Annotated in this window: 73 protein-coding genes, 1 rRNA gene, 2 pseudogenes and 1 riboswitch; of the genes and pseudogenes, 20 read left to right on the top strand and 56 right to left on the bottom strand. The window is 49.5% G+C overall.

Going from position 1 to position 97,744, the window contains the following annotated elements; all coding sequences use genetic code 11:
* Positions 1-66, bottom strand: a 16S ribosomal RNA gene (locus AC58QD_RS28955); the annotation flags it as partial.
* 374 nt (positions 67-440) lie between these two features.
* On the opposite strand from AC58QD_RS28955, the gene AC58QD_RS28950 reads away from it, so the two are divergent.
* The 3 genes from AC58QD_RS28950 (at position 441) to AC58QD_RS28940 (ending at position 3,033) form a co-directional block, all read left to right on the top strand.
* Positions 441-1,025 (top strand): glycerol-3-phosphate responsive antiterminator, encoded by a 585-nt coding sequence (locus AC58QD_RS28950; protein ID WP_497338528.1) that lies wholly within the window; start codon positions 441-443, stop codon positions 1,023-1,025.
* Positions 1,026-1,232: 207 nt separating this feature from the next.
* Complete coding sequence (locus AC58QD_RS28945; RefSeq protein ID WP_497338527.1) at positions 1,233-2,174, top strand: metallophosphoesterase; 942 nt, start codon at positions 1,233-1,235, stop codon at positions 2,172-2,174.
* A 46-nt stretch (positions 2,175-2,220) separates the two neighbouring features.
* Positions 2,221-3,033, top strand: coding sequence for an HAD-IIA family hydrolase (locus AC58QD_RS28940; protein ID WP_497338526.1), 813 nt, complete (start codon positions 2,221-2,223; stop codon positions 3,031-3,033).
* A 379-nt stretch (positions 3,034-3,412) separates the two neighbouring features.
* Here AC58QD_RS28940 and AC58QD_RS28935 read toward each other — a convergent pair whose 3' ends face one another.
* From AC58QD_RS28935 to AC58QD_RS28895, 9 genes are all read right to left on the bottom strand, one after another.
* Positions 3,413-4,789, bottom strand: coding sequence for an NCS2 family permease (locus AC58QD_RS28935; RefSeq protein WP_497338525.1), 1,377 nt, complete (start codon positions 4,787-4,789; stop codon positions 3,413-3,415).
* Between the two features lie 221 nt (positions 4,790-5,010).
* Positions 5,011-5,110: riboswitch (purine riboswitch) on the bottom strand.
* 133 nt (positions 5,111-5,243) lie between these two features.
* Positions 5,244-5,885 (bottom strand): NUDIX hydrolase, encoded by a 642-nt coding sequence (locus AC58QD_RS28930; RefSeq protein ID WP_497338524.1) that lies wholly within the window; start codon positions 5,883-5,885, stop codon positions 5,244-5,246.
* A gap of 87 nt (positions 5,886-5,972) precedes the next feature.
* Complete coding sequence (guaA, locus tag AC58QD_RS28925) at positions 5,973-7,511, bottom strand: glutamine-hydrolyzing GMP synthase (protein ID WP_497338523.1); 1,539 nt, start codon at positions 7,509-7,511, stop codon at positions 5,973-5,975.
* A gap of 161 nt (positions 7,512-7,672) precedes the next feature.
* Positions 7,673-8,110 (bottom strand): thiol-disulfide oxidoreductase DCC family protein, encoded by a 438-nt coding sequence (locus AC58QD_RS28920; protein WP_497338522.1) that lies wholly within the window; start codon positions 8,108-8,110, stop codon positions 7,673-7,675.
* Between the two features lie 35 nt (positions 8,111-8,145).
* Positions 8,146-10,593 carry a DUF4129 domain-containing transglutaminase family protein gene (locus tag AC58QD_RS28915; RefSeq protein WP_497338521.1) on the bottom strand — a complete coding sequence of 816 codons (2,448 nt, stop codon included), beginning with the start codon at positions 10,591-10,593 and terminating at the stop codon, positions 8,146-8,148.
* Positions 10,580-11,800 carry a DUF58 domain-containing protein gene (locus tag AC58QD_RS28910; protein ID WP_497338520.1) on the bottom strand — a complete coding sequence of 407 codons (1,221 nt, stop codon included), beginning with the start codon at positions 11,798-11,800 and terminating at the stop codon, positions 10,580-10,582. The genes AC58QD_RS28915 and AC58QD_RS28910 overlap by 14 nt, the downstream gene beginning before the upstream one ends.
* Positions 11,797-12,789, bottom strand: coding sequence for an AAA family ATPase (locus AC58QD_RS28905; protein WP_497338519.1), 993 nt, complete (start codon positions 12,787-12,789; stop codon positions 11,797-11,799). Before AC58QD_RS28905 ends, AC58QD_RS28910 begins: the two co-directional genes overlap by 4 nt.
* A gap of 155 nt (positions 12,790-12,944) precedes the next feature.
* A complete protein-coding gene (locus AC58QD_RS28900; RefSeq protein ID WP_497338518.1) occupies positions 12,945-14,399 on the bottom strand; it encodes a polysaccharide deacetylase in 1,455 nt (484 codons plus the stop codon).
* Positions 14,400-14,502: 103 nt separating this feature from the next.
* The gene (locus AC58QD_RS28895) at positions 14,503-15,399 is read right to left on the bottom strand and encodes a helix-turn-helix domain-containing protein (protein ID WP_497338517.1); all 897 of its coding nucleotides are present in this window, start codon (positions 15,397-15,399) and stop codon (positions 14,503-14,505) included.
* Positions 15,400-15,490: 91 nt separating this feature from the next.
* On the opposite strand from AC58QD_RS28895, the gene AC58QD_RS28890 reads away from it, so the two are divergent.
* Positions 15,491-16,306, top strand: coding sequence for a phytanoyl-CoA dioxygenase family protein (locus AC58QD_RS28890; protein ID WP_497338516.1), 816 nt, complete (start codon positions 15,491-15,493; stop codon positions 16,304-16,306).
* Positions 16,307-16,620: 314 nt separating this feature from the next.
* Here AC58QD_RS28890 and AC58QD_RS28885 read toward each other — a convergent pair whose 3' ends face one another.
* From AC58QD_RS28885 to AC58QD_RS28870, 4 genes are all read right to left on the bottom strand, one after another.
* Complete coding sequence (locus tag AC58QD_RS28885; RefSeq protein ID WP_497338515.1) at positions 16,621-17,091, bottom strand: peroxiredoxin; 471 nt, start codon at positions 17,089-17,091, stop codon at positions 16,621-16,623.
* Between the two features lie 142 nt (positions 17,092-17,233).
* A complete protein-coding gene (locus AC58QD_RS28880) occupies positions 17,234-18,022 on the bottom strand; it encodes an ABC transporter permease (RefSeq protein ID WP_497338514.1) in 789 nt (262 codons plus the stop codon).
* A 2-nt stretch (positions 18,023-18,024) separates the two neighbouring features.
* Positions 18,025-18,819: an ABC transporter permease gene (locus AC58QD_RS28875; protein ID WP_497338513.1), complete on the bottom strand. Its 795-nt coding sequence runs from the start codon at positions 18,817-18,819 to the stop codon at positions 18,025-18,027.
* On the bottom strand, positions 18,812-19,903 hold the full coding sequence (locus AC58QD_RS28870) for an ABC transporter ATP-binding protein (protein ID WP_497338533.1): 1,092 nt from the start codon (positions 19,901-19,903) through the stop codon (positions 18,812-18,814). Before AC58QD_RS28870 ends, AC58QD_RS28875 begins: the two co-directional genes overlap by 8 nt.
* A gap of 209 nt (positions 19,904-20,112) precedes the next feature.
* On the opposite strand from AC58QD_RS28870, the pseudogene AC58QD_RS28865 reads away from it, so the two are divergent.
* The 6 genes and pseudogenes from AC58QD_RS28865 to AC58QD_RS28840 all read left to right on the top strand — a co-directional run.
* Positions 20,113-21,222: pseudogene (locus tag AC58QD_RS28865) on the top strand (LCP family protein); the annotation flags it as partial.
* Between the two features lie 385 nt (positions 21,223-21,607).
* Complete coding sequence (locus AC58QD_RS28860; protein ID WP_497338532.1) at positions 21,608-22,936, top strand: glutamate-1-semialdehyde 2,1-aminomutase; 1,329 nt, start codon at positions 21,608-21,610, stop codon at positions 22,934-22,936.
* Positions 22,937-23,803: 867 nt separating this feature from the next.
* On the top strand, positions 23,804-28,354 hold the full coding sequence (locus AC58QD_RS28855; RefSeq protein WP_497338512.1) for a glutamate synthase-related protein: 4,551 nt from the start codon (positions 23,804-23,806) through the stop codon (positions 28,352-28,354).
* Between the two features lie 131 nt (positions 28,355-28,485).
* Entirely contained in the window at positions 28,486-29,541 is a 1,056-nt protein-coding gene (locus AC58QD_RS28850) for a YlbL family protein (RefSeq protein WP_497338511.1), read from the top strand.
* Between the two features lie 1,001 nt (positions 29,542-30,542).
* A complete protein-coding gene (locus AC58QD_RS28845; protein ID WP_497338510.1) occupies positions 30,543-30,851 on the top strand; it encodes a DUF4870 domain-containing protein in 309 nt (102 codons plus the stop codon).
* 186 nt (positions 30,852-31,037) lie between these two features.
* Entirely contained in the window at positions 31,038-31,778 is a 741-nt protein-coding gene (locus tag AC58QD_RS28840; RefSeq protein ID WP_497338509.1) for an HAD family hydrolase, read from the top strand.
* A 64-nt stretch (positions 31,779-31,842) separates the two neighbouring features.
* Here the strand turns inward: AC58QD_RS28840 and AC58QD_RS28835 are convergent, their stop codons facing one another.
* From AC58QD_RS28835 to AC58QD_RS28710, 26 genes are all read right to left on the bottom strand, one after another.
* Complete coding sequence (locus tag AC58QD_RS28835; protein WP_497338508.1) at positions 31,843-32,166, bottom strand: hypothetical protein; 324 nt, start codon at positions 32,164-32,166, stop codon at positions 31,843-31,845.
* Between the two features lie 299 nt (positions 32,167-32,465).
* Positions 32,466-33,416, bottom strand: coding sequence for a GNAT family N-acetyltransferase (locus AC58QD_RS28830; protein WP_497338507.1), 951 nt, complete (start codon positions 33,414-33,416; stop codon positions 32,466-32,468).
* A gap of 179 nt (positions 33,417-33,595) precedes the next feature.
* The gene (locus tag AC58QD_RS28825) at positions 33,596-34,261 is read right to left on the bottom strand and encodes a bifunctional 2-keto-4-hydroxyglutarate aldolase/2-keto-3-deoxy-6-phosphogluconate aldolase (protein ID WP_497338506.1); all 666 of its coding nucleotides are present in this window, start codon (positions 34,259-34,261) and stop codon (positions 33,596-33,598) included.
* A 55-nt stretch (positions 34,262-34,316) separates the two neighbouring features.
* The gene (locus AC58QD_RS28820; protein ID WP_497338505.1) at positions 34,317-35,291 is read right to left on the bottom strand and encodes a sugar kinase; all 975 of its coding nucleotides are present in this window, start codon (positions 35,289-35,291) and stop codon (positions 34,317-34,319) included.
* A 246-nt stretch (positions 35,292-35,537) separates the two neighbouring features.
* Positions 35,538-37,847, bottom strand: a complete 2,310-nt coding sequence (locus AC58QD_RS28815; protein WP_497338504.1) for a DUF4962 domain-containing protein — start codon at positions 37,845-37,847, stop codon at positions 35,538-35,540.
* A 38-nt stretch (positions 37,848-37,885) separates the two neighbouring features.
* Positions 37,886-39,910 (bottom strand): heparinase II/III domain-containing protein, encoded by a 2,025-nt coding sequence (locus tag AC58QD_RS28810; protein ID WP_497338503.1) that lies wholly within the window; start codon positions 39,908-39,910, stop codon positions 37,886-37,888.
* Complete coding sequence (locus AC58QD_RS28805) at positions 39,907-40,674, bottom strand: SDR family NAD(P)-dependent oxidoreductase (RefSeq protein ID WP_497338502.1); 768 nt, start codon at positions 40,672-40,674, stop codon at positions 39,907-39,909. Before AC58QD_RS28805 ends, AC58QD_RS28810 begins: the two co-directional genes overlap by 4 nt.
* A 72-nt stretch (positions 40,675-40,746) precedes the next feature.
* Positions 40,747-42,309 (bottom strand): extracellular solute-binding protein, encoded by a 1,563-nt coding sequence (locus tag AC58QD_RS28800; protein WP_497338501.1) that lies wholly within the window; start codon positions 42,307-42,309, stop codon positions 40,747-40,749.
* A gap of 132 nt (positions 42,310-42,441) precedes the next feature.
* Entirely contained in the window at positions 42,442-43,323 is an 882-nt protein-coding gene (locus tag AC58QD_RS28795; RefSeq protein ID WP_497338500.1) for a carbohydrate ABC transporter permease, read from the bottom strand.
* A 55-nt stretch (positions 43,324-43,378) separates the two neighbouring features.
* Entirely contained in the window at positions 43,379-44,335 is a 957-nt protein-coding gene (locus tag AC58QD_RS28790) for an ABC transporter permease (RefSeq protein WP_497338498.1), read from the bottom strand.
* A gap of 118 nt (positions 44,336-44,453) precedes the next feature.
* Positions 44,454-46,304 carry a sensor histidine kinase gene (locus AC58QD_RS28785; protein WP_497338497.1) on the bottom strand — a complete coding sequence of 617 codons (1,851 nt, stop codon included), beginning with the start codon at positions 46,302-46,304 and terminating at the stop codon, positions 44,454-44,456.
* Positions 46,301-47,344, bottom strand: coding sequence for a response regulator (locus AC58QD_RS28780; protein WP_497338496.1), 1,044 nt, complete (start codon positions 47,342-47,344; stop codon positions 46,301-46,303). Before AC58QD_RS28780 ends, AC58QD_RS28785 begins: the two co-directional genes overlap by 4 nt.
* Before the next feature lie 304 nt (positions 47,345-47,648).
* Complete coding sequence (locus AC58QD_RS28775; RefSeq protein ID WP_497338495.1) at positions 47,649-52,727, bottom strand: OmpL47-type beta-barrel domain-containing protein; 5,079 nt, start codon at positions 52,725-52,727, stop codon at positions 47,649-47,651.
* Positions 52,728-52,940: 213 nt separating this feature from the next.
* Positions 52,941-53,765, bottom strand: a complete 825-nt coding sequence (locus tag AC58QD_RS28770; RefSeq protein WP_497338494.1) for a sugar phosphate isomerase/epimerase family protein — start codon at positions 53,763-53,765, stop codon at positions 52,941-52,943.
* A 93-nt stretch (positions 53,766-53,858) separates the two neighbouring features.
* On the bottom strand, positions 53,859-55,166 hold the full coding sequence (locus AC58QD_RS28765; RefSeq protein ID WP_497338493.1) for a DUF4129 domain-containing protein: 1,308 nt from the start codon (positions 55,164-55,166) through the stop codon (positions 53,859-53,861).
* A complete protein-coding gene (locus AC58QD_RS28760) occupies positions 55,159-56,262 on the bottom strand; it encodes a DUF58 domain-containing protein (RefSeq protein ID WP_497338492.1) in 1,104 nt (367 codons plus the stop codon). The genes AC58QD_RS28765 and AC58QD_RS28760 overlap by 8 nt, the downstream gene beginning before the upstream one ends.
* A gap of 3 nt (positions 56,263-56,265) precedes the next feature.
* The gene (locus AC58QD_RS28755) at positions 56,266-57,234 is read right to left on the bottom strand and encodes an AAA family ATPase (RefSeq protein ID WP_497338491.1); all 969 of its coding nucleotides are present in this window, start codon (positions 57,232-57,234) and stop codon (positions 56,266-56,268) included.
* 485 nt (positions 57,235-57,719) lie between these two features.
* Complete coding sequence (locus AC58QD_RS28750) at positions 57,720-58,517, bottom strand: carbohydrate ABC transporter permease (RefSeq protein ID WP_497338490.1); 798 nt, start codon at positions 58,515-58,517, stop codon at positions 57,720-57,722.
* Between the two features lie 68 nt (positions 58,518-58,585).
* A complete protein-coding gene (locus AC58QD_RS28745) occupies positions 58,586-59,428 on the bottom strand; it encodes a carbohydrate ABC transporter permease (RefSeq protein WP_497338531.1) in 843 nt (280 codons plus the stop codon).
* A gap of 151 nt (positions 59,429-59,579) precedes the next feature.
* Positions 59,580-60,908, bottom strand: a complete 1,329-nt coding sequence (locus AC58QD_RS28740) for an ABC transporter substrate-binding protein (RefSeq protein ID WP_497338489.1) — start codon at positions 60,906-60,908, stop codon at positions 59,580-59,582.
* 68 nt (positions 60,909-60,976) lie between these two features.
* Positions 60,977-61,762, bottom strand: coding sequence for an HAD-IIA family hydrolase (locus AC58QD_RS28735; protein WP_497338530.1), 786 nt, complete (start codon positions 61,760-61,762; stop codon positions 60,977-60,979).
* A gap of 348 nt (positions 61,763-62,110) precedes the next feature.
* The gene (locus AC58QD_RS28730; protein WP_497338488.1) at positions 62,111-66,415 is read right to left on the bottom strand and encodes a glycerophosphodiester phosphodiesterase family protein; all 4,305 of its coding nucleotides are present in this window, start codon (positions 66,413-66,415) and stop codon (positions 62,111-62,113) included.
* A gap of 279 nt (positions 66,416-66,694) precedes the next feature.
* Positions 66,695-67,258, bottom strand: coding sequence for a glycerol-3-phosphate responsive antiterminator (locus tag AC58QD_RS28725; protein ID WP_497338487.1), 564 nt, complete (start codon positions 67,256-67,258; stop codon positions 66,695-66,697).
* Positions 67,259-67,383: 125 nt separating this feature from the next.
* Positions 67,384-69,765, bottom strand: coding sequence for a hypothetical protein (locus tag AC58QD_RS28720; RefSeq protein WP_497338486.1), 2,382 nt, complete (start codon positions 69,763-69,765; stop codon positions 67,384-67,386).
* 322 nt (positions 69,766-70,087) lie between these two features.
* Entirely contained in the window at positions 70,088-70,291 is a 204-nt protein-coding gene (locus tag AC58QD_RS28715) for an alpha/beta-type small acid-soluble spore protein (protein WP_497338485.1), read from the bottom strand.
* A gap of 99 nt (positions 70,292-70,390) precedes the next feature.
* Complete coding sequence (locus tag AC58QD_RS28710; RefSeq protein ID WP_497338484.1) at positions 70,391-70,531, bottom strand: N-acetylmuramoyl-L-alanine amidase; 141 nt, start codon at positions 70,529-70,531, stop codon at positions 70,391-70,393.
* A gap of 276 nt (positions 70,532-70,807) precedes the next feature.
* On the opposite strand from AC58QD_RS28710, the gene AC58QD_RS28705 reads away from it, so the two are divergent.
* The 5 genes from AC58QD_RS28705 to AC58QD_RS28685 all read left to right on the top strand — a co-directional run bounded on the left by AC58QD_RS28705 (position 70,808) and on the right by AC58QD_RS28685 (position 75,748).
* Positions 70,808-71,539: a FadR/GntR family transcriptional regulator gene (locus AC58QD_RS28705; protein WP_497338483.1), complete on the top strand. Its 732-nt coding sequence runs from the start codon at positions 70,808-70,810 to the stop codon at positions 71,537-71,539.
* Between the two features lie 147 nt (positions 71,540-71,686).
* The gene (locus AC58QD_RS28700; protein WP_497338482.1) at positions 71,687-72,418 is read left to right on the top strand and encodes a (Fe-S)-binding protein; all 732 of its coding nucleotides are present in this window, start codon (positions 71,687-71,689) and stop codon (positions 72,416-72,418) included.
* The gene (locus AC58QD_RS28695; protein ID WP_497338481.1) at positions 72,415-73,941 is read left to right on the top strand and encodes a LutB/LldF family L-lactate oxidation iron-sulfur protein; all 1,527 of its coding nucleotides are present in this window, start codon (positions 72,415-72,417) and stop codon (positions 73,939-73,941) included. The genes AC58QD_RS28700 and AC58QD_RS28695 overlap by 4 nt, the downstream gene beginning before the upstream one ends.
* Positions 73,938-74,786: a LutC/YkgG family protein gene (locus AC58QD_RS28690; RefSeq protein WP_497338480.1), complete on the top strand. Its 849-nt coding sequence runs from the start codon at positions 73,938-73,940 to the stop codon at positions 74,784-74,786. Before AC58QD_RS28695 ends, AC58QD_RS28690 begins: the two co-directional genes overlap by 4 nt.
* A gap of 62 nt (positions 74,787-74,848) precedes the next feature.
* On the top strand, positions 74,849-75,748 hold the full coding sequence (locus AC58QD_RS28685; RefSeq protein WP_497338478.1) for a fumarylacetoacetate hydrolase family protein: 900 nt from the start codon (positions 74,849-74,851) through the stop codon (positions 75,746-75,748).
* Between the two features lie 542 nt (positions 75,749-76,290).
* Here AC58QD_RS28685 and AC58QD_RS28680 read toward each other — a convergent pair.
* The 10 genes and pseudogenes from AC58QD_RS28680 to nagZ form a co-directional block, all read right to left on the bottom strand.
* Positions 76,291-76,824, bottom strand: a complete 534-nt coding sequence (locus AC58QD_RS28680) for a GNAT family N-acetyltransferase (RefSeq protein WP_497338477.1) — start codon at positions 76,822-76,824, stop codon at positions 76,291-76,293.
* Positions 76,825-76,880: 56 nt separating this feature from the next.
* Positions 76,881-78,533, bottom strand: a complete 1,653-nt coding sequence (locus AC58QD_RS28675; protein WP_497338476.1) for a glutamine--tRNA ligase/YqeY domain fusion protein — start codon at positions 78,531-78,533, stop codon at positions 76,881-76,883.
* 100 nt (positions 78,534-78,633) lie between these two features.
* On the bottom strand, positions 78,634-78,864 hold the full coding sequence (locus AC58QD_RS28670) for a DUF7667 family protein (RefSeq protein WP_497338475.1): 231 nt from the start codon (positions 78,862-78,864) through the stop codon (positions 78,634-78,636).
* A gap of 136 nt (positions 78,865-79,000) precedes the next feature.
* Positions 79,001-79,735 carry a YheC/YheD family protein gene (locus tag AC58QD_RS28665; protein ID WP_497338474.1) on the bottom strand — a complete coding sequence of 245 codons (735 nt, stop codon included), beginning with the start codon at positions 79,733-79,735 and terminating at the stop codon, positions 79,001-79,003.
* Between the two features lie 268 nt (positions 79,736-80,003).
* Positions 80,004-80,387: a VOC family protein gene (locus AC58QD_RS28660; protein ID WP_497338473.1), complete on the bottom strand. Its 384-nt coding sequence runs from the start codon at positions 80,385-80,387 to the stop codon at positions 80,004-80,006.
* Between the two features lie 103 nt (positions 80,388-80,490).
* Entirely contained in the window at positions 80,491-80,769 is a 279-nt protein-coding gene (locus AC58QD_RS28655) for an ArsR/SmtB family transcription factor (protein ID WP_213583765.1), read from the bottom strand.
* A gap of 144 nt (positions 80,770-80,913) precedes the next feature.
* A pseudogene (locus AC58QD_RS28650) lies at positions 80,914-81,193 on the bottom strand (transposase); the annotation flags it as partial.
* Positions 81,194-81,742: 549 nt separating this feature from the next.
* Positions 81,743-81,943, bottom strand: a complete 201-nt coding sequence (locus AC58QD_RS28645) for a cold-shock protein (protein WP_284642949.1) — start codon at positions 81,941-81,943, stop codon at positions 81,743-81,745.
* A 193-nt stretch (positions 81,944-82,136) separates the two neighbouring features.
* A complete protein-coding gene (locus tag AC58QD_RS28640) occupies positions 82,137-82,829 on the bottom strand; it encodes a DNA alkylation repair protein (RefSeq protein ID WP_497338472.1) in 693 nt (230 codons plus the stop codon).
* 109 nt (positions 82,830-82,938) lie between these two features.
* The gene (gene nagZ, locus AC58QD_RS28635) at positions 82,939-84,210 is read right to left on the bottom strand and encodes a beta-N-acetylhexosaminidase (RefSeq protein WP_497338471.1); all 1,272 of its coding nucleotides are present in this window, start codon (positions 84,208-84,210) and stop codon (positions 82,939-82,941) included.
* Positions 84,211-84,448: 238 nt separating this feature from the next.
* Here nagZ and AC58QD_RS28630 point away from each other — a divergent pair, with 238 nt between their 5' ends.
* A complete protein-coding gene (locus tag AC58QD_RS28630) occupies positions 84,449-85,696 on the top strand; it encodes an MFS transporter (RefSeq protein ID WP_497338470.1) in 1,248 nt (415 codons plus the stop codon).
* Positions 85,697-85,856: 160 nt separating this feature from the next.
* Entirely contained in the window at positions 85,857-86,057 is a 201-nt protein-coding gene (locus AC58QD_RS28625; protein WP_497338468.1) for a cold-shock protein, read from the top strand.
* Between the two features lie 38 nt (positions 86,058-86,095).
* Here AC58QD_RS28625 and AC58QD_RS28620 read toward each other — a convergent pair whose 3' ends face one another.
* The gene (locus tag AC58QD_RS28620) at positions 86,096-87,046 is read right to left on the bottom strand and encodes a TRM11 family SAM-dependent methyltransferase (RefSeq protein WP_497338467.1); all 951 of its coding nucleotides are present in this window, start codon (positions 87,044-87,046) and stop codon (positions 86,096-86,098) included.
* A gap of 110 nt (positions 87,047-87,156) precedes the next feature.
* Here AC58QD_RS28620 and AC58QD_RS28615 point away from each other — a divergent pair, with 110 nt between their 5' ends.
* Positions 87,157-88,308: a metallophosphoesterase gene (locus tag AC58QD_RS28615; RefSeq protein ID WP_497338466.1), complete on the top strand. Its 1,152-nt coding sequence runs from the start codon at positions 87,157-87,159 to the stop codon at positions 88,306-88,308.
* A 16-nt stretch (positions 88,309-88,324) separates the two neighbouring features.
* Here AC58QD_RS28615 and AC58QD_RS28610 read toward each other — a convergent pair whose 3' ends face one another.
* From AC58QD_RS28610 to AC58QD_RS28590, 5 genes are all read right to left on the bottom strand, one after another.
* Complete coding sequence (locus AC58QD_RS28610; protein WP_497338465.1) at positions 88,325-89,536, bottom strand: MFS transporter; 1,212 nt, start codon at positions 89,534-89,536, stop codon at positions 88,325-88,327.
* A gap of 234 nt (positions 89,537-89,770) precedes the next feature.
* Complete coding sequence (locus tag AC58QD_RS28605) at positions 89,771-90,133, bottom strand: response regulator (protein WP_497338464.1); 363 nt, start codon at positions 90,131-90,133, stop codon at positions 89,771-89,773.
* Between the two features lie 19 nt (positions 90,134-90,152).
* Positions 90,153-90,668: a chemotaxis protein CheX gene (locus tag AC58QD_RS28600; protein ID WP_497338529.1), complete on the bottom strand. Its 516-nt coding sequence runs from the start codon at positions 90,666-90,668 to the stop codon at positions 90,153-90,155.
* Position 90,669: 1 nt separating this feature from the next.
* A complete protein-coding gene (locus AC58QD_RS28595; RefSeq protein WP_497338463.1) occupies positions 90,670-93,255 on the bottom strand; it encodes an ATP-binding protein in 2,586 nt (861 codons plus the stop codon).
* Positions 93,256-93,605: 350 nt separating this feature from the next.
* Complete coding sequence (locus tag AC58QD_RS28590; protein ID WP_497338462.1) at positions 93,606-95,045, bottom strand: PDZ domain-containing protein; 1,440 nt, start codon at positions 95,043-95,045, stop codon at positions 93,606-93,608.
* Between the two features lie 153 nt (positions 95,046-95,198).
* On the opposite strand from AC58QD_RS28590, the gene rpoN reads away from it, so the two are divergent.
* Together rpoN and AC58QD_RS28580 are read left to right on the top strand one after the other, a co-directional pair.
* The gene (gene rpoN / locus AC58QD_RS28585) at positions 95,199-96,530 is read left to right on the top strand and encodes an RNA polymerase factor sigma-54 (protein WP_497338461.1); all 1,332 of its coding nucleotides are present in this window, start codon (positions 95,199-95,201) and stop codon (positions 96,528-96,530) included.
* A 118-nt stretch (positions 96,531-96,648) separates the two neighbouring features.
* On the top strand, positions 96,649-97,476 hold the full coding sequence (locus AC58QD_RS28580) for a M15 family metallopeptidase (protein WP_497338460.1): 828 nt from the start codon (positions 96,649-96,651) through the stop codon (positions 97,474-97,476).
* Positions 97,477-97,744: the final 268 nt, after the last annotated feature.

Here is a 97,744-nt window from a genome sequence, read left to right as displayed (position 1 = left end):
CTCGACTTGCATGTATTAGGCACGCCGCCAGCGTTCGTCCTGAGCCAGGATCAAACTCTCCATAAAGGTAGAAATTTGACTTGCTCTTAAAACGAGTCTAGCTTGTTTTTGACCATATGGCCGTTAAAACTTGCACGTTCGTTGTTCAGTTTTCAAGGAACAATCTTGCTGTCTTCCGGCGAGAACCTTCCGAACAGCGACCATATTAATATATCACATTTGCCTACTCGATTGCAAGAAGTTTTTTCGTTCCCTTCCTCCGTTGCGTCCAACTCAATGGACAGCCTTTCGAAGCGGCGAGAATTAATATACCAAATATCCAAACTCGATGCAACTGGTATTTTTTTCTTCTTATAAAGCAACAATAAATAAAAGACATAGACGGCTAAATTACGGTTTGTTATGATGGGATGGAAGCGAATTGAAAGGACTTTGCCCTAATGACTCTACTACATCAGATTGGACAAAAACCGATCATCGCCGCATTAAGGAAACCATCCGAAGTCCAGCTAGCTATACAGAGCCAAGCGGATAACATCTTCTTTATGGGCGGCGACATTCAAGGTATCTTAACAGCCGTCAACCTTGCCAAACAAGCCGGCAAAGGCACTTTTGTTCATCTCGACCTGATTCGCGGGCTGTCCAACACCGACAAAGAGACATTATCGTTTATATCCGAGTATATCGGGGCTGATGGAATAGTAACTCCAAAGGCCCATCTAATAAAAGAAGCGAAAAAGACCGGACTATACGGCATTCTCCATTTATTCATTCTTGATTCCTTGTCGCTCGAGAACGGACTGAAGCTTGTCGAGTCCACTGCTCCCGATGGAGTAGAATTGATGCCTGGTGTTGTCACTAAGGTAATCACGCAATTCGCGGCTGAGCTCGATACGATTCCCATTATTGCCAGCGGACTTATCAACACTCACGAAGAAGCGGCAGAGTGCTTGCGAGCAGGAGCGACCTCCTTGTCTGTCAGCAACCCTGCGTTATGGAATCTGACTTTTCAAGAACTGAATTAGAGTAATTGCGAGAAAACAATTGAATCCGTATTACAACGGTTTGGGGCAATGGATGAGAGAAAGCTCTAAACAATGGACAGGATGACCTGTTTATTGTTTATGGGCTTTTTTTGTTGTATTCGTCCTAAAAGGAGGTGATTTCAATGTGAACAGCGCCGTATATTTAAAGCAAGACAACTCTAAAATCAGGATAAAGAGGTGCTCAAAATGCCATTTTCCATTGTTATCATTCCCGATACGCAAATCCTTTCCTGCAAACACCCTGAGATTTTCAGAACGTTAGCCGAATGGATCGTCCGCAATAAGGAAGAACATCAGATCAAGATGGTCTTGCATCTAGGGGATGTCGTTCATAACGGAGCGGCGGCGGAAGGAGAATTCCGACACGCTAAGGCGGCTCTCGATCAGATTGATAAAGCGAATATTCCAATGTTAATTACACCTGGGAATCACGATTATGATAACATGCTCAAGGAAAATCGAAGTTTGGATATGTTCAATGCATATTTTGGAGCAGATCGATACAAGGATAAAGACTGGTACGGCGGAGCTTTTGAACCGAACAAGAGTGAGAATGTATATGCCCGTATGGAGATTAACGGTGAAAAGCTGCTATTCCTCTCCTTGGAGTTCGGGATCCGAGATGAGGTGCTAGAGTGGGCCAACGAGCTGTTAACCCAATACGCGGACCACAAAGCGATCATAATCACACATTGCTATATGTTCTTAGACGGAAGCCGTAACAAACCCGGGGATGCTCACAATCCCAAAGTTTATGTCGGGGCGACCGGCGCTAACGACGGTGAGGACATGTGGCTCAAATGTTTTCGTAAACACAGCAATATAATTGCGATCTATTCCGGTCATCAAATACCGAATAATATCAGCTACAAAGTCGATTTGAGCGAGCATCAGAGTCCTGTCTTCCAATCGTTTCAGAATTGGCAGACCACATCTAACGGCGGCGAAGGACGCATCCGGCTGGTACAGATTGATCCTGAAGCATGCAGCATGACCCATCGTGTGTTCAACACATACAAATCCACTTTTGAAGCCGAAGCTGGTTACGAAGTACATTATTGCTATAGTAAAGCTAGCCCATCTGAAACCGGGAATTGGTCTGATTTTACATTCCCCTTAAGCGTATAGCTCACGGGTTTAACAGGGTTAGGCATGGAAAGGACAACATAATTTTATGGATACATTAAAAAAGTTATTTCGAGAATCGAGCACGTTTTTCTTCGATCTGGATGGATGCATTTATCGCGGAGATGCGTTATGCCGAGGGTCTGCTGAGCTTATCCAACAATTGCGCAGGGAAGGAAAGCAAGTGTTATTCCTTACGAACAACTCCAGACAAACACCGCGGCAAATCGCTGAAAAGCTAAGCGGAATGGGATTAGATGCATCACCAGAGGCATGTCTGCCGGCTACCGAATTCGTAGGACATTATGTGCTTAGTAATTGGGGCAACGTTACTGTCAAAGTGGTCGGAAGTGAGGCGCTCTGTGAAATGATGAGGAGTGTTGGTCATCACGTAATTCCGTTAGATGCTCCTGAGCATGCAGATATAATTGTCCTTGGAAGGGATACAGAGTTCTCTTACGGGAAGCTTCAGCAGATAGCAATCGAGGCTAGCAAAGGAGCGAATATCGTAGCTGCGAATCCAGACTTGTCTCATCCAGGCAAAAACGGCGAGCTTGTTCCAGAAACCGGAGCTCTTGCAGCAGCAGTTGAAGCAGTAATCGGCAGGAAGGTTCATTACTCCGGCAAGCCCTTCACTTCCTTTTTTCATTTCGCTGCACAAAAGGTTGGCGTCGATCCAGCGCAATGTGTGATGATTGGCGACAATTACTCCACCGATATCATCGGAGGCATCGGTGCGGGAATGTACACAGTATGGCTAGCTCACAATTCCCCTGATTCAACCGGATCGAACACGTGCATTCAACCAACAGTGAAGGTGCGCGATCTCGAGCAGGTGTACGATTTGTTGTATAACAAGTGACCCGACGTTCTAAATAAGTGATAAGAAGAACTCGGCCGTTTAGGTCCTTCATGGTTGAGTTCAGTTCGGCGCGTAGAGAGCAGGAAGGTGGGCTACGATCGCTGTTGCACTTGAATTCTGTTGAACTATTTTTAGTGGTGAGAATCCAAGTGCAAAGGCGACCCCTGACGCTTCTCCGCTCCACCTTCCTGCCCTTTTCTGTTCCACTTTTCTTTAGGGAGTTAGGCTCACGTGCATCATGCGCTTTATTTTTCTGCAATCGTTCCACTTTTGGATCAAAATAATTAAAAAGAGGGAACCTTCGGTTCCGCCACAATACTTATATAAGCGCAAAAAACGCCGGTCCAGGGACCGGCGTTTTTTCATACTCACGATTTACTTAACCTGCGCCTAACCATACATACCTGGCAATGATCAACACCGACAACACCCACATCAACCAATGCAGCGGCACTCTCTTAGCACTTGTTAGATTGTTAATAGCGCCTAGTAAAGTATAGGAAACGACCCCGAAGGAAATCCCGTTGGCGATACTGTTCGTAAACGGCATTAACACGATCGTCAAGAATGCCGGGAAAGCTTGAAGGAAATCATTCCACTCAATTTCCTTGATGCTCGACATCATCAGTACCCCTACAATAATAAGCGCAGGCGCTGTAGCCGCGGAAGGAACGACCAAAGCAAGCGGAGCAATAAACAGAGCCAACAGGAACAATACGCCGGTAGTTACCGCAGTCAAGCCTGTTCGGCCGCCTTCAGCAACACCACTTGTGCTCTCTATGTAAGCCGTAATAGTGCTTGTTCCAAGCACTGCGCCGGTACTTACGCCTGCAGCATCGACCAACATCGCCTTACCGACTTTTTTCTCGCCTTCGGCTTTGTTCTTCATTAATCCCGCACGGTTAGCCGTACCTACAAGTGTCCCGAACGTATCGAATAATTCAACGAATGTGAACACGAGAATAATTTCTATTAAACCTACGCCCAGAGCTCCCATAATATCTAATTGACCTACTGCCAGCCCTTCGAAGGAAGGCAACCAGCTTGCATCACCAAGCCCCTTCACATCCGTCACACCCATTGGGATCCCGATCAGGGTTGCAGCAACGATCCCGATAAGAAGCGCTCCTCTCACTTTCAGCACCATCAGGATGGCAATAATGAAGAGCGAGATGATCGTAAGTAATGTATCCTTGTTGTGAATGAAATCTCCCATAATAATGTTGAACTGATTGGAATTCAGTATGGGATTCTTGGCGGTATCCGCGCCTGGATTAACACTGATCATCATCAAATTACTCAGCTTTGCTCCGATAATCGTGATGAATAGCCCGATCCCTACCGTAATGGCAATTTTCAGGTTATGCGGAATGGCCGTTATCATCATTTGCCGGACCTTGGTTACGGTTAAGATGATAAAGATAATCCCCGATAGAAATACTGCGCCCAGAGCGATTTGCCACGTAATATCCCCATTCGAGCTTAGAACAACAGTCATGAAATACGCATTCAAACCCATACCTGGCGCCAGAGCAATCGGAATATTCACGAAAAAGCCCATGGCAAGCGTTACAAGCCCAGCACCTACTGCGGTAGCAAAAAATACGGCGTGATTCGGGATTCCAGCTCCGCCCTCGCCCAGGAACAATGTGTTGACGAACAAGATGTAAGCCATCGTCATAAAGGTGGTCATCCCTGCAATAATCTCAGTTCTGACCGTAGTTCCATGCTCCCTCAGTTTAAACAACCGATCCATTTGACTATTCCTCCTACAACTAATTGATTGGGAATAACAAAAATCGTCTTGCGACTGCCTATGACGCTTGATGGTAACGCTGCAGGATGACAACAGAGTAGCCGAACAACGCAAAAAAAGCCGACGGTTATCCATCTCACTGCATACCGATCAGGCTCCACGCGGAGAAAGCGTCAAGATATGCACATGCAAGAGAAAGTGTGATTCCCCTTCCCGGACTGTGCATAACGCTCTCTTTTCGTAGCCAGATCATTGAGGTGACCTTGTAGAAACTCTCAAGCCGATTCTCGAGAATATACGAAACGGTTATGTTGTTATTCAACCATATTCTACGCCCAAGTGTCGAAACTTGTCAATGCAAATACCGAACGTTACAAGCAAGTACTTACATATCGTTCGGATGTATCCGTATTCAATAGGAAACATTCCCTGTCATTTACATTTTGCCATGTGACTAGCGACTCTCTACCGTGGTTTCGAGAGCCTTACTTATAGCTGCAATAATGCTTTCATAGTAGGATTTCTCATGAGGTACAAAATTATGCTTATTGATGTTCTTGCGCACCCTAGCCTTCTCACCGTTCGGATTGGTTAAGAATCCTTCAACCTCGATCTCTTCCCGATCCTCCTGCCACAATTCACAGAAAGCCGCATACTCTGTTCGAACAATACCCGAAACTTCTTCTGGCTGGAGCCTGTATGCATCAAAGGAATGATCGGCCTGGTATAAAAAGACGTTGGCGATTTCTTTGTCGATCATATTCGGTTGGGTCATGATATAATCGACTTTTCCGAGCGGGATTAGCTCATCCATAGAAACCTTCACACCGAGCTCCTCCTCAATCTCTCTAACTCCATCCGAGACTTTCTCTTCAGCAAGCAAGTGGCCGGCGGCTGTAATGTCCAGCAAATTGGGGTAGTCTTTTTTCAAGCTGCTGCGAAGCTGCACATAAATATAATCGATGCCATCCTTCCTGCTGACAAACCAGCAATGAAACGTTTCATGCCACAATCCCTGCTTATGTACCTCTGCTCTAGTCGCAACACCAATCGGCTTATGCTGATCGTCGAATATTCGCATGACTTCCTGCTCCAAGTAAGACCATCTCCTCTGAATCAAAATGAAAAAGAAGAAACCCGCTCCAACAATCAGCAGGTCTCTTTCTCCAGTCCTATACGTTGCTTATTCCCACTCGATCGTAGCAGGAGGCTTCGAAGTGATGTCATACACGATCCGGTTCACATTCTCAACTTCATTGACAATACGGGTCGAGATCCGCTCTAACACATCATAAGGAATGCGTGCCCAATCCGCTGTCATCCCGTCGATGGATGTCACCGCACGAAGGCCAACTGTATAGGAATAGGTCCGCCCATCTCCCATGACTCCAACACTCTTCATGTTAGGCAGAGCCGTGAAGTATTGCCAAATTTCCCTTTGCAGACCCGCAGCAGCAATCTCCTGATGAAGAATAGCATCGGATTCCCTGACAATATGCAGCTTCTCTTCCGTCACTTCGCCCAATACACGTATCGCCAGTCCCGGTCCCGGGAACGGTTGACGCCATACGATAGCTGCTGGAAGACCGCATTCTTCGCCGACTTTACGCACTTCATCCTTGAAGAGAGCCTTAAGGGGCTCGACGAGCTTGAACTTCATATCTTCAGGCAAGCCGCCAACATTGTGGTGAGACTTGATTGTCTGCGCTGTAGCTGTCCCGCTTTCTACGATATCCGTGTAAAGGGTCCCTTGTGCCAAGTATTCGAAATCATCGAATTGAGTCGATTCTTCCTCGAATACCCGGATAAATTCGGTTCCAATGATTTTGCGCTTACGCTCTGGATCTTCGACACCAGCGAGATTCCCTAAGAAACGATCGCGCGCATCAATTTTGACTACTTTCATATCGAATTTGCCCACGAACGTATCCATGACACTGTCCGCTTCCCCTTTACGAAGGAGGCCATGGTCGATGAACATACAAGTTAATTGGTCTCCAATCGCCTTGTGCAGCAAGATCGCCACAACAGAAGAATCTACGCCTCCGCTTAGAGCACATAATACTTTGCTGCTGCCCACTTGCTCTCGAATATCCCGAATCGTATCTTCAATGAAAGTGGTCATGCTCCAAGAGCCTTCACAGTCGCACACCCCGAACAGGAAGTTATGGATCAATTCATTGCCGTACACGGAATGGCGTACTTCCGGATGGAATTGAACACCGAAGAATTGCTTCTCCGGATGACTCATAGCTGCTACAGGCGCGTGCTCTGTGCTTGCATCCACGATGAACCCGCTTGGCAGGTTGGATACATAGTCTCCGTGACTCATCCATACGGTTTGCTTGCTTAGCAAACCTTTGACCAGGGCGCTGTCCGGATTGAAATCCACATCCGCTTTGCCGTATTCACGTTTGCTCGCTTTTTCAACTTTTCCATCCAATTGGTGAGCCATAAGCTGCATCCCGTAACAAATCCCAAGAATCGGCACGCCAAGCTCATAGATAGCCGGGTCTACTTGGGGAGAATTAAGCTCGTACACGCTGGAAGGTCCGCCAGAGAATACAATCCCCTTCGGCGATAATTCGCGAATCCGCTCAGCCGTCGTGTTGTAGGGAAGCAATTCGCTGTACACGCCCAGATCACGAATCCTGCGCGCAATCAGTTGGTTATATTGACCGCCGAAGTCTAGGACGACGATCATTTCATTCGGTTTATTCATTTGTTCCTCCTTAAGCATTTGCGTAGCTAATGCACTTCATAGCGAAGCTCCATAGTCTAGTGTATCTGCTTGAGCAAATGCAATTCATGCGAAGCTCGAGCATGTCCGCTGAACATTTAAAGCTAATTATATAAAAAGCGTGGAAACATCGTCAAGGAAACTTATACATCCAGGAAACGTTGACGCACATCAGGGGACGGCAGCATGCAAGCGTCCTGCTTGCCGAACCACTTATAGCGGTTCCTCGCGAGAAAACGATAAACAGGATCCCTGAGCGCGCGTGGCACAATAAGGAACACGGAAGCCAACTTAGGCCAGCCCTTCAATCGTCTGGCTATTCGAAGTGCTGCTGTAGAAGAGGAGTATAATTGCCCATCCTCCAGCAGGAGAATGGAATCGGATTGCAAAGGGTCTAATTCTCGATTCGCTAACAAGCCGCGAGCGGTCTCAGATTGCAGGGCCGTGAAATGAAAATAGCCATGGGGATCACGACGAATAATGAATTGTACAGAGCTGTTGCAGAAATTGCAAACCCCATCGAACATAATGATCGGATGTTGTGAACTGCGATTCGTGCTTGGATCTGTTGGCTTCATCATCAAGTGATCCCCTCCTAGCTACATTATGACATAGTTTATGTAGACTTGGAACGGGCAATGCGACTCCATAGCTGGGCCAGATGTTTCTTGCGAGTCGTACCGCTTGGAACAAGGATCGTCCCCTCTGAATAACGGGCGGCTTCATACAAACCTGCGAACTGATGCAAAGCTTGGCGCTGATCTTCATCAGGCAGCCGACTGGCAGCTGTATGGACATACTCTCGAATGGTTTGCTCCGGAAGACGCTTGCCTAACTTACGGCTTAGTTTATCCCAAATGGTGTCAAATGATTTCAAAGAGCGAGCTCTGGGAGTGGTGCGGTTACCCGATCGGAGAGATTTCCTATATTGCTCATTGATCTTCCATATGGCAGGCGGCGCAAGCAGAAGAAGCGCAATCCCCCAGAACCATACCGGCTGGCTCCGCATATTCGTCCATGCTGCAGCCGCTGAAGCCTTCGTCCAATGAACGAATTGCTGGGCGCCAGCCGTAATATGCTCGTATGTATCCTTCAGCTTCGTAATCATTTGTGAGGACCACGAATTGGAGTTTACATCTGCGCTGCTCCCGTCTCCGCCTTCAGGTAACTGCGCGGCTGCAGCCGACACCGTAATTGCATCATGCGTATCTGAACTGAAAATTTGATCTTGGTTAAGCTCTGTTAATCGCGAGAACCCAGGCGTAGGTTCGAAGGCTACCCAGCCTTGATTCGGGAAATAGACTTCCACCCAAGAATGAGCATCTCGGTTGAGAACCGTATAGGCTATCAGCGTATCCGTGGGTGATGGGTCATCGGTGCTAAGCTGGCCTGGCGAGAAGCCTTTTACCCAACGGGCTGGAATGCCTAAAGTTCGCAGCATAACTACCATGGAAGTAGAAAAGTGATTGCAATACCCCACCTTCTGCTCGAATAAGAAGTGATCTACGAAATCTTGATCGCCGCTTGGAAAAGTAGGCTTGTCCAAACTGTATGTATATTTGCTGCGCAAAAAGGCCTCTATTGCTAGCGCCTTGCTATAATCATTGTTAGCATTAGCTGTAACCGCTCTAGACAATTCACGCACCCGCTCCGGCAAGGCTGCGGGTAACTGGAGATCTCCGGACATGCCCGCTCGCTCCAACTCTGTCAAAGGACGGCTGCTCGCAGCCTGCGCCAAGCTAGGCCGTCCATTAGCAGGCACCTCAACTGCTAACCGATAATAGCCGATTGGCTCTGAAGTACTTACACCCGTACGGCCCGTTAAGGGGTCGATCGCAATCAGATCCGTATCCAATTGCTTTCCCTTACGTGTTACCAACGCCTCAACCCTTACTATGGGACCGCCAACGAACAACTGCTTGCTTAGGCTCTCGTTCTCAAGCAAAACCTCCTGCTGGATCGTTAGATGCTGCGGCTGTTGGGATTTAGTCACGGAGCTCGTCACACCTGCTGCTTCTTCACCTGAATGGTCGCCTGCTTTTCCAACAAGAACCTCTAAAGTGTGATCTGCAGAAGCGTACGCCCCTGAGTCGACACTCATCCAACCGCGCCCTGTGTATGTGCTGCGCGACTCCCCGCGCCAATAAGTCGGTTGCTCTGTACGCGCCGTGAAGGCGATACCGTCGTCAGGCCTGATCGGGCCGCCGAGGCGTGAGTCATCACTGCTATAACCGGTCCAACTCGCGAGCTCTGAAGAGGGAAGGACCGCCTCTGTGCCGCTCGAATCAGGAAACAGCCGCGTCCAGGTCTCGGACAGCGGATTCCACGCCAGCGGCTTCGTGAGTCGCGCCTCATCACGCGACAGCCACAGCCCCGCTCCGATCGCGACGGCCATTATAACAGCAGCAGCCGCTGACCATCGGCCAATCGGCCATACTCCGAAGCGCTGCCGCAGCCTGAACTCTCCTTCAATTCGCGATAACTGATTGACCGCCATCAACAGCATGCCGGCCACCGATGTGCGCAGAACTCCCCAAGAAGTGTCTATATCCGCCCATAGCTGCAGCCCTACCAAATAGACTATCGTTGCAGCAATAAGCCACAGCGCTTGCTGCCTCTCGACCACTGTCGCATACATGACGGAGATTAATAACGCCCAGCCTAACAAGAACATCAGCGTACGATTGTGCGGACTCATTTCTTCCGGACTGAATTGCATCAGTGCGGCTAAATCTTGCGCTGTTTCCATCAGATAACTGTCCAACCAACTAAAGCCCAGCCATTCATTCCGATAAAACAGCATCCCGATTAAACCCATGCATACTAGGAGCTTCAGAAGCGAACCTAGTACAAAAGGGGCTTTGGAGTAATCTATCAGCATGAATAATCCGAATGTCAGCACGAACGGTCTCAGCATATGCAAATCGGTATACTCGGACATCGCAGCTAGGGGTAGAAGCCATTCCATTAGTAGAATGAAGAGCATGACCGATGCTAACGCTTCTCGAATGTAGGGTCGCGTTTGGCGCGAATCAGCATGCTTCAACGAATCATGCGATGCCATCGACTGCACCCCCTTCCACGCTAGCCGCAGGCACAGCTTGGGCGGGCACTTCTATGAAGCTTGCGCCCATCTCCTGCAGCTCGCGCTTCCATTGCCGGTGCGTCCACGACAGCGCCGGTTCGGTGTGCACGAGCATGACCGTGCACCTGTGGCCCGCGCTGCGCAGCCGACGCAGCGCAGGAACTAGCGCCGCGCCGGACAGCGGCGTGACACAAATCAGCGTCTGACGCATCGGCAGACGCAGTGCTTCGCGGAGCAGATAGTCCGCGAAGCGCTCGCTTCCATCTGGCCGCAGACGCGCCAGCCACTCATAAGCGGAGCGAATCTCCTCCGCCGAAGCAACGACAACACCCCGATCTGACTTCGAGCTCGACGTCAGATGCACCCAGCCGCCGCTCGCGTCTTGGGACTGTCGCGCAATTCCGGCAGCGGCACGTATAGCCGCCTCGAACAAACGCGGACCTTCGATTCCCCTGTAGGAATCGGAGGAAACATCCAGGCAGACATTCACCCGCTGCGAACCGGCAGGCTCGAATGTTTTCGTCTTCAACGCTCCCGTGCGAGCCGTAAGCTTCCAATGAATACGATGCTGCGGATCCCCAGCTTCATAAGGCCGGACACTGCGGATCACACTGCTTTCCCGCCAAAACTCCTTATGCCGTCCTGCTCTGCCGTCGTCATCCGCTCCTGAACGCAGAGATTCGTCCACTGTCATCGGCTTAGGATACACGACAAAAGAAGCTTGTCCCTTCCGACTCCGCCGGACTTGAACAAGCCCGAATAAGTCGCCGCTGAATAGCTCCACTCCGCCTGATCGATATTCCCCTCTATGTAAATGGCTTAAGGAGTATGTCACCCTTACCTCCGACCGAAACCAAGGGACGATTAATTGTCGGAATTCGATCCGCGTTCCCGAATGATGCTGCCAGGTTTCTTTTACAACTAACCACATCACAGGCCAGTAAGAACGGTGACGGATTCTCAAGGACACTTGAACCTTGTCCCCGGCATACAATCGCGAAACCTCCACCCGACTTTCTGCAGCCACCTCTCTAAGACTCAGCAGCACAGTACCAAATGCGGATGCAAGCCAGACAGCCGAAACGATAAGGAGAAAGAAAGCGGATTGCCCCCCGTGCCACATCCACAAAGCGAGCATCCCGCTGCAAAAAACGACAAGCGCAGCCAGGTTCCCCCACTGTCTCATACCGTCCCTCCCGCTGTCGGGCGCATAGCCGGAACGGTTCCTGCAGAGGCAATCATCCTCATTACAGAATCTGCTGTTTTCCCTGCAATTCTTGCATCCAGCGTAACGACCAGACGGTGACTCCATACAGGCATCAATATGGCTTTGATATCATCCGGAATCACATAACTGCGGCCTGCCATGTAAGCTTTAGCTTGAGCTGCCCGCATCAAAGCAACGACCGCACGAGGGCTGACGCCCCACTGCAAATCTGGATGGTTGCGTGTAGCAACCGCAAGCTTAACCATATATACCTTTAACGAATCATCCACATAAATAGCTCGAACCTCTTGCTGCATCCGCATCAGTTCCTCCGGCAGCACAACAGGCATTGCAAGCTCTAGCGGATGTCTAAGCTGAAGTCGACCGAGTAATTCTACCTCTTGCTGCTCGTTCGGGTACCCCATGCCGATCTTCAACAGGAACCGATCCAGCTGTGCCTCCGGCAGCACGAATGTTCCTTCCTGCTCGATCGGGTTCTGCGTTGCTAGCAGCAGGAACGGCTCAGGCAGCTTGCATTCTACCCCATCAACAGTGACACTGCGTTCCTCCATCGCTTCTAACAAAGCAGATTGCGTACGCGGCGAAGCCCGATTAATCTCATCAACAAGCACAATATTAGCCAGTAACGGCCCTGGTCTGTACTCGAACTCATTCGTCTTCGGATTGAACACGGACACACCCGTCACATCGGATGGCAGCAGATCCGGCGTGCACTGAATTCGTTTGAAATCCGCACCAACGATCCGAGCCAAAGTACGGACAAGCATAGTCTTCCCGACGCCGGGCACATCTTCTAAAAGCACATGGCCGCCGCATAGAAATGCTAGAATCGCAAGCTCAATGCTTTCACGTTTACCTAGAATCACTTTTTCCGCCTGGTATATAATGCGCTCTATGAATTCATTAGGCCGGTCAAAGGGAAATCGATCTTCTTTTCCTTGCGCCATGGATGGATAACCTCCTGAATATAGTGAAGCTAAATGCACTTCGAAGGCATCCGCTTCTCAGAAACTTAGAATCTATGTTTCTAGTTTCTCCATCCTGGCTATTTTTTAGACACCACGTGTTCTATATATAAATCATGTTATTGCGACGCAGGCTATCACACTTTGAACATAGTCTTAGGGGCACATAATAAACCATAACCGCCTGAACTCAGGTCGACCTTCACTTGTCTTAAAGCATCTCCAACAGAATAACTCGCTACGTGGTTGCCCAACATCTCTACGGAGCTTCTCAACGGAACCATGATCGAACCATCGTTCAACTTCACATCAGCCAAATAATACACTTGTTTGTTGCGGCCCGGGGCTTGAACCGAGATTGAATTACGCTGCAGGTCTACCTCCATCTGATACAACCCGTAACTGACGGTAGCCGTTCTCGTGTCTTCTTCCCATGTCACAAGCGCGCCCATCCGTTCAGCAAGAGCCCGCAAAGGCACATAGAACTTATCCTGCCGGAATTCATAGCGCGGGGAAGCCATCTCCAATATGTTGTTATGTCCAAGCTCCAGCTGTAAGGGCGGGACATGCAGCTTGCGTAACGCTGCAGCCGATTCTTCCACTGCCCATTCATTCTGACGCTTTAACAACGCGACCGACTTCTCGTCCTCCCGTGCTAGAGCCTCAACTGCTAGTGATTCTGCAGAAGGTACTTGCGCGATGATCACGGGCGGTTGCTTGATAGCTGGAGGACGCTCGGCCGTGTTATGCGGTGGGCTCATCCTTGCGTTAGCTACCCAATACTCATGCTCTTCCTTAGTAAGTTGGGCTGTCTGAATTCGTCTGTCGATGATCGATTGAACAGGCTTCACCTTTGGGCTTAAACGCGCAAACTGATACCCTTTTTCTTTGTAAAAGCTTATAATGGCCGGCAGCGCCCGAACGGTCTCTTCATGCCCTGAACTATCATGCATCAGCACATTCATCTCATGTTTCAAAGGAGTCGAGGTTACATTATGGATAATGTCCTTAGAGGGAACATTGGCACGGCGCGCATCACCGCTGTCTACATTCCAATCGAACACACTGTATCCGGCTTGGTCCAAATAATAGAAATAGAAAGCATCAAAATGCGAGAATGTCCCTCCTGGCGCACGAATCAAGCTAGTGGTCACATCGGCTTTTTCCAGCAGAGCTTGCTCGGTCTTCTCGATCTGAGCTTTGAATAGCGCGTACGAGGGATAGAGGTTCTGGTATTGATGGTTATAGGTATGATTGCCGATCGCATGCCCTTCCGCGACCATTCTCTTCACATGCTCCGGATATTGGTTCACATACTCTCCAAGCACAAAAAAAGTTGCAGGCACCTGTTCTTCCTTCAAAATATCTAGCACTGCGGGAGTAAGCTTGCCTGGACCATCATCAAAAGTCAAATAAACCGTCGGCTGATCGGGTTGTTCGTACACGCGTTCTTGCGTGATCTTGGTTCCGGCCTTCAGACGGTCGTAATCATCGTTTGGGAGCGGGTTCGCCGCAGCAGCAGTCGCTACACCTGATACGGGCAGCAATGTCAGGATTAACCATAAAGCAACCATCGTACGTATCATTCGCATAGGAAGCTCCTCCGTAAGTCTATCGATTTGGACTAGTGATAGAGTATATGAAGGAGTGAACAAAATATGCCAGACGGGTTATATGGATTTTGTTGAGAGGTTGTCAGATTCGGAGCTTATCGGAGTCAGCATGCTTCCCCTGAGCTTCCTTACGGTATGCGCTAGGACTCATGCCGTAAGCGGCTGTGAACTGTTTGGTGAAATAGAACGGACTCTGGAAGCCCACATCCTCAGCCACTTCAGCGATCGGTCTTGACGTATATTCCAGCTGACGGGCTCCGTGGCGCAACCGAATCTGTACCAGCATCTCCATGATGGAGTGTCCCGTCTGTTCTTTGAAAAGATGGGCGAGCCGCGATGGCGACAATCGAACACGCTCCGCAAGTAATGGAATCGTATGTTGATCCTGCATATTCAACAGCAGCAGACGTCTAACCTCTTCGACACGCGGGTCAAGCGCAGCATGCCCCTGCTCCCTGCCGGATTGATGCGCTAACAGCACCATAATTTCCTCCAAGGCCAAATAAGCAAGCCGTTCATGCAGCATGTCTCCGTGGAGTTGGTCATTGATAAGTCGGCGGAAGGCCTGGAGCAGACGTTCGAAATTGACTTCATTCTGAATCTGAACATGAAGCAGTCCGGGCAATGCCTCAGGCAGCTTCAAGTAAGATTGCCAATCCGTCGGGGGCAGAAAGTGGCACCAGACGAATTCCCATGGCTCCTCGGATTCCTCGAGGGTCCCGTAGTAATGCGGAGTCCCCGGCGGGAGGATCATTACATCTCCGCGCTTGCATAGTCGGAGTTGGTCCTGAATTCTATATACGCCGCAACCGCCCAGCGTGAATGTAATTAAATAATCGCGGGTGCCTGCAGGACGGTTCGTGCGGTACCCAGAGGAGCTGTAGAAGTGATCGGCAATGAGGACACCGGGAGTGGGAGCGATTGTGATCTGGGTGTCTTCTTGAGATGATATAGCAGAATCGTTAAGGAAATCAGTCATATTCTTCATTCCCTCCATTCACCGCTCATTCTATACTAACCTTAAGAAAGAAACAATCCTGCAACGGGTAAATGAGAGGAGCGGTTCATCTGTGACGAACCTTAAATCAAGCTTGACTGCAGAACAACTGCAGCAGTTTCATACAGATGGTTATGTTATCGTAAGGGGACTATTCGATCAGCAGAAAGTAGAGCAGATCAAACAGGAATTCACCGATCTTCATCGCAACGGACCGGTGGAGAACCTGTTCTTCCCACTGCCGGAGGAGCAGGCTGGCGGAGATATTCTGAAGCAGTATCCCCGATTCATGCATCCGCATCGTATGAATAAGCTGTCTTTTCAAACTATGATTGATCCTAGCGTGATGGGGGTACTGCACGATTTATTCGGGGAGGAGCCTTTGGCTGCCCAGAGTATGTTTTATTATAAGCCTCCAGGTGCACGTGGACAGGCGCTGCATCAAGACAATTTCTACTTGCTAGTGGAGCCTGGCACTTGTATCGCCGCATGGACTTCCATTGATCCTTCTGATGAAGAGAACGGCGGGCTGTTCATTGTGCCGAAGTCCCACACAGGCGAGATCCAATGTCCGCAAAAGGCCGATCCGGCTGTGTCCTTTACTGTAGACGAGGTTATAGTACCCGATGGTTATGAACCGGTTCCTGTTAAGCTGGATGCGGGGGATGTGCTGTTCTTCAATGGGAACGTCATCCATGGCTCGTATCCGAACACTTCGAAGGATCGCTTCCGCCGTTCGTTTATTTGCCACTATACCGGAATCTCGACGACAAAGATCGGCCGATTTTACAAGCCTTTGTTCAACATGGACGGCGATGAGGTGGATATTACTTCAAGCGAAAGCGCGGGACCATGCGGGGTCGAGCATGCTGTTAGCAGCCCTCATTAAGGCGTCGCGCCAGTTGTTAAACAGTAACCGGGAGCTCTAAAGCGGATTTTTCGCTTTAGAGCTGTTCGCGGGGTCCGCTTCGCGACTCTTGAGCGGATTTTCCGCTTTAGAGCTGTCCGCGGGGCGCCGATTTGCGACTCTAGAGCGGATTTTCCGCTTTAGAGCTGTCCGCGGGGTGCCGATTCGCGACTCTAGAGCGGATTTTCCGCTTTAGAGCCGATCGCGGGGCCTGCTTCGCGACTCTAGAGCGGATTTTCCGCTTTAGAGCTGATCGCGAGGCCGCTTCGCGACTCCAAGCGAATTTTCCGCTATCATCATTTCAATTTACGCGCCGCTTCTAACACCTTATCAATATGTCCTTTTACGCGTATGTTACGCCACTCCGCAGCAAGCTTCCCTTTGCTATCAATCAGAAACGTAGAGCGCACAACACCCATATACTCTCTTCCGTACAGCTTTTTCTGCTTCCATACATCGTAGGTTTTGCATGCCTTCAGCTTCTCATCGGCTAATAACAAATAGGGAAGCTCCTGATTATGAATAAATTTCTCATGAGAAGCCACTGAGTCAGGGCTAATCCCAATCACAACCGTATCGATTTCCTCAAAGGCAGAGAATGAATCGCGAAATTCACATGCTTCCACCGTACAGGTCGGCGTCTCATCTTGCGGGTAAAAAAACACAACAATCTTTTTCCCTCTGTAGTCTTTCAGCGACACCTCTTGTCCATTCGAGCCCGGAAGCTTTATGGAAGGCGCCATCTTGCCTATCACTGGTGCCCGCATTTATTCATCCTCCTAGAACCAATATAACTTTACGATATGAACCTCAGAACAGCTGTTTAAAAAACAGTGGGTGGATTTTGAATTGCAGCGGAATCCGAGCAAGTCCTGCTCCAAACGGAGAATGAATTTTATCCTCCCCCTGCTATGACCCCGCACCCCGATACCTGCGCACACCGTAGTTCCAGAACATCAACCCCATCGACAGAAACAATATGCCCATAACAGGTGTCAGGAACGCCATACCGCCCCAATTCTCTCGATCGAGGAAATAAGCTGCCGGATAAAACCCGACAAACGCAAACGGCAGGATAAAGGTAAGCAAAATTTTGATCAGCTTATTATAAATATTAACCGGGTAGCGGCCATAATTCTGAATGTTCCACATAAGCGGCAAAATTCCCGTTGGAGCATCAGATAGGAATGACACGGCAGTAATCCCGACATACACGCCTCCGTAGATCATAATAGCCCCAACTGTAAACAGCAGGAATACAAACGGGTCGGTCCATGTCCAAGCCATATCCATCTGCACACCCGCATAACCCATAATGAACAGTCCGACCAAGCTGCCGAACAAGGAAGCAGGATCGAGATTTTCCAGCATGAGCTGTACCAGATTATGCGCAGGACGGGTTAGGACGCGATCCATTTCTCCTTTGCCGATATACCTTTGAGAGAAATCCCACAGGTTGAAGAAACAGCTGAACACTCCATATGGAACCATGAAATAGCCATAAATAAACACCACCTGCTCTTGTGTCCAGCCTCCAAGCAAGGGGGTATGTAAGAATACAACCAGAATAAACAACAGATTCATGCCTTGAAAAAGCAGATCCGACAAAATCTCAATCCAGAAATCGGACCGATACGTGAGCCGCCGCTTGATATAGTTAGAGAAATATTCAGCGAATAAGGAAGCATAGAACATCATTCTCATCCTCCCTGTACGAACAACCGGCTGCGCGCACCGCGCCACATGTACCAGATGGGCGCGATCAAGACGACGAACCAGAGTAATTGTAATCCAAGCACCTCATATACCGCGTTACCCGTTACTTTCCCCGTAAATACGGAGCCTGGCAAGTAGGTAATCGCTTGGAAAGGCAACACTTTAACGACACCCTCTAGCCACCCAGGGAAAAAGGAGATCGGAATAATTAATCCTGAGAATAAATCGACGGCTACTCGTTTCATGCGCATTAGCCCTTCATTATTTTCCACGAAAAAAGCGAACAGCCCAGTCAGAATGTTAATCTGCGAGTTAATTAAAAAGCTGAAGAACAGCATAATCAAGAATACAAGCCAAACAGAAGCATCCGTTGGCAATCGGACCGGAAACAAGATTGAAGCAATAATCATCCCTGGCACCATGAACATAATCAGACGGAATATCCCTTCACCGAAGCCTTGCATCATTTTGACGAACAGGTAGTTGTAGGGACGAATGAATTGCACCGCTACACTGCCGTCACGAATTTCGGATGCGATCTCACGATCCAGGTTGTTGAAATAGAAAGCTCTAGCCATCCACGATACCGCAACGTAAGTAGTCATCTGTGTAACGGTCATGCCGCCGAGCGACTCACTGCTGCCGTAAATGGCTTTCCATAAGAAGTAGTAGGCCCCAATATTAAGCGCATAAATCAGAATCCCGCTATAATAATTGACTCGGTAAGCGAGCATCATTAGAAAACGAATGCGAATTAGATCGATATAGGCGCTAAACATTCACCTTTTCTCCTTCTGGTGCAAGGTTTGGGGAATCCTTCTCCGTTTCGGTCGTATGATGAATAGTAGGAGTCGGAGCATCCGCATTGCCTGTCTTGTAAATTTCTCTAACAATATCATCTGTATTAGGCTCATGAATCTGAATATCCCGAATATCCACAGTACTAACCACACGCGCCAACACTTCAGACACATTCGCTTTATCTAGCGGCATCCAGGCTTTGACTGTGTATTCATTCTCTTGACTCCATCTGGCTGCCAACCCGTGTGTAAGCTCGGAGAACCGTTCGATCGGTACTTGCTCATTCAGATGAAGGACAATTTCCTTCCCTTTTCCCCAAGTCGATTTCAACTGATCCAGATTTCCATCATAAATGACCCGCCCATCGTCCAGCATAATAACCCGTGAGCACAACGCCTCAATATCTTGAAGGTCATGAGTTGTCAACAGAATGGTCGTGCCGTAACGTTGATTCATCGATTTGAGGAAGTCACGAATTTCTGTCTTCACCACAATATCCAGACCAATGGTAGGCTCGTCCAGAAAAATAATGGCCGGGTTATGAATCAATGAAGCCGCCAGCTCACAGCGCATCCGTTGACCCAAGCTTAGCTTGCGCACTGGGCGATTCAACAGCTCCTGCAGCTGTAAACGTTCCACCAACTCGTCCAATCGAATTTTATAATCCGCCTCAGACACTCTATACACCTTACGAAGGAGTTGAAACGATTCAATAACGCCAATGTCCCACCACAGTTGGCTGCGTTGCCCGAAAACGACGCCGATCCCTTGTACGAACTTCTCCCGTTCCTTGTACGGAACATATCCGCCTACTTCAACAATGCCTGAGGTTGGGACGAGAATTCCTGTAAGCATCTTTATTGTTGTCGACTTTCCGGCGCCATTCTCTCCGATATAACCGCAAATCTCACCTTGAGGAATGGTAAAATTGATCCCCTTGACAGCAGCAACCTCATTATATTCTCTATTAAATAAATCTCTCAGTGCCCCCTTAAGTCCCCCCCGGCTCTGAGGAACTTGAAAGCGTTTGGTCAGTTGTTCAACATGTATCGCAGGCTTCATTGTCATTGCTCCTCTTTTTCCAGTATCTGTGTGCCATGAATCGACATAAGTTGCAGGACTGAATTCGAACACTATATAATGAATAAATAAGGATCGGCGCAACAAATAAATAATGGTAGCCGTCTTAACTATCAACAAACATCGACATCCTAATGTTACACGAACGTGCTGCTAAGGAAAAGACACAATACAAAAGGAGAAACGTTCCAATGTGGCGAAAACTCAGGTGGTATGTTTTGGGCTTTACAATCGTTATTGTGGGCATATTCAGCTATTATGGTTATCATTTGTATCAATTCAGCAACAATATTCAGAAAAAAGGCGATGATTCGTTCTTCGGCCAATTTACACCGCACAACACTTCAGCTGAAATACCCGCTCCTCCCAAATGGGAAGGTAAGGATCGTGTCAACATATTGCTGTTAGGCGGAGATTCCAGAGGACTTAGTAAGAATGATGTCCCTAGATCGGACTCCAACCTGGTGATTTCCATAGATCCTGTAACTAAAAAAGCTCACCTGTTCTCCATTCTTCGCGATACCTATGTGAAGATTCCAGGACATGGAATGGATCGGTTTAATACAGCTCTCGTATACGGCGGTCCTCAGTTAGCTATGCAGACAGCGGGCGACTTGCTAGGATTATCTGTCCAGTACTATGTATTTACGGATTTCCAAGGCTTCATGGAGCTTGTAGACGCTCTTGGAGGAATTGAGCTGGATGTCGAGAAAGATATGAAATATCATGATTCTTCTGAGCCGGAATTCGATATCGATCTCAAAAAAGGAATCCAGCAAATGGACGGCAAAACCGCGCTTCAGTATGTGCGGTTTCGACATGATGCCCTGTCCGACTTTACGCGTACCGAGCGGCAGCGCAAGTTTCTTACTGCTGTAGCGGATAAGATGCAAGCTACTACATCCTTGTTCAAGCTGCCAAGTATTCTAAGCAGCATCGATCCCTACATCGAAACCAATATGAATATTACGGATATGTTGAAGCTGGGAAGTCTTGGATTTGATGTGAGAGCTTCCGGAGTCAAGGGCATTCAAGTCCCTCCCTTCGATCTGCTTGAAGAAAGCTCTGTATCAGGAGCTTCTGTGTTAGGTGTGAATCCGAAAAAGCTGCAGGCCTTCATTCAGGATGAATTCAATGGGGAGCATGACCCTGACGCAGTGGACAATGAGGACAACACCGATTCAGGATCGGGATCAAGCACAGCTAGCGGGGCAAACGCCGGCAGCGGGTCTGGCAACAGCTCGGGATCAGGCAGCGGCACTGGCAGTAAAGCTACAACGACGCCAAGACCAACACCCAAACCAACAGCCAAACCGACAGCAACGCCTAAGCCGACACCGTCACCTACACCAAAACCAACGCCGTCATCAGTGCCATCATCAACGCCTGAACCAACGGAAACACCTGCAAGGACGCCGATAACCAAACCGACACCTACACCAACTTCGACTGGGACGGTTGCACCTGCACCAACAACAAAACCAACTGGAATACCGATACCTACACCAACGCCAAAATCTTTATAGCCGTTATAAGCTGATGATCGTATCAGCAGATTTTAATTAAGGGAACTGACTTCCTACATTCATGCCAAAGATGCTAGTTTGGTGAGAATAAGGGAGCTCAGTTCCCTTATCTAAAGAGACCAAATTTTCATGCAAACATTGGGAGGTACATACTGTGTCCATGAGTCGCACACGAACTCGATCCGAATCCTTGTACAAGGAAGCATTAGAACATATCGTAGGGGGCGTGAATAGCCCCTCCCGCTCCTTCAAGGCCGTCGGCGGCGGCGCTCCGGTATTCATGGAGCGCGGGCAAGGCGCCTATTTCTGGGATGCTGACGGCAATCGGTACATCGATTATTTGGCCGCCTACGGCCCTATCATTCTCGGACATGCTCATCCCCATGTGACAGAAGCTATAGTTGAAGCCGCTCGCAGCGGCACGTTGTATGGCACCCCTACCGAACTAGAGGTCCGATTCGCTAAGATGCTGAAGGAAGCGATTCCTTCCCTGGACAAGGTGCGATTCGTCAACTCCGGTACGGAAGCGGTCATGACGACGATTCGTGTGGCGCGAGCTTATACAGGACGCAGCAAGATCGTGAAATTCGCCGGCTGTTACCACGGTCATTCTGACCTTGTTCTTGTCGCTGCCGGCTCTGGACCTTCCACACTGGGGATACCTGACAGTGCGGGTGTGCCGCCGAGCATCGCTCACGAGGTGATTACTGTGCCTTACAACGATCTTGCAGCGTTGGAAGAGGCACTTGCGCATTGGGGCGCCGACATCGCTGCTGTGATGATCGAGCCGATCGTCGGCAACTTCGGCATGGTGATGCCGAAGCCCGGCTACCTCGAAGCGCTGTGCCGCATGACACGCGCGAACGGCTCCCTCGTCATCTATGACGAGGTCATCACGGCCTTCCGCTTCCATTACGGCGCGGCGCAGACCTATGCAGGCGGAGGCTTCGCAGACTACAGCGCGGTCGAGCCCGATCTGACCGCGCTAGGCAAGATCATCGGCGGCGGGCTGCCGATCGGCGCCTACGGCGGACGGCGCGACATCATGGCGCAGGTTGCGCCGCTCGGCCCGGCCTATCAGGCCGGTACCATGGCTGGCAACCCGGCCTCGATCCGCGCCGGCATAGCCTGCCTCGAGGCGCTGGCCGAGCCTGGCGTTTACGCGCGGATGGAGTCGCTTGCGTCGACGCTGGCCGCCGGACTGGCCGCCGCCGCTTCGCGGCACGGGATCGCGCTCACGATCAACCGGATCGGCGGCGCCTTCTCGACGCACTTCTGCGACAACCCCGTCACGAATTATGACGAGGCACAGGATACGGACGGCGAGCAGTTCGCCACGTTCTTCAGGCTGATGCTGGATCAAGGCATCTGCCTGGCTCCGTCGAAGTACGAGGCGTGGTTCCTCACGACAGCACATACAGAAGCCGACATCGCTGATACGATCGAAGCGGCTGAAATAGCTTTTTCTAAGATGTCTGAATCTGTCTGATCCTACAAAAACACGAACGATTATGATGAACAATCATCTATCGTTCGTGTTTATATTTTGTCCTATATTAGCTGCAAGCCTGAGATCCCTTTATAATAAAAGGAAATCGTTTACTTGTCGATTATTGGAACCTTGTATTGTGCGGAATGAAATTTCGTGTTATTCTTAATATACTTTAAAAGACACATTCCTCAATGGCCTATGGCCAAGCCTAGATTTATTCGAGAATCTTTTCCCTGTAAGAGACCTCTCCACGATATTCTGCCTGATCAGCAGGGTATCTCGCGGTGACGATCTGCAAGGGTCTCAGATGAACTGGAAGGCCTAGCATTGCCGGTTCCACACTGCGCATGCTATGCGGGGGCTCCGCCGCTTGGCGCCCGACACCATATAACCTATAACCTTATAACCTATAACCCTATAACTTATAACCTTTAACCTTATACCCTATAACTTATAACCTTTTATTACACCTAACCTTTATCCTTTTCGTAAGCCAAACCTATAACCTTTCCCTTTGTCGCGGCCCTTATTTACCATAACTTCATGCTTAATCTTGATTTGGAAAATTTTCAAGCTTTGTACAAAGCTTATTTATTCACATACATGCAGCAGATTTTTATCGCGCGCCTGTCACTTAAATCCCTCTTCAGGCATTCTAATGCCTATACGGGTTGTGGACTTAGGTCGTGTTTATTCAATCTCACTCATTGAAGCTTTCAGCTCAGGATCGTCATTTTTTTGACGAATCCCTCCGGCTTTTTTACGATTTCACATTTTTGTAAATTCGATTGTCTCAATGAATGTTTCACAGCTTTTCTACAGAACAGGGAGGTGGAGGCCGGAACTCGTTTCTGGCTGAATCATATGAATGAAATCATGATAAATGAAGGTCGTTTCCAAGACCTATTGAAGGATGAACACGACGCTTGCGGAATTATTTGCATTATCGAAAAAGACGGTAATCCGTCCCGTGACAATCTCAACAAAACGATCGATGCCCTCGTGCTGATGGAGCACCGCTCCGGATTTATCGATGGAGAAGGCGACGGCTGCGGGATCTTGACTGACATTCCTCGCTCCCTATGGAGCAAGCGTCTTGAAGGCGCAGGCCTTTCAGCTGAGCTTGCTCAGGACCCTCGCTTCTCGATCGCGCATATTTTTATCCCGCGCAATTTGAAGCAATCTGTATCTGCTATTCAAGCTGAGATCCGCGAGATGTTCGCTGAGCGTAATATCCGCATTATATTTGAACAAGAGAATCAAGTAACTTCCTCCGCTTTGGGTCGCAACGGCCGTCTTGACGAGCCTTGCTTCTGGCAGGTAGCAGCACTCAATGAGCAACTTGAAGTCGTAACGGCTGACCATTTGTACGAACTGCATGTGGCTATCGAAGCTCGCTACTATGTGCACGTGGCTTCCCTAAGCAACGTAACTGCAGCTTACAAAGTAATGGGTGCTGCAAGCATTTTGCCTAAATACTTCAAGGATCTGCAAGATCCATTGTTCGCCGCTCAAGTAACGATTGGGCACAACCGCTACTCGACGAATACGTTGTCCAGCTTTTTCCGGGTACAGCCTTTCTCCCTGCTTGGACATAACGGAGAGATTAACACGGTTAAGAAAATGCGTTATGAGGCCGATATGGTCGGCGTTCCTCTTGTAGAGGGCGGCAGTGACTCGCAGGATATGAACCGTGTTATCGAAACGTTCATCCACCGCTTTGGGCTAAGCTTATTCGAAGCTATGGAGCTTGTATTCCCGCCGATTCATAATGAAATGAAGCTGTTCCGTCCCGAGCTTCAAGACTTATACGTGTACTATCGTCAGATTTGGGGACATTATGCACAAGGGCCTGCCGGAATCGTATCCCGCTACGGCAATGAATGTGTATTCAGCGTAGATGCGCTAGGCTTGCGTCCGGTATGGATGGTCGAGAGCGAAGCTTCTCTCTACTTCTCTTCCGAGCAAGGGATTATTACGGTTGATCAAATGGTAGCCGAGCCGAAGCCAATCGCTCCAGGTGAGAAAATTGGGGTTGAGCTTACCAGCGGACAGCCGATTCGCGTAATAGCTTACACTGAACTGCAATCCAAAGTATTAGAACGCGCATCTTCGCGCATTAATATGGACGGTATGCGCAAGCATCTTTCCTTTGCTGGTACAGATGCTGCCTCCACTCCAAATGCCAAAATCGGAACCACCGATAACATCTACAGCGCATTCGGCTGGGACCGCGATGGTGTGCAGATGATCGAATCCATGGCGCAGACTGGCGCTGAACCAATTCGTTCACTCGGCTTTGACGGCCCGCATGCTGCACTCAACTGGGAGCGCCAGAACATCCCGGATTTCATCAAGGAAAGCGTGGCTGTTGTAACGAATCCAGCGATTGACCGCGACCGGGAGATGGAACATTTCTCCACTCGTGTAGTTATCGGCTCACGTCCAACGGTATATGGACCAATCGACTCTGGCGTCCGTTTTGAGCTAATGGCTCCTATGGTGCTGGAAGGCGAGAACGGCATTGGCTCACAAGAAGAAATCAACCATATGTCACTTGAGCAAATTATTGCAGAATGCCGCAAACAAGGCGAGAATGCTGTTGCTTTCCTCTCCACTACGTTCAAACGCGGTTCTTCTCTTAAGGATGCGCTTGATCAGTTAGCGTTGGATGCCGTTCAAGCTGTACAGAACGGTGCGATCCTGGTCGTCCTGGACGACGCAGAAGCACATAAAGACGACAACCTGTGGATGGATCCGCATTTGGCGGTATCCAAGGTCGATATCGCGCTTCGCGGAGTGAAGCTCGGCAGTGGAGACAATCTGCGCCGTCACGCTGCCATTGCCCTGCGTTCCGCTGCTATTCGCAGCTTGCACGATATCGCACTCAGCTGCGGTCTTGGCGCTGAGATCGTGTCCCCTTATCTGCTGTTCGAAACTGCAGCAGACAAAGACGGTGCAGCAGCCGCTCGCAAAGTATTGCTGACTCTAGCCAAAGGCTTAGAGAAAGTCATCTCCACGATCGGGACACATGAGCTGCGCGGATACACTCGCTTCTTCTCTTCCATCGGGCTTAAGCCAGAGCTTGCAGAAGTGCTTGATATTGTGAATTATCTCGGGAGCGAGCAAGCTGGAACTGGCTTCGCCGAGCTAGATCAGGATGCGAATGCGCGATATGCGGATTATGCTAATCCCAAGGCTAAGGCAGCCAAGAACTTCCGCTTCTTCCAACGGATGTGGAAAGCACTCGGAGATGCTGCTTCAGGAGTAGCTCCATACAGTGAATACATGGAAAAACTACGCGAGGAAGAGAAACGTAATCCGATCTCCATTCGCCACATAGCCGACTTTAACTACACTAAGGCGCTCCAAGGCCGTAAGCCGCTTGATGCCTCTGAAGTAGATATTTCAATCGGCGGTCACAGCTTGCCTATGCTGATCTCCTCTATGTCATTCGGGTCACAGAATGAAACGGCATTCCGCGCTTATGCCGAAGCTGGCGAGCGGATGAACATGGTTACCATGAATGGCGAGGGCGGCGAGATCAAAGATATGCTCGGCCGTTACAAGAAAACTCGCGGCGCCCAAGTTGCTTCCGGTCGTTTCGGCGTCAATGTTGAGCTGGCGAATGCCGTAGCGTTCCTGGAAATCAAAATTGGTCAAGGCGCGAAGCCAGGTGAAGGCGGTCACTTGCCAGGCTCCAAGGTTACGGCTAAGATTGCTGCTGCGCGTAACGCAACGATTGGATCTGACTTGATCTCTCCTTCTAACAATCACGATATTTATTCGATTGAGGACTTGTCCCAGTTGATTAGTGAGCTTAAGGAAGCAAGCGGCCGCAAAGCCAAGATTATCGTAAAAATCCCGATTGTTCCTGGGATTGGCACCATTGCAGTGGGTGTTGCAAAAGCTGGTGCAAATGTAATTACGCTGTCCGGATTCGACGGTGGAACAGGTGCGGCCCGTATTCATTCGATCACTCACGTCGGCTTGCCGACCGAGATCGGTACGAAGCTGGCTCACGTCGCTTTGATCGAAGCTGGCTTACGTCACCAGGTCGAACTATGGTCAGACGGTGGACTCAAGTCCGGTGCTGACGTTGTGAAGATGGTCATGCTGGGCGCTAACCGCGCCGGCTTCGGCAGTATCGCCATGCAATCGATCGGTTGTACAACATGCCGCGGCTGTCACCTCGATACGTGTCACGTAGGGATTGCTACTCAGATCGATTCTATGGAGGAAGCCGATGAGAAAGGCCTTCGCCGATTCGTACCGCGCGTATATGATACAGCTGTCGATAGCTTGGTCCGCTTATTCAGCGGAATCGGCGAAGAAGTTCGTCAGATCGTAGCCGATCTGGGCTTCAGCAACCTGCAAGAGCTGGTAGGCCGTTCCGACCTGCTCGAGCAATCCGCTAAGCTGGACCGTATCGACTTGTCCGACTTGCTCCGTCCAGCACCATTGTCGTTCTTGCAAGCTGCATCGGAAGCACAAGCTCAAGCGGCCGCTACCTCATCGGATATCCGTGTTGCAGCTGGCGCAGAAGGTCAAGAGTTCTACCCGGATGCTGTTGTATTCAATAACGGCCCTGTAGTCCGCAAGTGGTCCAAGGTTGTTGCCGAATCCCGTATTCTAGGCACTCGCTACTCCAGCCATCGTGTACGTGATCGTTTCGACGGCAGTTATGATAAGCTGCCTGAAGTGTCCTTGCAATTAACGGATGGTTCCGTACCGGGTAACGGACTTGCAGCCTTCAACGCACGCGGGGTGAACATTACAGTTCAAGGCGGAGCTGAAGACGGCGTAGGTAAAATGTCTCTCGGCGGTAAAGTAGCCATCATGAAAACTGCCGGCAAGAACGGCCGATTCATCAACGGTTCGGTTGGGAAATCGTTCTGCTACGGCTCTCAAAGTGGATTGTTCATCGTCCAAGGCGGCGCTGACTCCCGCGCCTGCATCCGGTTGTCCGGCGCAGACGTGATCTTCGGCGGAGAAATCTCCTCGCCGATTCAAGATCAGCTCGGCAACATTGCGAGCCGCGCCAACCTCAAGGGCTTCGCTTTTGAGTACATGACCAACGGTCGTGCAGTTGTGATGGGCGATCCAGGTCCATGGATCTGCGCAGGTATGACGGGCGGTGTCGTGTACCAACGTCTCGTTCCAGAGATGGGTCTCGATCGGCAAGCGATTGAACGTCGTGTTGCCAAAGGCGCCAAGGTAAGCCTGCAGCCGCTCGGTCCACAAAGCAAGACGGATCTGACACAATTGCTTGGCTCTTACAAGCAAGAGCTGCTAGCTTCGGGTCAACCGGAAGAAGCCGCAAAGATTGACTCCTTGCTTGGCAATCTGGATGCTCACTTCATTCGCATTTCACCAGTTGGTATGCAAGCAGACCAATCGGTTGCAACAGAATAATTGGATCTCGATAGCTCGGTTAAGCCTCACTCCTCTATATTCGGAGAGTGATCGCTTAGCTGGGCTTTTTCTTTTGCCCAATGTGCAGTAAGATAGAAGAATTAGAAGTTTCGGGAGGTCCGAATGCCCGCATGGCGAACCCTATAATCCGGCAAATCCAGCGCCGATGGAAGCTCCTGCTCCTTGTGTTGCTCGTTGCCCTGTCACTGAACTATGTCCCTCTCCCTTATTACATAGAGATTCCGGGGTCCGTAGAGCCTTTGGATGATCGGGTTACCGTACAGGGGCAGCAACATCCCGATCAAGGTGAGATTATGTTTACAACCGTGTTCTCCATAAGGGCCAATCCTTACGTTTGGGTGTATGGGAAATTTGCTCCGAATGCCAAAATTATTCCCAAAAAGAAAAAGCTCGGCCAAGTGCGAAATACGGAATCCTACAATCGTCTGCTGAGATGGATGCGGGATGATTCGGAAGCTAGTGCTGTTGTTGCGGCCCTACATGTGCTGAATAAACCAGTACAGTTGGATTATGAAGGGGTTATCATTAACTACTTTCTAGAGGGTGCACCTGCTGCCAATGTGTTGTTCGAAGGGGATATCGTATCTGCTGTCGAAGGCAAAGTCATCAAGAGTGCCGATGATTTGAAGACGGCGTTAGCCAACAAGAAACCAGGCGAACAGATCTCGGTCACGGTCAAACGGGGCGGCCAAACAGAATCGCTCTCGGTTCCGTTGATGGAGCTGAATGATGCTGCGGGTAAACGAACCGGATTCGGCTTCGGTTACGCCACCGTGCAAACTCCGATTCATAACGAGAAAATTGATTTTAACCTGAATGATATCGGGGGGCCATCTGCTGGATTCATGTTGGCACTAGAGATCGTGTCTCAATATAGTCAAGGAGCGCTACCCCGCGGTTACCATATAGCTGGAACTGGCACGATCGATGCGAATGGGGTTATCGGGCAAATCGGCGGAATGGATCACAAGATTATTGCAGCTGCTAACGCCGGTGTCGATTACTTCATCATCCCTAAGAGCGTCAATCCCACCGATCATAATGAAGCCACTGCGTTAGAAGCTTACAAGAAGTTGACCAATCCTTCGATGAAGCTTGTTCCAGTCACCACCCTCGCAGAAGCCGTTGAGTATATAGAGAAGTTACCTGTGAAACAGGCGAATTAAGCTTACGCCGCTGCCGAACGGCCGTCCTCTGGACGGCTTTTTTATTCCGTGCTAGTACGTTCCCGAGAGTCTCTGTGAATTCCGGCTTCCATTACAAAATAATCGAGTTCTTTGCTCCTTCACTCATGGGTTTTAGTGGTTTTCGTGGCATCTTGGATTTTAGTGGTTCCTCGCCTACAGATAAGCCATGTTACTACTGTCTATTCGGGCCATTCCATAACCCAGGCACGAATTAGCCAACCTCACTATCCCTTATTTCCCCATTGTTACCCGATTTTCCCCAAAACCAGGCCAATAACCAGTGGTAAAACTTGCTATTCTAGAAAAAGCCGTCTCTTCCGCCCATATAACCTATACAAGCACTGGCTAACTGATCTCCATGGTCTTAAGTAGTAACTGATCTTTGAACTAATCAACTCCGCCATTTGGTTAAGGATAATCTAGATAGTCTTCCAGTTACTAATTAGATATTGCTCTATAAAAACGCTCGTGTACTGAGCTTGCTTTAGAAAGTGTGTGTTCGCAACTCTCCTTTAACTGCATTAGCTACAGTTCATTTTCTGGGATTGGGGCCTTTTACCAAATTAACTGCATTTCGTACCGTTAATTTTATGATATCCGGTTCATCTCGATAAAAGTCTAATCATTAGCTGCAGGTTTTGCAGTTATTATCCAAATATGCTGCGTTTGAAAGAAATTAACTGCAGGTTTTGCAGCTATGGGGGTTGGCGTGGAGTTAGCGCGGGGTTGGCGTGGAGTTAGCGCGGGGTTGGCGTGGAGTTAGCGCGGGGTTGGCGCGGAGAAGCGAAACATTTAACCCTCCCAGGACCTGCAGGTAATCCTCATAATAGAGTGTACTTTCTTAACCTTCCAAACAAGCCTTGGGACACATGGCAGTAGGCACAACCTATCATTTCACGGGAAGCAGCTGATTTTTTTGAATGAGTAAGCAGGAGCAGGAATATACATAGAGCATCAGTAAACTGTAGAAGAGGTGTTCCATGGAAGTAGATCAAGATGTGAACAATAACAAAGTGTATGCAGTCTTGGCTTACATAATCTTCTTTATCCCTCTGCTTGCGGCCAAGGATTCCAAGTTCGCGATGTATCATGCCAATCAAGGATTTCTACTTTTCTTACTGTATGTATCCCTCCAAATTGTGCTTCGGGTAATTCCATTCATCAGTTGGTTTTTGCTGCCTTTTGCAGGCTTATTCTGTCTAGTTCTAGCGATACTCGGCATTATTAATGCAGCTAATGGTCAAACCAAACCTCTCCCGATCATTGGGCATATCTCACTCCTTAAGTAATAGCTAGACACCTGCCAATCACAATCGATTCAATAGTCCGGTTAAGTGTCCTCCCTGCGAGGAACTTGCTGGACTTTTTCTTTTGTCCAATGTGCAGTAAGATAGAGAGTACAACACTCCTTGAAGCGGTACACTATATTCAATCGGAAGTTGCCTATCCAACATGTGAGGAGCTACGCATTTAGCATGAAACCAACTAAACAGACCCTTCTATTTGACTTAGACGATACGTTGATTCACTGCAATAAATATTTCGATTTCGTGCTGGCCCAGTTTTTCGATCTTATGACGACCTGGTTTGCCGGTTACCGCATTACGACGGAGGATGTGACCAAAAAACAGTACGAAATTGATGAGATCGGCGTCCAGAAGCACGGCTTTGTCTCGGATCACTTTCCCCAATCTCTGGTGGATACCTACGCTTATTTCAGCGCGATGACAGGACGTCAGACTTCTGAAGAGGAGCAGCGCCGGTTGTATGACATTGGCATGAGTGTGTATGCACAGACGATTGAGCCCTATCCTAATATGACGGAAACTCTGGAGCGTTTGACCGCGCGTGGGCATCATCTGTTCTTATACACGGGAGGGGAAACCGTTATCCAAGAGCGTAAGGTGAAGCAGATGGGGTTGGACACTTTTTTCGAGGACCGGATCTTTATCTCGCCTCATAAAACAACACCGGTGATGGAGTCCATTCTGGAGAAGCAGAAGTTCGACAGAAGTCGTACTTGGATGATCGGCAATTCCATTCGGACCGACATTATCCCCGCACTTGAGACGGGCATAAATGCCATCCATATCCCTGCCATTACGGAATGGAAGTATAACATTGTTGAGATTACAGCGGAGCCTAAGCGATTATTTTTGCAGCTGAAATCGTTGTTGGATGTTCCTCCCGCCATTATGCTGCACGATCAATTATAAAAAAACCTGCCTCCTGTTAGTGTAGCAACTAACGGGTGGGCAGGTTTTTGATTATGCACGCTTCTTAGTAACGACGTCGGTAGCCTCGGCCGCCGGAAGAGTTTCCTTCAAATACAGCGTTCATCAGGAGTACGATTGCGGTTAAAATGTGCAACAGCATCCCCAGAATCGGAATCCAGGCTAGACATGAAGTGATAATACCAAGTATACTGCCTAGCTTGACTGTGTTCTCCTTAGCTGCAAGAAGCAAAGTCACGATATGCAGAATGAGCATCACCCACAAAGGCGTATAGCCTGTTCCCATAATGAACAAGCCCCCTAAGATCGGGATACCTAGAAAAGCTTCCATACCACCCGTTACAAATTTCATCAGACGCGACGTGTTCAATGTGTGTTCCTCCTTCAACATTTGCGAAGTAAAAGTACTTCGACTCATCTCTATAGACACATTATACCATTCGCGTGTTCAACACACATTAGTCTAACGTTTGGCTCCGCACCTAGACCTAAGACTAGCAAATAGGGCGGGCAACATAAGCAAGAAAGGCCGGTTAGGAAGTACTTACACCATTTTTGGAGTCTCGAAACTTTCAAGTACCGGGAAAAGTGGACAGTTGCATATTGTGGGCCTTGATTATGTACTGATTCCATCCTTCGCCTTCTACTCCAAGCTTTTTCGCCTCCCGCTTACTGCCCTGTCTTGTCCATCATCATCAAGTACTGCTCGTAGTTGGTCGTGAACTCCGCCGCCTGAAGCAACCGAACAACTTCCGGATTAGACATGGACAGATCCACTGTTCTGCGAGTACATGGAATATCATAGGGGCCAAACACTTCTGACAGCAAGATTCGGAAAATCGTTTCTCGGTCTTGCAGCTCCGGACTCACTTCGCATTGACGCAATAGGATGGATTGCAGTTCTCCATCCTCGGAGCGGTTTCGTACGAACAAGGCATAACCTATTGCCCGTCCCTCAGCATCAATGGCGATAAGCGACTCACTCGTCTTCATATTATGCCACATGCATCCCCAAGCCGCCTTTTCCCTATAAAAAGCAAGTGTCGAAACATCAACCGGACTGCCATATTGAAGGCGAAAAGACTCAGGCAGATCCCCTTCATAAAAAGGCTTAGCGAGCGGTTCGGTCCGGGTCATGCCGATTAGACGGTCAACATTGCGAAATCCACCCTTCTCATACGCGATAACGGCATGCTCATTCTTGGCGACAACCTCCAGGAAAGCATGGTCGACTTCTTGTTCCTTGATCACTCGGTGCGCTTCCTGCATCATCGCCTTCGCGAGACCTCTCCCGCGATACTCTGGAAATACGCCCGTTCCGCCGTTCCAAGCCAGCTTTTTTCCGTTCACTGTTTTCATAGCAATAAATACGAACCCGACTGGCTTATTGTCCGCATAACCGACAACAGACAACTCAGGACGAATTCCTTCGGACCCGAATCCATCGAGCATTCGGTCCAACGCTCCTGGAGACACAGCCGTAGCTGCAGGTTGAATAAATCCCGGATAATGGCGAGCCATGTCCGCACTGTACCCTTCGAACCCCCGCTGCTTCAGCTCCAATGCTTGCTCGAAAGTGCATTGATGCAAGCGACCCAACCGTATTTCCGAATCGTTCATTCTAATACAACCGCCTTTCATATGGATAGTCGCAAACCCTGATACTCACATAATAGCTGTTCGTGGTGTTGATTGACAGGGATCATTTGGGTGAACTGGAAAGATGCAGTTGTGAAAAACCGCTAGAGAAAATCACTCTAGCGGTTCTTGGTAGTTGTATAGTGAACCACACAAATGGCTTACTTCTTCTTCGCCGCGCGATATGCCTCGATATAGCTCGCCGCCTTTTGCGCGACAAGCTCGTAGTTGCCGGTCTTGACCGCATCGGCGGTCAGATCGGATCCGATGCCGACGGCAACCGCACCGGCTGCTATCCACTCGCCAAGATTAGACAGCGAGACGCCGCCTGTAGGCATGATGTTCGCTTGCGGCAGCGGACCTTTAATGGCTTTAATCATTGCCGGGGAATATAGATTGCCCGGGAATAGCTTGACGATATCCACACCGAGCTCAAGCGCACTCTGGATATCCTGGATCGTCATGCAGCCCGGCATAATCGGCACCCGGTAACGGTTGCACAATTCGACGGTGCGCGGGTTCAGTGAAGGGCCGACGACGAACTCGGCCCCGCTCAAGATGGCAGCGCGAGCCGTCTCCGGGTCAAGCGCCGTGCCGACGCCGATAATCGCATAGCGATTCTCGTCCTGCGCCGTGCTGGAATAGCGCTTGGCCAGATCCTCGATGGCGCGCAGCGCGAAGGGCACCGTCATCGTCACCTCGATGACCTTGATGCCGCCGGCGATCGCATGCTCCGCCATGCGGACGACTTCCTCCGGCGTGTCGGCTCGCAGGACCGCAACTACGCCCGCTTCTGTTATTTGCTGAAGCAGTTTGATTTTTTTCATTAGCTCATATCGCTCCTTGAATTGAAATCTAGGTCTTTACGGTACAGCAGCTGGATTAACGCTCAACGTGCGAAGTTTTGTTCATATAGGCTTGTACTTGCTCCCAAGTCGGCAGTCCTTCCCAGTCGCCTTCCATCTGCACAACCATACATCCAATCAGATTGCCTAGTCGAACAGCCTCTGCATGCGTATAACCTTTGAGTACTCCGACAATGAAGCCTGCGCAGAACCCATCTCCTGCTCCGACCGTATCGACAACCTGCTCTGCCTTATAATAAGGCACTGCGGTTACGGCACCCTTCTCGACTACATAAGTCTCGTCGTCCCCGCCTTTGACGATTGATACCGCTGACAATTCACCCAAACGGGCAACAATTTCATCGAAGCTGTCGCTCTCATACAACAGCTTCAGCTCGTCCAAGCCAGGCAAAAAGTAATCGGCTTCCGCAGCAAGCTCCATAATGACTGGTCGGGCTTGCTCAATGGTCCATAGCTTCAACCGCAGGTTCGGGTCGAAGCAGACGGTAACGCCATGTTTCTTCGCTATGCGAATCGCCTCGCGAAGTGTCTCACGGCAAGACTCGCTTAGAGCAGCCGTTATGCCGGTAATGTGGAGAATACGCGCCTGCGCGATGTAACTCTCGTCCAAATGCTCCGGACGCATTAGACTGGCAACCGAATTGCGGCGGTAATAGTAGACCGAGGACTTGCCGGATACCACCTCACGGATGATTAACCCGGTTGGCGCTTCGGAGGACAATGCGGCACGAGATACGTCCACGCCTTCTCCGCGAATCTGCTTCAATATATAGCGTCCCAAGGGATCACTGCCGAGACGGCCGCACCATCCGGCTTGATGACCTAGGCGGGCGATCCCGATGGACAGGTTGCTCTCCGCACCCGCGAACGATTTCTCGAATTGTGCCGAGTATTCGATTCCCTTGGGTCCTGTCGGCATCATAAGCCCCATCGATTCTCCAAAAGTGACCACTTCCGGGGCCGTGCGTGTCTTATCGCTTAACGTTCCCAATACCTTTCCCCCTCGTACTCTTTATGTGTAATTCACGGACTTCAATGAGCTCAAATGTGAATATTAATGCGAATGTACGAACGCTGCTTGTCCCACCTAATCATAGGATAATCCACCGCGAGAATCAATGGAACCTATCCAATTGTTTTGGAGTGCGCTCCTCCCTCCCAGGACAACGCGCATCAGTTGGCATCCGAACTAAAACGCAAAGCTGTATTCCCACTCTCGGAATACAGCTTCTTTGTCTTAATAGGCTTTGGGCACTTCGACCTTGGACGTAACGCCATTGTCCGTAAAATAAAGATGAACACCATGGTCCTGATCGTCCATGAAATAAGAAACATACCGGCTCTCTGTTGAACGCATCGGCACAAGCAATGCAGCAATCCGGTGCCGCGATGCCGCTGCCGTATGGGCTCGCATATGCCAGTGCACATCGAGACCTTCAATCTCCTCCGGATTCACCCCAATGAACTCGTTGTGGGAGGTGAGTGTTAGCGCTCCTGAGGAGTTGTAGACAAACCGAACGTCCAGCTTAGCTTTCTTCCCTTCATAGAGAGCATGATGGCCGTCCAAATGCATCGGCTTCATTGTGTGCAGCAGCCAATCCAGCGTGCTTGCCTGTTGCAAATCTACATGATCGACTATAACGATATAAGAGGAATGGAAGTAATAGATCTCCCGCACGTAGCGCGTAAGATAGGGGACCTCTTCCTTGTAGGCGGCTGTCGCATTCATTCGAACATAACGATAACCCGTGCGTTGTTCAGCAATCTCAACAGTCCCTTTGGCTTCCATGTTCAGAGATTTGTCCAATCCTGCATATTGCCCTTTGCCATCGATGAGAATGCTATTCTTGGAACGAGTCTGTCTTCGCCAATCCAGATGCATGGACGTCCCGTGCGCCAAGTAGTGTCCGCTATGGATAGCGAGCGGCTCTCCATAAGCGTGCAACAGGAATGAAGCCTGATCGCCATGGCTATGGCTGATGGAGCCGTATTTGCTTGCTTTGGTCAGCAGCATCACATGCTCTTCCGGACGTTCCATCCGGTCATGCATAGCGACCCAGCCCACGTCGCGGAACCATTTCAATGGTTCAATATTCGTCGGCGCCACCGCCTCTACTTGCGGATTATCATAGAGATATACCATCTCATCGAATCGGAAATCCCACCAGCCGTAGTTGTAAAACTTGCTTTCAGGGTCAATGTCATCACGCTTAACCTGCTCGTAGTACCATTGGTACCAACCGTTCCCCGTCAAGCCTGCAAACTGCCGTACGTTGAACCCCGTCTTCAATATCGGTAGCTCGCCTAGATTAGATTGGTCTCCGAAGCTTGTGTGAACCGTGCCCGGACTGAAGCAATAGAGCGGAAAGTCCCCGGTTTTAGTGAAAAACGGACGTTTTAATAGATCAATCCCTGTGTACGGCTTGATCAGGTTCAGCGCTTCCGTCACGAAAGCCATACCTGTCGTCCAATAAATGGGACCCTCTGCCCACCCTCCGTCAATCCCGCCCCATGGGGTGTACAGACAGGAGTAGTACTCCAGCGTATAGTCGAGCCACTCACGAGCTTTGGGCTCTTCGCCCATGAGCGCAATACAGCAGGGCGCAAGCACCGAAGACAGTGATCGGACGGCATGGCTGTCATAAGGCACATGATGAATCTTGGAGCTCTCAATCACATGGAACGCGACTTGCTCGGTGCGGCGGAACAGCTTGCTCCTTACTAACTCGCGCTCCTCGCTGTTCAGCTCGTCGAACAACCAGTCGTAGCCCCAAGCGAGCGTTCCCGCAACCCGAAAGGCTGCTTCGTCGTTATAGTCACGGGCTGTCGTCCCTTCCGTATCCCAAGAAGTCACGTGCAGCAGCCACCTCTTTGCCTGCTCCAGCAAATGCTCATCCTGCAGCACTACACCTGCGACGCTAAGATGTTTCACAGCGTAGTAAGCTTCCTGACAATCCATATACATTTGACGCCACAGCTTCGGCACCCGTTTGTGATTGGGATACGGCGCAGGCTCCGAGATTAGCGGCCGCTCCGTCCAAGGGACAACGGACTTCCTATAAAACTCCGCCCAACCGCTGAACGACTCATCCTTCTCTACCTCTCGACGAAAAGCCTTCAGCCGATCGGCTTGTAACCACAACCGCGGATGCGTCTGACTGACATGCTCGTATCTCCCTTCACGGCTCGGCAACGGAGTTTCGGGCAAATCGGACGGTACAGTGAAAGAGCGAATCTTGCTCCATGTCGTTCGTTCTGCCGTTCCTGAGCCCGATCCTTCCGATGTAAGCAATGCATATCGCCAGAAATACTCGCCTGGAATAAATGAATGATCGGGGGTATAAAAGTTATATGGAATTTCATTTACTTTAATCGTACTGGCCTCATCGAAATCCGCATGAGAAGATATTTGCAGCATATAACGATCATGATCCAATTGCGCCGGCATCCATGTGAACCGCGGTGGATTTTCCAATAACCTCGTATGCTGATCAGGCTCATATTGAACCGTCATCGGACCGCTTCCAGGCTCGAATAAATTGTACATGAAAGCTTCTCTCCCATCCGTTATCTATAGAAGACCCCTTATACTATGATCAAGCCAATATTTATCTGCGAGGACATGGTGCAGGTCCAGCTTGGCCCGGACTCTTGTTCAATGATTATGGACTCTTCGCTGAGCCAGCGAAGCGAAACAGGCTCGCTCCCATCGCTATACACATTCACAAACCGTGCCTTTTTCCCAACTTGACGGTGCAACACCCCATACAGACGCTTACTCGGATCATCCGCTGTGCCGGGATAGCTGTATTGATAGATCGATGAGTCTTGCTGCTGCGAGACAAGACCCGCACAGCTAACTTGTCCCATTCCCTTATCTCCGCCTACAGGCAGCCATACGTTGTACGGTTGCCCTTGCCCATTCAACACTGAGATATCCTGAAGCAGTTGATAGCCATCCGCATCCCCAAGTACTCCCTTGAATGACTCCCATCTCCCGTATGCATAATCACCTGTAACTCCCAGATGATGAAGCCACCAATCGATCTGCTGCTCTTCTTCACACTCTACCTCTAACCAGTCCAACAGCCAGTCCTTGGTTAAATACAGATGCCGGTTCATCATACATTGCTCATAAGCGGCATCTGATCTTACCCACACGTAAGAGTAGGCTTCGCTCTCTTCAAACTTTACACAGGAACCCGTATGTTCCGCCTGGGTCCTGCCCCCAATCGACACCGTATTATGGCTCGCAGTCGCTGCATACCAGCTTTTGCGCAGCGATGATCCGTACGGAACCATGCCAAGCTCCGGCGTTACTGCCCCTGTCTGATGAGTGATGGTGACATGAAGCTTGTCATAATGACCATGGGAGCCCCCGTGCGGACCAAAGTCAACTAATACAGACAACGGATTATCCGCATGTCTGAGAATCGCGAAGCCGGATGGAGCAAGCAGCTGTGATGTACGTCTAGCTAATTGCCCATCCATGTCCCAATCGCCGCTGCCATACACAACGGCTTCCAGTCCGCTCCTCACCTTCTCGCCGTTCAACTGCCGGTATGCCTCTGCGAGTATTGCAATATATGCTTCCTTCCTATACTTGGACAAGCCCGCCTCCATAATCTCTGCGATCTCCCGAGCATAAGGAATTCGCTTATAAGGTCCGTCGTGCAGCGCAGGAAGCTCGCCTTGATCGTTCGCAAGCTCAGCGAGAACATCGAACATTCCTTCCAGGGACTGCCCCTGCTCCCCGCGAGCTTGATGAAGGTCTACCCCGAATCGTTCAGCCATCTCCGCTGTAATCATATAGGCTCTTAACACGAAAACATGATAATAAGTGCTGCCTTCGAACTCCATTTGATCCGCCATGACACCGATGGATAAGTGATGGATGAATCCGCCTTCCCCGTCAATCAAGCCTTGCAGCTTCACAGGGTCATTCCAGGCTGCGTATACACACGCTAACGCCGCATTCAACCACGCCGTATAATTACTCTCCGGATTATTCCGCTCATGGATCAGGATGTGCCGGTACTGGGTCATACTGTCTTCGAGCATGCTCAAGAAAGTATCGATTGTCGCGGCCCACTCGCTGAAATCAACCTGTTCATCCTTCAACAGCAAGTAAGCACGGATCAGCGTCGAAGCCCAGATCGCCTCGCTTAATGCTTGATGGAACGCTCTGCCCTTCAGCATCCAAGGCTGGGCATCCGGGTGAACAGGGTATTGAGGGAACTGCTTCGCGTACTGTCCGATAATTTGCTTCCCTAGCTCAGCGAACTGTGCCTTTTGCGTTCCCGCGTAGACAGCTGCTGCTTGCAGAGCGTAGCGGGCCAACTGCTGGTGCTTATACACCAGCCAGCCGCCGCGATACGGTTCCCCCTCCAAGGAGCACCCATAAGGGCAATGGAACGTATGTGCATCCTGCTCGAATGGATCAAACGTAAGCTCGATATGGTGTTCCGGGCATACGTATTGATGCCACCAGCCCCCGGGTTCGCTTGGAATTGCGTAGCCTTCCTGCAGCAGCCGCTCCAGCTCTTGTTCCAGTTGTACAATACTATTTGCTCTCCAGTTGTAACGGTCTGTCTGCTCTATATTCATCATCTCATGAACATGCCTCCGTTCACTTCAATGGTCTCTCCTGTCAAGTAATCGGACATAGCCGAGGCCAAGAACAACACGGCGCCTGCGACATCCTGCGGTGTACCCTCCCGACCTAGCGGTACCGAAGCAACAGAAGCTTTTCTCCCTTCATCCGAGGTGAATGTTGCATGGAATGCCGTCTGTCCTATGAACCCCGGAGAAACTGCGTTGACTCGGATTCCAGAGGAAGCTTGCTCCTTGGCTAGCCCTTTCGTATACGTATTGATCGCTCCCTTGCTCGCTGCATAGATTGTAGCTCCAGGTCCTCCACCGTTATGCGCCGCTACCGATGAGAGGTTGACGATCTTCCCGTAGCCCTTCTCCTTCATGCCCGCCAGAGCTGCTTTGCTTACGAACACACAGCTTTTGAAATTAACGTCCATTACCTTGTTGTAATGCTCTTCACTCATCTCTCCGTTAGGCACACGCTTGACGAGATTGCCTGCGTTATTGATAAGGATATCCACCGTTCCGCCGAACGCGTTCTCTATCGCAGCGAACATCGATTCGATCTGCTGAACATCAGTCATATCCCCCTGGAATGCGACTGCTTCTCCCCCAGCCTGTTGAATCATGCCAACAGTCTCCTCAGCGGCCTCCTTGCTAGTCATATAGTTGACGGCCACCTTCGCCCCGCACTCCGCCAGCGATACAGCAATTGCACGTCCGATCCCAGCGCTTCCGCCCGTAACCAACGCAAGCTTTCCCGACAATTCGATCTTCATAGTAAAGTCCTCCTTGTAAATGTTATAAGAAACGTCTCTCCCCGCGATTGCTCGCAGGGAGAGGTTGGAACGTTATTTCAAGTTTTGTGTTTCCTCGCCTCTCAGCTTGATGCCATCTTTCTTCTTGAAGCGATCGTTCGCTTCCTTCAGAATTTCGTTCCCGCCTTTGGTTTTCCACTCGTCAATTGCTTTTGGCCAATCCGAAATCGGTGATTTGCCGTAGACCATCTTGACCATGTGCTGCAGCAGAACCGGCGGAGGTGTATCCGACAATGGGGATGCATCCGGATTCTTTTGCATCGCTTCCAACCGCGGATCGAATTCGATGCCGCCGCGGCCTTCCTTCGGCATAATCGTTTCGAATACTTTCAGCAAATCTTTACCTGGTGCGGTTGCATTCAGAATCTCTTTGCGGTAAGCATCGTCCTTCACCAAGTGCAGGAATCCGCTCAAGTACCGTTGTTCCGATACTTCCTCTGGTGTCTTCGGCTCTACTGGCAATGTAGTATCGAACCATTTGTCTGCATCCACTGTAACCATCCAGTCGAAGAACTTGATGATGCCTTCCGCTTTGTCCTTAGCGCTCTTGTTGATGAAGTAGGATCTTGCCGCAGAAGCGTACAGGTAGCCGCCGCCTTTACCATCTGGTCCTATTGGCGAAGGAATGATCTTGATCTTGGCATCCGGAACATTCGCCTTCAGCTGAGTTTCCCATTGCAGCAGCTCTTGGGTGTTCATTTCCCACATACCCGCTTTACCAGCCAGGATAATATTCTTGAAGTTCGTTGGGTTAATGGTTGCGAATTCTTTGTTGATCAGCCCTTCATCGTACATGTTCTTGTATACTTGGAGCGCCTTCATCATGTTCTCGGAATCCATGAACTTCGGTTGAACATTGTCACCAACCTTCTCGAATTGGCTCAAGTAGGGGTACACGTCATAGGCACCGAAGAAAATATCCGCATACTTGAATTGCTCACGTCCCATGAACGGATTCTCGACACCAATCTTCTTGAACGCTCTCAACATTTCCATGTACTCGTCAACCGTCTTCGGATCCTTCGTAATGCCCACCTTTTCCATCAGATCGGCGCGAACCCAAGTTGCACGGCGGGAAGAGTTGGAGAGAAATTCGGGAATCGCATAAATTTTACCGTTCAATGTTACTTCGTCCCAGGCTGATTGCGGAATTACTTTCATCAGATTGGGTCCATGTTTCTTCAACAAGTCATTGAGTTCCAGGAATACGCCTGCTTGTACGGAACCGGCAAGCTCTTTCCCATTCGTACCTGCTCCGCCTTGCACTACATCAGGAATGTCATTGATTGCGAACATCTGAATCATCTTCTGCTCGTAATCATTATGCGGGATCAGACGAATATCGAGATCGGCGTTCGTCTTTTTCTCCAGCTCTTTGACCCATTTGTCTTCGTTGATATTGGCATGTTTCTCTACGTAGTCGAAGTTCAGTGTGCGCAGTGAGATCGAGAATTTCGTCGGACCTGCTGCAGCGGTGTTGCCTTGACCGGTTGGTGCTGTCGATTCTGCAGGTTTGTCGCTTCCGCTGGATGAACAACCGATGATGGACCCGAAAGCTAGAACAGATGTGAGCGCTAGAATCAATTGTTTCTTCATAGCTACCCTCTTCCCTTTTTATAGTTTAGGTTTGTGCTGCAGCGCTATTAAAGCGCTTGCATACCGATTGTATTGCGAATCCCAGTTATCAACAATGGAGTGAATTTATATGCCTTTGTTCTTTTTTTAGGATTACGATTTGATGGAGCCGATCAGCATCCCTTTAATAAAATGCTTTTGCAGGAAAGGGTAAATGAGCAGAATCGGGACAGTTGCCACTATAACGGTAGCCATCTTGATCCCCTCGGGAGAGGTGTTCAGCATTTCGGAATACAACGAGCCGGTTGGATCCAGATTAATGTCGTCGGATACAATGAGTTCACGCAGCTTGAGCTGCAAAGGATATAATTCCCGTTTGTTCAAATAATATAAGGCATTCGTATACGAGTTCCAGTGATATACCGCATAATAAATCCCCATTGTAGCCATCGCAGGCTTGGAAAGCGGGAGAATGATTCGCCACAGCAGTCTCAGCTCCGTACAGCCGTCAATCCGACCGGAATCGATCAGCTCATTCGGAATATTTTGAAAGAAGGACCGCATCACGAAGAAGTTAAAAGCACTGATCGCATTCGGAATCATGAGCGCCCACAGGGAGTTCATCAAACCCAAATTCTTGACAAGAATAAACATCGGGATCAGCGGCGCTTGAAATATAATTGTGACCAGGATCATGATCAACACATATTTGCGTCCCACATACTCTTGTCGGGATAACGGATAGGCCAGTGTGGAAGTCATCGCCAAGTTAATCAATGTTCCGCACACCGTAATAAATACGCTTATCCCAAAAGCTCTCCAGATGGTAGGATCCTGGAACACATAACGGTAATTCAGAGTAGTGAAATCAACAGGCCATAGACCGACCAGACCGTTCGTGATCGCTTTGGAGCTGCTGAACGACTGCGCAAAAATATTCAGAAAGGGCAGAAACATGAGCAACGCTATGCCTGTCAGAAACAGCAGGTTGAACACATTGAATACTTTTTGACCCTTGGTTGTACGAAGATTCATCGTTGTCTCCTCCTAAAACTTTTCGAAGAAAAGTTCTTCATAAGCATACGCTAAGCTAGTACAAGCTTTCGCCAGTTGCTTTTCTGCTCAGTTTGTTAGCGCCCACCAGCATGATTAACCCGATCAACGATTTGAACATCCCGACCGCCGTAGTAAAGCTGTACTCTTGCTGCAGCAGCCCTGCCCGATAAATATAAGTATCCAGAATTTCACCATTCTCGAACGTCAACGGATTCAGGAACACCCATACTCGCTCGAAGCCGAAGTCCAGGAAATCGCCAATTTTGAGCAATAGCAAGATTACGATAGTAGGCATGATCGAAGGAATCGTAATCGACAAGGTCTGCTTCCAGCGGTTCGCCCCATCGATGTCGGCTGCCTCATACAAGTCCGGGTTCACACCTGCTAAGGCTGCCAAGTAGATGATCGTACCCCAACCGACTTCCTTCCAGATCCCGGATGTAACGAGAATGGATCGAATCATCGAATTCTCTGCCAGGAAGTAGATCGGCTCGAAGCCCAGCCATACTAGGAAATGATTAATGAACCCTGTCGATGGAGATAAAATCCCGACCGCAATCCCGCTTATAATAACCCAGGACAGAAAATGCGGCATATAAATAATCGTTTGCACGATCCGTTTGTATATAACCAGACGAACCTCGTTCAGCAGAAGCGCCAGGATGATCGGTGCCGGAAAAGCGAAGAGCAGATCGAGCCCGCCTATAATGATCGTGTTCTTGAATATTCGCAAGAAGTCTGCGTGGCGAAACATTCGCTCGAAGTGTTCTAAGCCGACCCAGGGGCTGCCCCATACACCTTTGAAAATGTTATAGTCCTTGAATGCGATAAATGAAGCACCGAGCGGAATGTACCGGAAAAGAATGTAGTACAGAATGCCAGGTATCGTCAGAATATACAGCGCTTTGTACTTCCACATGTACTTCCATAAGGAATTTGAACGGGTTCTGTAAGAGGGTTGGTTGACATCCTGCAGTTTAGCTCTAGCCATGAGTTTCACCCTTTTTTTCTCTGGAATAGTTCTTGCTTCTGTGAGAGTTAACATGAAAGCATTTACATAACGGGTTGTAGCTCTATACTAGACCGTTCGGGTGCAACCGACAATGGAGTCATTTTGATTGTTCTTGTGTTTTTTTTGGGTCCTTCGGCATCGACATTATGATTCGAGCGCCTTCAGCAGGCGTGCTTTCCACCCTCAACCCGTACTGCTCTCCGAAGACGAGCTGAATGCGGCGATGGACATTCATCAGACCAATCCCCCCGCGTTTCTGCGCAGACTCAGGATCTGATGGATCTGATGCAAGACGGTTCTGCTCCAGCTTCGCTCTCAGCTCCTCCAGCTTGTCCAGCGGGACTCCTACACCGTTATCCTCTACGATAATCAAGAAACGATCCTGCTCGAATCGGGCATCTATACGAATGAAATGATGCGGCTGTACCCCGTCTGGAAAGGCATGCTGGAACACATTTTCAACTAGAGGCTGAAGGGTGAGCCGCACCATTTTTTCCAGCAGCAGTCCTGGCGGTACTCTAACGTCGATTTCAAAATCAACCCCCGTGCGGTGTTTCAGAATCGTCATATAGTTCAAGACATGCTTCAGTTCATTGACTACCGTGATTTCCTCCAAATTCGTCTGCACGGAATAACGAAGCATGGCGGCCATAGCATCGACCATCTCGGATATTTCATCGGAATCCTGCACAACCGCATAACAATTGATCGTCTCTAGCGTGTTGTAGAGAAAATGCGGATTAATCTGCATTTGCAGGGCTTGAAACTCCGCCCTCTGGCGCTCGAGTCTGGTCGCCTGCAGGTCGAGCGTCGTCTTCTGATTGCGCAGCTCCGCCTCGTAGACACGGTCGATCATCTCAGATAACCGGCTGACCATCAGATTGTAGCTGCGAATTAACCCACCCAGCTCGTCCTTGCGCTCGGGGGCTACTATGGGGTCCCAATTCCCTTTCTCTGTCTCACGCATTCCATTCTTCAGAATATGAATGGGCTTGAGCAACGATTGTCCGAAGCGGTAAGCGAGCCACAAAGCAAAAACAAGCGTGACCAGACCCACGATCAGGGTTGTTGTTCGTATAGTAGAGATTGGCTGGCGGAGCTCCTTGACGGGAATCGATGCGGCCAGATGCCAATGGGAATAATCGGACTGCAAAGACACGATCATCCGTTTCTCACCGTCTGCCGTCTGTTGATACGATACTCGATTACGCTCCATGTTCGCGATGACATCCGGTGTGATGTTCGCAACGGATTCCGAGTCGCCGGGGTGATAAATTATTTGACCTTGATCATCGACCAGGAAGAAAAAGCCGGATTCACCGACATCGAGGCGTCCCCATATTTTCTCAAGCTCCTTGGCCTTAAACTCCACTGCAAGCACACCCAATGGCTCATGGGATGCAGCGCCTCTTATTTTTCTAGCCAGAGTAATCACATCATTGCCTTGGCCGGCCACGATGCTGGTGTTCAGAATAGCAATAGCCCCATTGAAGGGCGTTCTTTCATTCAGCAGGTCAAGCTGACGACTTGGGTTGAAATAGGGAGAGTACGACTGGTTCGCATTATCGTCGCTGATCGCTTTGCCGTGATTGCCGATCACATAGATCAGGCTAATCTGAGGATGAAGGATAAAGGAAGGCTGGAACACATATTTGCGGATCTGATCGTTGTAGTAAAAATGCGCATAGTTATCCTCAGGATCGATGTTCATAAATCGTCTTACATCGTTGTTGGACAGGATCGATTCACTAATACGCTCGTAAGTTTGCAGATAGAGGTCTGTCTGGTACAGGGCATTCGAGATGACTTGAGAGATGTTCTTCTCCGACTGACGATCGAGCGCCTTGGAGGACTGGATATAAGAAAAGACACCGACTACGCTAAGCGATAAGACGATGACGATTAGAAAGTATGCGTATATTTGGGTGGACAGTTTCTGCCTTATCAATGGATCCCAAGCCTCCCGCGATACTCGGATGGGGAGCAGCCTTCGTATTTCTTGAACGTTTTGGTAAAATGCGCATGATCCGCATACCCTATTTCGTAAGAAATATCGATAATCCGGTAGTGCGGCTGATCAAGCAGCTTCTTGGCCCGCTCCATGCGGCGTTTAATGCGGTATTGCACGAAGGTTTCATTCGTCATTTGCTTGAAAAGCTGGCTGAAATATGACGGATTGAAGCCAAGCGTCTCGGCAACTTCCTCCAAGGAGACTTCTTTAGCAATATGCTTCTCGATGTAATCCTTCGCTTCTTCGATCGGATCCCGGTGTTTGCCTTTGCGGCGCAAGCGAAGCTCCTTCACGATGGCGCGGATTACGCCAATGAAATCCTCAAGCGGACTTGCACTTACGGATGCAGCCGGCTGCGGTTCTTCCTTCTGGATCGCAAATACAGGCATTGTGATGTCCCGTGCCTGCAGCTTCTTGGATAGTTGAGCATTCAGCTTCTGCAGCAGGTCCAGCATCCGTTTCTGGGAGTTGAACGCAGCTGTCTCGGATCGGAGCGAGGCAAACAAGCTCTCCAAAGCTTCCTCCTGCACATTCCAGATAGCCTCGTCCATTTGCTCGATCCATGGATCAAAGTTGAAGTTGGACAGACGCTCTACTGCACGCTGCTTCTGCAATTTGATGATCAGCTTTTGGAGCACCTCATGCATGTTCTTTTTGTTAACAGGTTTAAGGATATATTCTTTAACGCCATATGATAAGCATTTCTGCGCATATTCAAAATCATGATAGCCGGATACGACCACTACCACCATGTCTGTATCCATCTGAGCTACTTGCCGGCATAACTCGAGACCATCCAGCTTAGGCATGCGGATATCCGTCAGTACAATGTCTGGACGTCTCGCCTGGATCTGGACTAGCGCCTCCTCGCCGTTCTCGGCAAGGCGGATATTAGTGATTTGGGGACCGAGCTGGGCGACCATCGTTTGCAAGCCTTTGCGAATCATCGGTTCATCATCGACAATCAGGATGTCCATCTGTTCGGCGCACCCCTTTCATGGTCGTAGTTGTAACATTTATTGTATCACAATGGCGGGAATTTCTTTCTTGGATTCTCCTTTATCTTAATTGGCTGCTCGGAATCCAACAATGGATTCGTTTAGTTTGGCCTTGTGTTTTTTTTAGGTTATGTGTTGCGGTTGGCCAACAAGTCGATAAAATGACCATCCCTCAAACGAGAGATGGTCATTTCAAAGCAATAGTTTCTAACGGTCATCGGCTTATTCGTTCAGTTAGTCGTGCTAGAGTGCAGGAAGGTGGCTCCAATCTCTTGAGTTATATTTACTTTTTGGACCTATCGTGCGGCACTGTGACTGTTGCATAAGCAGAGGTCTTATTGCCTGCCGTATCGGTTACGGTGTAATTGATCGTATAGACTCTGTCTCCGCCTCTTCCGGACCTCTCCGCCCTCAATTCAAACGTAGTATCGTTTGTTCCGTATTCTGCACCGGCAATATCAACAGAAGTGTTACCGTCTCCTTTTTCATTCGCAGGTTCACTGCTTGTAATGGAATCCAACACAATGGATGCGATTTGTGAGGTAGCGTCTTCTGCGTTTAATGTTACCGTGATTGGAACCATTTGGTGGTTGGCCGGCCATAACTCAGAGGAATACACGGAAACCGTAACACTCGGAGCAACCTGATCTACTTTTATCGTTTTGGACTGAACTTGTTCCTTATTGCTTGCCAGATCTACGCTTCGGTACTCAATCTCATGAACTCCATCCGTTAGAGTGAACGGAGCGGAGTAAACGGTCCATTCTCCACTGTTCAATCGGTTCTCCGTTATGGAGTAAGTCTGCGAAGTCATGGTGTTCACACGGTACTCTGTCCTCTGAACTCCGGTCCCTTGATCCACAGCGATGAAGGACACCGTCGGATTGGATGAATACCAGCCACTATTGCTTTCCTGAGCGTTCGGAGTTAATTGTAATACGGTTAAAGGTGCATCCACATCAGAGACCGCATAAGTAGCACTTAGCTCATCCACCCACATCGTCCCTGCAGCTGAAGGGTTGTCGTGGGTCAGTATCACTTTCAGTGTATCATTGTAGGCGGACGGGGCTGAGAAGGTTGTAGCAGATGTTTCCCAAGAAGTCGCCGTTACGGCTTGATCGACCAATACTGCATTCGTTGTTGCATTGATGATCTTAACTCGGCCGCCTGCACTTCCGTTCACTTTACCTGCGAAGCTGACGGTATACGTTGCATTAGGTTTGAAGCCATTCCAAGTATAGGACAACTCCTCATTGATGCCGCTGCCAGTCGAGACCAGCTTAAGAGAATTTACTCCCGCTGATCTGTCTGTATTGTCAATGACTGCATTCGAAGGAGTCGTCGACGTACCGCGTACCCAATAGCGGGGCAGTGTAGAATCCCATTTATCAGCTGTCTCAAAACCAGCATTCGCAACCTCTCCGACCGCCAGAGACGGGTAAGCATGCACGTCATCGAATCCAACCGATGAGCCGGCAGGAGTCAATGCGGAAGTATACAGACGAACCCTCACATCATGGCCAGCTTCAGGTGTCGTTACATTGAACTGATAGCGCGTCCAGGCAGTATCTGTGAAGATCAGGTGCCCTAATGCGGTACTGGTTGTATAATCGAACAGTTGTACTTGACCGCCTGCCGTCCCATATTTTTTACCCAAGAAAGAGATGGTATAAGGCGTATTCGGCTCATATGCCTCCAGCTTCTGCTCCACAACCTGCCATGACGTTCCATTTGTCGTTATCAGCAAGGAGGAATGATTCATGCCGGGATCCGTATTGGTTAAGGCAGCCGTAGCCGAAGTGGATTGAAACCTCGTCCAGCGCTGCGGCAATGTGGCGTCTGTCGGATCGGCTTGCTCGAAATCCGAATTCACTACTTTATTTGCATTCCATTTAGCAATAGCGGGAGCAATTACCGTCACGCATCCATCCGCTTCGCATACGGCATTCGCAATGTCCCTGACTAGCGGATCAATCTCTGCAAAATGAGTCCAGTAGTTAAATGAACCCGTGTTAGTCTTATCGACTGTAACGGAAGGTTGTCTGTTATTGTAGTAGGAAAGAACAGGATCCGTAAAGCTCTGATTCCACATGACATCTGTGAAGGTTCTCGTAAATTTCGCCATATCGTCGGCCGTAAACACTTGCCCATGATGATAGGCTTCCATTGCCCCCGACATGGTTATGCCGGCATGGGATAAGTCTTCATTGGTATAATTTGCATAATGTCCGTTGTCCCAAGGACCCAAGGCGTCCCAATAGCCCCACAAGTAAGCATCTGTTCCCAACGTCGCATTTAGCGGATGAGCGGTTACGCCGCTTTTGAACGTACGCGCCATGTCATTTGCCCGGCTCCAATAAAAGGGGCGTTCCGTAGCGTAGGCAGGTACTCCCTCCGTAGCGTCATAAAGCAAGTAGAGCATGCGGGCAAAAGCTAAATATTGATTGTGCGGCAGACTGCGTCCCGGGAACCATTCCGTGCTGAAGCCCTCTGGGAATATGTAAACGCCCGTCCCGTTGTTGGAACCGTCTGTTCCGGTAATTTGCTTCCAATAAGGATCCCATTTGTGAACAAAATTAGTGGCTGCAAAATCACGATAAGTCTGTGCCTTGGCCAAGTAATCGGCATGCAGGGAAGGATCCGCATTGACCATATTCACGAACTGAAGGACTGGAGACAAGATTACACCCTCATGTACCATGTGCTCCCATTGCTCTCCAACGTCAATCTCATCGACCCAGACCGTATCCCCCACGGTTGCGGATGAGACCGATACCTCGACAACCAGTTCATGATTAGCTGCCGGTGTTTGGAATTCTCCTATTAGGAGGGTTAGCTTATCCGAATTCGTGAAGCTCCAGCTTCCAAGAACGGCTGCTGCTGTCTTGTCGTATATGCGAATTTGTCCGGCTGCGCCGGCTGATACTTTGCCGCTAAAGGAGATTCCGTACTCCACATTCGGTCTGTAATTGTATAGCTCCTGATAGATTACTGGTGCAGTGCTGTCCTTGTATATGAGCTCAAGACCTGCTTCATCGCTGAAAATTGTAGTATCGGTTGTTCGGTGAGCCTCTTCAAGCGTCGTTGTGCTGCTCCTTGTCCATCCAGCCGCTTCGGTGTGATCCAGCGACTTCAGGGCGACAACGTCAACATAACCGATTGAACCGCTGGACGAAATAGGCTGAGAGAGGCGAATTTTGAGCGTCTTTCCCTCTACTGTCGGCGCTGTAAAAGCTACAGATTGCTTCGACCATTTGTTGCTCGAATAGCTGCTCGAGGCTAATACCACATTGTCTGTCTCATTAAATACCTCCACAGCTCCCGGATAGCTCGGGTGTGTAGTGCGTCCCTGATAGGTCAGCACATAGGAGGTGCCCGGATCATATGACACGGTCTGCTCCAAGCCTTTAACCGCAGAAGCGGATGATTGAATCGCAACCCCTCTGGTCCCGGCAAAATTGTTGTTGAGGCCGGTCACCAAATACGCGTCGGCGGATGTTGTACCGGTCATTCTGGTCCAGCCAGCCGGGAGAGTCGCATCCGAACTGGCGGCGGACTCAAAGCTGAAATTCACAATAGCAGCTGTGACTGGCGGAGAAGCGAACAATTCCAGATCATCGAAGTAGCTGGTAAACCCGACCAGATTCCAATTGTTCTGTAACAATCGGACCTTAAGCGTCTTGCCGGTTACTGCCGGAGCTGTGAAGGTCAGTACTCCTGGGACCCATGACGTGGAATTGAAGGAAGTCGAGAAAACAGTCGCACCGTCTGTCGCATTATAAATTTGCACAACACCAGAGGCGACTGTACTGGACACCTTCCCTTTCAACGTCAGGGTGTACATCTGCGAAGGCACGTAATCAATGACCTGCTCCGCCACCTCCCAGGAGGTGTTATCCGTAGTTACTGCCAAGGAATTAGAGCCTGAGGCCGAATCCGTGCTGATATAAATATTGGATGCATTCGAGGCCCCCCATCTGGTCCAGTTGGCAGGCAGTGTAGAATCAACAGAATTCAGCGCTTCCATGCTGCCGTTCTTGAGCGGAGAGTCCTCCAGCAATAACAACTCGTCAAAATAAGCGGTGAACCCAGGCGTGTTCCAAGTGGTCGTGTACAATCGGACCTTAAGGATCTTGCCAGCCGTCGCAGGCGCCATGAAGGACAAGCTTCGCGAAGACCACGATGTGGTGTTAAAGGTAGCATTTTTAATGACTGTACCGTCAGTTACGTTGTAAATTTCTGCTCTTCCATAAGAAACTGAGCTTGAAACCTTCCCCTTGAATGTCATTGTGTAGGATCGTGAAGGCACATAATCAAATACTTGCTCCCCAATTTCCCAAGAGGTGTTATCGGTCGTTACAGCCAATGAATAGGATCCGCTGGCTGCATCTGTACTACGATATACATTGGTTGAGTTTGAAGCAGCCCATCTGTTCCAATCGGCGGGCAGCGTCGAATCGGCAGGGTTCACTTCCTCCATGCCGCCGTTTGCAAGCGCATTCAATGGGCCGTTCGTTACTTCGTCCAACGGCTTCATGGATACTGCATCAAACCGAGCCTTATATCCGGATTGATCGTAGCTCTCCAGTCCAAGTCGCAGCTGAATAGTACCGCTGGCGGGTGCTTTAAACGAAATGGTGTAGCGTTCAAACCCGACATGGTGTGCCCGCAGTATTGCAAGCACTCTGTTCGTGGAGGCGTTATACACCTGGACGGTTCCTTGGGTCAGCTCTGATTCCACGCCCATGAAGGCTTCAAGCAAATAGGTTGTGTTAGGAGTGTATATAATATTTTGGACGAGCCTATTCTCATTGCTCCCGTCGCTTTCAATAACTACGCCGGCGGGGCCCAGGAAAGCATCCCCTGCTGCTGTAGATCGGTAGGATGAGCCCGTTGCCCCTAGCTGTGTCCATCCATCCGGGATATTATCGGTATCTGCGTCCGTTTCGAAAGAGCCGTTCACGACTGTATCAACAGCTGAACTCTCCGCGCCTTCATACAAAAAGCTGTCATTGTCCAATTGGGTGTGGGCATAACGATGATCCGCCCAGCCCAGAGCCCCATCCCCATCGTGATCAGTAGCATTGCCTATCATTCTGTCCGTGTGTTCAACTACCTTGTCAAGCCAGCGCTTGTCTCCGGTCGCCTCGTACATAGTGTTGTAGCTGTCCAGGTAATAGCTCTCCCCCCAGCCAAGCGAGCCGCCTGTCGGGTTGTCAGAAAATGCTCTTCCGCTATTAATGTTCTGATCTGCATTCAAAAAACGGTCTGTGCTTGTGTCTTGTGCTCCTGCAGCTTGCGGAATTAGACTGGCGGCCAACACAACTCCCAAGGCTGTCATTTTAAAGCGCTTCCATTTCATTAAGAAATCCCCCTTCATTAATAGAATGAGTTATACAAACTCTAGATTAGCAACAGTCCCAATTTTGGGGAAGTCACGATTTTTGCAGCATACCTTATTTTTGATTCATTTGATGAAAAAAGCAAAAAGAGAGAAACAAGTTCTCTCTTTTTGAATTAATAATTGTTCACAGAGCTCCCACTGTTTGCAGCCAAGCTTGTACTTCCGCGAGCTCTATCGCAGCTTAGCCAACAGCTCACGCATAACCTTCACATAGTGCGGGAACGCTATGGATGGTTCTTCCAGATCCGGGTACCACATTTTCTCCCACTCCAGAGATAGATAACCGTCATACCCGATCGCATGAAGCGCTTCAACATTCTCGCGGATCGGCATGTTGCCTTCGCCGGTCAACACATACTGATGCGGCTTCCCGCCTGGCTTTCCAGGAACAGCATCCTTCAGATGCACGTGGCGAATGAGTGAGCCTATCCGCTCGCATACATCTCGTGGCTTCTCTCCTATGTGATGAGTATGAACGGTGTCCCAAAGCACAGCAAGCCCTTCAGGATTGCCTGCTTTGCCGATAATAGCTTCAATGGCTTCGGCCGCCGAGAAATGGTCGTGAGTCTCTATAATCACTTCGACCCCAAGCGGAGCAATCGAATCGACAGCGACGGCCAGGCTCTCTCCCGCCCGGGCAATCGCCTCAGCATTGTCAACACCGCTTGAAGGCTCCCCAATAAATGTGCGCACATACGAGGCTCCCAGATCATGGGCAAGCTCAGCATTCAAGCGAAGCTGTTGAATATTCAGCTCTAGCTCCGCCTTCTCGCTCGAAGCGAATTTTGTATACCCGGATAAGCTGCGAATCTCCAGATTACGGGAGCGGAACAACTCACTCACTTGCTTCCGCTCTGCTGCGCTCATAGCTGTATCGATATGAATCCCGCCGCGAATCAGCAGCTCGACCCCATCGTATCCATACTCCGCCGCTTTCTCAGCGACTGTGGTCAAATTCCATTCCGGACATCCTAATGTAGTAAAAGACAGCTTCACCCCAGCACCTCCATAAGATTTGATTGTCGAATGAGCTTGTAAAGGAATAAAAAGACCCTATATCCCTATTAGGGTACTATAGGATCTCTATGCTTACAACCCAGAATTGCGTTTCAATCGGCTGGATAGCTCGTCATCCACCTGCTTGTTTCCATACCTGACCGTGTTATAGGCATCCGCCAACTGTTCCCGCTCTTCCTTGCTCATGAGCCCTTCTTTGCTATGACCCGCCAATACTTCCCGAGGGGTTAAGTGTGGATCAAAAGGCTGACCGGCGTTAACGTTCCTTCGAACAAACAATCGATACAGCAACCGAACACGGCCGCTGCCGTCCAACGACTCCCAGCTAGGGTCACGCTCACGTCTGGAGAAAAGCGAGGTGAGGCGATCCCCATACTGCTGGCGGAGTTCCTTCCAATCGAGCAAGCTTGTCTTCTCTTCTTCATACTCTTGGATACCCTTCGCCGATTCACGGCTTCTGGCCAATAATCGCATCACAATGGCCTTCACTACCCGATAGATTAAGCGTGACAGAAAGTACAACGCAACTATCGCAATAGCTATCGTAAGTGCGATTGCGAAATAATAGAGCACCTTCTCCATAAAGGCCATAAAAGCGGAAGGTCCGCCGCCAGCTGGGAGCTGCATTTGCTCCTGAGCTCCTGGTGTCGGCAAAGGCTCTTTGGGAGGTTCGCTATCTTCCCGATCCATTAACGCAAACAATGCGCTTATAGAGCTTAACAACAACTCTTTTAACCAGATAAACGCGCGCATAATCGGACCGATGAAACCAATACCGATAATGATAGCCAGAACGATCAGAATGAGCACTCTGTTCTTCGTTATGACCCCACGGGCCAGCCGGACTTCCCGTTCACCGGAATGGGTCTCTTCTTCCAGATTGCTTTTATTAGATATAAAGAATGTGACGGCAACAGCTAGAACACCTAACCAACCCAACAGGGAGGAATAAGATGCATATAGTTCCATCCGGGGCAAAATCAATCCAGCGAGTAAAAATAGAAACAAAGCAATCCACATGAGCCCGACCGGAAATCTTACATGCCAACCAGCGCGTACGGTTCCGAAGCCGTGGTAATAGAGCACCCCGCCTGCCAGGATTGCACCCCAGCCGGCATATTGATAGCCGAAAGCAAGGATAGAAATGGCACCCACTACAATCGCCCCAATTACGAGATGGATGAGACGCAGCTCACTGCGCACAAGCAGCCTGGCCAGCGCCCCAAGCGGCATAAACAATGTTAAAGCTAACAGCCAATAAGGGAAAATGTCGGCCATTCCAGCTAAAGGAGTCAGCAGTAAAAGGACAGGGAAGAACAAAAGCAGTTCTACTACCCCGCGACCCCAGCTAATCAAAAGAAGACGTAAGGTATTATCCATACCGCACCTCCCTTTCCTCCTCGTGCTTCAACGGTACGATGCTTACTGCATTATCTGATTGCTCCAGCAGCTTGATTCGTTCCTGCATCACGTCACTGACATAGGCTGTGAACAGCACGATATCTAACCTGCGGGCTCCGTTCTCAAGATCTTGATCCAGAAAGGTCTGAATCGCCATGGTCCGGTCAACGACGACCTTAGCCATAGTGTCCAGCAGTAGCTCCAGATGACTGGCTCCGGTTCCCGGCTCCACACGCACTGATTCCTTGGGTGCATCAATCGTGCCGCTGTTACAGCCGAAGCCTGTCGGAATGCCTCGGTGGATTGATTCCGATGCCAAAGTAGCCGCATAACGAAGTCCTTGCTCTACAAGCTCTGGATCAGACACCTGACTCCACATTAGCTCCGTTACTTCAAAATTCACATAGATCATGAGCCTGTGATCCGAGGTGAAGTCACGTTGGTGCACTTGGATCTGTCCGCTGCGAGCCGTCGCTTTCCAGTTGATCGCATTCAAGGGGTCGCCGAAGCGATATTGCCGCGCTCCTTGAATAATGAACGGATCCTCCAGAATCCAGCGCCGCACGGTTATATCCCCCTGCCAGCTGTGCGAGGGAAGCGGAATGTCCTCTAACGGGACAAGCCGCGGATAGACCAGCAGCTGAACGTCCAGCTTCAACGTCTTGGTGCTCTTGCCCATCCCGAATACATCGCCGCAGGTGAGCGAGACACTATTCAGGTTGTAAGCCCCCCGCTTCGTGCATAGAATCCGATGCTTGCGCGTAATGCTGGTGTACGGCATCAGGGAGAAAAAGCTCTTCTGATTCTGCATTAAGCTTCCCGTCTGAATATCGAAGTTATCCTGACTCGGAAAACGAAGCGACACATCCATCAGCGACTCCAATCGCAACCATGGCAATGGCAACGGCTTGACGTTGGAAATTCGCTCCACTAGCTGCACCTCTTCGCCTTCGTAACAGGCGCGTTCACTGAAGTTGCGTGTGTAAGATACTTTGCGGAGGCCAAATCTCTCGAATACTCTTCCTTGTATGAAGATGACGACAAAGGCAATAAACACAATCCACGCAGCTAACATCCCTTAACTCCGCGCTAGCAGACGATCTTCAGCAGGAACCGTCAGCTCGCTAAGCAGGTGATCAAGGATCGCTTCGGACGGATTGTTCGCTTTGTTGCGAGTAGAAGCACGAAGGATTAACCGATGCGCGAGTACCGGCTTCGCCATAGCCTTCACATCGTCGGGCACGACATAGTCCCGGCCTTGAAGAATGGCATACACTTGCGTGGCACGCAGCAAAGCTTGACTTCCGCGCGGACTAACTCCCATCACGATATCGGGATGGTTCCGCGTGCGTTCGATCAGGGCGAGCATATAATCATACAAGTCCTCATGCACGCTGACTTGCGAGTAGCTGTCTTGGGCTTGGGCCACTTGATCTGCTGTTGCTACTGATTGTAACGCTTCGAGCGGATTGCCTGATTTGAACCGCTTCATGATCGCCTTGCCTTCCTCCACACTCGGATACCCCATGCTGACTTTGATGAGGAAGCGATCCAACTGGGCTTCCGGCAGCGGAAACGTCCCTGAGTTCTCGATTGGATTCTGCGTAGCGATAACCATGAATGGACGCGTCAGCCTGCGCGTCTCTCCGTCGATACTCACTTGGGCCTCTTCCATACATTCCAGCAGGCTCGATTGGGTACGCGGTGTCGCCCGGTTGATCTCATCGGCCAGCAGGATGTTGGAGAACACAGGCCCTGGACGGAATTCGAATTGCGAAGCCTGCTGATTATAAAAGTTAATGCCGCTAAGATCCGACGGCAGCAAGTCAGGTGTGAACTGGATCCGTTTGAAAACGCCTCCAACTGAGGCCGCCATAGCTTTTGCTAACAAGGTCTTTCCCGTTCCCGGAACGTCTTCAAGCAGAACATGCCCCGAAGATATTAACGCTACTAATAGATGATCAATAATGGCTGATTTTCCTACAACGACCTTCTGTACATTCGCTTTAATTTGATCTGCTAGTTGCTTGATTTCACTTGTATGCATACATGGGCCATCCTCTCTTTATAGAAAGCGCTTTTCTTACTATGATAGATGAGCTGGGTGCGTATGGCAAATATGGATTTGCAACCTTCTCTGCTCCTTCTCGTCTATTATAAAGACACGAAGTATAGCTGCAAAGGCCATAGATAGTGAATTTAAGACTTATGCGGCGGCAGGTAAGCTAAAAGGATTGATTACGGTCTGGGTGCCAAAAGAAGCGAAGTTGTAGCTGGATGGGGAGACCCTCACGAGCAAGGCACCTTCCAGAGCGTATACGAATCATGGTTCAATTATCAGTACTATTTCTGGAATTCCGGGCAGGTTGCTACAACGTCACAACGTCACAAAGTTGCAGCCCCTTTTGTTATAAGTTTGATTGAGTTGAGGTAGTCGTGACTTCCGTACCTCCTTAAACAGCCATAATCCAGCAGCAGCAGGAAAGCCGCAACTGGATTATGGCAAGGATGTCAGGAAGATTGTGCATTTCCTTATTTAATTCCCGAATGAATAAAGCTATTGATAAATTGCCGTTGAAACAGCAGAAATCCAACCAATAATGGAGCGATAACGAGTATCGTCGCTGCACTGACCTCCGTCCACTGGGCCCCAATCTCGAATGATTGGGCGAAGATGGCGAGTCCTACCGTAAGCGGGCGATTCTCCACGGAATTGGTGACGATTAGCGGCCACAAAAAATTATTCCAATGATAGCTAACCGACACAAGGCCGAAAGCGATATAAGACGGGCGGGAGAGCGGGAAATATATTTTCCATAAAATCTGCCATTTGGAGTATCCCTCCATGACAGCCGCTTCGTCGAGCTCCGGCGGAATCGTTTTGAACATCTGCCGCAAGAGGAAGATACCGAAGGCTGATGCGAAATACGGGAGCATCACGCCGAGCTTGGTGTCGAGCAGCGACAATTCCTTGAGCACGTTATAGTTAGGGAAGATCAAGACGTCAGCAGGCACCATGATTTGCACGAGAAACAGCATGAACAGCAAATTTTTCGCACGAAACTCCACTCTTGCAAAGGCATAAGCTGCCATAGTGGCCGTCAACATCTGAACCGCGAAGACGCAGACGACGATCATCACCGTATTGACGTAATACTGAGCAAATGGGGCCGCAGCCCAGACCCGTTGGAAATTATCCAAGGTGAAATCGAGGGAAAACGACGATGATAACGCAATCTGTCTTGGGCGGAAAGCGGTAACCGTCACCCACAGAAGCGGCACTAGCCACATCGCCGCAAATATATATAGAAGCCATCGGCTTATTTTCATCGTTTTACTCCGCATATAATCGCCTTTCTTCCCGCTCAGGGGCCAATTTCAACTTGTTAGAGCGCGCATCAATGATAATGAATTCGTTTATCCAACCCGAAGAAATTCAATACCGCGAACAGCAGAAGCACCGCGATCATAACCGTTGTTAAGGTGGAGGCTATTCCTTGATCCCAGAAGCTGAATGCCGTCTCGTAAATGTAATAAAGAAGCAGATTGCTTGCATTGTTCGGCCCGCCCTTAGTCATAATGACCAGATGATCGACGAGCTTGAAAGAATTGGTCAACGCTACAATGGTAACGAACAGCGTTGTCGGCATCAACAGCGGAAATGTGATTTTGCGAAATACCGTCCAACGCCCCACGCCATCTACTTGCGCCGCTTCATAAAAGTCTGGAGAAATATTTTGCAAACCTGCCAAGTAAAAAATCATGAAATATCCAGCTTCCTTCCAAACAATCATGAATATCATCGCCCACATGACATACTGCGGAGAACCGAGCCAATTGACATCGGAAAGACTGACCGATTGCATCACTCTGCTGAGCAGTCCATATTGAGGTGTATAAATGAACAGCCACACATTGGCAACCGCAATCATCGGAATCAACGTCGGATAGAAAAATGCGGTTCGCAGAAAATGGGTCCCCCGCAGCGCTTTATTAGCGAAAGTAGCCATCAGCAGAGCTAGCGCCATAGAAGTAGGAACCGTGCCAAGTGCAAACCATAGATTGTTGGTCATCACCTTCCAGAAGATTGCATCATCCAGCAAGTTGATGTAATTATCCAGTCCTATGAATACTGGCACAGGTGTTGCCAAATCCGCTTGGTACAGACTGAGACGGATCGTTTGGGCTATCGGGTAAAAGGTAAACAGGAACAAGAATATAAGCGACGGGAGAAGCAGCATCCAGGCAAAAGCGTTTGTTTTCCAGCGATGAATTGATGTTCGAAACCCCAAAACATGAACCTCCCAGCATTGTTGATGATTGAGAGAGGAAGCTCCGGCTGCGGCCGGCCTTACCTCGATCGCCGCAGCCTTGCTCCCTCGTGTGTCCCCATTACTTGTTAAATGGCGCCAATGCTTTGTCCGCTTCTTCTTGTGCTTTCTGCAGAGCCTCCGCTGGCGGCAAGCTGCCGGTCAGGACGGCTTGCACTTGATCGCTCAACGCTTTCACAACTTTGCCGTTATTATGCGTAGATAGCTCGGCTGCAGCATACTGGAGCTGGTCACGCGCGACAAGGGCGGCCGGGAATTCAGCTGCGTACTTTTTCATCGTATCCGTTTCATAGGCGGATTTCTTAACCGCCACATAGCCCGTGTCGATGCTCCATTGGGCGGCACGTTCGGTTTCCGTCATGAACTTGACGAATTTCCAGGCAGCATCCTGCTTCTTTTTGTCGATGTCCTTGAAGATGTAGAAGTTGCCGCCGCCGGTCGGGCTTCCGAAGCTTTTGTTCTTCGGAAGGAAGCTGACGCCGAAGTTGAATTTGGCATTCTTCTTGATGTTAGTCAGGTTGCCCGTCGTATGGTACATCATTGCGGTTTTGCCTTCCAAAAAGTCCGAAGGCACGGTTCCCCATTCGGTGACGCCTTGCGGGATCACTTTTTCCTTCTTGGCCAAATCGCTCCAGTATTGAAGTCCCTCGATATTCTCCGGGGTATTGTACATGACTTTCTTGCCGTCCTCGGTCATCAGGTTTTTCCCGTTTTGCAGGGCGAAGGTTTGCATCATCCAGTAGGCAAAGCCCGAAGCCGGGATTTCCAAGCCCCAAGTGCCGTCTTTGGTCAGCTTTTTCGCGTATTCCCTCATTTCATCCCACGTTTGCGGAGCTTTGTTCGGGTCAAGTCCAGCTGCTTTGAACAAATCCTTGTTATAGTAGAGCACGATGGTGCTGCGTTGGAATGGAATGCTGTACGTTTTGCCCCCGGTCTGAGAGTTCGCCATGAACGCCGGGTAAAAATCGGACAAATACTTGTCCCCGCCTTCTTTGGCAATGAATTCGTCGAGTGGAATGATGGCATTCATGTCGAGCAAACTGAACAATTCCGTCGCTTGGAGGACCGCAACATCAGGAGGATTCTTGCCCTGCACGCCCGCTTGCGTCTTGACCGCGGTATCCGCGTAGCTGCCTGTGTAAACTGGCTTGACGGTAATGTTCGGATTCTGCTTCGTGAATTCTTGCGCCATCCCTTCGATCGTAGCGGTCAGAGGGCCGCCTACTGCGATCGGATAATAGAAGGATAGCTCTACTTTTTCTTCCTTGGCCGCAGTTGGAGCAGCTGTCTGAGGTGCTGCTGCTTGTTGCTCGGGTTGGGTTTTGGCGCAGCCCAGCATGATGGAGAAGCATAGAGCGAGACAAGTCATTTTCGTGGCAATGGAACGCATGGGATTCTCTCCTTTGGGATATGGGGTATGATTGCGGCAGTGTCAGGCTTAGGTAAAATCGTACTGTATTACTTGGCGGTCAGAGCTAGAAGCTCGTCTAGCGACGACCATATATAATTCGGCCGCACTGGAAATCGCTCGGCATCACGCTTCGTTGCGACTCCCGTAAGGACCAAAGCCGTGTGCAGGCCGTTGTTGTAACCGAACAAAATGTCCGTCTCCAACCGGTCCCCTACCATCAAGCACTGATGACTGGATAGGCCGGTCCATTCCAGCACCTTAGCGGCGTAATACTCCGACGGCTTACCGATGACCGCTTGCGTCACCGTGCCGCTTGCCGTTTCAATCGCCTTCACCATCGACCAGGTGTCCGGAAGGATGTCATCTTCCACTGGGCAATACGGGTCAGGATTGGCCGCGATCAAGGCTGCCCCGTTGCGTACGGCCTTCAAAGCTTGATGCAGCTTGTGATAATCAAAATGCAGATCCATCCCGACCAGTACATGCGTCGCTGCGTATGGGTCTGATGTTCGCTTCACTCCTTTCTTTTCCAATTCTTCCATCATGGCCGGTTCCCCGACGACTAACACTACCGGATTTGTTGCCCGTTCCTTGAAATAGACCGCCGCGGTATAAGACGCCGTCACGATTTCATCCAGTCCGGCTTCGAGTCCCAGCTTCTGCAGGCGATTCCTGCATTCCACGCGTGTACGTGTGGTTGTGTTGCTAAGGAACTGTATTTTTTTCCCTTTCTCACGCAAATAATCAAGTGTCTCTGAGACACCGGGAAGCAGCTTTTCTCCTAGCAAAATCGTTCCATCCAAATCAAAAAAATAGCCATCAAAATCCATCACATCCGGCAATCTTCGAGCAGCTCCCTTCTTGAGAAAACAACAAAAAAACCCTTTTACCCATCAAACAGAAGCGGCGTGCCTGAATTAGGCTCTTCCATCTGGTGCATAAAAGGGTTTTCTCCTGGTCTCGTACCCTTTATATATTCGGTTTGTTTATCTCATTTCTTACTTTATCAGCTTTATGTTAACGGGGTATCAAGCCGATGTGAAGAATTTGTAAGGACAATGCATTTGGTGCGAAAACTAGAAGTTTCAATATAAAAGTCTGCCCAGGCTTACGCCCAAGCAGACTTTTTGATTCAACAGCTTAGTTAATGAAATTCGCTTGGCTTAAAAAACGCTTCAAGATTACCGCGGACTGAGCACGGGTGGCGTAGCTGCCGGTTTTTTGCCAGGGTTGTTACCGTTTTGGTTGTTTCCATTTTGGTTATCTTGATTATTGCCATCTTGGTTACCTGGTTCCTGACCTCTTACTTCCAGCACTACAGGCTTTGTATAAATATCGTACTTGTTGTTCGCATCCATGGTAGTCGTGTAGCGGAACAATGCGTGTGCCGTTCCCGTCTTCTTGCCCGTAACCGTACTTCCGTTCACTTCTACAACATCTTCCCCGTCCAACAGTACGATGTCAGGTGCAACGGCTGCTTTTTTGCCTTCCGCATAGCTCTCGACGATGGCCGACAAGGTAAGGCTCTCATCCTTAGCTAATTGGTACTTGTCTTTCTCCGGCTTGATCGAAGCCGCCCAATCCGAAGCCCACAGTGCAAAATCCGTTGTGATTCCATAAGCGCCTAGTTTAAAGAACTTAATAAAGTCATTCTTGTTGTTAAATGTCCATGGCGATATGATGATCCCCCGGTGTTTCGCAGCCTCCATAAAGTTTGTGCCTAGGCCGCCGTAGCTCGAATTATACGTGACATTCATATTCTGAACCAACTTAAGCGTATCCCTGAGCGATTTGTTGACATTCGCTTCATTGGCATAACCGCCAGCAAGTAAACCTGTCGGCATCTCCGGCATCAGAGCAGCCAAACGCTTCAACTGATTGGAATCGAAGGACATTGGGTTGATCATATCCTCGGCCCCTTTGTCCTTGATCAGCTTCACAAAGGCGTCTACCGCTGCAGGCGTGTTCGTCTTGATTTCGGCATAAATCATTTTGCCTTTTTCCTTCGCTAGCTCAATTTGTTCATCCAAAGTCGGAATCGGCAAGCTCGGATATTTGTTCTTATGCGTTTGATTCGCGTCTAACAGCTTTAATTCATCATACGTGTAGCTTTCCACAAGACCGGTCCCATTCGTGGTTCCGTCCAGCGTAAAGTCGTGAACGATGACCAGACGTCCATCCTTGGAAAGGAATATATCATTTTCTATGAAATCGGCTCCGGCTTCCAGAGCCAGTTGATTACTTACGATCGTATTCTCCGGAGCGCCATCCATCGTACCTCCGGCCGGCATTCCCCTATGACCGATAATGTATGGCTTCCTTACCAAGGTCGTCTCGTTGTTGTACACCTTGTAGGCATCGAACGCCACGTTCGGGGAATCGGTTACGATGCCGTTCGATCCGGCCGCAATCAGATTATGAATGGAAACACTCTTCTCCTTTTGTTTGGCCTCTTCCTTGGTCCATACTACTATCACCCGCTGCTGCAGATAGGACACATTTTCTCTGGACGCGGCGCTTTGAGGCAGAAGCGCAATCTTTGCCAGGCTAGTTGTCGTTTTCCTGCGAATATCCAACATATTTTCTTGAGACAGGTTCTTCTCAGCGCTGAAATCCACGATTCCGCGGATCATCGGATAAGCACTTCTCGCTCTCTTGACAAGATCTCCATTGTCCGAGATGACAAAGGCATCCTCCAACCCTTTGCTCTTCAAAGACTCTACTAGCTGGTCAACGGTTTGCTCGTCCTTTACATAAAAAGCGGGAATCATCTTAGTTCCAATCGTTTCAAGCACCGAATCCAGACTGCCGATATCCTTATTACCTTTCGAATCGGTTACCTTCAATTCCCCATTCACATGTACAATGACCGTTGCAGGCATAGTCGACCCGATTAAACCCGCTAAAGCCTCAGCGCTGTTAATTTCGGTCACCACGGAAGGGGCCATAGAGATTTTGCTTTCCGGCTCGGTTACTTTGACAAATAAGTCCTCCGGCTTCGGGGGCATTGGCGGCAACGGATCCTGCTGCAGCGTAATCCGGATATTGTCTACCTTCATCTTGCTGCCATTGGACTGCAGCCCGATTCTCCCCTTCGCATACGCCGCGGCCATATCCGTATTAACGACCAGTTTGTCACCGATCCATTGCTGGACCCGGTTCCCCATCGTCTTGATCGTATAATGATACATCTTCCCTGCATCGATCACTTCGGTGTAAGAGCCCTTTTCTATCACGTTCCATCCGTTAGCCGGGGTTCTCTCCGCGAATTCGACGCCATTGACCGCCGTTGCGTCTTTCCTGACCGCCATCTGGTAGTATGGATAGTCGTTGTTTTGAATCCGGTACATGATGGAATGCCATCTCGCCGCATCGTTTGCTGCCAGATGTGTGACATCCGCTTCAATCTTGTAATTGCCGAACATGCCTAAGTAATCGGGAAGCAGCACTCTGGAAGGATTGTCCGGAGCAGCGCCAGCGTTCAATTCGAACGCCCCGGATTGGACTACGGCCGCACTTGCCGTAGTCCCTTCCTTGCGCATCCAGCCCTGCGGCAGTGCGCCCTCCGCGGCGGTATCGAAGTTTTCTTCATACAGCACATATTCCTGGTCGGCCAAGTTCTTGGCCACTATAAGCATAGGGATGGATTTGCCGTCCTTTTGAACGGTAACTGGGAATACACCTTTTCGTAGAACATGCATCGTTCCATTGCTAAAAGTGACTTCGCTGCTGTTTGAGATCCAAGTTAATTCACCGCCCTTAAGCGTGCCTGATGAAAAATCGCTGAAATCGGCTTTAAAGTCGACTGTATTCAGATCCAACGTTTCACCGGAAACCAGCACATAGCCATCATCGTGTTTCAAAGAAGTCACTTTAGCGCCTGTCGTGGAAGGCGTTACAGTTATTTGTTGCGATGCTTCCGCGTTGTAGAATATCGTCTTCACCGTTGCTTGGCCTGCTTTGATCGGATAAAGTTGATTGTTCATGATCTTGATGATGCTCTCGTCCGAAGAATACAGCTTCATCCGGTCGCCATACACCGCTTCGGTAACACCGTCGGAGTAGTATATGCTGCCTGTTACATTTACCGGCCCGGTCAGGGCTTCTATCGCGCTCGGTATCGCCAGATCCAGCCGATCTGCCGTTATTCGAGTTACTTTCAGGTTATCGAACGACACCTTACTCTGATCGCCTTGGAACCCGATCTTCCCTCTCTCCAGCAGGTCGGCCGTAAAGCTCTTGTCTAGCAGCAGTTTATAGACCGGATCGCTTTTAGCTTTGATATACTCCTTTACATTGTTATCGAATACTCTGACTTTCATCGTATAATCCGAATTTATAGTGAGCGGCTGAGACTCACCAGTCGCCATGACCGACCAGCTGTTATCCGGCTTGCGGTAGGCAACCTCATAGGTACCCCTTTGTCGGATTGCCATTTGATTGTAAGGATTCTTGCCGCTTGAGGCTCCTCTGAACATGAGGGAAGCCCATCTTCCAGAGTCCAGCACGCTTTCGAATTTCACATCCGCTTCAATTACGTAGTTGTCCCCTTGCACAGGCGCCGTAATTCTGGCCTGCTTACCGGAAGCTTTCCCGTCGAACAGCATTCTTCCATTGCCGTATGTATCCTGCACAACGGTGAACGGATTGCTGCCGGTGTTGACATCCGATATCCAGCCGTAAGGAATTTGTCCTGTTGCGTAGCTATCGAAATTTTCTTCCAGCAGCACCGGATTCACATTGCCTGTAACCGGATGGCTGTCCGTAAGGGTAAGGTTCCCATAACCCGAAGTATCGTTCCAGAAAGAGGATGAGTTGAATGCGCTCCAATAGCTCGATCTTTGCTTGGTAGGATCCGCATCATATCGATCCGTAACTCCGATTTCAATACCGAGCTCTTTTATCAACACAGGATCAAAGTTCAACATATCCCATGGAACCGCCACTTCCAACGTCCAACCCGTATTCGTGGTTTGGAGCGCTCGCAGAATCTTCTTCTCGTCTTTGCCGCTGTGATTGTTGAGCGCCGCACCGAAGTGGAATTCCGGCGTTGTCGTTCCCGGCTTATAAACGAATCCCAACTGCATATCGTTATTAGCGAATGGAGTAGACCTGTGTTTCGTTGGATCCAGAAAAATGTTGATATTGTCCTGCTCGAACCAATATCCGGAACCGTTGTGAATGAGCGTATCATCATCCGACTTCACGCCGATAAACAGGTACTTGTTATCATAGAGCAATCCGAACTTGGAGTCCTTAAAGGTTCCTTCCCCCATTCGAGCATTTAATGGCTGATCAATCGTCCAGATGGAGTCATCCAGTTTTCCGTCAATAATGGGCGCTGTTAACGTCTTATTCACTTCCAATGCCTTTCTTATTGCATCCTCGGCATGAGCTTGAGGCAGAACCGCAGTAAATGGAATCAGTCCGCTTACGAGTGTTACTATGACCATGACAGCAAATAAAGCCTTTGAACGTTTTTTCACAGTCTTCATTCCCTCCAAGTTATTGGTTTTAGGTTACTTCCGTGCATCCTGCAAAACGCGGGCCCGCTCCCTTCCTGAGAAAAACACAAAAAACCCTAATCCAATCAAACGGAAGCGACACGCCCATAAATAGGCTCTTCCATTTGTTGCATACAGGGTTTTCTCCTGGTCTCGTACCCTTGAGTATTCGGTTGTATCTCACAGTCCTACTTTATCAGCCCTTTGTTAGCGGGATGTCAACTATGAGTGAAGAATTTGTAAATCGTACTACTGCTTCCCTTATGTCCATAGCCGCTTGTTACCCATCGATACAGCACTCGCCCCCGCGAGTAACGCCGTTTCAATCTCGGCATGCTCCTGAATTAATCCGCCTGCAATAATAGGCATAGAAATGCTGTCCCGAAGCTGCGTAATAACACGCGGAATCAGTCCGGGCATAATCTCCACTGCATCGGGCTCGCTCTGCTCCATGTTGTGTATCCCATGCTCCAATGCTGAACTATCAATCAGAAAGAGTCGCTGGATCGCCAATAGCCCATTCTTCTTAGCGTGTTTGATGAAGTGACTTTTGGTAGATATAATGCCAGTCGGGCGCAATCGCTCTGCAATAAACTTCATCACAATCGGATCGCCGCTCAAACCGGCAATGAAATCAACATGCAGGAAAACCTTCTTCCCCGCCCGAATCACCTGGCTGATGTAGTCCTCTACAGTAAACAAGTCGCCAATCAATAAAAAAACAACGGGCCATTCGCTGCGGCATGCTGCTTGTAAGTCCTCAGCCTTGCGCACCGCAGGAATGATTCTCCTGGGTCCCCAATAATCATGCAGATCTTGTTTCAACTTCGTTCCCCCATTTCCATGTATGCTCTATTCAAGGTTAGCAGAGTATTGTTTTTGGAATGTTAAGCGGGCGAAAGAAAAAAGAAGCTGCCGTCCACAAGACGGCAACCCTCTGTACGTTACACCTAGACTCCGACATCGAAAGCATAAACTAATGACTCCGTGCAAGCCGCTTCCAAACATTCCCTCCAAGCTGCAATATCCTCCTCCACTAGCGAGGCAATCACATAACAGGACGGAGCCAACTGGCTCACATTCACTACCAACAACTCACTCAACCGCTCCCGTGATTGCACGAAGTGTTTCACTGTAATCTGGTGCAGTCCAGCCCGCTCCATCACCCTCGCGGCCAATCCTCCAGATCCAAGCACGTTAATTTCACGAATTCCCTGCTCCACGACTGATAGAATGAGCTCGAACAGCATACTCTCGATTCCAAAGGAATCGGCTGTCTTTATGTATTGCTTGTACAAGTAGTAAGGACTTCTACGGGTTAAGTCGCCTTGCGGCCAGTAAGCATTCAGAGTGGTCGGTCCGAAGTTGCAGGCTCTTAAGAAAGCTTCCTCACCCTTGGCGAACCAATGATCAGACATGGGCGGACATATGGCGCTCGGCTCCCGCAGATAATGATCCTGGTGCTTCAGATTGCCGAGTACCTCAGCCTCTTCCGGCGTGGGCATCGTGATGATCCGATGAAGCGGCTTGTACCATTCTCTTGGTGCAACACGGTCATTCAGGCTCCTCGACTTCAACTGTCGCAACTCATAATAACTTCGTTGAAAAGCCATCACCCCGGCTTGGCTCGCTTGCTTATACCTCAGCTCGGTCAACTCCTGTTGCAATGGGGCAAGTACCGGATTCACCTTTCCGTGATCGTCCCGCTTATACCCCAATGTCGTTCCGAAGTCACTCATCAGCAGCTCTTCCAGAAACGACGGGCTACGAACGATCGCTCTGGCCAGATCTTCATTCCGGCCTACTCCCCCAAGGTGAGTGCGAATATCCATCCCCTTCAACTGCAATCGAGCTAACCCATCCCCACCTATTGCCAACAGATGAATGCTCTGCGCTTCACTCTCGTCACCTTGCAACATAAGCTCTATGTTCTTTTGCATCGTCCCATGGTAACCCACATCAACCGTAACCATCCGAGCTGCATCCGTGCACGTATGCTGCAGATAATCGCGGAGAAGAAGGCGATGGCGGGCGATGGAACTATTTATTTTATTCATTATCGGTTCATCGAGAAGAAACCTTCTAAGCTTGTCGCTAATTAATTCGCCTGAAGCATCCAGAAGCTCACTAGCTTGTGTAATCGTTCGATCCAGAAAGCTTGCGAATGCCCCCGACTCTTGAACAATGTCCAATGTCTGGAACAACTCCACGACCTTGCAGTCTGTATTCAAAAGCCCGTCAAGCTCCCGCTCCCCAAATTTCTCTAATGCCGCTAAATAAGTCGCTTGTCTGGAAATATAAATCGGACGAACAGCTATAGCAAGCCCACGTTGGACTATGATCTGCTCTAATAATGGAGCAATAAGCACAGCTTCCCGCATCAATGGGTGTATCTCGGTACGGCCCTCCGCCACACATACATCCACCACCCACTCGCAGAAGGAGGATAAGAACGGTCCTAATGTGCGAACTCCGATTCCGTAAAAAAACAGCTCATGCTCATCTCTGCTGATAGCCTCACCTAATGTATGTTCGGTCAACTTGCTGATAGCTCGGAGCTGGGGTAATACGCTGCCATGTCGAACCTGGTCCCAGTGATAGGAGCGCTCGAACGTGTCCGGGATAACCGCATAATGAATAGATGGAATCCCGCGCAAGGCTGCGCCGTCAACATCCGCTCTTCTCGAATCTCCTATATGTAGAATTGTGTTTAAGGGAACATCTGGGTACTTAGCCAACAAGCAATCGAAAAGCCCGCCGTTCACCTTGCTGCAGAACTGTTCACAGGACATGAGCAGCAGGTCCACATGATCGTCCTTCAACCCTGATGATTGCAATAAGGCTCTCACCTGGTCGCAGGACAAGTACATATCGGATAATAGGACCACCTGGATACCATGCTCTCTGCACGATTCCATTAAGGAGGCTATGTTCGGATTCAGGAAACAAACCTTCCGCTCTTCCTCCAGCTCCTGCTCAAGCAATCGTCCTCGGTCACCGACATGATCAGGCATTTCTCCATAAATCATTTCTAACGTGATTTCGTCATGTCCTGTTAATCGTATTTGCCGCTCCCTTGCACTGGCCTCAGCCTGGATGCGAAGTAATCTGTAATCCTGCGGAGTCACACCGCTTCTTAAGAACCCTGACTCTAATGCTGCTTCAGCAGCTTGAATAAATACATCCGTAGGATGGCCGACCGTTCTGAATAATACAGTATCGAATATATCGAGCGATAACAGCTTAATGTCCTTAAGCTTATGTATCAAGGGACGCAAGTAATAATCCAATTTCCATCTAGGCACAGCGGATTGCGGTAACGAGGTTGTCATCCTTCATCCTCCAAAATTTTCATGTGGACGGGTATGGTACATCCTCATTTTGACATAAAATCTCTGCTTGCAGCAATCCCTCAAAATATTAAAGAAAACACATATACGATTACTGCGTCTGCGACTGGTACGAACGTTCTAAGGACGAACACAAATAATAATTTCGCCAATACAATATCAAGGTTAAAGATACAACAGTGCTTATATAGAAAAAGAAGCCTTTCGGCTTCTTTTTTTAACTTACTTCATATGTTCATACAGACTAAAGGAGATGTAAATGGTCCCAAGTACTTACTCGCGATTAACGCAAGCAGCGTAGTAATTAGCCACGACCTGCTAGAGTTTGCTCAGCGATTTGAACTAGAGATTTAGTGATTTGTCCTCCAACGGAACCATTTTGACGGGAAGAAGTATCAGCACCTAAGGTTACACCAAGTGTGCTAGCAGCTTCCATTTTCAATTGATCGATTGCACGGGAAGCTTGTGGAACTACATAGTTGCTTCTGCCAGTGTTGTTGTTAGCCATGTTTGTCTCACCTCCTTTCGTTACTGTTTTTATAGTTTGTTTTATCGAGCCGTTTTCTATTCATCGATTTTTAACTTTTTTTAAAAGCTTTTGAAGCGGTTATTCTTCTTGCTGTCCAGACGTTTTTCGCAGTACATTGGCCAATCGGTAGAACTCATCTCCTGCTTGCTTAACCGTTGTAGCTTCATAGGCGGCTGCCAGAAAAGCAATCACTTTGTTTGCATCAGCGGCTTGCATCATATATTCTGCTTCCTCCTCTGAATTTCTATTCCAAAAATCTTCATTTTCATAAGATTCATTTAAATCAACGCAATTCCGTTCACCATGATGTCATTCGGGTATCCATACACACCTGTCTCAAATGCAGATGGGGCTTCACTTTCTGCTCTAAGATATTCGATAACAATAGGGAGCTGAGCAGCCGTCCCTTGAGCAATAGCCTGGTTTCCAATGTGAGTGTGCGGTGGCTACAGAAGCTGTGATACAATATGTGCAGTAGCCCGCAAGGAGGCCGACATGGAAATTACCAGAATTGCACCTCGCAAAATATATGAAGAAATTGCAGAGCAAATCAAACAACAAATCGTAAGTGGCGGTCTGCAGCCGGGGCAAAAGCTCCCTTCCACTCGCGAGCTGACGGAGAGCTATCAAGTGGGACGTTCGACGATGCGCGAGGCTTTAAGTATGCTAAAAGCAATGGGACTCATTGAGATTCGCCAAGGTGAAGGCTGCTTTGTGCGCGCAATGGATGATCGTGAGCTGGAAGTACCGCAGTTCGAACATCTTTTCACAAGCATGCAAGCTGTCTTTGATCTCTTGGAAGCTCGCAAATCATTGGAAATGGCGAATGCAGGCTTGGCTGCCTTGAAGAGAAATGATCAAGATCTGCAGAAGTTGGAGCTTATATTAGCTGATATGGATAGCGAGTTGGGAACGGAAGCCGTTGGGGAGAAGCAGGATTTACGATTTCATTTGACACTAGCGGAAGCTACACATAATCCAATTATGATCAAGCTGCTTGAGACCATATCCGCACAAGTGGAGATTACCATACGAGAAAGTAGACGCCTGCAATTATACCGGAACAAGTCGATGACGCAGCGTTTCTGGCTGGAGCACAAAGCAATCTACGAGGCAATCCGAGATCGCGATGCGGCACGGGCTCAGACGGAGATGGAAAACCATCTTCTTTACGTGGAGAAGCAGATTCGCGATTATATGAAGAGCAAGTCGAAGGTTGTGGAGTAAAAGACGAGGAAAAGATATCCGAATCGTTCGGATGTCTTTCTTTTTTGTTCCGAAATTGCTAAAAACCCCTTTTCATTTCGTCACTTGTCTGATAACCTGATAATATAAAGGAAAATGTGAAAAATTGAAATCAAGGTGGCGTATCCTATGAAGGTCTCCTTATTCATTACATGTCTCGCCGATCAAATGTATCCTCAGGTGGGCGAAAGCGTAGTTCGGCTGCTGCATCGGTATGGGTGCGAAGTGGATTTCCCCGAGCTGCAGACATGCTGCGGTCAACCTGCTTTTAACAGCGGGTATCAGAATGAAGCCCGAGCGGTAGCACGGCAGTGGATCAGAGCTTTTGAGAACAGCGATTATATCGTCTCCCCTTCCGGCTCCTGCACAGGTATGGTGCATCACTATTATCCTGGATTGTTCGTCGACGAACCGGAATGGAAACGGAAAGCGGAAGCCTTGATTGAACGTACGTATGAATTCTCGCAGTTTCTTGTTCAGGTGTTAGGTGTAAGCGATCTCGATGCCAGCTTCCAGCACAAAGTTACGTACCACCCTTCCTGCCATGCGATGCGTCTGCTTGGAGTGAAGGAGGAACCGCTTCAGCTGCTAGAGAACGTGCAAGGGATGGAATTGGTTGAGCTGCCTAAGCGCGAAGATTGCTGCGGCTTCGGAGGAACCTTCGCTGTGAAGATGGCCGATATGTCCGAAGCGATGGTCTGCGAGAAAGCCGCCCATGTATGCTCGACAGGAGCGGACGTGCTCGTTGGGACCGACATGGGCTGTCTGATGAACATTCAAGGCCGCTTGAATAAGGAAGGCAAGCCGATTCGGGTCATGCACCTTGCTGAGCTTCTGGAAGAAGGGGTGAAATCGCGATGAGTATGAAGACGGATTCGAATGCAGCTTCATCTGCATCATCAGATTTGGAGCTGATCGGGACGGGGCTGAAGAAACGTACCGAAATCGCTCTGGATGATCCTTTCCTGCGCAAAGCGGTAGCATTCACAACCGACAAGCTAAGAGGCGGAAAGGCTAACGCAACCGATGAATTAGGGAATTGGGAAGTATGGCGGGAGCGCGGCCGCGCGATTCGTGAGCATGTAATCTCCCACCTGGATTTCTACTTGTCGCAGTTCGCCGACAATGTGGCCAAGGTTGGCGGCCACGTGCACTTCTGCCGAACCGGCGAAGACGCGGTTCAGGCGTTCATGGGCATTGCTCATGCCCACAATGCCAAGCTTGTCGCCAAGGGAAAGTCGATGGTCTCCGAGGAAATCCACCTCAACCACCGGTTGGAGGCGGAAGGCATCGAGGCGATCGAGACCGATCTTGGCGAATATATCTTGCAGTTGGCGAAGGAAACGCCATCCCATCTTATTATTCCGGCGATCCATAAGAACAAGCAGCAGATCGCCGATCTGTTCGGCGAGGAAGCCGGCCGGGAATTTCCGGCCGAGACGAAGCCGTTAGCCGCGTATGCTCAGCAGCGGCTGCGCAATTATTTCCTCGAGGCCGACATCGGCCTGACCGGGTGCAACTTCGGCATCGCCGAATCCGGTACGGTCACCCTCGTGTCTAACGAGGGGAACGCACGGATGGTATCGACGCTCCCGAAGGTGCACGTGGTCGTCATGGGGATGGAGCGGCTCGTGCCCACGTTCGCCGACGTGGAAGTCATGCTGAACCTGCTGGCGCGCAGCGCTACAGGGCAGAAGCTGACGACGTACACGTCGTTCGTCACTGGCCCTCGCCGCGAGGGCGACCTCGACGGGCCGGAAGAGCTGCACGTGCTCATTCTGGACAACGGGAGATCTGCGCAGCTAGGCGACCCGGTATTCCAGGAGGTGCTGCACTGCATCCGCTGCGCGGCGTGCTTGAACGTATGCCCTGTATACCGCCATGTCGGCGGGCATACGTACGGCTCTGTGTACAGCGGCCCGATCGGGGCCGTCCTGACACCGTTGTTGCAGCAGGACATGAAGGAAGCAGGCCAGCTCTCTTATGCCTCCAGCTTATGCGGAGCCTGTTATGAAGCATGTCCCGTGAAAATTCCGCTTCATGATATGCTCGTTCAATTGCGTAACCGCAAGGTCGAGCTCGGGCTTACTCCAGCGTTGGAACGGCTTGCTTTCAAGATGTATGCTACAACGTTCGGCAATGTGAAGCTGTATCGCACAGCCACCAAAGCCGCTTATTATATGCAAATGCCGCTTGTACGGCAAGGTTCGATCCGTAAGGGGATCGGTCCGCTAACGGGTTGGACGCAGTCCCGCTTCATGCCGATGAAACAGAAGCAATCCTTCCGCGAGCGCTGGAATACGCTGCAGAAGGAGTTACAGGGCAAGCCGTCATCAGTTGTTGTACCAACTCCAAAAAAGAAGGATGAGGTGGATAACCGATGACAGCGAATTCAAGCTCGGTTCGTGACAGCGGTTCTGGTTCGATTAAGGGCAGAGATGCCTTTATCGGGCATTTAGCCAAGCAGCTTGGCCGTCAAGCACCGCTTACGACACAGCCTGCACGAGCGGTGACCGGCGTGCCTGAGCATTACTCAGCGATTCGCCCCGACAAGCAGGAGCAGATCGAGCTCTTCATACGCAGTTGGACCGCTCTAACCGGCAAAGTCTGGGTCGTCTCCGCAGCGGAAGCCGCCGAAGCGATTCCGGCACTCGTGCGCCAAGTGTGTGCCGACCTGCAGATCGACCGTGTGACCCGGTGGGAACACCCGGACCTGCAGGCACTCCCGCTCGACGCGACACTCGCGGATGCCGGCATCGCCGTCGTCCCTTGGCACACAGATGGCGCTGACGCTGCTACCGCAGCGACCGCGACCGGTGCTGCATCTGCTGCTCGTGCCGACGCTGCAGATGCAGCCGCTCCAGCGCCAACACGCTGGAGCACGCGCAGCCCGCTGCTGCAAGCCGCCGAGCAATGCCGTCTCGGCGTCGTGTGGGCGGACTACGCGCTCGCGAACACCGGCACGCTCGTGCTCAAGGCGCACGGCGGCCGAGGCCGTTCGGTCAGCCTGCTGCCCGAGGCATTGTTCGCCGTGTTCCACGCCGACCAGCTCGTCACCCGCATGGGCGAAGCGCTTGAACGGATCAAGACAGAGCATCCCGAATGTGCACATTTGCCTTCGTCCATTAACCTTATTACCGGCCCAAGCAGAAGCGCAGATATCGAGAACGATCTTACCATTGGTATCCATGGACCAGGAAAAGTGTATGCCGTTATTGTCCAATCTTGAAGCATGGTCTATACTGAATAACATGTGATCATTTTTAATCAGGCGAAAGGGGATTTGTAATCATGAAATTAGTAACCATCTCAACACCGAATGGCGCTCAATTGGGCGTTAAAACTGACGAGGGTATCCTGAACATCAACACTGCACTGACCGTGTTACCTGATTCGTCTGTACCGCAAACCACTCATCAAGTAATTGAGGGCGGCTCCGCTGCGTTGCAGGCTCTTCAAGCCTACGTCGACCAAGCTCTCTCCTCAGCTGAGAAAGGGAAATTCCTCGTACAGGAATCCGACATCGCCTACGGGCCATCCGTTCCTCATCCGAGCAAAATCATCTGCGTCGGCCTCAACTACCGCAGACATGCGGAAGAGACGAATGCCAAGATTCCTACATCGCCTATCTTGTTCAACAAATTCGATAACACTTTGACGGGTCACCAATGTGATGTTCCGATCCCAAGAACTTCCTCGAAAGTAGACTATGAGGTAGAATTGTGCATAGTTATTGGGAAGAACACTAAGTATGTTACAAAAGAGAATGCTCTGGATCACGTGTTTGGCTACACCATTGTGAATGACATCTCCGCTCGCGATCTTCAACTGCGCACATCCCAGTGGCTGCTAGGCAAAAGCTGCGACGGCTTCAGCCCGCTCGGCCCTTACCTTGTTAGTGCAGATGAAGTAGGCAACCCGAATGACCTCAATTTGAAGCTTAGTGTGAACGGTGAAGTTCGCCAAAACTCCAACACATCGGATATGATCTTCCGCTGTGACGAGATCGTCAGCTATATCTCGGATCACATGACCCTTTACCCGGGAGACATCATCCTTACTGGTACTCCAGAAGGTGTTGTGCTTGGCTATCCGGAGGAGAAGCAAGTATACCTGAAGCATGGCGACGTCATGACTGTCGAGATTGAGAAGCTGGGTTCACTAACTAACCGTATGGTAAACGAGCAATAATTTTCACTTTAGCAGCCTGGCCGGTCGGTCAGGTTGTTTTTTGTCATTGCAGTAAGGGACATCCCCTGGACTTAGTTAAGCAACCTGTTACTACTTAGGACCGTGGAGAGCAGTTAGACAGTGCTAGTATAGGTTATTTGTGTGGAGAAGCCAGTTTTTTTGGGATAGCAAGTTTTACTATTGGTTATTGGCCAGATTCTGAGAAAAATCGGGTAACAATGAGAAAATAAGGGATAGTCAGGTTGGCTAATTAGTGCCTGAGCGATGAAATAGCCCATATAGCAAGTAGTAACATGGCTTATCTGTAAACAACTTACCACTATAATCCAAAATGGCCACAATAAGCAGAAGTGGATGAGGAAAAACAGCTATATTTTGCTTGAGTAAGGTGGGAATCCCACAACGAATTCGGGCAATCGAGACCTAACTAGTAACAGCAATCTTAAACCAATTCGATTCCGAATCCTATCAAAAAAAGCCACCCAGCAAACGGATTGGATCAACAGTCCAGTTTGCCAGGCAGCTATTACTAACAATCCCAATTAACGGTTATGTTCATGAACAAGAATCGAATAGAGCCGGGAGTCCTGCCACTTCCCCTTCGTATACATATGCTCTCGAAGCGTGCCCTCGTAATGCATCCCGATCTTCTCCATGACCTTGTAGGATCCGGTGTTGTCGGGACGGCATTTGGCATAGATCCGATGAAGCCCAAGCTCTGCAAAGCCTAAGCGGACCACAGCCGCAGCAGCTTCCGACGCATAGCCCTGCCCCCAAGAGGCACGGTTGAAACAATAGCCAAGCTCGGCTGCGCTTCCCTCGACATGCAGGCCGCACCCGCCGATCAACAACCCGTCTTCCTTGCGGGTGACGGCTATCTCGTAGACAGTCCGCGGCTCCTCCCGCTGCAACTTCAGCATCCGCCCCATGAAATCATGGGTATCCCGCTCCGAGTTAGGACCCCAGATCATGAACTTAGTGACATCAGGATCAGATGCATACAAATGGACCCGAAGCGTATCCTCCAGAACGAAATCGCGGAGCAACAAGCGGTTTGTTTCCAGACGTAGACTCATTCACCCGCAACTCCTCTCCAGCTATCGACCTCTGCTCTTCCTCACACCGCTTACTCTTATAGCTCGAAGGAACTCTTTAGCGACACAATCCGATTGAAAGCTATATTCCCGTCTTTTGTATATCTCGAATCTACATTGAAATACCCATGACGGAAAAACTGGAACTTCTCCTGGATTTGAACACCCTTCATTCCAGGCTCCACGAATCCTTGGACCACTTCGAGGGAATTCGGATTCAGACGTTCCTCAAGCTCGGTATCGTCATCCGCATCTTCCTTCACAAGCGAATCGAACAAATAGAATGAAGCCGGCACAGCCTGACTTGCTTCTACCCAATGTATGGTGCCCTTGACCTTGCGTCCAGTAAAGCCGGAACCGCTCTTCGTCTCGGGATCGTATGTGCAGCGCAGTTCCACCACTTGTCCGTTGTCATCCTTGACGAATTCCTCGCATTTGATGAAATACGCGTTCTTCAAGCGCACTTCGTTGCCGGGAAAAAGACGGAAGTATTTGTTCGGCGGATTCTCCATGAAATCATCCTGCTCGATATAGATCTCACGCGAGAATGGGATCGAACGGTTGCCCATCTCCGGATTCTCCGGATTGTTCTCAGCCTCCAGCATTTCGACTTGCCCTTCGGGATAGTTCGTAATGACTACCTTAAGCGGTCGCAGTACTGCCATCGTGCGCAGCGCCTTCAGCTTCAGATCCTCACGGATGAAATGATCCAGCATGCGAGAATCGACAACACCGTTGTTGTTCTTCGCCACTCCGGTTTCACTGCATAGATTACGAATCGCTTCAGGCGTTACCCCTCTGCGGCGCAAGCCTGATATTGTGGGCAATCTTGGATCATCCCAGCCATCGACAAGCCCATCTTCTACTAATTTACGTAAGTAACGCTTCCCCATGATCGTATTCGACAAGATCATTTTGCCGAATTCATACTGGCGAGGCTGTGCTTCCATCTCACATTCTTGAACAACCCAGTCGTACAGGGGACGATGGTCTTCGAACTCAAGTGTACAGATCGAATGCGTAATCCCTTCAATAGCATCCTCAATCGGATGGGCATAATCGTACATCGGATAGATGCACCATTTGTCACCTGTATTGTGGTGGGTGCTGTGAGCAATACGGTATAACACCGGATCCCTTAGATTAATGTTCGGTGATGACATATCAATCTTGGCGCGCAGCACCATTTGCCCGTCCTTGAATTCTCCTGCGCGCATACGCTCGAATAAATCCAGATTGTCTTCCACCGATCGGTTCCGATAGGGGCTTTCCGTCCCCGGCTCTGTCAAAGTACCGCGCATCTCCCGCATTTTCTCGGCCGTCAGCTCACATACGAACGCTTTGCCGCGTTGGATCAACAGAACCGCGCGATTGTACATCTCATCGAAGAAATCCGAGGCGAAGAACAGCTTGTCCCATTCGAAGCCGAGCCAGGTCACATCTCTTTTGATTGCTTCCACGTACTCGACGTCTTCCTTGACTGGATTCGTATCATCGAACCGTAAATGAGTCTTACCCCCAAACTCATCAGCCAACGTAAAATTCAGCCAAATGGACTTCGCATGACCAATATGCAAGTAACCGTTCGGCTCCGGAGGGAAACGAGTGACGATCTGGTTCACTTTACCTGCATTCAGGTCGTCGATTACTATATTTTTTATGAAATTTGACGTTGTCGGTTTGTTTTCCATCTTTCCCAACCTTCTCCTCTTGAAAAATGAATATACCCCCTATCATACACTAAACCATGCCCAAATAAAAAGAGAAAAGCAAAACGAAGAAGAGCGGTGCTCAAGACATCTCCAGCCGCTCCAAATCGATGCAAATTTCGTGCTGCCATTCAGTATCGTTAGTCATAGAAGCTAGCAGCGACATGTTGGCATAAGACGCTGCTTTCCACACATAGGCTGCGTTGGCCGCCAAACAATGCTGCAGCTCCAGTAACTCCGCAGCCGTAAGCGGGCGGCTCCGTTCGATCATCCATAACTCTGCCATTTTTTGATGGATCGCTTTAACCTTCACCCAGTTCTCCCCCTCTACTCTAGCTTCTTGCTCGTATTACCATCATCGCCAGTAAGAGGAGTGTATAAACAAGAACATGCTTAACATCCAGCTATAAAGCCAAAGATGCAGGCGAGAGCTTGAGCATTGGACAAATCTAAATTTTCTTATAGGCTAACACCCGACGGAACATCGTTTTGTCCTTCAGTTTATTGAACAAATACACCGACGGGGCGAAATTCGCTTCGATGATCCAGATCTTCCCTTCCGCATCAACCCCGAAATCAATGCCAACTGCCGTAATATAACCATAGGATAGCTGAAGCTTTTTTACCGTTTGATAGGCAACTCTTCTGAGCTCTTGCAATAGCTCCTCTTGTTTCTCTAAAGGAATATTCGAACGGCCAATTGCGGTCTCAGCCGTCAGAACATATCCCCCGCTTAGCTTCGTGTTCGTAATAATAAATCCTTTGCCCCCTACTTTTGCGAGCATCCCTGTGACCTTCCACTTTGACTGCTTGGTTCGCCTCTGCACCATCACTCTGAGATCGAACAATCTGTCGTTAATTGTCGCCAGGTCAATCCTTTTTTGAATAATATAATCCCGCCCGATCCGCTTGCTCAATATTCCTTCAAGCTCAGTATAATCGGCTGCTTCGACTATTTCCTTGCCTGCCTGAAGACGGAATGTGCCAACCTCCTGCTTGCTGATCATCATAACGCCGTTACCGCCGTATGCTCCGCTAGGTTTTACTATGAGTTCATTATGCTGTTCCGTTACTTGCTGCAGATTTTCAGGGGTATACCAAGTCGTTTCCGGTAAAAAAGGGACAAGCGTCTCCTCTTCACGCAACACTTTATATTTGTTCCATTTGGTATAGGACAATCCCATAGTAACCTCCGAATCTCGCTCCTTACAAGCGGTTATCATCGTTAGCATTATATGAATAGGGGCTTGTTCTCGAAACAATGGCAAACAACCACATCGCTTAAGTATTGCAATTTGGGTTGGCTGTGCTCGTGAAACGGCATACTATAACCCCATCCTAAAAATAGGACAGGGTTAACATAAAGTTGTTTAATTTTTTGATAAAAAACACTTCACCGAACTTTAAACTTGCCAATAAAGTCGTTTAGCGCTAAGATACTTCGTCATGAAGTTACTTCTGCACAATCTGAATAAGGTTGCCGCATGTATCGTCGAAGACAGCTATTGTGATTTCGCCCATTTTTGTCGGCTCCATGGTAAACTTCACGCCGTTTTCCAATAATCGTTTATACTCTTTATTAATATCTGCAACGCCAAACATTGTTGCTGGGATGCCATCGGCAGATATCTTCTTTTGATACTCTTTGGCGGCAGGATGGTCATTCGGTTCGAGTAAAAGCTCGGTACCGTCTTGCTCATCGGAAGAAACAACCGTTATCCACCTAAATTTTCCGACGGGAACGTCATGCTTTTTTACAAAGCCCAGCGTTTCTGTATAAAACTCCAATGCCTTGTCTTGGTCTTGAACGAATATACTGGTAACAATGATTTTCATAGTGTTTTTGCCTCCTTGATATTTTGCGACGTTGGTGCTCTGCTAACAATCTGGCTCTAGTCAGAAAAACCCATAATACATTCGTCAGAAGTTTTAATTAAAATTATTCTACCCACCCTTTCAGCAAATTTTTAAGTGGTTCGTTGTTGAATATAACTACTCGATATTTTCCCTTTTTTTCTGATTTTACGAGCCCTGCATCTTCCAATGCAGAAATATGTTTTGCTATCGCCTGCCGCGTAATAGAAAGGTCGTGCTTCGTAATGAGACGCACCGTAAGTTCATACAACGTCTGCTCGTTGCGTTCGGATAGTTCGTCTAATATAAGCCGCCTAGTCGAGTCGCCAAGTGCTTTGAATATAGCGTCTTTGTCCCTATTCATATATCGAGTATAAGCAACTCTGAGGTTGCATGTCAAGTATAAGCAACTGTATGATTGCATGATAAAGAAACCGTCTCATGCGATCTTAACAAGTTAAAGTCACATAAATTGTAGTTTGAACCCCATGTTTATACCGCAAACTTACGTGAACGGATACCCACAACAAGCCTTATATTTGTATCGCTGACGACCTTTGTACTTACCGTATCGAACGACATGATGGCTGGTGCAGTGGGGACATTTGAATCCTTCCGAAAAACGAGTTTCGCGCAATTCATTAATAAATCGACCACCGACTGATGAGCCAGGGTCAACCATATCTTTTCAACCAATGATATGCGCGTTCCTGTTCAGTTGGACTCAACTTCACCAGGTGTTTCAGTAAATTGCTGCTGAATAAACTGTGCGTGAAAGGTTGGCTCACCCCTACTTATTCTGGGAACTCACTGCGGGCTGTTCGTTACGAATTAGCCAGAGACGTCCTCGACTACTTCTACTAGCTGCAAAACCTACATCTAATTCCCCCAAAAACGGGCATATTGCCGATCTAACTGCATAACCTACATCTAATGTCGTCAACTTTTCGTATAATTGCCTTATTGGAAGGAATTAGATGTAGGTTTTACATCTACTCTTTCTAATCAACTAAATTACATAAAATTAACTGCACCTTTTACAGTAATTTTAAATTAGTAACGATTGCACAACCTCTTACCTTCTTGCTCACATGTTGATCTACTACCTACCTACGTGCTTGCCTTCTTTTCTTGCCTACTTACCTTATTACCCGCTGACCTTCTTGCCTTCTCCTGCTCCATCCTGCCCCAGTACCTTGCCTCCCGGCAAACACTGCCGGACAGCCATACACTCCCGCCACCATGTGGGGCGCTCAGGTCATCCACCCAAGAGACTGGCGCATCCTGGCGCAAACAAAAAGAACCCGACGCCTAAGCGCCGGGTTCTTCATATAGTCTTACAGTTTTACTACGTTCTCAGCTTGTGGACCACGGTTGCCTTGAACTACGTTGAACTGTACGCGTTGACCTTCGTCAAGAGTTTTGAAGCCGTCTCCTTGAATAGCGGAGAAGTGAACGAATACGTCGCTTCCACCTTCAACTTCGATAAATCCAAAACCTTTTTCTGCGTTAAACCATTTAACTGTACCTGTTTGCATTTGTAAAACCTCCAATAATTTGTTTTAACATGTAACTCTTATTTACGCGGAGCAAATAAAAAATTCACACATTGGAAAAGGTTCCATTCTTGCTCGTTGATAACCCTTTACATCATGTGAATTAGGTCCTCAAATATGAGATTGGTTTCATTGTAGCACATCAACCCAAGAATAGCAAACGAACGTTTTGTGGTTATTTTCGCTCAGCAGCCGCACGACTTATGACCTTGAGCGCCTCTCGCCGACTTAAAGAAGCAAGTTGATGACCCTCAACAAAGGAGCTTACGAACTGCGGATCGGTCTTGGAGTATTCGCGCAGCGCCCATCCAATTGCCTTTTGTAAAAAGAACTCTTTGGAGGCCGCACACTCTTTGATCATCGCCGATAGCAGCTCGACATCTGTCCTCTGTTTATACTTCAACTGGAACAGAATAGCCGTCCGCTTAAGCCAAATATTCTCATTTAGAATCCATTTGATTGTGTATGGTCCAACAAGGTCAGGGTACTTCGCAAGCAAGGCACCTACCACATTGGAAGCCAAAGCATCCACCGTATCCCACCAAGATTTGGTCACGATCAGTTGTTCAGCTACCTGCAATCTTTCCTGTGGAGCTTGCTTCACACTCTTGACCAACAGATTAATCGCAAAGTATTGATATTCCCGCCGAGGAAGCTGCCATAAACCGCTGACAACACCGTCCAACTGTGCTTGGTCAGGTACCCCATGCTGTTTCAGGAACCGAGCTGTGATCGCTTTAGCCTTAGGGGTGGGAATGCCGAGAAAATCGAATTGATCGCGCATGTACCGTTTCATGGGTAACGCCACCTCCGGATTCACTTCGGCCTCCATCACTTGTCGGAATGCTTCTATATAGGAGTGACTCACTTTTCCACACCTTCCTTCACGATTCACGGCTAATACCTGTTGCTGCCTATACACTCCTATCAAGTGATTCGATCAAGTAAACCCTTATTCCTGCAAAACAACTAGCTCACTATTTCTGGCCCGCTTCCAAAAGAGCCTGCACCTTACGATTGATCGATTGTGGATCTACACTCTGAGACTCGCTATCCTGCACACCATATTTCATCTTCAAGCTGGCAATCCGATACACGCTCTCATCGAGTCTCTTCATAGTAATAGTTCCGTCTGCTGCAGCCTTTTTTAAGGATTCGATTACACTAAGCTGCTTGGCATACTCATGCCCGACTAGCACAATATCTGTTCCTGCCAGAACGGCTTTGACCGCTGCTTCGCCGACATCGTTATGATTTGTAATACCGCCCATTGTCATATCATCAGTAATAACAACTCCGCCAAACTTCATGTCTTTTCGGAGTAACCCGTTAATCACCTTGTCCGAGAGCGATGCTGGATTCTTCTCGTCGATTTGCGGCAGCAGAAGATGTCCCACCATCACGACTTCCGCGTGCTCTTTAATCGCCTCAACGAACGGAAGCAGCTCTAAAGAACGTAGCTCCTGTAAGCTTTTTGGCACAACAGGCAAATCGAGATGTGAATCAACAGAAGTATCTCCATGACCCGGAAAATGCTTCACTACCGGAACCACCTTCGTCGATTGAATGCCTTTCATCACCTGAATCCCGTGCTGTATGACTGTCTCTGGCTCAGAGCCGAAGGAGCGATTCCCGATTACAGGATTGTTCGGATTGCTATTCACGTCCAACACCGGTGCAAAGTTCATATTGAACCCTAACGCACGCACTTCTTCTCCTAATGCTTGCCCAATCGCATAAGAATACGCCGGTTTATTCGCTCGCCCTACATCTAGCGCGCTAGGAAGCTTGATCAGCGGTTCAGGCATACGGTCGACTTTGCCGCCTTCTTGATCCACACTTAACCATAAGGGCCAAGCGTCCTTCCGATTGGTCGCCTTCAATTGATTGAGCAATTGCAGCGTTTGTGAAGAGCTCGTAATATTGTTCTTGTATAAAATAAACCCGGTCACCCGGTGTTTCTCGATCATTTCTTTGGTTTGCGCCTGCATCTCCGTACCTTCTAGCCCCACAAGCACCAATTGACCAATTTTCTCATCTAATGTCATTTTATCTACACGCTGTTGGATCAGATCAGCAGTTGGAGTTGGAGTTGAAGAAGCCGCAGTTCCACCAGACGGAGATCCAGTTGGCGCAGCGCTTGGAGTATTCGTTGCAGATTTCCCCCCGCAGCTGGCGATAATCCCACTCAACGCTACTAATGCGACTAATACACCAAGCTTAGTAAAAAATCGACGTCTTCTCAACATGATGAATTCCTCCTTAACAGCAAGTCTTCTAGTTGCAAATATCCCCACATTCGTTTTCCCTCATACTAGACTTATCTGATCTGAATCGCAAATATCCACTTCGCAGCACTGGCCGGAAACCCTTTATTTCTGCTGCCAAAGCCCCGGCCAAACGGTAAGCGAATTGTAGAGCTGTATAGCCATAATAGCCCTGCTCTGCTAATATATAATAATGAATAAATTTATCTGGATGGGATGTTTGTCCTATTTCATTATAGGACTGGCGCATGTTGTTGTCGGCCCGCTTATGGAGCCCATGATCCACCACTACGCGGTGGATTACAAAGACGGCGGTCAATTAATTATGAATCAATTCTTCGGTTTCTTAATCGGAGTTTTGGCAACGCCTTCTATACTACGTGTCTTAGGCCGGCGCTGGACGATCATTATTGCGTTCAGCTGCTTGACACTGGCCGAATCGGTATACAGCTTCCTGCCCGCGTGGGGGTGGATGCTTACAATCGGGCCGCTCGCTGGTCTCGGCTTCGGGATGATTGAATCTGTCATCGGGGCGATGATTCTTGCTGTAATGAAGGAGAAAAAAGCATCGGCGATGAGTCGGCTGGAGGTTTTCTTCGGACTCGGTGCGCTTGTTATGCCAGGAGTAGCGGCGTGGTTAATTCTGCAAGACAAGTGGCAGATCTCATTTCCCTTCGTCGCGATCTTATCGGGTATAACGCTATTGGTATGGTTCCTCATTTCATTCGATCAACAATCGGATCAGATCCAGACCGATCAATCGACAGAATGGAAGCCGAATCCATCAGATTCATCCATGTCAAATGAATCAGGAGGAGCCCTGGCGCCTGAACGGCGTTCGCGTAAGGTAAGGTTCGGTTATACTTTAGGTATGCTGCCTATCCTGGCGGCAGGTTCGATATTTTTCTTCTTATATGTAGGGACGGAGATGAGCTTCGCTAACTACCTTCCCTCGATTATGCACAAGGCTTCTGGTCTCAGTGAGTCGACCGCGGCTATAGGGGTTAGCATCTTCTGGGCTGCCGTGACGATTGGGCGGTTTGCGATTGCAACCATTGCTGACCAAATACGAGTAAGTCGCTTCTTGCTTCTTGCTTGCTTGGGATCAACGTTAGGGCTGATTCTGATAGCCGTAACTACATCCCTTTCCGCTTCTCTTGTTATAAGCTTCGGACTTATTGTAATCCTCGGACTCATCATGGCGGGGATGTTCACCATGGGATTGCTCCTTTTCAATGATGCGCTCCCGGGAACTACTGAACGCACGATCAGCATCCTTGTTGCCAGCGGCGGCCTCGGCGGAGCCTTATTGCCTAAGCTGACCGGGTTCATTATGGACAAGTTCACCCCTATTTACTCTCTATGGCTTTTTGCTGGGTGCGCATTCCTCATGTTAGTGATCGTAGGTGTGGCAGTCTGGATGTCCCGCCAATTGGAGCGAGCTCCTATTCGGGTCGACACCATTTGACATATTGCTGAAACAGGGCTTACATGGTAAAATTAAAATTATTGGTATAAATCGCTAATTATCTCGTATACTAAGACATGTCCTTATAGAGCTGCCCGGATTGGGCAGTTCTTTTCCATTAAGTCTACGCCGGAATGGCAGGCCAAAGGAGGAAGTTGACTTGTACTACTCTAAGAAGAATGTTGAAGAGGTTCAACAAGAGGAAACGACAGTCTGGTTATGCAGCACCCCGGGATGTTCCTGTTGGATGCGGGAGAACTTCTCTTTTGTCGAGACTCCGCTCTGCCCGATCTGCAAATCTGCGATGGTCAAAGATATGAAGATGCTTCCCGCCCTGCTGAACAACAACAAACGTCATTAGCTGCTCCTTCGTTATCGGTCTTGCCAGTATCACCCAAGCTATTCGCCTAGAATCACTTGGCGGATCACACTTCCTTTGCGCACCGCACATCGGTCCAGGATGCGAAATCCTGCATGCTCCACCTCTGTATCGATAGGTTGAGTAGCGATGATGACCGCTCGAGATGCCAACCTGCGGGTACATCCCAGCATCTCACGCTGCTCAGCCTCGGACAGGACGGAGCATAGATTATAGGGCAGATCAAGAACAGCTACGTCATATCGATCCGTTATCTCTCTCATATCCTGTAAGAGGACGACGTTCGGATATCCGAAATGTGCCAGGTTCATTCGAGCTCCTGCAACAGCTAACGGATTCACATCGCTTCCTATCATGTCCATCCCCATGGAAAGTGCCTCCAGGACAATCGTTCCGATTCCGCAACAGGGATCGATTGCCTTGACTCCCATGGGCCCAGGAATAGCAATATTCGCAACGGCTCTAGCCATCCTGGTGGTTAGGGCCGTTGAATATTGTCTAGGCTTCTCTTTGTGCAGCAGCCATACGGCCTCATTTTCCTGAATTTCTCCGAATAACCATACCCCATCGACTGTCCGAAGCACCCCGAATCTAATATCCGGCTTCCTCATCTCTGCTTTTCCACGTATTCTAGCTCCAATTAGACGTTCTACCGCTCGCTCTTCTTCATAAGGAATCGAAACCAATTGACGGATTGGCACGTATTGCACCTTGAACGTATCGGCCTGAAGCTCAAGCGCGGAAGCTTGATCGGCAATTTCCTGAATGCTGGCGCCTTGATAGAGCACCTCTATACGCTGTTTGATAAAGGGACTGCGGCTTGGATCTATTAAGATCGGCGTAACTATACACCCGCTGTCCGCCTCCACTCCGAATAAAGTTCTAAGCTCCAACCTGCATAACGCAGCTTCTTCCTCATGCGAAACGTAAGTGTATGCATAACACGAAGTAAGCACGCGAGAATATCCCATGATCACTGTTCCCTTCTGCCTCGTCATTCTACAAGCGTTTGTACAAACGGATTCATCTATGCGACAATATTAAAGTTATTTATTCATCCCAAAGAGGAGCACTTCAGTTTATGAAACCTCGTTACCTTGCCATAATAGCAGCCATTCTTCTTGTATATATCGGGATTCATCTCTACGTAGGATGGAATGTGTTGATTTACTTGAGCAGCATCATGGAAATGCCAAGCACCAGGCTCTACTGGGTCTGCTTCTGGTTCATCTCATTCTCCTATATAGCAGCACGATTAGGTGAACGTTTCCTGCCTCATGCGGTTGTCACTGTGTTAAAAGGGTTGGGCATGTATTGGATGGCGATCCTGTTCTATACATTCCTGCTAATGCCTATTGCCAATCTTGCTGCCTTGGTCTTGTCTTTCTCTTCTGTCGATTCATCCGATTATGTCCCGGTACTGGGTACTGTTATGAGTGTCATCATCCTGCTGCTGTTCCTTCGCGGCTTCTGGAATGCCTGGACTCCGATCGTCAGAACGTATGAGATTACACTCCCAAAAGCAGCCGGAGATCTGAAAGAGCTTCAAGTAGCAGTAGCATCCGACTTGCATCTTGGCACACTTGTGCGGCGAAGATACTTAAACGTGCTTGTGAATCGAATCAATGCCATGCAGCCCGATCTCATCCTGTTCCCTGGGGATGTCTTGGACGACTCCCTCGAACCCTTCATCCGCCAAGGCATGTCGGAGCCAATGAGTCGACTTAAGGCTCGCTTCGGGACTTTTGCCGTCCTCGGCAATCATGAGTACTTCGGCGGGCATATCGATGATTATATACGCAGGATGAAGGAAATCGGGATCGAAGTTCTGACGGATCGAACGCTCCAGATCGCGAACAGCTTCTATATAGCCGGTCGAAAAGACAAAACAGCCGAGCGTGCAACACCAACAGGCAGATTGACACATGCCGATCTGCTCGCGGGTGTTGACCACACCATGCCTATCCTCATGATGGACCATCAGCCCTTTGAGTATGACCGCGCTGCCGCGAGCGGAGTAGATGTGTTATTGTCCGGCCACACCCACCGCGGGCAAATGATGCCCAATCACCTGATCACGAAACGCCTCTTCGAGTTGGATTGGGGCTACAAACAGAAGGGCAGCCTGCATGCTATCGTATCCTCCGGATACGGAACATGGGGGCCGCCCATCCGAATAGGAAGCCGCTCCGAGATCATCCGGCTTCATATTCGCTTCCAAGCACCCGAGTAATCGGGTGCTTCTCGGTTTATACGGAGGCGTTGGCCTTCTCCTCCGTGTGCTCCGCTTTCTTACTCCGAGGCGAGAAACCAACGGCCGTTACAATTAACGCTATTCCGTTAAGGATGAACACCACAGGGATCGAGATCCAGCTCCCAATCGCCCCTCCCGCCATCGGGCCCGCCATCGTCCCTAACTGGTTCGCCGATTGATTCAAGCTGAAGGCGCGTCCCCTGAACTCCGACGCTGTTGACTTCACGATCAATGCTTGAATCGATGGATAGACCGCTGCGAAGAAGAAACCGTAGACGAACCGGAGAATCCCGAAGCCGACCAAGCTATGAAAGAAGAATTGCAGTAAATTGCCTACACCGCCGCCAATCAATCCCAGGAACAAAGTCCTTTGGTAGCCAATCTTAGCGCCGATCTTTCCCCATAATGGGGCCGCAATAACGGTAGAGATCCCTACCGCGGAGAAAATAATGCCTGCACTTAGGGATGCAGTATCATGCGAGGCGCCTATCTCCAATACATAAATAGTCAGCAGGGGCTCCAGCACCATCACGGAGGTTGCGATAACCATACTGATCCCGATTAATCGCATGAATTTGCGGTTAGCTCCTGCTACCTTCAAGTCTTCCCGTACACTTGAACGCGCTGCGCTTCGATTGAAATTCGCCTCTTTGGCACCAATCCATGCGATAATGACAGCTAATAACACGACCAGTCCAGATAATAAATAAGATTCACGATAGCCGAAGAAGCGACTGGAGATTCCGCCGATCAAAGGCCCCATAATACTGCCCGCCGCGCCGGCAGTAGAGATTACCCCTAACGAGTACCCGACATGCTTCTCAGGTGTATTCGTTGCAATAAGGGCTATGGAGGATGGAACGAATCCGGCCAGGAGCCCTTGAAGAACCCGGACAGCTAACAACTCGTACGGGTTGCGTACAAAATAGGTCAACCCGTATAAGATGGCCAGGCTGAAGCCCGACCTCAGAATCATTGGTTTTCTTCCATATTTATCTGCAAGTGATCCCCAATAGGGCGATATGAGCGCACTGGCCAGGAAGCTGATCCCGAACGCCAACCCAGACCAAGTCTCCAGGTGATTCTCCACCCCTAAATCGCGATTCAAGAAAAGCGGCATGAACGGGACTGACATGGAATAGGACATGCTGCAGAAAAATATGCCCACCCACAATACGTATAAGTTTCTCTTCCAGTATGTTTCCATTCATCCTCCTACTTTTCCAGATTTGTTCGATGTTCACTATGCTCTGATGATCTCTTCTACTCTCACCACCACACCATCTGTCCATTATAGCACCTTCCGGCAAACGCAAAAACTCTACGATTCCATTAATCGGAATCATAGAGCTCGAATCTGTAGTATTTCAATGGGCGTCCTTTCGTATGGTACGCAGGTAACTTCAGTAAGTAGATCATTAACAAACATGAGAGTTAGGAATCAGGTTAACAATACTTTCCCCACAATTTCCAACAGCTTAGGTCCGTCAAAAGGTTTCACTATGTAAGATTTCGCTCCGACCTTAATCGCCTCAAGCACTTGCTGCTTATGTCCAATCGCCGAGATCATTACAACCTTAGCCGCCGGGAACGATTTCAAGAGTCCTTGCAGCGCTTCTATCCCGTTTACACTGGTCATACTAATATCCATCGTTACGAGATCCGGCTTGTTATTAATGTATATAGCGAGAACCTCGCGTCCATCCGCTGCTTCCGCAACGATATCATGTCCACCGCGTTCCAAAGAAGTACGGATATTTTTACGCATGACTGCTGAATCATCCACGATCATAATTTTTGCCATAGCAAGCTCCTCCAAACGTTTAGTCCAATCGCACGGCCAGTATGCTCGCTAACTCTGCCCTGTGCTCCATTGGAATATAGATTAGCCGAAACGAGCCATCTAACGACCCATACGCTTGCAAATAAGATCTTCTGCATTTGGCGTGAATTTCCGCTTTTTTAGTTAATATCATTAATGGATTTCCTAACAAAATATCATGTAGCTCCCGGTCTGTCAAAGCATTTCCTGAGATTATATTAGCCATTTCCGCCACAACCTCAACTGCATATCGGTCTGCTTCTTCATCGGTTATCTCTTCCGACATATAGAGCTTGGCGAATAACATAGAGAGCTTTTTGTCCACCGTGAACAGAAATCCGCCTTCTTGCGCTCCGCTCACTTGGATGAATGCCGTCACATCTTCCAGCTTATATTGACCCTCTTGCTCAGATAGGTCTAGTCGCTTCAAAGACGGAGTACCCAGCCGACCCATATAATTCTCCGCAGACGAGACCAGCATCTGGAACCATTCGATCTCCTTCTCCTCTTGTTCCATACTACCCACTCGTAACCTCCCCTTTAATACCTTCATCTGGCAGATGGAACAGGAATTTCGTCCCCATGCCCGGCACAGTAGTAACTATAATCTCCCCGCCCAATCGATCCACTTCTTCTTTCACGGCTGCCAATCCGATTCCCCGTCCTGCCCATTCCGTTACCTCCCGGGCTGTCGAGAATTGCTCGCGGAATATAAGCTGCAGCAACTCTTGATCCGGCATGCCCATACTTGCACCGCTCTCATTCGCCCAGAGCTTGGCTGCCTTCTGACGAAGCATATCCAGATTGATCCCCCTCCCATCGTCTTCAATCGACAATCGAAGAATCCCTTCCCTATGCTCTACATCGAACCTAACGGTCCCTCTGCTGTCTTTGCCGCATGCTAGTCGCTCGGTGCCCGGCTCCAATCCATGTACGACAATGTTACGTACTACATGCACGAGCGACTTGGCGAAATGATAGTATCGTTCGGAATCCACCGGCACGTCTCCGCCCTGAATAAGGACCGGATGTAATTCCAATCCTCTGCGATCGGTCATTTCCTTCAGATACGGCGGGTAATGCTTCAGCAGCGCTTGAATCGGTCTGTAACGCCAAGCTCTTAGCTTCTCCAACAGCTCCAGATCTTCTTCATGATGCACTCTCGCTTCAATCCAGCGTTCCAGTTCAAAAAGCTGTTCCCGCTCAATTCTCACCGTCTGATTTTGTCCCAACAGATCGTAGGATTCGCCCAACACTTGCTTGAGCAAATTCTCCTCATCCCTAAGCCATGTGTCCAAATGCTGTACTTGGAGGAATTCAGATAATTGCCCAGCCGTGAAGCCATCCGCTCGTCCTAACAGCTCTTGCAGACCCGATTCCAAAGCATGCAGCCGTGTTACGATTCCGTGGAATTGCATAAACCCAAAGCTGCCTTTGAACGTATGTACCGTCTTGTACAAGCTGAGCGCCTTCTCTTCCGGCGTTTCTTCGCCTGCGAGAGTCTCCGCCATCTCTGTGTGCTGGAATCGCTCAAAATCCCTGGCGATATCCGCACAATCATCAGCATGCGTAACGGCTTGAACGACCATCCGAAGCATACCTTGCTCCACCTGCATACGATTCTCCAACAGTCGTTTCTCCGAGATATCCGTTAGCATCACCATGATGGATTCTTCACCGGCTGCCGAGGACAGGTTAACCTCTTGCGAGAGCCCGAGCGCTTTCACTTCAATCCTCAGGATTCTGTCCTCGATCTCCACTTCCTCTGGCATCAGTGAAAGCATGAGCTCTTTTTTGAGCTCCTCGCGCTCCGCGAAGTAATCCAGGAGTATGGACTGCAGCACCGCTCTTTCCGCTTCGTTGTCCGGATACAACAGGTCGGGCAATGCAACGCCCGCAATGTTGCGCGAGAAGATACGGGTGCATTCCACACTGTACTCCTCCTTAACCTTTAAGTCGGATCCGAGCGAGAGGAACCCTTGATTCGCATTGTCCAACAAGCTGCGTATCGAAGAAGTGCGTTGCTGCACGGTTCGTTCAAGCACTTGGTTCCACTGCATGATTTTTTGAATCGCAACAACAATTTGGGCTTCTGCCTGCAGCACATGCTTCGGAATAGCGTCCACTGATCGGCCTGCCGCGACCTCCTCCAGCGAAGCTGTGAAATGCCGAAGAGGTAAAATAATGCGTTGACGGAGTAATGTCGCTACAAGGATGAGCAGAATAGCCATGATGCCTAGAGAGTAGAGCGCCATTTGTCCTAAACCGTCCACCGCTTGCGCAGTAGAAACAGATGGTACCTGTGTACGGATTACACCGATGGTTCGACCTGACATATCCGTTAGCGGTGCATCTACCTTGGCCAAATAATGAGCTTTGGTCCTCTCAAGCGCGAATACTTCTTCTGATCCGGCTTCCATCACAGTCAAATGGGGCTTCAGATCGTCTATGGATAAAGCTTCTGTGGAACTGATAAACTGACCGGTCATGGTCAGAAGAGCCATCTCGGACTGGAGCGTATGCTCCAACGCTTCTAGAATTTCATTATTCAGGAATCGTCCTGTAATGAGGATACCTACGGCGTCCTCCTCACCTTGATCTCCCGTCACTTGTGAGACGGCTACGATTGCAACACCCTTTGAGGTATTAAGAACCCCATAGAAAGTTTCCTCCTGCTTGAACCGCTCCAATAGCTCTGGATACTTCAGCTTCCCCGTGAACTCTTCTAAGTTGCCAGCTTGCACAAGAACTGTTCCTTGAAGATCAGTCTCTGCGACGAAATCAATATTGGGCACCACCCCAGGCATATCCTCGATGTTCTTGTTCAACCATGCCATATCGCGGGTCAGAACCGCTTGTCGATTAGCTTCCCAGTAACCGTTCGTAATCGTAACCCCGGATATCGTCTCGCCCAGAGACTCAATCGATAATTGCACGGCACGATTAGCCAGGATGGACTTCTCTTCCTCCACCTGCTTGAGGCCGGAGAATGTATTCGTATAAAAGTAGACCATTAACAGGATGATCGGTAAGACCACCAGCAAGGAAATCCATAGTAATAGCTCCGCGGTGAAGGAGCGTTGCTTGCGGGTACGTATTCTCATTGATCTCCCCCGTAATTGGAAAAAAGTGATATAAAAAAGTGTGTGAAATTTATCATTCTATACGAGGGTGTGTAAATCCTCTATCCTACGAGGGATCTATGTAAAAAAATGTCGAATTTTTTAGGGTTGGGTGTGCGAAATGAGGGCAGGAACTCACAATAGGTGCTTGGCAGGTACTTAACTCCTCCCAATTGGCGACTGGCGTGCGCGGATTTGGAGCATTAAGTACCTCTGGAGCACCTATTGGGCGCAAGATGAGGGCGGCTACTCACAATAGGTGCTTGGCAGGTACTTAACTTGTTTAGCCGACTCATCCCGGAGACTCTGCCCATGTTGATTGCCGATCAACCTCAGGACGTATGCGGATGAGTCTTCAACCATGCAATTACGTCGTCTATTGTCTTCACCGGTACGATGGTTAGGTGCTGCGAACCGCGCCGCGCCTCGGTTTCTTGTCCATCCGGAACAAAGAATACATCCGCTCCAGACCGTTCAATGGCATATGCCTTTTGTTCAATGCCTCCAATTCGGCCAATGGAACCATCTGCGTTGATCGTACCTGTCCCTGCAATGGTGTTCCCGTTCGTGATCCCTCCAGGTGTTAACTGATCGATCAACGCCAGTGTAAGCATTGCCCCATGGGAAGGGCCGCCTTCATGAGCGAGATAGTCCCGAAATGCAACCGATAAAGGCAGATCCAGCTGGAGCTCATCCTCGATTGAAATGCCAAACGCCGCCTGGTTAGCGTTATCCGGGTGCGGCTTCGTCCCCACCTTCAATGACATTTGCTGATTGTTACGCTTCAGACTGATTAGGACTTCTTCACCAGGGCGAACCCCACGCATAAAGGCGGTCAAATCTTGTGAAGTCCGTATAGCACGGTTGTTCACTTCGAGGATCACGTCCGCCGGCTTCAGCTTTCCGCTTGCAGGTGCGTCTGCCTGTACTTGAACGACCTTGACCCCCTGGGACACGGCACCTTCGCCGAGTCCGACTTGGTGAAACGCTATGGCGCTAGCCAAGGCGTCTGCTTCTGCCTTCATGTTGCGTACCAAGGAGTCGTATGCGCCAAGCGTCATGCCGAGCTCCGCTTTGGGCTCGAACGAGTAATGTGGGAAGATCCGTGCATACAGCCAATCTATCGGGAAGGCCGGGCGTTCGAAGACGAGCACCCCGATCATCGGTTTATGCTCGGTCCCCCCTTCCGCGCTGGCATAGCGATTCATGTTGATCGTTATGCCGGGGTAGGTCACCATGTACGAGGTTGGCCATACGAGCGCCAACAAGAGCCCTGCACTTGCAGCCAGCACCGCCAGGCTGCGCTTCGGGATCGTGCGCTTCTGCCGCACGATGAAGCTTCCGTTGCTCTCGGCTATCGCCATATCGAGCAACGAGAGCAGCCAGGCCGCGCCCAGCAGGCACGCGGCCCACACCAGCCGGCGCGGCTCGACCGCGAGCGCGCCGATCATAAGTGCGCAAGCGGCGATGACCGCCGCTTGCACCGCGATCGCTCCCGACGTGGCCACTCGGGAGCGCAGAACTTGCCCCGCGGCGGCTTCAGCGCCTCGGGCACGCCTTACTGCGGCCGCCAGGCCAAGCGCGGCCGCCGCGATCCAGGCCAAAGGCACCAGCAGGATCGTGTAGGCTAACACATCCACAGTGTCGATCCAGAACAAACGATCCCCACTCCCAAGACGAATAGGATCAGGCAGCCAAATTAATTCCCCGAGCATGATCATAATGATCGACCAACACATCCCGAATATGTACAAACGATGCCTGCGCTCCATAGCTGCTGTGCCCCCTAATCCATGACCCCATGATCATATATGAGTTCTAATGCCTCTATTGTATCGAAGTAATCGGCCTTTGACCATTTCCTGACTAGGATACGTTATACTATAAAAGCAGGATGCGAAATTAGAGAAGGAGTGCGGTGAGCCATGACCAATATTCGTCTTCAGACAGGTCAGCACCAACGTCTGCAGCAGTCCCAACAGCATAGGCTTGTCCTTACACAGGAGCTGAAGCAGTCGTTACATATCCTCCGTATGTCCGGCCGCGAGTTGGAGCAATATTTGGAGCAGCAGGCACAGCACAATCCTTTGATCGAGTTAGAGCCTGCAACACCTCTCCCTAGCATGCCTGCAAACCACAATCGTGATATATTGGGAAACGCGCCGTTAAACTTGAATCTGAGCCTAGAGCAGTTCCTGCTTGACCAGCTACGCTTGTATTCCTTACCTAAATCCGTTATGCACGCAGCTCAGTATATTGCAGGTAGCTTGCAGGAGAATGGGTATTTGACCTTGTCGATAGAAGAGATAAGCTCCTCGATCAGTCTCTCTGCAGATACTGTTGCAGCTGGACTGGACGTTATTCAATCACTGGATCCAGCTGGGGTAGGCGCCCGTACGGCAAAAGAGTGTCTGCTCCTGCAGATCAAAAGAGACTCTTCCGCTCCAACAAGAGCTTACGCGGCTGTTGAAGGTCATATCGAACAGATTGCCCAGGGTAAAACAAGGGAGATATCGGAGAGTATGGGGATCTCACTGGAACAGACGGAGGCTATTATCCACTATATTCGCACAGCCTTGAATCCACGTCCCGCTTCCGAGTTCGCCTCAACGCAACACAATACTTACATCATGCCGGATGCCTCCTTTCGGGTTGTGCAGGATCAGCTTCAGGTTTCTGTAAACTCTGACAGACTGCCCAAATTGTCCATTAACCCTGAGCATTCTACTGCAAAATTGATTCAAGCCCATGACAAAGAAACCACCCTTTATTGGCAACAACAGCTAAGAGCAGCCCGCATCCTTATCACCCATCTGGAGCAACGAAACTCCACCCTTGGACGTGTGCTTACTGCCATCGCAGAAGAGCAGCAAGCTTTTATCCAACTTGGCGACATTGCTTTAAAGCCATTAAGTCTCAAGACACTTGCATCCCAATTGGACCTGCACCCTTCGACAATCAGTCGAGCGATCCGCCATAAATATGTGCAAACTCCCCATGGGGTTTATGCACTCAAACAATTGCTGTCCACTGGACTTCCTACCGATAACGAAGCTCAACCCGTGTCAGCCGAACATATCAAACAACGCATACGCCAAATTCTCGCCGCCGAGAACAACAGCAAGCCTTATTCCGACCGTAAACTAGCCGAGCTTCTGCAGCGTGAGGATGGCATTATCCTCTCCCGCCGAACCGTAACCAAATATAGAGAGCAATTACGAATCCTGGCCTCTCCCTATCGCAAGCGTAGGAGTTAAATCCAGAGAGTTGTGTATATGGCTGTTTTCCCGTAAAATAAATCAAATTGAAACATTAACCGTCACAGAACAGTCTAATACGATGTAAATACTTATGAACATCCAGGAGGACAACATAATGAACAAAATGACTACAACTGCCGTGGTGCTGCTGACAGCTACAGCTATATTCACAGGATGTGGCAAAAATCCTGCGAGCCCTACACCAACCCCTTCTCTGCCATCGCCTTCTACAAATACAGCCGCTCCTAGTCCCAGCCCAAGCCCAACCGCATCCGCAACAGCTTCGCCTACGAAATCTGCCTCACCCACTCCTTCTCCGACTCCTACAGCCAATAAGGGGGATGCCGTGCAGGTCGTAGCATCGCCGGAGAGTATTACAGCACTGGTCAACAAACAGTTCAAGCTGCCGGATCAATACGAGCCTAACGACCTCGTTTATCCGGAGGTTGCTTTTATATTCAAGGAGAAAATTGAAAAGAGGATGCTCCGCAAAGAGGCTGCTACCGCACTCGAGCAGCTGTTCGCAGGCGCGAAGAAAGATAATATTGAGCTTGCCGGTGTTTCCGCTTATCGTTCCCATGCTACACAGAAAACCCTATTCGATAACTATGTGAAACGGGATGGCGAAGAGAAAGCCAGGACCTATAGCGCTGTTCCCGGGCATAGTGAGCATGAAACAGGGCTAGCCATCGATGTGTCGGGAAGCACAGGCAAATGCGCCGCACAGGACTGCTTCGCCGGGACTCCTGAAGCCAAATGGCTGGATACGAATGCGGCTACTTACGGCTTCATCATTCGTTACCCTAAGGGGAAGCAGGCGATCACAGGTTACCAATATGAGCCTTGGCACATCCGCTATGTCGGCACCAAAGTGGCTAAGGAGATTGTTTCCAAAGGAATCACCATGGAAGAATACTATAATGCGGTTCCTGTTGTAAAATAAGTTAGCGCTAAGGTCCTTGGCAATTGAGTTCAGTTAAGCGCGTGGAGGGCATGAAGATGGGCTACAATCGCTCTTGAGATCGTATTCCTTGAATTAATTTTTAGTTGTGAGAAAACGATGTTCAAATGCGACCGCTGGCGCTTTTCCGCTCCATCTCCCTGCCCTTCCCTCGGTTTTAAGGGTTTTTCTCACGAATGCTCACTCACTCGCAGGATTTTAACACCCATAGAAATGACGAATACTGCAAATACATGCTCATATAAGCATT

The organism is Paenibacillus sp. J2R1T-4 (assembly GCF_059692235.1).
The sequence above is the reverse complement of the archived record's forward strand: the minus strand, read 5'-3'. Positions and strand labels throughout refer to the sequence as shown.

What these genes read in the sequence shown, in the direction of transcription:
- AC58QD_RS28950 (WP_497338528.1), top strand. Translation starts at nt 441, where the DNA reads ATGACTCTACTACATCAGATTGGACAAAAACCGATCATCGCCGCATTA.
- AC58QD_RS28945 (WP_497338527.1), top strand. Translation starts at nt 1,233, where the DNA reads ATGCCATTTTCCATTGTTATCATTCCCGATACGCAAATCCTTTCCTGC.
- AC58QD_RS28940 (WP_497338526.1), top strand. Translation starts at nt 2,221, where the DNA reads ATGGATACATTAAAAAAGTTATTTCGAGAATCGAGCACGTTTTTCTTC.
- AC58QD_RS28935 (WP_497338525.1), bottom strand. Translation starts at nt 4,789, where the DNA reads ATGGATCGGTTGTTTAAACTGAGGGAGCATGGAACTACGGTCAGAACT.
- guaA (WP_497338523.1), bottom strand. Translation starts at nt 7,511, where the DNA reads ATGAATAAACCGAATGAAATGATCGTCGTCCTAGACTTCGGCGGTCAA.
- AC58QD_RS28920 (WP_497338522.1), bottom strand. Translation starts at nt 8,110, where the DNA reads ATGATGAAGCCAACAGATCCAAGCACGAATCGCAGTTCACAACATCCG.
- AC58QD_RS28915 (WP_497338521.1), bottom strand. Translation starts at nt 10,593, where the DNA reads ATGGCATCGCATGATTCGTTGAAGCATGCTGATTCGCGCCAAACGCGA.
- AC58QD_RS28910 (WP_497338520.1), bottom strand. Translation starts at nt 11,800, where the DNA reads ATGAGACAGTGGGGGAACCTGGCTGCGCTTGTCGTTTTTTGCAGCGGG.
- AC58QD_RS28905 (WP_497338519.1), bottom strand. Translation starts at nt 12,789, where the DNA reads ATGGCGCAAGGAAAAGAAGATCGATTTCCCTTTGACCGGCCTAATGAA.
- AC58QD_RS28900 (WP_497338518.1), bottom strand. Translation starts at nt 14,399, where the DNA reads ATGCGAATGATACGTACGATGGTTGCTTTATGGTTAATCCTGACATTG.
- AC58QD_RS28895 (WP_497338517.1), bottom strand. Translation starts at nt 15,399, where the DNA reads ATGACTGATTTCCTTAACGATTCTGCTATATCATCTCAAGAAGACACC.
- AC58QD_RS28885 (WP_497338515.1), bottom strand. Translation starts at nt 17,091, where the DNA reads ATGCGGGCACCAGTGATAGGCAAGATGGCGCCTTCCATAAAGCTTCCG.
- AC58QD_RS28880 (WP_497338514.1), bottom strand. Translation starts at nt 18,022, where the DNA reads ATGATGTTCTATGCTTCCTTATTCGCTGAATATTTCTCTAACTATATC.
- AC58QD_RS28875 (WP_497338513.1), bottom strand. Translation starts at nt 18,819, where the DNA reads ATGTTTAGCGCCTATATCGATCTAATTCGCATTCGTTTTCTAATGATG.
- AC58QD_RS28870 (WP_497338533.1), bottom strand. Translation starts at nt 19,903, where the DNA reads ATGAAGCCTGCGATACATGTTGAACAACTGACCAAACGCTTTCAAGTT.
- AC58QD_RS28860 (WP_497338532.1), top strand. Translation starts at nt 21,608, where the DNA reads ATGAGTCGCACACGAACTCGATCCGAATCCTTGTACAAGGAAGCATTA.
- AC58QD_RS28855 (WP_497338512.1), top strand. Translation starts at nt 23,804, where the DNA reads ATGAATGAAATCATGATAAATGAAGGTCGTTTCCAAGACCTATTGAAG.
- AC58QD_RS28850 (WP_497338511.1), top strand. Translation starts at nt 28,486, where the DNA reads ATGGCGAACCCTATAATCCGGCAAATCCAGCGCCGATGGAAGCTCCTG.
- AC58QD_RS28845 (WP_497338510.1), top strand. Translation starts at nt 30,543, where the DNA reads ATGGAAGTAGATCAAGATGTGAACAATAACAAAGTGTATGCAGTCTTG.
- AC58QD_RS28840 (WP_497338509.1), top strand. Translation starts at nt 31,038, where the DNA reads ATGAAACCAACTAAACAGACCCTTCTATTTGACTTAGACGATACGTTG.
- AC58QD_RS28830 (WP_497338507.1), bottom strand. Translation starts at nt 33,416, where the DNA reads ATGAACGATTCGGAAATACGGTTGGGTCGCTTGCATCAATGCACTTTC.
- AC58QD_RS28825 (WP_497338506.1), bottom strand. Translation starts at nt 34,261, where the DNA reads ATGAAAAAAATCAAACTGCTTCAGCAAATAACAGAAGCGGGCGTAGTT.
- AC58QD_RS28815 (WP_497338504.1), bottom strand. Translation starts at nt 37,847, where the DNA reads ATGTACAATTTATTCGAGCCTGGAAGCGGTCCGATGACGGTTCAATAT.
- AC58QD_RS28810 (WP_497338503.1), bottom strand. Translation starts at nt 39,910, where the DNA reads ATGATGAATATAGAGCAGACAGACCGTTACAACTGGAGAGCAAATAGT.
- AC58QD_RS28805 (WP_497338502.1), bottom strand. Translation starts at nt 40,674, where the DNA reads ATGAAGATCGAATTGTCGGGAAAGCTTGCGTTGGTTACGGGCGGAAGC.
- AC58QD_RS28800 (WP_497338501.1), bottom strand. Translation starts at nt 42,309, where the DNA reads ATGAAGAAACAATTGATTCTAGCGCTCACATCTGTTCTAGCTTTCGGG.
- AC58QD_RS28795 (WP_497338500.1), bottom strand. Translation starts at nt 43,323, where the DNA reads ATGAATCTTCGTACAACCAAGGGTCAAAAAGTATTCAATGTGTTCAAC.
- AC58QD_RS28790 (WP_497338498.1), bottom strand. Translation starts at nt 44,335, where the DNA reads ATGGCTAGAGCTAAACTGCAGGATGTCAACCAACCCTCTTACAGAACC.
- AC58QD_RS28780 (WP_497338496.1), bottom strand. Translation starts at nt 47,344, where the DNA reads ATGGACATCCTGATTGTCGATGATGAACCGATGATTCGCAAAGGCTTG.
- AC58QD_RS28775 (WP_497338495.1), bottom strand. Translation starts at nt 52,727, where the DNA reads ATGAAATGGAAGCGCTTTAAAATGACAGCCTTGGGAGTTGTGTTGGCC.
- AC58QD_RS28765 (WP_497338493.1), bottom strand. Translation starts at nt 55,166, where the DNA reads ATGGATAATACCTTACGTCTTCTTTTGATTAGCTGGGGTCGCGGGGTA.
- AC58QD_RS28760 (WP_497338492.1), bottom strand. Translation starts at nt 56,262, where the DNA reads ATGTTAGCTGCGTGGATTGTGTTTATTGCCTTTGTCGTCATCTTCATA.
- AC58QD_RS28755 (WP_497338491.1), bottom strand. Translation starts at nt 57,234, where the DNA reads ATGCATACAAGTGAAATCAAGCAACTAGCAGATCAAATTAAAGCGAAT.
- AC58QD_RS28750 (WP_497338490.1), bottom strand. Translation starts at nt 58,517, where the DNA reads ATGAAAATAAGCCGATGGCTTCTATATATATTTGCGGCGATGTGGCTA.
- AC58QD_RS28745 (WP_497338531.1), bottom strand. Translation starts at nt 59,428, where the DNA reads ATGCTGCTTCTCCCGTCGCTTATATTCTTGTTCCTGTTTACCTTTTAC.
- AC58QD_RS28740 (WP_497338489.1), bottom strand. Translation starts at nt 60,908, where the DNA reads ATGCGTTCCATTGCCACGAAAATGACTTGTCTCGCTCTATGCTTCTCC.
- AC58QD_RS28720 (WP_497338486.1), bottom strand. Translation starts at nt 69,765, where the DNA reads ATGACAACCTCGTTACCGCAATCCGCTGTGCCTAGATGGAAATTGGAT.
- AC58QD_RS28715 (WP_497338485.1), bottom strand. Translation starts at nt 70,291, where the DNA reads ATGGCTAACAACAACACTGGCAGAAGCAACTATGTAGTTCCACAAGCT.
- AC58QD_RS28710 (WP_497338484.1), bottom strand. Translation starts at nt 70,531, where the DNA reads ATGATGCAAGCCGCTGATGCAAACAAAGTGATTGCTTTTCTGGCAGCC.
- AC58QD_RS28705 (WP_497338483.1), top strand. Translation starts at nt 70,808, where the DNA reads ATGGAAATTACCAGAATTGCACCTCGCAAAATATATGAAGAAATTGCA.
- AC58QD_RS28700 (WP_497338482.1), top strand. Translation starts at nt 71,687, where the DNA reads ATGAAGGTCTCCTTATTCATTACATGTCTCGCCGATCAAATGTATCCT.
- AC58QD_RS28695 (WP_497338481.1), top strand. Translation starts at nt 72,415, where the DNA reads ATGAGTATGAAGACGGATTCGAATGCAGCTTCATCTGCATCATCAGAT.
- AC58QD_RS28690 (WP_497338480.1), top strand. Translation starts at nt 73,938, where the DNA reads ATGACAGCGAATTCAAGCTCGGTTCGTGACAGCGGTTCTGGTTCGATT.
- AC58QD_RS28685 (WP_497338478.1), top strand. Translation starts at nt 74,849, where the DNA reads ATGAAATTAGTAACCATCTCAACACCGAATGGCGCTCAATTGGGCGTT.
- AC58QD_RS28680 (WP_497338477.1), bottom strand. Translation starts at nt 76,824, where the DNA reads ATGAGTCTACGTCTGGAAACAAACCGCTTGTTGCTCCGCGATTTCGTT.
- AC58QD_RS28675 (WP_497338476.1), bottom strand. Translation starts at nt 78,533, where the DNA reads ATGGAAAACAAACCGACAACGTCAAATTTCATAAAAAATATAGTAATC.
- AC58QD_RS28665 (WP_497338474.1), bottom strand. Translation starts at nt 79,735, where the DNA reads ATGGGATTGTCCTATACCAAATGGAACAAATATAAAGTGTTGCGTGAA.
- AC58QD_RS28660 (WP_497338473.1), bottom strand. Translation starts at nt 80,387, where the DNA reads ATGAAAATCATTGTTACCAGTATATTCGTTCAAGACCAAGACAAGGCA.
- AC58QD_RS28655 (WP_213583765.1), bottom strand. Translation starts at nt 80,769, where the DNA reads ATGAATAGGGACAAAGACGCTATATTCAAAGCACTTGGCGACTCGACT.
- AC58QD_RS28645 (WP_284642949.1), bottom strand. Translation starts at nt 81,943, where the DNA reads ATGCAAACAGGTACAGTTAAATGGTTTAACGCAGAAAAAGGTTTTGGA.
- nagZ (WP_497338471.1), bottom strand. Translation starts at nt 84,210, where the DNA reads ATGTTGAGAAGACGTCGATTTTTTACTAAGCTTGGTGTATTAGTCGCA.
- AC58QD_RS28620 (WP_497338467.1), bottom strand. Translation starts at nt 87,046, where the DNA reads ATGGGATATTCTCGCGTGCTTACTTCGTGTTATGCATACACTTACGTT.
- AC58QD_RS28615 (WP_497338466.1), top strand. Translation starts at nt 87,157, where the DNA reads ATGAAACCTCGTTACCTTGCCATAATAGCAGCCATTCTTCTTGTATAT.
- AC58QD_RS28610 (WP_497338465.1), bottom strand. Translation starts at nt 89,536, where the DNA reads ATGGAAACATACTGGAAGAGAAACTTATACGTATTGTGGGTGGGCATA.
- AC58QD_RS28605 (WP_497338464.1), bottom strand. Translation starts at nt 90,133, where the DNA reads ATGGCAAAAATTATGATCGTGGATGATTCAGCAGTCATGCGTAAAAAT.
- AC58QD_RS28600 (WP_497338529.1), bottom strand. Translation starts at nt 90,668, where the DNA reads ATGGAACAAGAGGAGAAGGAGATCGAATGGTTCCAGATGCTGGTCTCG.
- AC58QD_RS28595 (WP_497338463.1), bottom strand. Translation starts at nt 93,255, where the DNA reads ATGAGAATACGTACCCGCAAGCAACGCTCCTTCACCGCGGAGCTATTA.
- AC58QD_RS28590 (WP_497338462.1), bottom strand. Translation starts at nt 95,045, where the DNA reads ATGGAGCGCAGGCATCGTTTGTACATATTCGGGATGTGTTGGTCGATC.
- rpoN (WP_497338461.1), top strand. Translation starts at nt 95,199, where the DNA reads ATGACCAATATTCGTCTTCAGACAGGTCAGCACCAACGTCTGCAGCAG.
- AC58QD_RS28580 (WP_497338460.1), top strand. Translation starts at nt 96,649, where the DNA reads ATGAACAAAATGACTACAACTGCCGTGGTGCTGCTGACAGCTACAGCT.